We start from the raw sequence: 112,888 nt of genomic DNA on the forward strand, positions 1-112,888 counted from the left end.
GTCGCCGCGCTGGCGGCCGTCAGACACTTGCCGCTGTGCCGGGCGACGAAGTGGTAGCGCCCGCTCGTCTCCTTGACCGGCTGCCACTGCTGGTTCGTGCCACCGGAGTAGGCCCACAGCTGCAACGGCGCGTTGTCCGCCGTCGAGCGGTCGACCACGTCGATGACCTGCGCGGGATTGCCGCGCGCGGTGATCTCCATGTACCCGCTGTCGGTGGAGCGGAACTGGTACTGCTGCGCCGTCGTGCCGTTGCAGGCGTACTGCTGGATCGCCGTGCCGTTGGCCGTGGCCGCCGAACGGGCGTCCACGCACGTGCCGTTGCCGCCGTTCTGCACGGAGTACCAGGACGTCTCGGAGATCGGGGTGTCCGTCGGCGGCGTCGAAGTGTCGCCCCCGCCCAGCCACTTGAGACCGTTCAGCAGGAACTGGTTCTGGGTGGCGCTCGCGAACGTCGACGACAGGCGCGTGTTGGTCGTGTAGTTCATCGCGTTGTGGCCGAAGTTCGCGTACAGCATCTTGTACTTCGTGTTGGTCCAGATGATGGGGTAATACCCGCTGTACCAGGACTGGTTGGGGTCGGTGCCGACCGGGAAGCTGCTCGGGTCGATCGACGCCAGGATCTTGATGTCCGGGTTCTGCCGAAGGTCGTTGGACCAGCTGTACCACTCGCTGACCGACGAGGTGAACGTGGCCGGCAGGGCGGCGGTGGGCGGGATCGAGTGGTTTTCCACCTTCAGGGTGACCGAGGTCGGACCCCAGGTGTTGGACACGAAGTTCCCTGAGCCGAGGAACGTGTTGTGGTACCAGGACCAGCTCGCCGCGTCCGTGGTGAAGGCGGAGACGTGGAAGCCCATGAAGCCGCCGCCACCCCTCATGTACGCCTCGAATCCGCTGCGTTGGGCGGCGGTCTGCGGCAGGTCGTCGAGGAACAGGACGACTTGGTACGCGTTGACCCCGCCGTTGGCGAGCAGGTCCCAGTTGGTGCTGGACGTGTAGGTGTAGCCGTTGGCCGCCGCCTGCTGCGGGAACCAGACGTTCGCCTCCTTGTCGAAGTCGATGTGCGCCGCGTCGTAGGTCCCGCTGTAGAGCGCGAGGATCTTGAACGGGGTCGCCGCCGTGCTCGCCTGCGCGGCGGGCGGCACGGACGCGAGTCCGAGCAGCGTCGCCAGCAGGAGCAGGACCCGCAGAAGCGCGCGGGTGGAACCGGATCTGATGCTGTTCATGGAGTGATCGATCCTTTCCGTGCGGTCTCGGGCTACGGGTAGTTGGTTAGGTAGGCGACGTTGGTACTGGAGTTGGACGGTCCGCCGGTGCTGTTGATGATGTGGCTGATCGTGCCGACCCCGCCCAGCGAGACGGTCACCATGTCGTGGAACTTGACCCCGGACACGCTCGGCACCTCGAAGGCATGGTCGGCGACCACGCCGGAGTTGGAGCTGAAGTAGCAGTAGCTGCCAAGTCCCCACGCCTCATGGGTGGTTACACCGGCGGCGACCTTGTAGGCGGGGTAGCCCTTGCCGGTGCCGTTCATCCACGAGGCCTGGTTTGGCGGGTCGTAGGGCATCTCGTTCTGGAAGAAGTACGTCCGGCCGCCGTTGCCGTTCCAGACGACCTGGGTCTTCTGGAAGTGCTCGACGAACAGGCCGTACGCGGTCACGTTGGCGGCGTTGACGATCAGTCCGGTGTCCGCCGTGTTGGTGGTCCAGCCGACCGTGCCGCTGTTGCCGTGGTCGGCCCGCCAGATCCAGGTGTGGTCGACGATCGTGTTGGCGCTGTTGATCACCACGGAGTTGGTGGCCTTGCCAATGGTGGCGCCACCGATGCGGACGAAGACATCGGACAACTGCGTCGGGTCGGCCGCGTGCGAGGCGGTCGAGCCGGACAGGCCGATCTGCACCAGCGTCGCGGAGTTGGTGGTGCCCGCGTCGACCAGCAGACCCGCCAGCTCGATGCCGTCCACGTCGGCCGTGGAGATCGCGGTGATCCCGCCGTCCGGCACGAAGGTCGCCAGGCCCATGCCCAGCACGACCGTGTCGGGACGGGTGATGTTGATCGTCTGGTTGAGGTGGTAGACGCCGGGAGTGACGAGGAGGTTCTTGCCGGCCGCCAGCGCGGTGTTCATGTCGGCCGCGGTGGCGCCGGGCTTCACGATGTAGAACTGGTCGATCGGCAGCGACTTGCCCGCCGGGGTCTTCCCGCTCCACGTCGTGCCGACGGCGTTGGACTGGAGTCCGGGCACGAACACCTGGTAGGCGCCCGCGCTGTCGACGTAGAGGAAGGGCTTCTCGCGGATCGTCGGGGAGCTGGCGACGTTGGTGTACGTCGGGAAGGACTGGGCGGGTGCGCCCTGGTCGCCGACGAAGACCATGTTCCAGTTGGAGCCGGACCAACTGCCCATCGTGGAGTTCCTGGTGAGGAACTGCTGCTGGGTCCCGGACTGGATCTGGCCGTCGACCTTGGTGTCGGAGATGAAGCCGCCGCTGGACCAACCGCCGTCGTCCAGCGCCAGGTTGCCGCGCACGTGCATGCGGCGGTACGGCGCGGCCTGCGAGACGGCCCAACGGTCAGTGCCGCCGGTCGGGTTGACCGACAGGTTCTCGGCGTCGCGCCAGAAGTTCTGCGTCGCGTTGCCCTGGAACCAGTCGGCTTCGGCGTGCACGGCGCCGTTGATCGTCACGTCGTCCGGCGAGAAGCCGAGACCCGCGACCTGCGTGTAGAAGCCGACGTTGGCGTTGGCGCTGTACGTACCCGGCTTGAACAGCAGGGCCTGGCGGGCCGAGCCGAACTGGTTGGTCTGCTGCTGGGTGAAGACCGAGTCCAGCTTGGACTGGATGCTGGACGCCGACATCGACGGGTCGAACACCGTCACGTTGGGGCCGAAGTCCGGGGTGCCGGGCGGGTTGGTCGTACCGCCGCCGCTCAGCGTGAACGACTGCGCGGCCGTGCCGTTGCAGGTGTACTGCGCCAACTGCACGCTGTCGGCGGTCGACGCGCTCGGCACGTCCAGGCACTTGCCGCTGTTGCGGTTGACGAAGTGGTACGCGCCGTCGGACTCGACGACCGGCAGCCACTGCTGGTTGTTGCCGCCGGAGTACGTCCACAGCTGGATGGGCGCGGAGTCGGCGGTCGAGACGTTGGTGACGTCCCAGGCTTCGGCGCCGTTCAGGTTGCTGTTGACGCGGTAGTAGCCGCTGTCGGTGGCGACCAACTGCCAGTTCTGCGCGGTGCTTCCGTTGCACGTGTACTGCTGGACGGCGGTGCCGTCGGCACTCGCGGCCGAGCGGGCGTCGACACACTTGGCGCTGCCCTTGTTGACCACGGTGGTGTAGCCGGTCGGGATCGCGGCGGCAGCTGTGCTCGCCGCGCTCGCCGAACCCTGCGCGGCGAACTCGATGCCGGTCACGGTGGTCGCCACGAGCGCGACCGCCGTGAGCGCTCTCGGTATCACGTGGCGGCCGGACAGTCTTTTCCGTCTGAGCACGAATTCTCCTGTGGTGATGGGGGGTTGGGGAGGAAAGTCGCAGGGGGCGGCCGTCAGCCGGTGTACTGGGCGAAGATGCTGGTGAACTGCCAGTTGCTCTGGCTCACGCCCGAGCACGTGTCGTCGTTCGGGTAGGCGCCGGGGCAGGGCCGGTCACGGTTGGCCGACCAGAACGTCAGCCGCGCCAGGTGGTGCGCCTGGGCGTAGCCGAGGATGGTCTGGAAGTCGGCGGTGGTGACGGTCTCGCTGTTGTCGGTGATGCCGTTCATGGACGAGATGCCCATGTCCCGGTAGGCCGCGTCGTCGCTGTAGCCGTACGCGTTCTTCAACGCGGTCTTGAGGCCCTCGGCCGCGCGCTGGGTGAGCGTGCCCATGTTCTGGCCCGCGCCGCCGAAGTCGAACGGCATGATCGTCCAGGCGTCCACGGTCAGCCCGGACGAGGCGGCCCGGTTGATGAGGCTCGTGTCGGGACCGCTCTGGCCGGTGCCGATGGTGACGTACACCTTGATGCCCGGGTTGTTGGCCTTGACGGTCTTCAGCGCGTCCACGGTCCGCTGCTGCACGGTCCCGTTGCTGTACGCGTCGGCCTCGATGTCGATGTCGATGGCCTTCAACGAGTAGGCGCTGATGACCTTTTGGTACGCCGCCGCCAGTTCGCTCGCGCTGGAGCAGGAGCTCTCCAGCTTGTTGCCGCTGTAGCCGCCGAAGGACGGGACGACGTCACCGCCGTTGGCGCGCACGGTGTTGATGGTCGACTGGTCGACCCCGCCGGTCAGCGCCCGGCCGCCGTCCCACTGCGGGTTGCAGTAGCCGTTGCTCAGGACGAACGCGAGCGTGAACCACTTCACGCCGGTTGCGTTCATGACAGTCGTGGGGCTGGGCGGGTTGCCCCAGCCGTTGTAGAGGTACGGCGCGACGGCCATCGGCGCGGTCGTGGGCGGGGTGGTGCCGCCTGCGGCGGGTGCGGTCCACTTCTGGTTGGCGGCGCCGGAGCAGGTCCAGATCTGGGTACGGGTGCCGTTCGCCGTCGAACTCCCGGTGACGTCAAGGCACTTGTTCGCGGCCGGGTTCACGATGTCGTGCGCGGCCGTGACCGTCCACTGCTGGTTGGCGCTGCCCGCGCACGTCCACAGCTGGAGCTGGGCGCCGTTGGCCGTCGAATTGCCGGTGATGTCAAGGCACTTGCCGAGGGCGCGGATGGTCCCGTCGGAACCTACCGTCCACTGCTGGGCGGCCGTGCCGTTGCAGTCGTAGGTCTGTACGGCCGTACCGTCGGCCGAGCTGGCACCGGCCACGTCGAGACACTTGCCGGCCAGGCCGGTGATGGTGCCGGTCGCGGCCGAGGCGGAGGGGGCTCCGAGGGTGCCGACGGCGGTGAGGCCGAGGGACAGTGCGAGGGCGCAGCGCAGGGCGAGGCGTTGCATGACGAGGGGGCCTTTCGTCCTGGGGTGGGGGGTGGACGCCGCCGGCGGGAGGGCGGTGAGAGGTGAACACGGGTGTTCACATATGTGAGCGCAAAGTGCATTCATGGGAGGTCTGTTGGCTGGTGAACCTAAAGGTCTGCACCAAAGCCGTCAAGAGGTGCGACCGGAGAAGTCCCGCAGGTCGTACCTGAGTTGAGAAGTTGTAGGCGAAGGAAAAGAAATCGCCAGGACCATTGAGCGGCCGGTTCCCACAGGTCACACTGTGCGGGCTTCGTGATGATCGTCAGGGCGCGTGTCGGAGGAACCATGAACACAGCGGGGACCGCGGAGGTCGCGGTCCGGCACATACTCAGCGACAAGGTCGCGGGCGGCTTCCTCGCGCCGAGGACGCGCACGATCACCTGGTCCGCCGCCCACTACGTGGTGAAGCGGCCCGCTTCGGGCAAGCAGACGGTGGAGCTGACCTGCACCGAGTGCTCGGCCTCCCTGCTGGCCGAGGTCCGCGACCAGTCCTTCACCCGCACCTTCGCCGCCGTCCTGCGGATCATCGGCGTGGTCTGCGCCGTCGTCTTCCTCGCCGCCTTCGCCTACGCCGTCCACGAGGGCGGCAAGACCCTCCCCGAGGGGCAGTCGCTGCCGCTCCTCTTCCCGATCAGCGTGATCGCCGTCGCCGTCACCTTCGTCGCCGCGCCCACGTTCTACGTGCACGGCCGGAAGTACAACGGCGTCAGCATGCTCGACGCCCCCAAACCGCGCCGCAGGCACCAGATCAGACCCGTCCCGCCGGGACGGCGGAGCGTGCGAACTCCCCGCTGAGCCGGGCGGGTCCGGAATGTGACACCCGTACGGGATTTCCCCCTGAGTGGCAGAATCGACGCCGTGGATCGGGGGATCCTGGAACGCGAGCCGGAGCTGGTACGGCTGGCCACGGCCGCGCGTGAGGCGGCGGACGGGGCCGGATCCGTCGCGCTCGTCCTCGGCGAGGCCGGCATCGGAAAGTCGAGCCTGGTCAGGGCCATGCCCGAGCGGCTGCCACAGCACACCCGCATCCTCCTGGGTCAGTGCGACGACCTCGCCACCCGGCGCCCCCTCGGCCCGTTCCGCGACCTGATCGGCAGCGTCGGCGCCGAACTCGCCAGGGCCGTCATGGAGGGCGGCGACCGCCACCGCGTCTACGAGGCCCTGCTGGGAGAGCTGTCCGGTGTACCGCATCCGGCGGTACTCGTCGTGGAGGACGTCCACTGGGCCGACGAGGCCTCACTGGACGCACTGCGCTTCCTGGTCCGCCGGATGGCACAGCTGCCCGCCGTACTCGTCCTCACCTACCGGGACGACGAGTTGAGCCGCGAGCACCCGCTGCGCCACCTCCTCGGGCAGGTCTCCCGCGCGGACCGCGTGCACCGGCTGCCGCTGGCCCGCCTCTCCAAGTCGGCCGTGCGCACGCTCAGTTCGGCCAGCAGGCTCGACCCCGCCCAGGTGTACGAGGTGACCTCGGGCAACCCCTTCTTCGTCACCGAGATCCTCGCCGCCGGTGGCACCGGGACCGTACCTCCGACGGTCGTCGACGCGGTGCTCGCCCGGCTGCGCGGACTCGACGGCCGCAGCGTCGACGCGCTGGAACAACTCGCCGTGGTGCCCTCCGCCGTCGAACGCGCCCTCGTCGACACGCTGTTGGCGGACGGCGTGGCCGGGCTCGCCGCCGCCGAACAGCGCGGACTGCTCACGGTCGCCCCCGAACGGGTCGCGTTCCGCCACGAGTTGATCCGCCGGGCCGTCGCCGACTCGCTGCCGACGGCCCGCCGTATCGACCTCGACCGGCGGGTGCTCGCCGCGCTCGTGGCCCGGCCCGGCTCCGACCCGGCCCGTGTCGTCCACCACGCGGCGCGGGCCGGAGACCAGGACGCCATCGCCCGCTACGGCCCCGACGCGGCCCGCGACGCCACCGAGGCGGGCGCCCACCGCGAGGCCGCCGCCCATCTACGGCTCGTGCTGCGGCAGCGGCACCGCTACACCCCCGCCGAACTCGCCGACCTGCTCGAACGCTATGCCGTGGAGTGCTACACCCTCGCCGACTCCGTCGAGGCCGTCGCCGCCCAGCGCGATGCCGTGGCCCTGCGCCGCTCCCTCGGCGACACCCTCGCGCTCGGCGCCGACCTGCGCTGGCTGTCCCGCATCCACTGGTGGGCGGGCCACGCGGACGAGGCCCAGGACGCGGCACGAGAAGCCATCGCCGTGCTCGAACACGCCGGAGACGACCGTCTGTTGGCCCTCGCGCACAGCAACACCGCCCAACTGCGCATGCTCGCCGACCGGTACGCCGAAGCCCTCGCACACGGCGAACGCGCCATCGCCCTGGCCTGCCGCGCGGACGACCCGGCGATCCTGGCGCACGCCCTCAACAACGTGGGCACGACCCGCTGGCGCAGCGGAGACCCGGACGGGCGACGGCAGTTGGAGGAGAGCCTCGCGGTGGCACTGGCCGCGGGCGAGGTCGAACACGCCTGCCGGTCCTACGCCAACATCATCTGGACCCTCCTCGACAACCTCCAGTACGCCGAGGCCGACCATTTCCTGCCCCCGGCCATGGAACTCGCCGACCGTGCCGAGCACTTGGGGTTCCTCAACTACCTGCACGTCGAACAGGCCATGCGTCGACTGGCCGCCGCCGACTGGGAGGAGGCCGAGCGGCACGCCGAGTACGGGATGCACGAGTTCGTCCCGGCCCGCTGTCCCGCGCTGACCGTCCTGGCCCGCGTGCGGGTCCGCCGCGGCAGGACCGGCGCCGGTGAACTCCTCGACCAGGCCTGGGAGATCGCCGTACGGACCCGGGAGTTGCAGCGCACCGGACCGGTGGCCGCCGTACGGGCGGAGGCGGCCTGGCTGCGCGGCGATCACGCGGCGGCGGCCGAGGCGGCGGCGCCGGTCCACGCGCAGGCCGGGCGGCTCGACCACGGGCCCTATCGGGCCGAACTCGGCTACTGGCTCACCAAGGTCGGGCACGCGGTGCCCGCCGACGACAGCGACCACCCGTACGCGCTCCAGGCGGCCGGGGAGTGGAAGCGGGCCGCGGACCTCTGGCAGCAGGCCGGTTGTCCCTACGAACACGCCGCCGCGCTCGCCGAGAGCCCCGACCCGGCCGACAGACTCACCGCGCTCGCCCAACTCGACGCCCTCGGCGCCGAACCCCTCGCCCGGCTGGTCCGCGCCGAACTGCGCAGCCTGGGCGTCCGCCACGTCCCGCGCGGCCCGCACGCGGCGACCCGGGGCAACCCGGCCGGTCTCACGGACCGCCAACTCCAGGTCGTAGGACTGCTGGTGGACGGTCTGACCAACCCGGAGATCGCCGACCGCCTCGTCCTGTCCGTCCGTACCGTCGACAACCACGTCCGGGCCGTCCTGGAGAAACTCGACGCGCCCACCAGACGGCAGGCGGCCGCGCGTGCCGCGGAGCTGGGGCTGCCGCCGTACGGCGAAACCTAGGTAGCCGGGGGCGCCGAGGTGGGTGACGCGCACGGATGACCGCACAGTCGCGGGCGAAATACAACGAGCGGGTCATCCAGCGTGCCAAGAAACGGGGACCCCATGTCCAGCACACCCGCACCGGCCGCACAGGCCGCTCGCCGTGAACTGACCGACTTCAACGGGGAGTTGATCGGCCCCGACGACGCCACCTATCCGGAGGCTCGCGCCGTCTACAACGCGATGATCGACAAGCGGCCCGCGCTCATCGCGCGCTGCGCCGACGTGGACGCCGTGGCCCGCGTGATCGCCTTCGCCCGCGCCCACGACCTGCCCCTCGCGGTGCGCGGCGGCGGCCACCACGGCGCCGGACTCGGCACCGTCGAGGGGGGAGTGGTCGCCGACCTCGCCCCGCTCAAGGACATCCACGTGGACCCCGAGGCCCGTACGGTCCGGGTCGGCGGCGGTTGTGTCTGGGGCGAGGTGGACCGCGCGACCAACGCGCACGGGCTCGCCACGCCCAGCGGCATCATCTCCACCACCGGCGTCGGCGGCCTCGCCACCGGCGGCGGGCTCGGCCACCTCACCCGCAAGTGCGGGCTGACCATCGACAACCTGCTGGAGGCCGACCTCGTCCTTGCCGACGGCAGCCGGGTGCGGGCCAGCGCCGACGAGAACACCGACCTGTTCTGGGCGGTCCGGGGCGGCGGCGGCAACTTCGGCGTCGTCACCTCGTTCCTGTTCCGCCTGCACGAGATCAGCACGGTCGTCGCCGGACCCACCTTCTGGCCGGTCGAGATCAGCGCCGAAGTCCTCACCGCCTACCGGGAGTTCCTGCCGACCGCGCCCCGCGAACTGAACGCGTTCTTCCTGCACGGCAGCGTGCCGCCCGCCCCGCCGTTCCCCGAGGAGATCCGACTGCGCAAGACGGCGGGCGTGGTGTGGTGCTGGACCGGCGGCGACACCGAGGCCGCCGCGCGCGAGATGGCCCCGCTGCTGGACGCACTGCCCGCACCCTTGCTGCACGCGGCCGGACCGATGCAACACCCGGACATGCAGGGCATGTTCGACGGGCTCTACCCGCCCGGCGACCAGTGGTACTGGCGCGCCGACTTCGTCGACGAGATCCCGGACGAGGCCGTGGAACTCCACGCCAAGTTCGGCGCCGAGGTCCCCACCCCGCAGTCCACGATGCACCTCTACCCGATCGACGGCGCCGCCCACGACGTCGGCGACGACGAGACCCCGTGGGCGTATCGCGACGCACGCTGGGCGTCCGTCTTCGCCGGCGTCGACGGGGACCCCGCCAACGCCGAACTCGTCAAGAGGTGGGCCGTCGACTACCAGGAGGCCCTGCACCCGTACTCGGCGGGCGGCGCCTACGTGAACATGATGATGGACGAGGGACAGGAACGTGTCCGGGCCAGCTACCGGGGCAACTACGACCGGCTGGCCCGCATCAAGGCCGACCGTGACCCGGACAACGTTTTCCACCTCAACCAGAACATCCACCCGACCCCGAAAGCGCGCTACGAGACCCGCCCGTGACACCGACTCCGAGGCCGGGCCGACATCACGCGTTCGGGTCGAACGAGATGCCGGACGGCTTCGCGATGGACAGGGCGTAGTTGAAGTCCACGTCCCTGATCTTCAGCGTGGCCGAACCGAAGTCCGCGGCCAGGAGCTTGTCCTTGAGGCCCGCCGGGTAGCCGTTCCAGCCCACCAGACGCGGGTAGAACCAGTTGCCGGTGGCGTTCTCCGCGGGCTCGTCGTTCGTGTTGGCGAAGCGGAAGTCGTGCGAGCCGATGCCGTCCTTGTGGTAGACGATCTTGGGGTGTGTGCCGTCGAAGCGCACCCCCGAGGCCGCCGACACCTGGTAGGCGGAGTGCTGCGACACCGACACGTACTGGACCGTGTTGTCCTTGATCCACACCACGACGTGCTCCCAGTCGTGGGTGTGGCCGATCGCCGCCGGACCCAGGGTGACCTGGTCCTTCTCGAAGTAGCTTGCGTACATCACCGCACACCAGTCGTTGTTGCACTTCTCGCGGGAGTACGTGTTGGCGTTGTTGAGCTGGGCCATGTCGTGGCAGTGCCCGTTGACGTCGCCGCCGAGCTTCAGCCCGGGGTTGATGGTGCCGTCCAGACCGATGGCGGCCGTGGCGTAGCAGCCGTCGCCGTCGTAGTCGTAGGCCGGGGAGAAGGTCTGCTCCAGGCCGTCGGCGTTCTGCGGGAGCAGGGTGAGGACATTGGCCTGGGCGGCCGTCGCCTGGCCGACCACGAGGGCGAGCGCACCGAGGACGGTGACGACGGCGGAGCGGCGCAGGCGCCGGCCGCGGGACTTCGGGGCTCTCGCCGGGCTGTCGGTGGGGGGTGTCAGATCAGGCACGCTGGCTCCAGTTCTTGGCGGTGGGGGCGCTACTGGCTGCGCCAGGTCCAGACCATCGCAGGCCGATGTGTGCACGTCAACACCCTTGCGATGTACGGCCTTTGGCGCACCGCTGAACTCTCCCGCCTGTGCCTTTCCTGTGTCCCCGCGGCTCTCGGCGCGACCATGGCTCCCGGCGAACAGGTGCGCTAATTTGAGGTCCACGGCACAGGTGAATGGGCACCCGTGGTGAGTGCGGGAGGTTCCGGTTGACCCCGGCACAATTACGGGCCTTCGCAGCGACCGTCCGCCTCGGTTCCGTGAAGGCCGCCGCGGCCGACCTCGCCGTGACCGAGTCGGCCGTGTCGATCCACATCGCCCATCTCCGCAGAGAACTCGGCGACAAGCTCTTCGCCCGCACCGCCAACGGGCTCGCGTTCACCCCCGGCGGGCTACGGCTGGCCAGCCGGGCCGCCGAACTGCTGGGACTCCAGGACCGGACGATTCTCGAAGTCCAACAGGCCGGTACCGGGCGGAGGTTGCTGCGTGTCGCCGCGTCGAGTCTGTTCGCGGAACATGCCGCGCCCGGCCTGATCGAACTGTTCGCGGGGCGCGCCGACGATCTCGACGTCGAACTGAGCGTGCACGGCCCGCAGAACTTCGCCCCCCTGCTGCTCAACCGCTCCGTCGACGTGGCGATCGGACCCCGCCCGGCCACCCTCCACGACACGATGACCTGCACGCACTTCCTCAACTACCAGGTGATCGCTGTGGTGGGGTCCGACCACCCGCTGGCCACCTCGGCGAGTGTCGGTGCGGCCGAACTGCGGGGGCAGACCTGGCTGTTGGGGCCCTCGGCGGTCGGGCGGACGGGGATGGTGCCGTCGGTGCTGCGGCGGCTGGGTATCCCGGAACACAACCAGCGGATCTTTCAGAGTCATGCCGCGTCCGTCGACGAGGCCAAGCGGGGCAAGGGAGTTGCTCTCGCGGTCGCCTTCGCCGTGACGAAGGATCTTGCCGAGGGTGACCTCCGTCGGCTGAACGGGCCCCAACTGCCCGCGCGCGGTTCGTGGAATCTGCTCACGCTTCCCGACCGTGAAGCGCCCGCCGCTGCCGCGGAGTTGCGGCGGTTTGTCACTACGCCTCGGGCTACGCAGGCGATGTTGCGGGGGGCGGGGGTTACGGCAGGGCGGTTTCGGCCGGCTATTCATGTGACGTTGTGGAGTTGAGGGGGTGGGTTCTTCGACTGCGGGCCGGTGGGGGCTGGGCGCGCAGTTCCCCGCGCCCGTTTGGGGCGCTTATCGAGCCGTGCGATTTCATCGGGCACCCGCAGCAGCGCGCCGAAGCTGTCGGCCGGTAGGAGCAGGTCGATGTACGGCATTGCCGCCGTCATCGTCGTCGTGCGGGGAATGAAGCCGGAGGCCGCGGCGCGGGGGTTGAGCCAGATCACCGTGTGGGCGCGGCGGCGCAGTCTGGCCATGGCCGTGGCCAGGTGGTGCGGGGGATCGCCGTCCCAGCCGTCCGAGGCGATCAGTACGACCGCGCCGCGCAGGGTGCCGCCGTGGTGCGAGGCGAGGAGTGTGCCCAGGCAGTGGGCGATGCGGGTGCCGCCGAAGCGGTCGGTGACCCGCTCGGTCGCCTCGTTGAACGCCTCCCGTGCCGAGTGGTGGGCGAGCACCGGCGTGAGCCGGGTCAACGACGTGGCGAACGCGAAGACTTCGGCACGGGTCGCCACCGCGAGGGCGCGCATCAGGTACAGATACGCCACCGCCTGGGCCTGCATCGAGCGGCTCACGTCGCACAGCACCACGACCCGGCGCGGCCGGTCCACCGGCCCCGCCCGGACCAGCCGTACCGGCTCCCAACCGGTGCGTCGGGCCTGCGCCACCGTCTCCCGGACCGCCACCCGACGACCGCCCGTCCGTACGGCGAGGCGTCGGGTGCGGCGCACGGGCCACTCCCGCAGCCGCGACTCCAGCCAGCGGCCGAGCAACTCGGCCTGTTCCGCGCTCAGTTCACCGAACGGTGTGTCCACCGCTGCCGCCAGATCGCTCGGTAGCCGCTCGGGGACGGTGAGGACGTGGTCCGCACTGTGGTCGGCGGTGTCCACGGCGGGCGGCAGGGTCACCCACGGCAGACCGGAACCCCCGACGGGGGCGCTGCCGTGAGAGTCGGTGCCCCCGGAGTCCTGGCCTTCGGCCCACGCGTCGTGCCCATTGCGGCGCGCGTTCGGGTCGAGGGCGAGCACGGACTGGCCGAACACCGCGTCGAAGACCTCGTCGAAGCGGGCCAGTTGGGGATGGTCGCGTACGAGGGTGACGCGGGCCGTCCAGTACAGCGACGTCCGTGTCCCGGGCGGGACCGCGGCCAGCGCCAGCACGAAGTCCCGGACGGCGGTCGGGCCCACCGGGACGCCGTGCTCCCTGAGCCGGGTGGCCAGCGCGGTGGCGAAGGCCGCCCGGTCGACGGCGGGCAGCAGAGGGCCAGTTGGTGTCATCGGACCAGGAGATAGACCACCACCGCGATGACGACTGCCGCGACGACAGCGGGGATCAGCCGCTTGTACACGGACGTGCCGGCCACCTGCATCAGGTTCAGCGGTTCGGCCGGCGGCGGCGCCACGGAGACCGGTTCCGTCTCCGCCGTTGGCGCCTCCTGCGTCGCCAGCGGCTGAGCTTCCACGTTCGCCAGCAGTTGCGTCTCCACGTTCGCCACGAACTGCGCGAACAGCTTCTCCGAGATCTCCTTGATCATGCCGCTGCCGAACTGGGCCAGCCTGCCGCTGATGTTGAGGTCCGTGCTGACCGTCACGACCGTGCTCGTGCCCTCGCCGCGCAGCCGGGCGTCGACCGTCGCGGACGCGTTGCCGCCGCCGCGCATGTCCTTCCCGGCCGCGCTGATCACGGCGTGATGGGCGGCCTCGTCCCGCTCCACGAAGCGTGCCGTGCCCGCGAACTGGCTGACCATGGGCCCGACTTTGACCCTGACCTTGCCCCGGTGGACGTCGCCGTCGACGCCGGTGAGTTCGGCGCCGGGCATGCACGGGGCGAGGGCCTCCAGATCGGTGAGGGCCTGCCACGCCCGCTCGACCGGCACACCGACGCTGAACTCGTTGTCGATCTTCATGGTCTCCTCGCTTCTTCGGGATAGCCGAGTGCGTCGAGGGCCCCGACGACGGCGATGCGGTCGTCGGGGCTCTTGGCGACCGTGCTGAGCGTGCGGACGATGTCGTCACGGGCCAGCCGCGCGACCCGCAGGGCCGCCAGGGCGGAGACCCAGTCGATGGCCTCCGCCATGCCGGGCGCCTTGTCGAGGTCCAACTCCCGTACCCGGCCGATGAATTCGGTGGTCGACGCGATCAGCGGCTCGTTCGCGGCCGGTACCGTGCGGCGCAGGATCTCCGCCGTGCGTTCAGGGGTGGGGAAGTCGATCCAGTGGTAGAGGCAGCGCCTGCGCAGCGCGTCGTGGAGTTCCCGGCTGCGGTTGGAGGTCAGCACCACGACGGGCGGTCGTACGGCGGTGAAGGTGCCCAACTCCGGGACAGTGATGGACCGTTCGCCCAGGAACTCGAAGAGCAGGGCCTCGAACTCGTCGTCGGCCCGGTCGATCTCGTCGATCAACAGCACGGGCGGCAATGGACCTTGATGGCGGACCGCCCGCAACAGGGGCCGGTCGAGCAGGAATTCCTCGCTGAACAGGTCGGCGTCGGACAGTTCGCGCCCGTGCGCCTCGGTGAGCCGGACGGCCAGCAACTGGCGCTGGTAGTTCCACTCGTACAGCGCCTCGCCCGCCGTCAGCCCCTCGTAGCACTGGAGCCGGATCAGCGGCGTGCCCAGGGCCTTGGCGAGGGCCTTCGCGGCACTGGTCTTGCCCACGCCCGGCTCGCCCTCCAGCAGCAGCGGCCGGTCGAGCAGCGTGGCGAGGAGGAGCGCGGTCGCCGTGCCGTCGTCGACGAGGTGGCCGACCTCGCCGAGCCGCCGCCGTACGTCGTCGGCGTCCTTGAAGAGTGCGCTCACCCCGTGGCACCTGTGGACCAGCGGTCCCGGCAGCCGGTCCCGCAGAACCAGAACTCGCCTTCCCCGGTGGCGAGATGGGGAGTGTCGGCGCTCACGGTGACGGTCATTCCGCACACCGGGTCCACGGCCTGGGCAGGACGCTCGGGCACGGCGGCCTTCGTCGCATGGACGACCCGCACCACGTCCGCGAGGATCGACAGCGCGATCTCGGGTGGCGTACGGGCGCCGATGTCCAGTCCGGCGGGAGCCTGGACACGGGCCCGTTCCGGCTCCGTCAGGCCGAGTTCGTCGAGGAGGGCGGCGGCGCGGCGGTGGCTCGCGACCAGGGCGATATGGCCGACACCCGCGTCCAGGGCGGCGCGTAGGGACTCCGCGTCGCCCCTGCCCTGCCCGGCCACGATCACGGCGGCGGTGTGGTCGGAGGGCGGTCCTTCCGGCAGCGAGCGGGCCGTGGCGTAACCGAGCAGGGCGGCGAACGCGACGCAGGCCTCCGCCACGGGCGTGGTCCCGACGACCTCGATCAGCGGTGGCGGCAGCACCGGCTCCAGGAAGATCTCCAACGCCCCGCCGGACAGGCAGGGGTTGATGACGACCCGCGCCCCGGGTGTCTCGGGGAACTCGGCGTCCCCCTGCGGCAGAACGCGCAGCAGCAGCGGTCCGCCGTCGTGCAGGGCGCCGAGCGCGGCCGTACGCACGGAGCCCTCGGCGCACTGGCCGCCGACGAAGCCGTCGATGGTGCCGTCGCCGTGGACGATGGCCTCGTCGCCCGGGTGCGCCGAGGCGGGCGCCTGGGCGCGGACCACGCGTGCGTGGACGAACGGCACGCGCCGCTCGGTGAGTTCGAGCGCGCGGGCACTCAACTTGCCGGTCATCACAGCCACCTTCAGATCGGCGGGGTCGGTCGGCCCTGCATCGCCTCCCACACCCGCGAGGGTGTGAGCGGCATGTCCGCGTGCCGGATGCCGTACGGCTTCAGGGCGTCGACCACCGCGTTGACGATCGCGGGCGGCGAGCCGACCGTCGCGGACTCGCCGACCCCCTTGGCGCCGATGGGGTGGTGCGGGGACGGCGTGACGGTGAACCCGGTCTCCCAGTCCGGGACTTCGAGCGAGGTGGGGATCAGATAGTCCATCAGCGAGCCGCTCAGGCAGTTGCCGTCCTCGTCGAAGGAGATCATCTCCATCAGCGCCATGCCGACGCCGTCGGTGAGGCCGCCGTGCACCTGCCCCTCGATGATCATCGGGTTGATACGGGTGCCGCAGTCGTCGACCGCGACGAAGCGGCGGACGGTCACCTTCGCCGTGCCCGGGTCGATGTCGACGACGCAGATATAGGCGCCGTGCGGATAGGTGAGGTTCTCCGGGTTGTAGCAGATCTGCGCCTCCAGACCGCCCTCCACGCCCTCGGGCAGATCGCCCGCGCCGTGTGCCCGCATCGCGATGGCCTGGATGGTGACCGAGGCCTCCGGGTCGCCCGCGACATGGAAGGAACCCTTCTCCCACTCCAGGTCGGCGACCGACACCTCCAGCATTCCGGAGGCGATCAGCCGTGCCTTGTCCCGCACCTTGCGGGCGACCAGCGCGGCGGCGGCACCCGAGACGGGGGTGGACCGGCTGCCGTAGGTGCCGAGGCCGAACGGGGTCTGGTCGGTGTCGCCGTGCACCACGTCGATGTCCTGCGGCGGGATGCCGAGCTCCTCGGCGACGATCTGCGCGAACGTCGTCTCGTGCCCCTGGCCCTGCGACTGCACCGAGAGTCGTACGACCGCCTTCCCGGTCGGATGCACCCGCAGTTCGCAGCCGTCGGCCATGCCGAGGCCGAGGATGTCCATGTCCTTGCGGGGGCCCGCGCCGACCGCCTCGGTGAAGAACGAGACGCCGATGCCCATGAGTTCACCGCGGGCCCGCTTCTCGGCCTGCTCGGCGCGCAGGGCGTCGTAGCCGGCGAGTTCCTTGGCCAGTTCCATGGTGGGCGCGTAGTTGCCGGAGTCGTAGACCCAGCCCGTCTTGGTGCGGAAGGGGAACTGTTCGGGGCGGATGAAGTTCTTCATCCTCAACTCGACCGGGTCCATGGCGAGTTCGTAGGCGAGGCAGTCGACGATCCGCTCGATCAGGTAGACGGCCTCGGTGATGCGGAACGAGCAGGCGTAAGCGACCCCGCCGGGTGCCTTGTTGGTGTAGACGGCGGTCATCTTGCAGTGGGCGGCCTCGATGTCGTAGCTGCCGGTGAAGACACCGAAGAAGCCGGCCGGGTACTTCACGGGCGCGGCCGTGCCGTTGAACGCGCCGTGATCGGCGAGGACTTGGGTGCGGACGGCGAGGATACGGCCGTCACGGGTGGCCGCTATCTCGCCGCGCATCACGTAGTCGCGGGCGAAGCCGGTGCTGATGAGGTTCTCCGCGCGATCCTCCATCCACTTCACCGGCTTGCCGGTGAGGAGTGAACCGACGATCGCGCACACGTAACCCGGGTAGATCGGCACCTTGTTGCCGAAGCCGCCGCCGATGTCGGGGGAGATCACCCTGATCTTGTGCTCCGGGAGTCCGGCGACGATCGCGTAGAGGGTGCGGTGGGCGTGCGGGGCCTGGGTGGTGGACCAGAGGGTGAGGCGGCCGTCGACCTGGTCGAAGTCCGCTACCGCGCCGCACGTTTCCATCGGCGCGGGGTGGACGCGCGGGTAGACGATGTCCTCGGTGACCACGACGTCCGCGCGGGCGAAGACGGCCTCGGTCTCGGCCTCGTCGCCGGTCTCCCAGTCGAAGCAGTGGTTGTCGGCCTTGCCCTCCAGGTCGTCGCGGATGACGGGCGCGTCGGGGGAGAGGGCGGTGCGGACGTCGATCACCGGGTCGAGGGGTTCGTACTCGACGTCGATCAACTCCAGGGCGTCCCGCGCCGCGTAGCGGTCCTCCGCTACGACGAAGGCGACCTCCTGGCCCTGGAAGCGGACCTTGTCGGTGGCCAGGACCGCCTGCACGTCGTTCGAGAGGGTCGGCATCCACGCCAGGCCCTTCTCGGCGAGCATCGCGCCGGTGACGACCAGGCGGACCTTCGGGTGGGCCTCGGCGAGCGTGGTGTCGACGGAGAGGACACGAGCGTGCGCGAACGGCGAGCGCAGGATGGCCAGATGGAGCATGCCGGGGAGGTCCAGGTCGTCGACGTAGCGGCCCTTGCCGCGGACGAAGCGCGGGTCCTCCTTGCGGAGCATCCGGCCGTGGCCGCAGGGTTTCTTGTCGTTGTCGACGAACGCGGTGCGGTGGCCGTTCTCGGAGACGGCGGTCATGACGCGCCTCCAGAGACCGAAGTGGTCGGTGTTTCCAGGGACGTTCGGGTGCCCGCCTCCTCGGCCGCCGCCCACCGGACCGAGCGGACGATGGTCGCGTAACCGGTGCAGCGGCAGATCTGCCCGGAGATCGCCTCCCGGATCTCCGTGTCGGACGGGTCGGGATTGCGGTCCAGCAGCGCGCGGGCCGTCATCATCATGCCGGGCGTGCAGAAGCCGCACTGGAGGCCGTGGCACTCGACGAACCCGCGCTGTACCGGGTCGAGTTCACCGTTCTGTTCCAAGCCCTCGACGGTGCGCACTTCGTGTCCGCCCGCCATCGCGGCAAGGACGGTGCAGGACTTGACCGGTTCGCCGTCCAACCACACCACGCACGTACCGCAGTTGCTGGTGTCGCACCCCCAGTGGGTGCCGGTGAGCCGGAGGTGGTCGCGCAGGAAGTGGACCAGCAGCAGCCGCCCCTCTATCTCCCGGGTGACCTCTTCGCCGTTGACGACCATACTGACCTGCACGATCACACCTCCTGTCCGTCGATGCGGGCCACCGACCGGCGCAGCACGCGCACGGTCAACTCCCTTGCCAGATGGCGCTTGTACTCGGCGCTGCCGCGCCGGTCGGTCACGGGGGAGGAGGCCTCGGCGGCGATGTCCCCGCCCTGTCCGTACAGTTCCTCGGTCGGGCGCCGGCCACGCAAGGCGTCGGCGATACCGGGGATGCCCGCCGTGTTGGGTCCCACGGCGGCGAGCCCGACCCGGGCGTCCGCGATCAGTCCGTCGCCGTCCAGCCACACCGCGGCGCCGGCCGAGACCACCGCCCAGTCACCGGCTCGGCGTTCGACCTTCTCGTACGCGCTGGAGCCGTTCGGGCGGACCGGGAAGCGGACCTCGGTGAGGATCTCCGCGTCACCGACGGCGGTCTCGTACGGCCCCCGGTGGAAGTCCTCCATGGACACGACCCGTTGGCCGTCCACGCCCTGGATCACGCAACTGGCGTCGAGCGTGGTGCACACCGCGGAGAGGTCCTCGGACGGGTCGGCCTGGCAGAGGGAGCCGCCGAGCGTGCCCCGGTTGCGCACCACGGGGTCGGCGATGACGCGCTCGGCGTCGCGGAACACCGGGAAGGCGGCGGCGAGTTCGTCCGACTCCAGGAGTTCGCGGTGGCGGGTCATCGCGCCGATGCGGATCAGTCCGGGTTCGACCCGGATGTAACCCAGTTCGTCGTGCAGGTCGTTGATGTCGATCAGGTACTCGAAGTTGGCCAGCCGCAACTTCATCATCGGGATCAGACTGTGCCCGCCGGCCACCAGCCGTGCGGTGTCGCCCAGCCGGTCGAGCAGCGCGACCGCCTCGCCGACGCTGCCGACCCGCTGGTACTCGAACGGAGCGGGAACCTGCATACCGCAATCCCCCTGTCCTGCACGTCGGTTGGCCGGTTGGCCGGTTGGCCGGTTGGCCGGTCGGCCGGGCGCCGTGTCCGGGCCTCATTGGGCGCCCGGCGGACGGGGGTGTCAACGGCTGGTTAACCGTTCACTTAAGTTGCTCGTCCTGGAGAACCGGGGGAGCGGGCAGGTCGTCCAGGAAGTCCGCCGAGGGGACGAAGAAGAGACTCCCGGTGACGGCCGTGGAGAAGTCCAGAATGCGGTCGTGGGCCGCGGAGTCCGTGCCCAGGAACATGTTCCGCAGCATCTGTTCCGTGACCGAGGGAGTACGGGCGTACCCGATGAAGTAGGTGCCGAACTCTCCCTGTCCCGCGCTGCCGAAGGGCATGTTGTCGCGCAGGATCTTCCGCTCGGTGCCGTCCGGGCCCGTGATGACGTTGAGGGCGATGTGCGAGTCGGCCGGTTTGACGTCGTCGTCCATCTCCATGTTGGTCAACTTCGTGCGTCCGACGACCCGTTCCTGCTGCTCCACCGTCAGAGAGTTCCAAGCAGCCATGTCGTGCAGGTACTTCTGCACGATCACATAGCTGCCGCCCGCGAACTCCGGGTCCTCGTCGCCGACCACCACCGCCTGGCGGGCCACCTGCCCGACGGGGTTCTCCGTGCCGTCGACGAAGCCCAGCAGATCGCGCAGGTCGAAGTACTGGAACCCGGACACCTCGTCCCGCACGGAGGCCGCGCCGCCCAGTCGGCCCATGATCTCGGTGGCCAACTCGAAGCACAGGTCGGCTCGTACGGCCTTGATGTGGAACAGCAGGTCGCCCGGGGTGGAGACGGCGGTGTGGCGGTCGCCGGTGAGTTCGCGGAACGGGTGCAGCTCGGCGGGGCGCGGACCGTCGAACAGCCGGTCCCACGCCTCCGATCCGACACCGGTGACGCAGCTGAGGCGTCCGCCCGGGGCACGGAACCCGATGGACCGGATCAACCCGCCCAGATCGCCGAGGAGTTGGCGTACCGTCTCCTCGCCACCCGGCTCCACGGTGACGACGAGAAAGGTCGCGCTGGGAGTCAGCGACTCCAGCACCGCCTGTGTGGTCGGGACGATCCCCTCGCCACCGCTTCCGTCCGTGCCCTCGACTGTCATGTACTCCATGCCTCCGCCGTGTCCTGGGAGGTACCGGCCGGCACCTCGCGACTCAGCCGAGTTTCCCAGTCCGCGCGTCCCGCCACAGATCCACCCCGCCGTCGACGGCGTACGAGTCGATCTCGGCCAGCTCCTCGTCGCTGAAGTCGAGGTTGTCGAGCGCGGCCACGTTCTGTTCGAGCTGCTCCGTGCGCGAGGCGCCGATCACCAGCGAGGTGACCCGCTCGTCGCGCAGCGCCCAGGCGAGCGCCATCTGCGCCAGGGTCTGACCGCGCTTGGCCGCGATGTCGTTCAGCGCGCGCAGCCGGCGCACCATGTCCTCGGTCAGCCAGCCCGCGTCGAACGACGTGCCCTGCGCGGCCCGCGAGCCCTCCGGAATGCCGTCCAGGTACCGCCCGGTCAGCAGCCCCTGCGCCAGCGCCGTGAAACCGATGACCCCGAAGCCCTCGTCCCGCGCCGCGTCGAGCAGTCCGTCGTGCTCTATCCAACGGTTGAGCATGCTGTACGACGGCTGGTGGATGAGCAGCGGTGTGCCCAGCTCGCGGAGGATCGCGGCGGCCTGACGGGACCGCTCGGCGTCGTAGGAGGAGATGCCGACGTAGAGGGCCTTGCCCTGGCGGACGGCGGTGTCCAGCGCGCCCATGGTCTCTTCGAGCGGGGTGCCCGCGTCGAGGCGGTGGGAGTAGAAGATGTCCACCTAGTCGAGGCCGGTGCGCTTCAGGGACTGGTTGAGGGAGGCGAGCACGTACTTGCGGGAGCCGCCGCCCTGGCCGTAGGGGCCGGGCCACATGTCCCAGCCGGCCTTGGTGGAGACGACCAGCTCGTCCCGGTACGGCGCGAGGTCCTGCTTCAGCAGTCGGCCGAAGTTGGACTCGGCGGCGCCGTAGGGCGGGCCGTAGTTGTTCGCCAGGTCGTGGTGGGTGATGCCGAGGTCGAAGGCGCGCAGCGCGATCTCGCGCTGGGTCTCGAACGGCCGGTCGTCACCGAAGTTGTGCCAGTAGCCCAGCGAGAGCAGGGGCAGGTCGAGCCCCGAGCGGCCCGTGCGGCGGTAGCGCATCGTGCTGTCGTAGCGCCCCGGATCTGCGATGTGGTTTACCGCGCCAACTCTGCCCGCGCCCGCCGCGCGCGTCCAACCGATCCCGGTCATCGCATTCAGCAGCGCCGCCGCATAATCCGGCGGCGGCTCGCTGAGCGGACCGCTGCTATTCGGTGGCCCCTCGTCCGTCCCTAGGGTCCTTTTCATGAACTGCGACATATCGGTGGGCGTCGACCCGGTGGACGTCGACGAGGAACCGCTGCGGATCGGCGTGCGCGTCCCGCCCTGTGACCGGGCGGACCGGGTGGCCCGGACCGCGCGCCGGGCCGAGGACCTGGGCTTCGACCAAGTGTGGTTCCCCGACTCGCAGTTGCTGTGGCGGGACGTGTTCACCACCCTCACCGCCGCGGCCTTCGCCACCGAGCGCATCGGCCTCGGCACCGCCGTCACCAATCTGGCCACCCGGCACCCGTCCGTCGTCGCGTCGGCCGCGCGCAGCGTCGCCGAACTCGCGCCCGGCAGGTTCACCCTCGGCCTCGGCGTGGGCAACAGCTCCGTGGGACCCGTGGGCCTGCCGCAGACCGGCTCGGCGGCACTGCGCGAGGGGCTGACCATGCTGCGCGCCCTGCTGGACGGGCAGGAGTGGGACTTCCAGGGCAAGGTCCGCTCCCGGCTCCGCGACCCGCAGCCGTCCGTGCCACTGCACCTGGCGGCGAGCGGACCCCGGAACCTGCGCCTCGCCGGGGAGATCGCCGACGGGGTCATCCTGCTCAGCGGGGTCTCACCGCGCACCCTGGCCGCCGCCACCGCCAAGGTGCGGGAAGGTGCCGAGGCGGCCGGCCGGAGCGCCGCGACCCTCCCGGTGACGGTGTCCGCGTTCTGCGAGGTGACCGACGACATCGAGGCCGACGCCCGCCTGATCAAACCGATCTGCGCCTCGATCGCCCAGAACGGCGGCGCGTCCTTCCTCGCCCTCGCCGGTATCGAGGTCGACGTCCCCGCGACCGTCGAGGGCGTCTACCCGGACCTCGTGCACGCCGAGGACTGGGACGCGGCCGTGGAGATCTGCTCGGCCTGGATCAGCGACGAGACGGCCGTCCGCTTCGCCGAGGAGTTCTGCCTCTTCGGCACGCCCACCCAGATCACCGAACGGCTCCGCACCCTGCGCGCCTCGGGAGTGACCGACGTGTTCCTCCAGCACGTCGGCTCCTACGACCCGCCCACCGACCTGATCGAGACCATCGGCTCCTCGGTCCTGCCGGCCCTCCGCCGGTGAGGCCGTCAGCGCGCCCCGGCCGGGGGCAGCAGATCCTTGCGTACGACACCGTCCTGGACGACACACACGATGTTGCCGGGATCGCCCAGCACGCCGATGTCCTTGAGCGGGTCGCCCTCGCACATGACCAGGTCGGCGGTCTTGCCGACGGTCAGGGTGCCGAGCCGGTCGGACAGGCCCAGGAGCTCGGCGGAGACACGGGTTCCGGCCACGATCGCCGCCATGGGGTCCATGCCCAGGTCCACGAGGAAGCGGAGTTCCAGCAGGTTCTGGCCGTGCGGGCAGACGGCCGCGTCGGTGCCGAGCGCGATCCGGGCGCCCTGCTCGATGGCACGGGCGATGTTCTCCTTGGTGATGCCCGACCAGCGGACCTTCTTCTGGTAGTGGTGCTCCGGCATCAGGTCCCTGTCGATGCCCGCGAACACCGTGGACAGCGTCGGTACGACGAACGTGCCCCGCTCGCCCGCCAGGTCCAGCGCCTCCTCGTCCAGGCCGTAGCCGTGCTCGATGCTGGTGACACCGCCGCGGATCGCGTTGAGGATGCCCGCGGTGCCCTGCGCGTGCGCGGCGACCGGTTTGCCGCCGTGGCGCCGGCACTCGTCGACCACGGCCCGGATCTCCTCCTCCATCAGCCCCTCGTCCTCGGGCTGGTCGTAGGGGCTGGCCATGCCACCGCTCGCACAGATCTTGATCACGTCGGCGCCCGCGCGCAGCATCCTGCGGACCGCGAGCCGGGACTCGTCCACGGTGTCGGCCAGTTCGGCCATCTCGCCGCCGCTGAGGTCCGTGCCGTCCAGGAGACGGAAGTCGGCGTGGCCGCCGGTGTGGCTGATGATCCGTACGGCGGTGTGCAGCCGGGGCCCGACGATCCGGCCGGTCGCCACGGCGGTACGGAACCCGGCGGACAGTCCGCCCAGGTCACGGGCGGTGGTGATACCCGCGTCCAGGGTCTGCCGCAGCCGGGTCGCGGTGTCGTAGGTGACGAGGACCGGGTCGAGTTCGCCGCGCCGCCCGGGCGGCGAGCCCTGCGCGTACGCGAGGTGGGTGTGGCAGTCGAAGAACCCGGGGAGCACGGTCCGGCCGCCCGCGTCGATGATCCGGACCGCCGAGCCGTCACCGGGCACGGGCGGGGCCGTAGCCGCAGGTCCTGCGTACGTGAGCGTGCCCGCCGCGTCCGCGACGACGACGGCGTCGGCCACCGGGACGGCACCGGTACCGTCGACGAGGCGGGCGTTCTCGACGCGCAAAGCGGTCCGAAAGTTCTCTTGCGTCATGGCATCCGTCATGGTGGGACCGAATCACTCCTCGGTATCAGGAACCTCTGGGGTGGGGAACCTCGGTATCAGGAACAGGCGAAAGGGAGTCTGCAATGGACGAGACAACGCCGGGTCACGGTGCAGCTTCCGATCCCGATTTCAGTCGGGCACGCAGGAATGCGCCGTCCCAGGAGGCGCAGGAATTCACTGCCGCCGATCTCGACGAACTGGACCGCGGGGTCGTGCACGCGTTGCAGATCCACCCCCGGGCCCCGTGGACCCTGGTGGGTGACGTCCTCGGCGTGAACCCGGTGACGGTCGCCCGGCGCTGGCAGCGGCTGGAGGAGGCGGGGCTCGCGTGGGTCACCGCCTATCCACGGCTGTCGGACTCCCGCATCGTGGTGACCGGCATCGTCGAGGTCGACACCGAGCCGGGGGTCGCCGAGGAGGTGGCCCGCGCCCTCGCCGCCGAGCACGTCGTGGCCAACGTCAAGATCACCGCGGGCGGCCGGGACATCGTGACCGCCGTACAGACCAGGGACCTCGACGAACTCGCCCACCTCACCACCCGGCTCTTCCAGCAGACCCCGGGCGTACGGGCCACCCGCACCCACGTCTCCACCGGCGTCCCCACCGAGGGCAGCCGCTGGCGGCTGCGCAGCCTGGACGCGGCCCAGTGCGCCCGCATCGAGGCGAGCCACGCCTCGGACATACCGCCCGACACGGGCACCGGCCCCGCCGCGCCCTGGGACTCCCTGGACGCGCACCTCCTCGAACTGCTCAGCTCCGACGGCCGGATGTCGATCCGCGCCCTGGCGACCGCCACCGGAGTCGGCCTCACCACGGTGCGCCGCCGCCTCCAGTCGCTGCTGGCCTCCCGGGTCAGCCTGCGCTGCGACCTGGCCCGGCCGCTGTCCGGCTGGCCGCTGTCGGCGGTGTACTTCGCGTCGGTGCCCGCCCAGTACCTGGAGGAGACCAGCCGGGTCCTGTCGAGTGTCCGCGAGGTCCGCTCCTGCGCGATCACGGCGGGACCGCACAACCTGGTGATCGACGTGTGGCTGCGCGCCCTGGCCGACGTCCACACCTTCGAGGCGCATCTGTCGCGCCGACTGCCACGGCTGGTGATCGACGACCGCTCGGTGGTCCTGCGCACGGTCAAGCACATGGGCCGCCTCCTGGACCGCGACGGCCGCTGCGTCGGCGTCGTGCCCCTGCGCGAACCCCAGGGCACCCACCAACTCCTCGCGGTACCGGACGGCGAGCGCGTCTGGCGATGAGCACCAACGTCCGTATATCTCAAGGCTGTCGAGGACCACAGATGCGCTCCCTGTACCTTCCCGAGGCCGACGGCCACCTGCGCTGGATCGACCTTCCCGGTGAGGGCCCCGCCCGGGTGTACCTCCATGGCCTCGGCTGCGCGGGCTCCGCCGACTTCGCGGGGATCGCCGCCCACCCCGACCTGCGCGGCGGACGCGCGATCGTCGTCGACCTCCTCGGCCACGGCTACAGCGACCGCCCGAAGGACTTCCCGGGCACCCTGGAGGCCCATGCCGGGACGGTCGCCGCCGTCCTCGACCACTGCGGGATCACCGACGCCGTGCTCGTCGGGCACTCGATGGGCGGCGCGATCGCGATCGTCCTCACCGCGACCCGCCCCGACCTCGTCTCCCGCCTCGTCGTCGCCGAGCCCAACCTGCGCGCGGGCGGCGGCCTGTTCAGCGGGGCCATCGCCGCATACGGCGAGGCGGACTTCGTCGGCCACGGATTCCGCACGGTCCTGGCGGGCCTCGAACCCGGCTACGCGGCCCGCATGCGCGTGGCCGACCCCGCGATCGTGCACCGCAGCGCCGTAGGCCTGGTGACCGGGACCACCCCGGGAACGGCGGAACTCCTCTACGGCCTTCCGCAGCCGCGTGTGATGCTGATCGGCGCCCGCAGCCGCCCCTACGTGGACGAGCCCGCCGTCCGGCAGGCGGGCATCCCGGTCGTGGAAGTCCCCGACGCGGGCCACCACATGATGGGGGACAACCCCGAGGGGGTCGTGGCGGCCCTGGTCGCGAGCGGTGCGGGGCCCGTTCCTAGAGGGGAACGTGGAGGGAGTCGTAGCGGGCGAGTCGGGTCGTGATGATGGTCGATGCCTGGGTGAGGGCCGAGAGCAGCCGGGTGATCCTGCTGCCGGCCGTGGGCGCGATGACCGACAGGGCGCCCAGGTAGGTGGCGTCGCGTCCACGTACGGGCACCGCGACGGCCAGGTAGCCGAGGCGCTTCTCCTCGACCTCGATCGCGTAGCCCTGTTCCCGGATACGGCGGATTTCGCCGGGCAGTTGGGCGGGGCCGAGCGTGTGCGGGGTGCGGCGGACCAACGAGTGCAGCACCTCCCCGAGCGGGTACTGCTCGGGGAGCAGCGCGAGGGTGAGCTTGCCCGCGGCGGTGCAGTGCAGCTCCATGCGTCTGCCGTCGGCGGTGGAGCGGGCCTGGTTGCGGTGGGTGCCGAGGTTCTCGACGCACAGCAGCTCGGAGTCGTGCGGGATCGCCAGGGTCACCGCGTTGTCGAGGCTCTGCGCGAGGCTCTCGATGACGGGCCTGGCCGCCGCACGCAGCGTGCGCTGGTGCGGGGAGCGCAGACCCATCGCGTAGAGCCGTACGCCGAGGCGGTAGTTGCAGCCGTCCCGTTCCAGGAAGTCGGTGGCGACGAGTTCCTGGCAGAGCCGGTGGACCGTGGCCTTGGCGATGCCGGTACGGTCCCGCAGCTCGGCGAGACCCAGCGAGAAGTCGTCGTCGCCGAAGGCCGACAGGATGAGACTCACCTTGCCGAGCACCGAGTTGGGCCGCTCGTCGCCCTCCCGGACCGTGCCGGCGGTGGTCATCCCGCCGCCACCCAGTCGAGGATGTGCCGGGAGAACTCCTCCGGCAACTGCTCCGGCACGGGGACGTGCCCGCCGGGGATGACCAGCGTCTCGCAGCCGGCGTCCGCGAATTTCTCCAGGCCCGGCATCGAGAAGTGGTCCTCGGAGGCGCAGACGGCGAGGGTGCGGGCGGTGACGAGGGGCAGCCGCTGGTCCATCATCGAGCCCCGGACCGCCACATGCCCTTCCTCCACCCGGTCCAGCACGGTCAGCGCGTCGACCATGAACCGGTTGAGGGCGGCCTCCTCGCCGTCCTTGTAGAACGGGCGCCGCAGGTTCCACAGTTCGAGCAGATGCGAGCCGTCGGGGCGGGGGACGACATGGTCGACGGGCTTGCGCGAGTGCACCGTGCGCCGCTTCTCGTCGTCGATGAAGGGGGTGCCGGACAGGAACAGGCTCCCGACCCGTTTCCCGTGGCGCGCGGCGACCTCCACCGCGATCACCCCGCCGGTGTGGTGGCCCACCAAGTGGAAGCGTTCCAGGCCGAGTTCATCGACCAGGTCGTCCACCGCGTCCGCCCAGCGCTCGATCGAGTGGGGTTCGTCGGGTTTCGCGGAGGCGCCGAAGCCCAGGGTGTCCATGGCGATGGCCCGGTGCACGGCACCGACGCGGGGGAGCACGTCCAGGTACTCGGTCCAGGATCGGGGCGTCTGATGGAGCATCAGTACGGGCTCGCCCGTGCCGCACTCGACATAGTGCAACTGACCGAAGCGGCTGGGTGCGTAGCCGCGACGCAGTGTGTCCGACATCAGTGACTCCCTGGTTTGTGACATGCCGTCAGATGGCCCGGTGTCTGTTCGGTGAGCGCGGGGCGTTCGCTGCGGCAGTGGTCGTCGGCCAGCCAGCAGCGGGAGGAGAAGGGGCAGCCCGTCGGGATGTCCGAGGGGGAGGGCAGTTCGCCCTTGAGGACGATCTGTTCGCCCGGCGCGTTGTCGTCGCCCGGTTCCAGGACGGACGAGAGCAGCGCCATGGAGTACGGGTGCTGCGGATCCCCGAACAGCTCCTTCGCCGGGGCGAGTTCGACGATCGACCCGAGGTACATCACCGCGACCCGCTCGCTGAGGTGGCGGACCACACCGAGGTTGTGCGAGATGAACAAGTAGGCGATGCGGTCGCGCTGTTGGATCTCCTGGAGCAGATTGAGGATCTGCGCCTGGATGGAGACGTCCAGCGCCGACGTCGGCTCGTCGAGGACGATCACGGACGGCTGCGGGGCCAACGCCCGGGCCAGCGCGAGGCGTTGGCGCTGACCGCCGGAGAACTCGTGCGGATAGCGGGCGGCGGCCGACGCGTCGAGGCCGACCTCCTCCAGGACCTCCGCCAGGCGGGTACGCCGGTCGGCGCGCGCCACGCCCCGGGCGCGCAGCGGTTCCTCGATGCTGGCGCCCACCGGCAGCCTGGGGTTCAGCGAGCCGTTGGGATCCTGGAACACCATCTGCACCGCACGCCGGAACGCCTTCAGGTCGGCGCTCTTCGGCTTGTGGGTCATGTCCTTGCCCTCGAAGCGCACCGCGCCCCGCGTGGGCCGGTACAGCCTGGTGGCGATCCGGCCCAGCGTGCTCTTGCCGCACCCGGACTCGCCGACCAGGCCGACCGTCTCGCCGGGACTCAGGGCGAGGGTGATGTCGTCGACCGCCCGGACACCGGAACGGCCCGGGCGACCCCCGAACTCGTGCCCGATGCCGGAGAGTTCGAGCAACGGCTCGCTCCCGGCCGGGTCGGGCCGCGTCTCAGTCATCGTTTCCTCCGGCTGCGGTCGGGGCGTCGTCCAGGTCACGCCAGCAGCGCGACACCCACCCGTCGCCGACGGGCCGCAAGGGCTGGGGCTCGGTACAGGCGTCGGCGGCCAGCGGGCAGCGCGGCGCGAAGCGGCAGCCGGGCAACCGGCGGGCGTCGTCGGTGAGTTGGCCGCGGATTGCGGTCAGCGGGGTGCCGTCGCCCTCCCGCATCCGGGGCACCGCCGCGAGCAGCGCCCGGGTGTAGGGATGCCGGGGCGCGTTCAGCACCTGGTCGACGGTGCCGGACTCCACCGCCTGACCGGCGTACATCACCTGCACCCGGCTGCACATCGCGGTGATGACACCGAGGTCGTGCGAGATGAGCAACATGCCCATGCCGTGCTCCTGTTGGAGCGAGCGCAGCAGGCGCAGGATCTCCGCCTGCACGGTGACGTCCAGGGCGGTCGTCGGTTCGTCGGCCAGCAGGAGGCGCGGGTTGCCCGCCATCGCGATGGCGATGACCACACGCTGCCGCATCCCGCCGGACAGCTCGTGCGGGAACTGTCGGGCCCTGCGCTCCGGGGAGGGGATCTCCACCAGCCGCAGCAGGTCCACCGCCCGCTCCTCCGCCTCCTTCCGGCCTGCCTTGCCGTGGATCCGCAGTACCTCGGCGACCTGCCTGCCGACCCGCATGCACGGGTTCAGCGAGGTCATCGGCTCCTGGAAGACCATCGCCACCCGGTCGCCGCGCAGGCTCTCCAACTCGGCGTCGCCGCTGCCCAGAAGATCCGTACCGCAGGCCACGAGCCGGTCGGCCCGGACGTCGGCGCCCGGGCCCAGCAGCCCCATGGCGGCGAGCGCGACACTGGACTTGCCGCAGCCGCTCTCGCCGATCAGGCCCACCACCTCGCCCTGTTCGACCCGGAGATCCACACCGGAGACGACGTCCGAGCCGCCGAACCCGATGCGCAGTCCCGAGACATCCAGGACCGGGTCGGTGCCGTCCTTTCCGGCACCGGCCCGAGCGGGAGTCAGGGTGTCCGCCTTCACGACGTCAGCCAGGCGTTCTTGAGGTTGAGCCGGGTCGCCGTGGCGTCGGGCTGGTAGCCGTGCAGCCGGTTGCTCCAGGCCTCGCCGCGCACCGCCTTGGCGTAGGGCACCAGCAGATAGGCCTCGTCGGCGATGTACTGGGCGAGCTGATGGTAGAGCGTGACCCGCTTGGCGTTGTCCTGCTCGCTCTTCGCGGCGGCCATCAGGTCCCACAGGTGCTGGTCCTTGACCTTGGTCGCCGGGCCGCCCTTGGCGAACCACAGGTCGAGGTACTGGCTCGGGTCGGCGTTCAGGACGCTGGTCAGCATGATCATGTCGGTGTAGTCGCCGGACAGCACCTTCGGCACGACACTCGCGAACGGCACGAGCTTGAGGTTGAGGGTGATGCCGACCTTGGACAGCTGCGCCTTCATCAGCTCCAGGGCGGAGATGTCGGGGCCGTAGGCGGAATCGCTCGGGGCGGTCAGTTCGATGCTGACACTGCTCTTGCCCGCGGCCTTGAGCAGATCCTTGGCCTTCGCCTGGTCGTGCTGGTACATCGGGTCGGAGGTCGTGGGCGTGGTGCCGTACGGGTCCTGCGGCGGGATGACGTAGCCGAGGCTCGCGGAGCCGCTGCCCAGCGTCTTGATGAGGGTCTCGCGGTCGATGGCGAGGTTGAACGCCTGGCGCACCCGCTTGTCGGCGAGAGGGCCGCTGAGGGTGTTCATGTTGAGCCAGACACTGGAGACGAGGGGCCCGTTCGCCTCGGTGACACCGCTGGTGCTCTTGACGTCGCTCACCATGCGCAGATCGCGGAAGGACAGCAGCTGCACCGAGTTGGAGCGCAGCGAGGCCACCCGGGAGGTCTCGTCGGGGATGAGCCGGTAGATCACCGTGTCGAGATACGGCTTCGGCTTGTCCCAGTAGCCCTTGTAGCCGGAGAGCGTGATGGAGATGCCCTTCGACCACTTCTTCAGCGAGAAGGGCCCGGTGCCGTTCTCCGACTGCTTGAGCTGGTTCGCGCTCTGGGCCGTCGTCCACTTCTTGCTCATGATGGCCCCGCTCCACGGCCGGGCCAGGAAGTTGTACAGCGACGGCTGCGGCGCGCTGAGCTTGACCTCGACGGTACTGGCGTCCACGGCGGTGACCGTCTTGATCCGGTACTGCTGGGTGTACGGCGACTTGATCGCCGGGTCCATCAGCCGCTCCAGGCTGAAGATCACGTCGTCGGTGGTGAGCTTGGTGCCGTCGTGGAAGGTCACCCCGTCGCGGAGCGTGAAACGGTGGGTGGTCGCGTCCACCTGTTGGTAGCTCTTGGCGAGACCGGGCTTGATCTGCCCCTTGCTGTCCAGGCTCAGCAGACCCTCGTAGAACTGCGCGACGATCTGCTGGTCGAAGAACGCCTGGGCCACCTGCGGGTCGAAGCCGACCGTGGGCTCCCCGTCGAGCCCGATGGTGAGGGTCCCTCCCTCGACCGGTTTCCCGGAGGTGCTGCCGGCCGTGGTGGCCGTACCGCCGCAGGCCGCCAGGAACAGGCCGGCGAATGTGCTGCCGCCCAGTGCCAGCGCGCCTCTGCGCGTGAAGGTGTGGTTCGTCATCATGACCGCCTGTTTCTCAAGAACGTGAGGGTGAGGTGACGTGGTGCGGGGGCCCGTTCAGGGCGTACGGCGCTTGCCGCGCGGGTTGAGCTGTTCCTGGAGGCCGTCGGAGATCAGACCGAAGGCCGCGGTGGCGATGGCCAGGGTGACGCCGGGGACGATCACCAGCAGCGGCGCGTCCTTCATGTAGCGCTGGCCTTCGAAGATCATCCGGCCCCAACTGGGCGTCGGCGGCTGGATGCCGAGGCCCAGATAGCTCAGGGACGCCTCGACGAGGACGCAGGTCGCCGCCGTGTTCGCGTACTGGACGAGCGCGGAGGAGAGCACGTTCGGCAGCACATGCCGGACGATGATCACCGGGGTCGGCACCCCGGCGATCCGGGCCGCCGAGACGAAGTCCCGCTCGCGCACGGTGAGGGCCGGGGCCCGCACGATCCGCGCGAAGTACGGGACGAAGATCAGGCCCATGCCCGCGATGAGGACCCACATGCCCGGGGTGAAGACCGACACCAGCACAAGTGCCAGCAGGACGGAGGGAATGGACATCGCGGTGTCCATCGCCGCCATCAGGACCGCGTCCAGCCGGCGGGCGTTGTATCCGGCGACGAGCCCGATGGGGATGCCGATCAGCGCGGCGAGCGTGGTCGCGCCGAAGGCCACCAGCAGGGACTGCCGGGCCGCGCCGAACGTGCGGGTGAACAGGTCACGGCCGAGGTTGTCGGTGCCCAGCCAGTGGCTGCCCGAGGGGCCGGTGAGCAGCGAGTCGCTGACGTCGGTCGCCGCGTAGCGGCCCAGGACGCCGATGGCCAGGGACAGCAGCACCATCCCGCCGAGGACGCAGACACCCGTGGTCAGCGTCGCGTTCCAGCCGAGGCGCGGCCTGCGCCGGCGCGCCGCGGGGACGGTGACGGCGGGCGCGGTGGATTCAACCGTCACGGCGTGCTCCTGTCGTCCGGATTCGGGGGTCGATGAGGGGATAGACCAGGTCGGTCACCAGGTTGATCAGCACATAGGAGGCGCCGAGGGCGAGGATCGCGCCCTGGATCACCGTGAAGTCGTGCTGGGTGATGGAGTTGACGATCAGCGAACCGAGGCCGGGGAGCGCGAAGACCTGCTCGATGATCACGGTGCCGCCGACCAGCACCCCGAGCTGGAGCCCGCCCGCGGTGACCACCGGCACCAGCGCGTTGCGCAGCGCGTGCCGCAGCATCAGCCGCCGTCGCCCCGCGCCCTTCGCCGCCGCCGTCCGCATGAAGTCCTGGCCCTCGACGTCGAGGATCGCGGCCCGCATGTAGCGGCAGAGGGTCGCGCCGAACGGGATGCCCAGGGCGACCGCGGGGAGCAGCAGCACCTGGAGGTTGAGCAGCGGATCCTGCGAGAACGGCACGAAGGAGAACAGCGGCCAGGCCGGTGCCAGCGTGCTGAACAGCAGGACCATGACCGTGCCGACCACGAACGGCGGGACGGCGAGCCCGAGGAACGCGGCGCTGTTGACCACCCGGTCCCTCGCGCGCCCCTGGTACATGGCCGACCAGATGCCCGCCGGAATACCCCACAGGACCGCGATCACCGCCGCGTAGACGGCGAGTTCCAGGCTCACCGGGAGCCGGGCGGCGACCTGGGCGCCGACGCTCTGCCCGTCCAGCAGCGACGAACCGAGGTCGCCACGGACGGCGTGCCCGATCCAGCTCAGGTACTGCGACCACACCGGCTGGTCGAGCCCCAGCTGGTGGGTGATCTGGGCGCGCAGCTGGGGAGTCGAGTTCTCGCCGGCGATCAGGGCCGCCGGGTCACCGGGGACCAGGTGCGCCAGGGCGAACACGATGGCGCTGAGGCAGAGGACCACCGCGAGCGAGCGGACCAGACGGATCGAGAGGTAGCGCAGCACTGGATCTCTCCTAGATCGCGACGGCGGGTGCCGACGCCCGGGCTGTCGTCGGGCGGTCCGGATCGGACGTGCGGTGTCGCGAGGCCAGCGCGCCGGGCACGGCCCCGGCCGCGTTCGGGTCGAACACCCGGCCCTCGCGGAACACCGCGCGCAGCCGCCGCCGGTCGGCGAGCACACTCAGGTCGGCGAGCGGGTCGCCGTCCACCAGCAGCAGGTCCGCCCATCTGCCGGGCGCGACCGTCCCCGTCCTGGCACCGATCCCGAGGGCCTCGGCCGCGGCGGAGGTCGCCGCGACCAGGACCTCGGCCGGAGTCATGCCGATCTGCTCGTGCAGCAGCTCCAGTTCGCGGGCGTGGTTCCCGAAACGCATCGTGTTGGAGGAGTCGCTGCCCGCGATGATCCGCACTCCGGCCCGGTGGGCCCGGCGCACCGACGCCAGCCGGCGCTCGCGCAGCAGCTCCGCCTTGTCCAACTGCTCGGCGACCAGGCCGCGTTCGGACCCGTGCTCCGTCATGAACTCGCTGATCGACAGGGTCGGGCACAGGAACGTGCCCTGCCCCAGCATCAGCTCCACGAGGTCCTCGTCGAGGTCGGAGCCGTGCTCCAGGGTGTCCACCCCGGCGACCAGCGCCGCCGTGATCCCGGCCCGCGTGTGCGCGTGGGCCGCCACCCGCAGGTCCAGGGCGTGCGCCTCGTCGACGATCGCGTCGATCTCGGCGTCCGTGTAGTTGCGCCACCCGGTCTTGTCGCCGACGGAGAGCGTGCCCCCGCTGGTGCAGATCTTGATCAGGTCCACGCCCATCCGGGCGTACTGCCGGACCCGCTTGCGGCACTCGTCCGCCCCGTCGGCCGGCGGCCACATCCGCTTCTCGTCGAGCGTGGCAGGGCAGAACATGTCGCCGTGCCCCGCCGTCATGCCCACGAGCCCCGAGGCGACGACCCGCGCCCCGTCGAGGACGTGCTCGTCCATCACGTGCTTGACGGCCACCTCGGGCAGCGAGCCCGCGGTGTCCCGGACCGTGGTGAAACCCGACCGCAGCGCCTCACGGGCGTTGGCCGCGGCATGCAGGGTCTGTTCCTCCGTCGAGGTCAGCATGTTCCACAACTGCACGTCCTGCGGCCGGGTGCCCGCGTTGGACCGCAGATGCACATGGCAGTCGATGAGTCCGGGCAGCAGGGTCATCCCCCGCAGGTCGTACACCGTGTCCGCCGGGTGCGTCGCCACCGTTTCCGCGGCACCCACCTCGGTGATCACGGCACCGTCGATCACCACGGCCATGTCGGTCCGTGCGGCACCTCCTGTGCCGTCGACCAACGTCATTCCCGCCAGGACTGTTCGCTCCGTCATGGGACCGTGTTCACTCCCCTCCGTGGGACTGGTAAGGAGGAGTGTGGGTCGGCTGTGGTGTAGCCGTGTTGCGGTGCAGCATTCGCTTGGAATTCACGCGGGACGCGCAGGAATGCGCCACCCCTGGAAGCGCAGATTTGCGCCACCCGCATCGGCTCACAGACCGCTCACGAACGCCGTGTCGGCGCCCACCGGACCCAGCGCGGTCGCCCCGCCGGGAGTGCCCAGCGGGGCCGTACGGCCGGACAGGGGCTCCTCGAAGAAGCGGCGGTTGTCGGCGCGGTGCTCCGGGTCGGCGAGCCGGTCGACGGTGATCGCCTGCTCGGGGCAGGCCGTCTCGCAGGCGCCGCAGTCGATGCACTCGACGGGGTTGATGTAGAGCTTGCGCTCGCCCTCGTAGATGCAGTCGACCGGGCACTCCTCCATGCAGGACCGGTCCATGATGTCGACGCAGGCCGATCCGATGACGTAGGCCATGACTAGCTCTCCTTCTCGGTGGAATGCCCGGGGAACAGCGCTGCCTCCGGGTCGATGACGGTGGCCGCGTTGTTCACGGCGGTGGCGGCCTCGCCGAAGCCCACCGAGATCAGCCGGACCTTGCCCGGGTAGTCGGTGATGTCGCCGGCGGCGAACACGCGGGGGAGGTTGGTGGCCATGCGGGTGTCCACGACGATCCGCCGGGCCTGGAGCTCCAGCCCCCAGGTCTGGAGCGGTCCGAGGTCGGCGAGGAAACCGAGGGCGGCGACGACGGTCCGGGCGGGCAGCACCCGGGTCGTCTTCTCGACCCGGTGCCGCACCTCGACCCGCTCAACGCCCAACTCCCCGTGCAGCGCGCTCACTTCGGAGTCGGTGATGATCTCGATGCCGAGCGCGCGCACCTTCTCCACGCTCGCCGCGTGCGCCCGGAAACGGGCGTTGCGGTGGACGAGGGTGACGGACCGGGCGATCGGGGCGAGCAGCGCCGCCCAGTCGAAGGCGCTGTCCCCGCCGCCGACCACGACCACGTCATGGTCGGCGTGGTCGGCCGGGCTGGGCACGAAGTACACCTGCCCGCGCCCGAGATACCCCTCGCCGGCCGGCAGCGGCCTGGGCGTGAACGTCCCGACCCCGCCCGTGATCACCACCGCCCCCGCCCGTACGACGGTTCCCCGGTCGGTACGGACGAGCGGGTGACCGTCACGGTCGTGGGCCAGGTCCTCGGCCCGCTCCCCCAGGAGGTAGCGGACGTCGTACGGCGCGGCCTGCGCGACCAGGCTGTCGACCAGGTCGCGACCGCGCACGGAGGGGAACCCGGCGATGTCGAAGATGGGCTTCTCCGGGTACATGGCGCTGATCTGGCCGCCGCACTGGGGCAGGACGTCCAGGACCGTGACGCGCAGTCCGCGGAAGCCCGCGTAGTAGGCGCCGTAGAGGCCGGAAGGGCCGGCGCCGATGATCAGGATGTCGGTCTCGATCACCGGTGTCTCGACCGGCTCGGCAAGGTGAACGCTCATGGTTCAGGAGCGTAGGAACGGACCGCTCCGCGCCCAACGGAACCGGTCCGGCTGCCGGGACGGCCCTCAGACGAGGGCGAGTTGGACGCTTCCGGTCACGCAGGGCGTGCCGTCGGCCTTGACGACGGCCACGTCCAGGGACACCCGGGCGCCCTCCACCGCGCGCACGGTCGCGGTCCAGGTGAGGGGCTCACCGGCCACGGCGGTCGTACGGTTGCGCCAACTCACCGTCTCCAGACGGGAGTTCGGCCCGGCCCACGCCAGCGCGTACCGGGTGAGGGTCTCGCCGTGCAGGGTGGACTGGACGACCACGTCCTCGAAGCCCTCCGAGGCGGCGAAGGCGGAGTCGTAGTGGATGCGGTGGGAGTTCCAGGACACGGCGCTGAAGCGGAAGAGCTGGACCGTGCTGTGCGTGTACCGCTGCGGCGGGCAACTGGCCCCGGCCACCGGCGTGTTCATACGGCTCCTGCGGGATCGAGGGCCTCCTGGACGACGATCGTCTCGTCCACAGTGGTCAGTTCGGTGCCGTCCGCCGTCGTGAAGCGGGTGGTCAGGCCCAGCAGGACGAACGGGCCTGAGCGGCCCTCTTTGCGCTCGACGGAGGTGACCGCGCGGGACGCGGTGACCCGGCTGCCCGCGACCGGGGCCCGCAGCAGCCGGACGCTCTGCCCGCCGTGCACCTGGCGGACCGGCAGGCCCTGGGTGCACGGCGACTCGCGGGCGGCGAGCCCGTCGGGCCGCAACTCCCTTTCCGGCGGCCCGTCCTCCCAGCTCATGGTGGCCGCGAGGAACAGGGCCGGAGCCTCGACCGGAGCGCCCGCCGCGTCCTGCTCGCGGGCCCGGCGGACGTAGTCGGCGTCGTTGAGCGCGGCGGCGTACCGGCAGAAGTCCTTGACGGTCACCGTGCCGCAGTCCTCGTCCTCCCAGCGGCCGACCAGACTCCGGGCCCGGGCCAGCACCTCGTCCAGGGCGCTCACAGGGCCGACCGCAGCGCCCGGCCGATGCCGAGCCCCGCGGTGCGCAGCGCGCTCGCGTGCGCGGCGGCGTCCACCCGGTAGGTCGGCGCGGTGATCGACAGGGCGCCGGCGAGCGTGTTCTGCCGCCCGAAGACCGGCACCGCCATGCTCATGTAGCCGAGCCTGACCTCCTCGGCCTCGGTCGCGAGGCGCTCCTCCCGGATCCGCTCCACCTGGGCGCGCAGCCGTCCCGGAGAGGTGATGGTGTGCCGGGTGAACGGTTTCAGCCCGTTCCTGACCACCTCGCCGAACAGGGCGGCGGGGGAGAAGGCCAGGATCGCCTTCCCCGTGGCCGTGCAGTAGAGCGGCAGCCGCCCCGCCACCCGGGACTCCTCGCTCAGGCCCCGGTGCGGCAGGATCTTCTCCAGATAGACGACGTCGAGGCCGTCGTGGATCGCGAAGTGGATGGTCTCCTGGGTGGCCAGCAGCAGATCCTCCATGTACGGCTGGGCCACCTCGCGCAGGATCCGCTGCCGGTGCACCCGCTGCCCGATCTCGAAGAGCCTGAGCCCGAGCCGGTAGTCGCACCCCGCCCGCTCCAGCAGCCCCCACACCACCAGCTCCTGGCAGAGCCGGTGCACGGTGGCCTTCGCGACACCCGTACGGCGCACGAGATCCGCCAGGGAGAGCGACTCGTCGTCGACGGTGAACGCCTCCAGGATGGGGCGCACCTTGCCGAGGACCGAGTTCATCGAGTCCGGCCCGAGGGCCGGTCCGGTCGCGGGAGGCGGGGGAGCGGGGGCCACGGCGCGGGCGATCGGGACGACGGTCATGGCGGACACCTCACGATCAGGGGTTACGGCTGGAATCTCACGATCAGTGACTGGACGACGACTCGGCGAGGAACGCGAGACTCAGCGGGTTGTACAGCGAAGCCTTCTCATGTTGCGGCCAATGTCCGCATTCCGTGAAGACCTCCAACCGTGACCCGGGGATCGCGTCGGCGATCGCCTCGGCCTCCGGAACGTCCCCGAGCGGGTTCTTGTTGCCCCACACCACCAGCGTCGGGGCCTTGATCCGCGCCATACGGTCGGGGCGCAGCAGATTCCGCTCCCGGGCCTCGACCTCCTGGAGGGCGAGCAGGTTGTGCAGGTTCCGCTGGAAGTCGGGGTGGTGGTAGATCTCGTAGCGCACCTGGGTCAGCTCCTCGCCCAGGTCCTCGTCCCACTCCGCCCACAGCAGGGCCAGCCGGTCGCGGGTGTAGGAGATGTCCGGCTCCATGGCCGCGGCGCGGGTGGAGGTCTTCAGGCGCTCCATCACCGCCGGGTTGATCTTCGTGCCGCCCATGCACAGGAGCTGGAGGGAGGCGACCCGGTCCGGGTACTCGCTCGCGGCCCACGATCCGACCCAGCCGCCCAGCGACTCGCCGACCAGGTGCGCGCGCTCGGCACCGACCGCGTCGAGATAGGCCATGAGGTGGTCGACGTACGCGGGGATCTCGCCCGGGCGGTCCGGCTTGCCGGTGTAGCCGTGGCCGAGCATGTCGATGGCGTGGCAGCGGTAGCCGGCCTGGGCGTGCGCCGGGATGTTGCGGACGAAGGCCTCCAGGTGACCGGTCGTGCCGTGCAGGAACACGACGTGCTCGCCGTCCTCGGGGCCTGCCTGGAGGGCGCGGGTGGTGACATCGCCGGTCTCGACGTACGCGTGCCGGTAGTCGATGCCCGAGAGTTCGGTCCAGATGCTCATGACTGCCTTACTGCCTTTCGGTGGGGGCCTGTTGGGGGTCGAGGACGGCTACGCCCATCCCGGTGAGCCACTCGGGCATCGGTTCGTACGCCAGCCGGCGGCCGGGCACGTGGTCGAGCACGGCCGACATCAGCAGCCAGGTACGCAGCTCCTGCGCCCCGTTGCCGGCGACCTTCTCCAACTCCTCGGTGCTGTATGCGGTGATGCGGCTGATCTCGCCCCGCTCGACGAGGGACAGGAACTCGTCGTCGAACTCCGGGTTGAGCGCGGCCTCGGCGGCGCGGATGATCTCGCGGCGCCGGACGTCGTAGTCCTGCCAGTTCTCCCGGCCGTTGAGCCAGGCGCCGACCATGAACTCCTCGTCGTCGCCGTGCGGTTCGCGCCAGTCCGGCCAGGGCAGCCGGTGCGAGAGCCCGCCCGAGCCGACCACCGCGACCCGCCGGTCGCCGGGGAAGGAGAGGACGGCCGCCCGGATCGCGCGGCCCAGTTCCTCGCAGCGGGTGAGGGTGGGCAGGGGCGGGGCGAAGACGTTCACGACGATCGGCACGATCTCCACGTCCAGGCCCTCGAAGAGGTACTGGACGGCGTGCGACTGGCCGTGGTCGATCTGGAGTCTGGCCGAGAACGCCGGATCGAAACCGCCGCTCTCCACAAGGGAGTTGGCCAGGTGCCGGGCGAGCGGGACGTCGACCGGCTGCGGGCCCTTGGGGGTGCCGGACTCGCCGCTCGCAATGCACTCGCCGACGCCGATCGTGAAGCTCGGGATCAGGTCCAGCCAGAAACCCCGGAAGTGATTGGAACCCACCAGGATCACCGTGTCGGGACGAGCCGCGAGCAGCGCCTCCCGGGCCTCGGACAGCGCGTCGCGGAACCGCTCCGCCCGGTCCTTGTGGAAGGTCTCCTCCCAGTGGGTGTTCATCAGCGTGCTGTGCGAGGCGCCCACGCCCAGGACGATCTCCGTCATGCCGCTCTTCCTTCCACCTCGGCGCGGGACCGGGTCACCGTGTCGACCGCCGTACGGATCAGATGGCGCGTCAGCTTCTCCATGGCCCGCACGGAGACCGTGTTCATGCCCCGCGCGAAGTCGATGTCGAAGAGGGAGTCCGTGACCTTCGGCATGCCGACCCGTACGGTCGGGATGCCGCGCCCGCGCAGGATGTTGGCGTCGGTGGCCCCGCTGTTGCCCCGGATCACCTCGTGCTCGCGCCCCTCGAAGGCGGCCCAACTCGCCGTCGCGCTGCGGCAGATCCAGCTCTCGGGGTCGGTTCGGGTACCGGGGATCGCCAGGACCATGTCGGCACTGACGTCCGCCGGCACCTTGTCCAGGGCGGCCATGAACTCCCGCTTGGCCTGCATCGGCGTCGTGTCCGGGCCGATCCGCAGGTCCACCATGAGGGTGCAGGAGGCCGGTGTCACCGCCGCCATCCGGGGCCAACCCCCTTGGATCGAGGAGACGATGCCCTGCGGTGCGACCGTGCCGGAGGTGTGCCGTTCGGAGTACTCGACGAACCACTCCTCCAGATGCCGGGTCACCTCTCCGGCGCGCGCGACGGGGTTGTCGTAGGGGAGGCGGTGGCGGGAGCCGACGTAGGTGTGCGTGCCGTGGACCGTCACCTCGAACCAGACGAGGCCGACCTCGTCCCAGGACACCGTCCAGCCGGGCTTGGCGATGACCGCGTAGTCGGTCCACACGCCCTGCTCCAGGAGGAACGAACAGCCCGCGCCCTGGCCGGTGTTGAGGCGGCTTGAGCCGGGGCGGGCGTTGGTGGGCATGCCGCCGGCGCCGAAGGCCGCGACCAGGTCGCCGGTGAGCGGGACACCGGCCAGCGCGATCGCCTCGGCGGCCATCATCACGCAGGCCGCGTGGCCCTTCGGGTTGGAGGCGCCGAGGCCGACGACCAGATCGTCGTGGACGGTGGCGCGCGGACGCATGTCGTCCCGCAACTCCGGCCCGATCCACGGGAGATCCTCGCTCTCCTCGCCCACCGTCAGGGTGTCGATCGGCGCGTAGAGCATCAGGTCGGGGCCGGTGCCGTCGCCGGAGAGCCGGGCCCAGGCGTTGGCCTGCCGGTCGTCCAGCCGCTGAACGCGGGCCGGACAGCCCGCCGTTGTGAGGGTGTCGGCGATGTGCGCGGCGAGCGGGCCCTCGTCGCCGGTCGGGGACGGGACGTCGACGAGCCCGGTGATCAGGTCGCGCAGCCGGTCGGCGGTGACATGCCGCCAGGCGTCGGCGGTCCAGGCCGCCCGCCTGTCGTCCAGACCGGCCAACTCGCCCGCGGCGCTCACTGGTTGATCCTGTGTACCTGAGTCATCGTCGTACGCTCGAAGCGCTTCTTCGCGAGTGGCAGCCCGATCGCGATCCCCACTCCGATGAGCAGGGTGAGCAGTGTGCGGCCCATGGTCAGGCCTCCTTCCCTTCGGTGCCCGTACCGGCGAGCTTCTTGCCGTACTCCTCCTCGCTGAGGTTCCGCCAGGCGGTCAGCGAGATGTCGGGGCGGTAGAGCTTCTCCGGGGGAGCGTCGGTGATGTCGACCATCCAGGCGTCCTGGCCGGAGAACTGGCCGTGGAACAACCAGCGGATCGCACCGAGGTACTTGGCGTAGAAACGCAGCGTCTCCCAGCCCTCGGTGAAGTTGACCATCACGCCGACATAGCGGTGGTTGTCCTGGTCGACGGGGACGTAGAACTCGTAGTGGATGAAGTTCGGGTACGCGATGCGCAGCACGCCCGGCATCGACAGGGACGCGAAGCCGGGGAACTCCTGGGCCTCGATCGTCTCGTTCACCTTGTCGGGCTTGCCCGTGTTGCCGATGTTGAAGGTTTCCTTCGGCGGCTGGGCCTTCCACCAGCGTTTGTTGGTCCAGCGGCCGACACCGGGGAAGTCCGCCTCCCAGTACACCTCGTCCTGCACCCGGAAGATCCAGCGGCCCTTGGGCACGATCCGGGTGATGTTCCAGGTCGGCATCGGCTTGAACAGGCGCCAAAGTGCCGTGCGGTGCAGGTACTTGGCGTGTCCCTCGTCGAAGCCGTTCTCGCAGGCGAAGCGCCAGTTGCCGCTGCGCGGGTCGATCCGGCCGCCCATCACGAAGGCGTTGGAGACCAGCTCCTCGGGCAGCTGCGAGTCGATGGAGTGCGGTTCCTCGTCGGCGAGGGGGATGTACACCCACACCATGCCGAGCCGCTCCTCGACCGGGTACGTCCGCACCGAGACCTTGCCGGTCAGCCGGCAGCCGGGCCCGTCGGTGATGACCGCGGCGAGCTTGCCGGTGGGCAGGTCGAAGGTCCAGCCGTGGTACGGGCAGCTGACCGTGCCGGGGAACTGCTGGTTGCCCTCCGAGAGCGGGACACCGCGGTGCGGGCAGCGGTTGTGCAGCGCGTACGCCGTGCCGTTGTCCCGGATCAGGGTGATCTTCTCGCCGCAGATCGTGAACGGGAGCGGATCGCCGGTGATCTGGCTGGACCAGGTGACCGGGTACCAGTAGCCGCGGAAGCCCGAGCCCGCCGCGTCGTAGTGGGGCCACGACTTCCAGTCCTGGCGGCCGGGCTCACCCGCTGGTCTGCGGCGGCTCCGGACCGGTGGCTGAGAGTCGGGAGTGTCGTCGACCGTCATCGTGGGCGTCCTCCTGCTGCCGGGTGAGCTGTGAGCCGAGCATGCGGCGGGCGGCGGGATCCGCCCAAGGGACCCGGTCCACTGAGCAGACCGTGCCCTCGCGTCCCGTTCAGCGGACCCGCGTCGCTGCGCCGGGACGGCCCGCCGTTCTACCGTGCGTGGATCGCCGGGCCGCACCGGATCCGGCCGCGCCCCGCGGGGCGTCGCGTCCCGCGTCGATACGGAGTGAGCTTGTGACGACCGCCCTGTCCCGCGCCCTGGTCCTGGAGAGCTTCGGCTCACTGCCCCGTCTGGTGGAGCGCCCGGTGCCGGAGCCCCGGCCCGGCCACACCCTGGTACGGATGCGGGCGGCCCAGGTGGGCCACCTCGATCTCAACGTCGTGGACGGCAGGTTCGGGATCCTGCCCGACCTGCCCGCCGTACCGGGCACCACCGGATGCGGGGTCGTCCTCGCCTCCGACACCCACCCCGAGGGCGCCCTCGTCCGGCTCGGCGGCAAGGGTCTCGGTATGCGCCGGGACGGCTGCTGGGCGGACCACGCACTGGTGCCGGACGCCGCCGTGGAGGTCGTGGCGGAGGGTACGGACCCCGCCCTGGCGTGCAGTTGGTTCTCACCGGCGGGCACGGCGTGGGCGGCCGTGCACGCGGTCGCGCACGTACAGCCCGGGGAACGGGTGCTCGTCACGGGCGCGGCGGGCGCGGTCGGGGCGCTGACCGTGCAGGTCGCCGCGCGGGCCGGGGCCGAGGTGGTCGGCGTGGTCGGACGTCCGGCCAAGCTCGCCCACGTGCCCGCGCCCGCCAAGTCCCTGCTGGCCGCCGACCTGTCCGCGGAGGCGGTGGGCGGCCCGGTCGACGTCGTCATCGACACGGTCGGCGGACCGGTGCTCCGAGACGCCCTTCCGCTGGTCCGCCCGCGCGGCCGGGTCGCGCTCGTCGGCTACACCGCCGGACGCGAATTCACCGTCGACCTCGCGGACTTCCTCCTGGCCGACGTGTCCCTGCTGCCGGTGAACCTGATGACCCGGGGCAAGGAGGTCGCGGCGGACGCGGAGGCACTGCTGGCGGATCTGCGGACGGGGGCGCTGACCCTGGAGATCGAGCGCCACGGACTGGACGGGTTCGCGGAGGCCGCCGATCGGCTGCGCAGCGGGGAGGCCGTGGGCAAGGTGGTTCTCGAACTGGACTGAGGCGACCCCGCGCCTCGGGGCAGCCCCGTCACACGACCTTGACGACGACACCCGCGCCTTCGAGCGCCGTCACCTCGTCGGCGGGCACGGTGGTGTCGGTGACGAGGGTGTGCAGCAGCGTGGCGGGGCCGACGTGGGCGAAGGCGGTGTGGCCGAGCTTGCCGCCGTCGGCGGCGACGACGATGCGGCGCGAGGAGGCGATGCCCGCCTTCTTCACGGCCGCGTCGTCGAGGTCGTAGGCGGTCAGCCCCTCGGCCGCGCTCAGCCCGCAGCAGCCCATGACGGCGGTGTCGAAGCGCAGGGCCGCCAGCGACGCGAGGGTGAGCAGGCCGGTGAGTGCTCCCTCGGCGGCCCGGGGCTGCCCGCCGGGCACCAGCAGGGTGGCCGGACCCGGGCTCTCGCCGAGGACGTGGACGGCCTGCAAGGACAGGGGCATCACGGTGACCGGCCGCCGGCGCAGCAGGTGGGCGACCTCCAGGCAGGTGGTGCCGCTGTCGAGGAGGACGGTCTCGCCGTCGGCGATGAGCGCGGACACCTCGGCCGCGATCCGCCGCTTGGCCTCGACGGACTCGTGCGCCCGCAGCGCGAACGGCGGTTCCTCGCCCCGGAGCAGCAGGGTGCGCGCACCGCCCCGGACGCGTTCGAGGACGCCCTGCGCGGCCAGTGCGTCGAGGTCGCGCCGGATGGTCATCTCGGAGGCGCCGGTTAGTTCGACGAGTTCCTGGACGGTGATCCGGCCCGTCTCCCTGACGGCCTGCGCGATGGTCCCGTGCCGGTCTGCGTTGCTCATGGGGCGATTGAACACCAGCCGAAACGAACATTCAATGTGTGCGAACCGCCAGTATTCAATCACTCTACATGTTCGTTACGGTGGATCTCATGAATGATTCGCTTCGACGTGCCCGCATCGCGACCTTTGTCTACTTCAGTCTGTGCGGCACGCTGATGGGCACCTGGGTGGTGAACATCCCCGCTATCGAGGAGCGCGTGGGCATCACGCACGCGACGCTCGGGGGACTGCTGGTGCTGCTCGGGCTCGGAGCCTTCATCGGCATGCAGGTGGCCGGACCCCTGACCGACCGGCTCGGGGCGCGCGTCGTCGTCCCCGCCACCGGTGTGCTGTGCGGCGCGGCCCTGGTACTGCCCGGCCTGCCCCGCGACCCGTGGACGCTGGCCGGTGCCCTGCTGGTCTTCGGGTTCTGCAACGGCTGCCTGGACGTGAGCATGAACGCGCACGCCGTGCATGTGGAGAAGGCGTACGGCAGGCCCGTCATGTCGGCCTTCCACGCCACGTTCTCGGTCGGCGGCGTCCTCGCCGCACTCGTCGGAGCGGCCACGGCGAGCGCGGGCCTGAGCCCGGCCACGGGCATGGCCGCCATGGGTGTCCTCGGCATCGCGACCGCTCTGCTATCGGCACGCGCCCTGCTGCCGACCACCCCCAGAGCGGAGACCGAGCCGGTACCGGCCCCCGGGCGCCGCCGCACCGGCCGCCGCATCTGGATCCTCGCCGCCCTGGCCCTGATGGTCATGCTGTGCGAGGGAGCCGCCAACGACTGGAGCGCGCTGCACCTGAAGGACGTCCTCGACGCACCCGCGAGCACCGCCGCCTTCGCCTACGGCACCTTCGCCGCGACCATGACCATCGGCCGACTCCTCGCCGACCGCCTGGCCGCCCGGTTCGGGTCCATGGCGATCCTGCGCCACGGCGCCACGACGGCCGCCGTCGGCATCACGGTCGTGACCGTCTCCCCGTGGATCTGGGCCGCGTTCGCGGGGTGGGCGCTGTTCGGTCTTGGACTGTCCGGCTGTGTCCCGCAACTGTTCAGCGCGGCCGGGCACGCCGACCCCTCCGCCGCCGGGGCCAATGTCTCCCGCGTCGCCGGGCTCGGCTACGTCGGCATGCTCGCGGGCCCCGCCGTCATCGGCTGGCTCACCCACGTCGTCGCGCTGAACCACGCCTTCGTGCTGCTGATCCTGCTGTGCGCGATCACCGCCGTGGCCGCCGGAATCCTGCGCACCGGATCCGACCGGGCGCCCGAGCCGGCACACAGCGGCCCCTGACCGCCTGTGCGGCACGGCTCACTCCGTGCCGCACAGGCCCCCGGAACCCGGAGGAACCCTCGCCATGCCCACCGACCGAAGCATCGTCCTGTTCGACCTCTTCGGAGTCATCGCCCGCCATCAACGCCCGGGCGCCCTGCGGCAGATGGCCGCCCGCTGCCACACCCCCACCGACGCGTTCACCGAGGCCTACTGGGCCTGCCGGCCGCCCTACGACGCCGGTCACCAGTCCGCGCCCGAGTACTGGACCGCCGTACTCCGATGGCTGTGCAGGCCCGTCGACGCCGACACCGTCGAGGAACTGCGCCGCACCGACATCGACAGCTGGTCACGCGTCGACGACTCGATGGTCGCCTACGTCCAGTCCCTCCGCGATGTCGCCGAGGTCGCCCTGCTGTCCAACATCCCCTCGGACCACGCGGACGCCTTCCTCGCGGCGCAGCCCTGGCTGCACCGGCTGGACCACGTGGCCTTCTCCGGGAAGATCAAGGCGGCGAAACCGGACCCGGCGGCCTTCGAGCACTGTGTCCTCGCCCTGCGCGCCGCCCCGGCCGACTTCCTCTTCGTGGACGACCGGGAGGAGAACGTACGCGCCGCGCGGGCCGTGGGCATGAACGGCCATGTCTTCACCGACCGCGCCGAGTTGGCGGCCGTCATCGACGCCTGGTTGCCCGCTGGAGCGGCTCTCACCCCAGGACGATCACGGCCCGCCCCCGGCAGCACACCACGTCACCGGAACCGCAGCGCTCGACCAGGTCGAGAGTGATCTCACCGTCGACTCCGCCTACCGCACGCACAGTTCCGGTCACCACCAGCCGCTCTCCCACGCCGGCCGGCGCCCGGTTCTGCCACTCCACCTCCCGTACCTGCCCGCCCTCGCCCGCGAACTCCGCGGCGGCGCGATAGAACAGACAGCCGTGCAGCTGAGCCATGACGACCGGCCCGGCCAGCCCCTCCGAGCGGGCGAACTCCGTGTCGTAGTGGATGCGATGGGCGTTGCGCGTGACCGCGCCGAACCGCAGCAGGGTGATCGCGTCGGGAGTCGTTCCGACCGGCAACACGGCCTGTCCGACAGTGATGTGACGGTCCGTCATCGAACGATGAACCTCTCCGTGACCTCGACCAGCGTCCCCCGCACCGAGCCGTACACCTTCTCCACCGTCAGCAGCACGAACCCCTCACCACTGCCCTTGCGCTCCACGGCGGTCAGCGCGCGCCGCAGTTCGATCCGGTCGCCGGCCCGGGCCGCCGCGATCCAGCGCACCGCCTGGCCGCCCGCCATCAGCCGGACCCCGAGCCTGTCGGTGCCGGGCACCTCGTCGCGGTACATGCCGTCCGGCCGGAACTCCGACGCGTCCGCCCCGGGCGCCCCGCGCAGCAGGCTCACCACATACATCGGATGCACGGCGAAGTCGGCGTGACCGGGATCGACGAGACGCGGCGCGCTCTCCCCGGCCGCCCGCGCGAACTCCGCCGCGTCCTCGGCCCGTACGACCCCCAGCGACCGCCGCTCCCACGTCCCCAGGGACGCCCGGGCCCGCTCCTCGACCAGCTCCAGCTCGGCGTTCCGGAACATGGCTGCCTTCTGTCCTCATCCAATGCCCGGACGCTAAGGACCGCCCGCCCCCGGCCGCCACGGATCCGGCCCGCTCAGCGGACCGTTCCGCTTGGGCGGAGATCGCCGCCGTCCCACCATCGGGACATGGACCTCATGGACATCCAGCCCCCGCCGGAGGGCGCCTACGCGGAAGCGGACGGCGTCAAATACCACTACGTCGAACTGGGGGAGGGCGGCCCCACGGTCAGCCCCACCGTCTTCCTGCACGGAGGCGGCCCCGGCTGCACCGGCTGGTCGGACTTCGGACAGGTGGCCCCGCTGTTCGCGAAGGACCGCCGCTGCCTGCTCGTCGACATCCTCCAGTACGGCAAGTCCGCCAAGCCCGTCATCGAGGGCCCCATGTGGGACTACCACGCGGCCAAGACGGTGGCCCTGCTCGACGAACTCGCCATCGACCGCGCCGACTTCGTCTGCAACTCCTGGGGCGGCACCATCGCCCTCAACCTCGCCGCCAAGTACCCCGACCGCGTACGGTCGTTGGTCATCACCGGCAGCATGCCCGTCTTCTACGGCCCGCTCGCGCCCCTCCCGGAGGGCGGCCGACGCGGCCGTAACGCCCGGGACGTGTACTACGGCGGCACCGGCCCCTCGTGGCAGAAGATGCGCGAACTCATCGCCCGCCTGGAGTGGTTCGACCCGGACGCCATCCCCGACGGCACCGTGACCCTGCGCTACGAACAGAGCCTGGACCCCGAGGAGACCGCCCTCGCCGGCGCCTCCGACAACCCGCGCGGCGACTGGCAGGACCTCACCGCCGAACTCGGCCTGATCGCCGCGCCGACGCTCTTCGTGTGGGGCATGCAGGACGCGTTCCTGACCCCGGACTACCCGCTGATGCTGGCCCGCATGATCCCCAAGGGCAACCTGCACGTGATGAGCGAGGCCTCCCACCACCCGCAGGAGGAACGGCCCTACGACTACCACAGCGTCGTCACCGGCTTCCTGAACCAGCAGCACAACTGACCTCGTAGGACCGACTGTAGGACCGACTCTCCGGGGAGGAGACGTGAGCGAGACCGTGCCGCGCGTCGTTGAACTGCCCAGCCCCTTCACCCGGTTCGCCGGCCGGCTGCTGGTCGGACTCGGCTACGAGGTCGTACTCGTCGAACCGCCGGAAGGCGACGGGACGCGACGCGAACTCGACGGTGACGCCTTCGTGCACTGGCACGCCGGCAAACGGTCGGTCGTCCCCGCCTCGCCCGAGGACCTGCGCGCCCTGCTGACCACCGCCGATGTGCTGCTCGACGGGAGTCCGGGCGGCGCGGAGGCGCTCGCCGCCGGGCTCGACGACCTCGTGCACGTCCGCGTCACCCCCTTCGGGCTGGTCGGCCCGCGCGGCGACTGGCAGGGCACCGACCTCGTGGTGGCCGCCCTCGGCGGGATGCTCGCCCAGGTCGGCGACCCCGACGGCCCGCCACTACGGCTCCCTGAGCAGCAGGCGGAGCAGCTCGCGGGCGTCAACGCGGCGATCGCCGTCCTGCTCGGCCTGCGGGCCCGCCGCACCGGCCCGGGACAGCTGATCGACGTCTCCGCACAGGCCTGCGTGGCCGCCGCCCTGGAGGCCGGAACCCTCGCCTATCTGCACGAGGACCGGGTGCCGCCACGCCCCGGCCGCGTCCACCCGCTCGTCCCGCACGGCCTGTTCCGGGCCGCCGACGGCTACCTGGGCGGGGGGCTCGGCGGCAGTCCGCGCATGTGGGACGCGCTGCTGGAGTGGCTGCGCGAGGAGGGCGCGGCGGCCGACCTCACGGAACCGCGCTGGCAGGACCCGGTCGAACGCAAGAAACACCAGGAGCACGTCTTCAAGGTCGTCCAGGACTTCGTGGGCACCTGGCCCAAGGCCGAGTTCGCGGAGCGCGCCCAGGCCAGGAAACTCCCCTGGGCCGCCGTCGACCTGCCCCACGAACTCCCCGACAACCCCCAGCTCGCGGCCCGCGAGTTCTTCACCCGGGTAACGACACCGGAGGGCGAACGCACCGACCTGGGCTTCCCGTTCGCGTTCCCGGAAGGCCACCGGGTACGGGAGTTGGAGGTCCGGGGCGTGGGCGCGGACCAGGAACTGCTGCGCACCGGACCGCCCGCCGGACGCCCGGCGTGGAAGGGCACCGCACAGCCCGCCCTGCACGGCATCCGCGTCCTCGACCTGACCTGGGTCCTGGCGGGCCCCTACTGCACCAAGATCCTCGCCGACCACGGCGCCGACGTCATCAAGGTCGAGTCCGCGGGCCGCCCCGACCCCACCCGCTTCGCCCCCTTCATGCACCTCTCCCGCGGCCCCCACACGGACCCGAACACCAACGGCTACTTCAACGAGGTCAACCGCAACAAACGCAGCATCGCCCTCGACACCCGCACCGCCGACGGCGTCACGGTGCTGCGCGAGCTCATCGCCCACTGCGACGTCCTCGTGGAGAACTTCAGCTCCACGGTCATGCGCAAACTCGGCCTGGGCTACGAGGAGTTGCGCCGGATCAACCCCGGACTCGTCTACGTCAGCATGTCGGGCATGGGCCACACCGGACCGCGCAACGGCTGGGTGTCGTACGCCGACACGGTCTCCGCGAGCGGGGGTCTGACCGCGCTCACCGGCTGGGGACCGGACGACGTGGTCGGGGTGATCTACGGCCACGGCGACATCGTCGCGGGCCTCCAGGCCGCCCTCGCCACGGTCGCCGCACTGGAGCACCGGTCCGTCACCGGGCGCGGACAGCACATCGACCTGTCCCAACTGGAGGCGATAGCGGCCCACATGGGCACCAGCCTCCTCGGCGGCCCGAAGGTGACACCGGCCGGCAACACCCACCCGAGCTGGAGCCCGCAGGGCGTCTACCGCTGCCTCGGCGCGGACCGCTGGCTGGCCGTCAGCGTGCGCGACGACACGGAGTGGGCCGCGCTGTGCGAGGTCATCGGTGGACCCGAACTCGCCACCGATGAACGGACGTTGACGGCCGACGCGCGCAGACACGCCACGGACCTGGTCGACGCCGTGCTGGAGGAGTGGACCCGCACGCTCCCCGCCGACGTCGCCGCCGAGGCGCTCCAGGCCCACGGCGTCCCGGCCGGAGCTGTCCAGGACGGCCGTGAACTCGTCGAGCACGACCCGCAGTTGAGGGCCCGCGGCTTCTATGTGCGCAAGGAGCACCCGGTCGCGGGCGCCTTCCTCCACGAGGGCATCCCGATCCGCCTGACCCGCACACCCGGCGCGATCCGCGAGGCCGCGCCCGTCCTCGGCGCGGACACCGACGCCGTACTGGAAGAGGTGGCCGGGTTCTCGGCGGAGCGTGTCCAACAGCTCCGGGAGGCCGGAGTCCTGCGGTGACCGACACCGTCCCCGGCCTCCTCGACGCGGCGGCCGGGGAGTTCGGCGAACGGACCTTCCTGCGGATGGGGGACGTGACCCGGACGTACGCGCAGACCCGGATGGCCGCGGCCACGATGGCGGGCGCGCTCGCGGAACGCGGCTGTCGGCCCGGGGACCGTGTCGCCGTCATGGCGGGCAATCGGATCGAGTTCGTCGACCTCGTCATCGGCTGCGCCTGGCTGGGCGCGGTGCTGATCCCGCTCAACACCGGGCTGCGGGGCGGCGGACTCCGGCAGGTGCTGCGCGCCGCGGAGCCTCGATTCCTGCTGGTGGAGGAGGAGTTGGCGGAGCGTGTCGTAGCGGCCGGATTCCAGGGGGAGTTGTGGGTCGTCGGCGGGGACGACGTTCCGGCGCCGGGCAGGACGCCCGCCGTGGCAGCGGCTCAAGTGCGCCCGGACGACACGGCGTTCGTGCTGTTCACGTCCGGTACCACGGGGGCGGCGCGCGGGGTGCGGTGCCCGCACGCGCAGACCGTCTGGTGGGGACGTAACGTCTCCGACTCGCTCCGCCTCACCGCCGACGACGTGCTGTACACCTGCCTGCCGCTGTTCCACACCAACGCGCTGAACACCCTCGCGCAGGCCATGGCGGTGGGAGCGAGCTGTGTGATCGACGAGCGGTTCTCGGCCTCGCGGTACTGGGGGCGGGTGGCCCGGACCGGGGCGACCGTCGTCTATCTGCTGGGCGCGATGGCGCCGATGCTGCTCGCTCAGCCGCCGGGCCCCGCCGACCGTGCGCACCGGGCCTGGCGCGGGCTCTCCCCGGCCACCCCGGCATCCGCGTGGGAGCCGTTCCGCGAGCGGTTCGGGGTCACGCTCGTCGACGGGTTCGGGTCCACGGAGACGAACCTCGTGATCGGGTCGACGCCCGAGGAGCAGCGGCCCGGCTACGTCGGCACCGTGCGCGAGGGCTTCTCCGCGCGTGTGGTCGACGAACTGCTCGACCCCGTCCAGGACGGAGTCCCCGGCGAGCTGCTGGTCCGCAGCGCACACCGATTCGCCTTCTGCACCGGCTACTTGGGAGAACCCGAGCCCGGACCGACCGCGTGGCGGCGCACCGGCGACCGGGTGGTGCGCGAGCCCGACGGCTGGTTCCGGTTCGTCGACCGGATCAAGGACGTCATCCGGCGGCGCGGCGAGAACGTCTCCTCGCACGAGGTGGAGTCCGTCGTCCGCGCACACCCGGCGGTCGCCGACGCGGCGGCCTTCCCGGTGCCCTCGGAGCTGGCCGAGGACGAGGTCATGGTCGCGGTCGTGCCCGCGCCCGGGCGGACGCTGGACCTCCGGGACCTCGTACGGCACTGCGCGCAGGAGCTGCCTCCCTTCGCGGTGCCCCGCTACCTCGACACCGTCCGTGAGCTCCCGCTCACCGAGACCGGCAAAGTTCGCAAGGCCGCGTTGCGGGAACGTGGAGTCACCGCCACGACGTGGGACCGCTCCACATCGCCCACCCCGGCACGACATCAAACTTGAACCATTTGTTTTCTTGAATCACTCGTGTTTATGGCTGTAGGTTGAGCGCCATGACCGCATCCCCGCCTCCGACCACCGCCGAGGAGCTGCGCGGTGTCGGCCTGCGGGTGACGGCAGCCCGCGTCGCACTGCTGGAGACCGTTCGGCACGGTGACCACCTCGATGTCGAGGCCGTCGCCTCCGGCGTCCGTGACCGTGTGGGACACATATCGCTCCAGGCCGTCTACGACGCCCTGCACGCGCTGACCTCGGCCGGACTCATACGCCGTATCGAACCGGCGGGCAGTCCCGCCCGCTTCGAAGGACGCGTCGGCGACAACCACCACCACCTCATGTGCAGGTCGTGCGGTGTCGTCGCCGACGTCGACTGCGCGGTCGGCGAGGCACCCTGCCTGACCGCCTCCGACGACCACGGCTTCGCGATCGACGAGGCCGAGGTCATCTACTGGGGCCTGTGCCCCACCTGTACCACCGCCCCCAGTTCCTGAGTCACGTGATCCACCCCGTTTTGGAAGGATTCCCATGTCTGAGAACCACGACGCAATCGTCACGGACGCGAAGTCGGAGGATGCCGGGGGCTGCCCCGTCGCGCACGGGCGCGCCGCGCACCCCACCCAGGGCGGCGGCAACCGTCAGTGGTGGCCGGAGCGCCTCAACCTGAAGATCCTCGCCAAGGACCCGGTCGTCGCGAACCCGCTCGGCGCGGACTTCGACTACGCCGAGGCGTTCCAGGGTCTCGACCTCGCGGCCGTCAAACAGGACATCGCCGAGGTACTGACCACCTCGCAGGACTGGTGGCCGGCGGACTTCGGCAACTACGGCCCGCTGATGATCCGGATGGCCTGGCACAGCGCCGGCACCTACCGCATCAGCGACGGCCGCGGCGGTGGCGGCCGCGGTCAGCAGCGCTTCGCGCCGCTGAACAGCTGGCCGGACAACGTCAACCTGGACAAGGCCCGCCGTCTGCTGTGGCCGGTCAAGAAGAAGTACGGCCAGTCCATCTCCTGGGCCGACCTGCTGATCCTCACCGGCAACGTGGCGCTGGAGACGATGGGCTTCGAGACCTTCGGCTTCGCCGGTGGCCGTGCCGACGTCTGGGAGGCCGACGAGGACGTCTACTGGGGTCCCGAGACCACCTGGCTGGACGACCAGCGCTACACCGGCGACCGCGAGCTGGAGAACCCGCTCGGCGCCGTCCAGATGGGCCTCATCTACGTCAACCCCGAGGGCCCCAACGGCAACCCGGACCCGCTGGCCGCGGCCCGCGACATCCGTGAGACCTTCCGCCGCATGGCGATGAACGACGAGGAGACCGTCGCCCTCATCGCCGGTGGCCACACCTTCGGCAAGACCCACGGCGCGGGCCCGGCCGACTCGGTCGGCGACGACCCCGAGGCCGCCCCGCTGGAGGCGGTCGGCCTGGGCTGGAAGTCCTCCTACGGCACCGGCAAGGGCGGCGACGCCATCACCTCCGGCCTTGAGGTGACCTGGACCACCAAGCCCACCCAGTGGAGCAACGACTTCTTCGACATCCTCTTCGGCTACGAGTGGGAGCTCACCCAGAGCCCCGCCGGCGCCAACCAGTGGGTGGCCAAGGACGCCGAGGCGATCATCCCCGACGCCCACAGCGACGCCAAGAAGCTCCCCACGATGCTCACCACCGACCTCTCGCTGCGCTTCGACCCGATCTACGGCGAGATCTCCAAGCGCTTCCACGAGAACCCGGCCGAGTTCGCGGACGCCTTCGCCCGCGCGTGGTTCAAGCTCACCCACCGTGACCTGGGCCCGAAGTCCCTGTACCTCGGCCCGGAGGTCCCGTCCGAGGCCCTGCTGTGGCAGGACCCGCTGCCGCAGGCCGAGGGCGAGAGCATCGACGCCGCCGACGTCACGGCCCTCAAGGCGAAGATCCTCGCCTCGGATCTGACCGTCTCGCAGCTCGTCTCCGCCGCCTGGGCGTCCGCGTCCACCTTCCGCGGCAGCGACAAGCGCGGCGGCGCCAACGGTGCCCGCATCCGCCTGGAGCCGCAGCGCGGCTGGGAGGCCAACGACCCCGACCAGCTCGCCCAGGTGCTGCGGGTCCTCGAAGGCATCCAGCAGGAGTTCAACTCCGGCGCCAAGAAGGTCTCCCTGGCCGACCTGATCGTCCTCGGCGGTGCCGCCGCGGTCGAGAAGGCCGCCAAGGACGGCGGCGTCGACGTGGAGGTCCCCTTCACGCCGGGCCGTGTCGACGCGACCGAGGAGCACACGGACGTCGAGTCGTTCGCCGCGCTGGAGCCGGCTGCCGACGGCTTCCGCAACTACCTCGGCAAGGGCAACCGCCTCCCCGCCGAGTACCTGCTGCTCGACCGGGCCAACCTGCTCACGCTGAGCGCCCCCGAGCTGACCGTCCTCGTCGGCGGCCTGCGCGTCCTGGGTGCCAACCAGGGCCAGTCCACCCACGGTGTCCTCACCGACAAGGCCGGCACGCTGACGAACGACTTCTTCGTCAACCTGCTCGACCTGGGCACCACCTGGTCGTCCACCTCCTCGGACCAGCAGACCTTCGAGGGCCGCGACGCCTCCGGCGCCGTCAAGTGGACCGGCACCCGTGCCGACCTGGTCTTCGCCTCGAACTCCGAACTCCGCGCGCTCGCCGAGGTGTACGCGAGTGACGACGCGAAGGCGAAGTTCGTGAACGACTTCGTCGCCGCCTGGGCCAAGGTCTCCGACCTGGACCGCTTCGACCTCGTCTGAGCCTGAGTCCCAAGGGAACGCACCACTGACGTCCGGGTCGGCCCTCACGGGTCGGCCCGGACGTTTCTCAATCACCGAACGCGCGGCACAGCAGTGCACGTTCGTCACATAAGCTCCTCCGCATGAACGAGGGGGACACCGACAGACGGATCGTCGACGGCCGCTTCGAGCTGGAGTCCCGGCTCGGCGGCGGAGGCATGGGCACGGTGTGGCGCGCCCGCGACCTGCTGCTGCACCGCCATGTCGCCGTCAAGGAGGTCCGGCCGCCGGACGTCGACCTCGCGGAGTACGACCCCGGCGCGGCCGAGATGCTGCGCCAGCGGGTCCTGCGCGAGGCGCGGGCGCTGGCCCGGGTCGAGCACCCGAACGTGGTGACGATCCATCACATCGTCGACGGCGGCGAGGGCACCTACCCGTGGCTCGTCATGGAACTCGTCCAGGGCGGCTCGCTGGCCGACCGGTTGGAGCGGGGACCGATGGCACCGGCGGAGGCTGCCCGGCTCGGCTCCGGAGTGCTCGACGCCCTCAACGCGGCACACGAGGCGGGCGTCCAGCACCGTGATGTGAAACCCGCCAACGTCCTGCTGCGCACCGACGGCCGCCCCGTCCTCACCGACTTCGGCATCGCCGCGATCCGCGACGCCACCGCCCTCACCGCCACCGGCTCGATCATCGGCACGCCCGACTACATGGCCCCGGAACGCGTCTCAGGCCACAGCGGCGGCCCGGCCGCCGACCTGTGGTCGTTGGCGATGATGCTGTACGTCGCCGTCGAGGGCCACCACCCGCTCCGGCGCGGTACGACGCTGGCCACCCTGGCCGCCGTACTCCAGGAGGAGGTCCCGCCTCCGGTGCGGGCCGGGGCACTGACGCCGGTGCTGTCGTGCGTGCTGGTGCGTGATCCCGAGGCGCGGCCGGATGCCGGGACGGTGGCGCGGATGCTGGCCGCCGCCGCGGCCGGGCCGGTGGTTCGCGGCCCCGAGACCACGTCGTACCCGCTCGCGCCTCCGGCCGCGCCGGTGCTGCCTGTGTTGCCGACCACCGGCGACATGCAGGTGGCCCGGCGACGCGGGCGACCGGTCGTCGCGGTCGCCTCCAGCGTCGTGGGCGTACTGCTGATCGGGACGCTCGCCTGGAAGGTGCTGCCGGGCGGGGACAGCGGCGACAAGGGCGATGGGGTGGGGTCCCTGGGTACCGGACAGACGCAGCAGAGTTCACCCACCGCCACGCCTTCCCACTCGGCCTCCGCGAAGGCCACCGACCTGCTCACCCCCAACGGCATTCGTACCGCGATCAAGGCCATTGAGAAGGAGTCGGGACGGGACAGCTTCGGCAACCTGAGCGTCTATCCCGAGTACGTCTCGGCGGATGTCATGGTCAAGGGCAGCAAGACCAAGTACGACTCGTACACCTACCGCGTCGGCAGCGGTGTCGAGGAGGGCATCATCAAGAGCACGTTGTCGGACGGACATGAGCCGTTGGACCTGGAGAAGTTCGACTGGGACGCCGTCCCCGCCCTGCTCACCCGTGCGGGGAAAGACCTCAAGGTGAAGAAGCCCACGTCTCGTTACCTGCTGGTCCAGGGTCTGTGGACGACCTTCGACGAGCCTGCCCACATGTCCGTCTACCTGAGCGACGACTACGGGTCGGGCGGTTATCTGGAGGCCAGTCCCCAGGGCAAGGTGACCAAGGTGATGCCCGCCGACGGGTAGGTTCCCCTCGTGCCCACCCTCCTGATCGTCCATCACACCCCCTCGCCCAACTGCCAGGCGATGTTCGAAGCCGTCGTCTCCGGAGCCACGGACCCGGAGATCGAGGACGTGCGGGTCGTACGCCGTGCCGCGCTGTCCGCGACCGTGTCGGACGTGCTGGGGGCCGACGGGTATCTGCTCGGTACGCCCGCGAACCTCGGCTACATGTCCGGCGCGCTGAAGCACTTCTTCGACCAGGTCTACTACCCATGCCTGGACGAGACGCGTGGCAGGCCCTTCGGGTACTACGTGCACGGCGGGAACGACGTGACGGGAGCCGTGCGCGGTATCGAGGCGATCACGACCGGGCTGGGCTGGCGGCGCGCCGCGGACCCGGTCACGGTCACCGGCGAGCCGGACCGGGCCGGAGTCGAGGCCTGCTGGGAACTGGGGGCCACGGTCGCCGCCGGGCTGACGGCCTGAGCGGGCGGCCTGAAGGTACGGCCGCCACCCGTTCGGCGGCCGAAGAGTGTCGTGACCCCCCGGAGCACCGTCAGCGTGGAGGGACATGCCCCTCCGAATGACAGGAGTTCTCCATGAGGAAGCGTCTGACGGCCGCGGTGGGTCTGGCGGGTGCGGCGTTGCTGCTGTGCGCGGGTACGGCGAGCGCGGACCCCGACCCGGTCGGTACCGCCGTCGGCAGCCCGGGCGTGCTCTCCGGAAACGTCATCCAGGTGCCGATCGACCTGGACCTCAACGTGTGCGGCAACACGATCAACGTGATCGGTCTGCTGAACCCGGCGCTGGGCAACCACTGCGAGGGCTGACGAGCCGTACCGTGAACGAGCCGTGGGCCCCGCGCCCGCGGCTCGTTCCGTGTGTCAGGGGACGTGTGTCAGGAGACGTGATTCAGGGGACGTCGGTCAGCCGGTGCAGGGGAGTGCCGTGGGCCCAGCGCCGTAGCCGCGTGCCGTCGATGAGCTGGACGCCGCCCTGCCGGCGCGCCCATCGCACATCACGCCCGCTGAAGGTCCCCCGGTGGACGACGAGCCGGAGATGCGGCCCGGAACCGGCCGTACGTCCCGAGCGCGTCGGCACCTCCTCGTCCGGCAGCGGTTCGGCGACCGGCCGGAAGGCCACCTCCAGACGGTGACCGCGGCGGTCGCGGGCCCGGACCCGGGGTTGACCCAGCGCGTCGGGCCGGGCGAGCGCCCGCCAGCCGTCCCGGCGCAGCATCCGGGACACGGCCAGCGCGAGGCCCTCCACATCCAGATCGGCGATCTCCTCGGGCGTGTAGAAGCCCAGACGGCGACGGGCCAGCGGCCGGTGGTGCACGACCGCGCCCCCGACGGCCACGCCGAGCAGCGCCAGACAGCCGACGAGCGCGCCGGTGCCGAGCGCGCGGTACGCCACGGCCAGGCCGGCCACGATCCCGCACACGACGACGGCCACGACCACCAGCGCGGGCAGCACCTCGCGCAGTCCCGGGCCGTAGCGGCCCTGGGCGCGCAGCGCGCGGATCGTCTCCCGCCGCCTCTGCCGCCTCTGCGTCAACAGGGCCAACTCCCCCCACCCCCAAGCGCGTTGGCGTCTGCGGTAGAGATACCCGTCGGAGGTGGTCCATGTGCGCGCGGAAGGGAACCGGCCACCGAACCGGCCGAACCATTTCGCTGTGTCTTGCCCCTACGGGCAGCCAACTCCTCCCTCCCGACCTCTGGCCCCCGGGGCTACCGACCGGTATACAAGGCCAGTTGAACGAGAGGCGACCGCATCGGGCCCGCCCCGTCGCGTCGGCTCCGACCTGGGGAGGAACTCCATGATCCGTGAGACGCATCCAGCCGCGACGGCGCACCACCGCGGCAGGGCCGTGGCGGTCGCGGCGGCGGTCAGCGGCTGCGCCCTCGTCGTCGCGTCGGCCGCACCGGCGGCGGCACACGACTCGGGCCACGGCCACGACCGCACCACGCAGTACGTGGCGCTCGGGGACTCCTACACGTCGGGCCCGTACATACCGACCCAGGTGGACGCCAACTGCGCCCGCTCCGACCACAATTACCCCTCGGTGGTGACGGCGGACCAGAAAGGGACCGTCCTCAAGGACGTGAGTTGCAGCGGGGCGACGACCGCGGAGATGTGGCAGGCGCAGGGCACCAACCCGCCCCAACTGGACGCCGTACAGCGGAACACGGACCTGGTGACCGTTCAGATCGGCGGCAACGACATCGGGTTCAGCACCATCATCGGCACCTGCGCCAAGCTCAGCGCCACGGACCTGGCGGGCAACCCGTGCCAGCGCTACTACTCCTCTTCGGGCGCCGACCAGTTGGCGCTGACCATCCTCAACACCGCGCCCAAGGTGGCCAAGGTGCTGCGCGCGGTCCACAAGAAGGCGCCGCACGCGCGCGTGCTCGTCGTCGGCTACCCGGACCTCCTGCCCGACGACGGCAGCGGCTGCTACCCCTCGGTGCCGTTCGCCGCCAAGGACTTCCCCTACCTCCGCGACACCGGCAAGCGCCTCAACCTGATGCTCCGTCTGGTCGCCGCGCTCAACGGCGCGGAGTACGTCGACACCTACGGCCCGACCGTCGGCCACGACATGTGCAAGGCGCCCGCCGACCGCTGGATCGAGCCGCTCCAGCCCGCCTCCCCGGCGGCTCCCGCACACCCCAACGCGAAGGGCGAGGCGGCCATGGCGGGCGCCGTGCTGAAGCAGTTGGACAGGCGCCACCGGTACTGACGGACAGCGGAGGTCCGGGTTTTCCACAGGCGGCCGGGGTGTACTCGCGAAACGCGTCCCTGACGAGCAAAGATGGGGCCGTACGCGAAGTCGGTCGACACGGAGGAGCGGGCAGATGCCACACGAGCGAGCGGGCGAACAGGCCCGCGCCGAGGATCTCGTAGACGTGGCCCGACTGGTCACCGCTTACTACGCGCTGCACCCGGACCCCGCCGAGCCGGGGCAGCGCGTGGCGTTCGGCACCTCCGGGCACCGCGGGTCGTCCCTGAACACGGCGTTCAACGAGGACCACATCGCCGCCACCAGCCAGGCCATCTGCGAGTACCGGGCAGGGCAGGGCACCGACGGCCCACTGTTCCTCGGGGCCGATACGCACGCGCTGTCCGAGCCCGCGCAGGTCACCGCGCTGGAGGTGTTCGCCGCCAACGAGGTCACCGTCCTCATCGACAGCGCGGACGGCTACACACCCACCCCCGCGGTGTCCCTCGCCATCCTCACCCACAACCGCGGCCGGACCTCGGGCCTCGCGGACGGCGTCGTGGTCACCCCCTCGCACAACCCGCCCGCCGACGGCGGCTTCAAGTACAACCCGCCGAACGGCGGCCCGGCCGGCTCCGAGATCACCTCCTGGATCCAGGACCGCGCCAACGAGATCATCGCGAGCGGCATGAAGGACGTCCGCCGCATCCCGTACACGCGAGCGCTTGCCGCCCCCGGCACGGGCCGCTACGACTTCCTCGGCACGTACGTCGCCGACCTGCCGAACGTCCTCGACCTGGACGCGATCCGTACGGCAGGGGTGCGCATCGGCGCCGACCCGCTGGGCGGGGCGTCCGTCGCCTACTGGGGCCGGATCGCCGAGGAGCACCGGCTCGACCTGACCGTGGTCAATCCGCTCACGGACCCGACCTGGCGGTTCATGACGCTGGACTGGGACGGCAAGATCCGCATGGACTGCTCGTCGCCGTACGCGATGGCCTCGCTGATCGCGCAACGCGACCGGTTCGACATCGCCACCGGCAACGACGCCGACTCCGACCGGCACGGCATCGTCACCCCCGACGCGGGCCTGATGAACCCCAACCACTATCTGGCCGTGGCCATTTCGTACCTCTACGCCCACCGTGGCCAGTGGCCCGCCGACGCGGGCGTCGGCAAGACGCTCGTCTCCTCCTCGATGATCGACCGTGTCGCCGCCGACCTCGGTCGCCGGCTCGTCGAGGTGCCCGTCGGCTTCAAGTGGTTCGTGGACGGACTGGTCGACGGCTCGCTCGGCTTCGGCGGCGAGGAGTCGGCCGGCGCGTCCTTCCTGCGCCGGGACGGCTCCGTGTGGACCACCGACAAGGACGGCATCATCCTGGCGCTGCTCGCCAGCGAGATCACCGCCGTCACCGGGAAGACGCCCTCGCAGCACTACAGCGCCCTCACCGACCGCTTCGGCACCCCGGCCTACGCCCGGATCGACGCCCCGGCCTCCCGCGAGGAGAAGGCGCTCCTCGCCAAGCTGTCGCCCGCGCAGGTCACCGCCGACACGCTGGCCGGTGAGCCGGTCACCGGTGTGCTCACCGAGGCGCCCGGCAACGGCGCGGCCCTCGGCGGCATCAAGGTGACCACCGCCAATGCCTGGTTCGCGGCGCGGCCCTCCGGCACCGAGGATGTCTACAAGATCTACGCCGAGTCCTTCCTCGGCCCGGACCACCTCGGCCAGGTGCAGGAGGAGGCGAAGGCTGTGGTGGGGGCGGCGCTCGGCGGCTGACCGCAGTGTCGGCCGTGGTGCGGACCGTCATAGGAATGAACGGTGTGGCGGCCGGTGTTGGGCGACAGGTGAGTCACGACGCCAGACGAAAGTGAACCCCGTATGTCCTTGGAAGCCACCGACTACACGGGGCAGACGTCGTGCGGCGACGAAGCCCGCACCCCGCTGCGCGACTTCCTGCGGACCGAGACGGGCAGCGCCGCCGTCCTCGTGGCGGCCGCGCTGGTCGCGCTCGTCTGGGCCAATGTCACACCCTCGGCGTACGACTCGTTCTGGGGGACCCACCTCTCCGTCCGGCTCGGCTCGCGCGGGGTGTCCCTCGATCTGCGCGAGTGGGTCAACAGCGGGCTGATGACGCTGTTCTTCCTCGTCGTCGGCCTGGAGGCGCGCCGCGAGTTCGACATGGGCGAGCTGCGCGAGCGCAAGCGGCTGGCGCTGCCGCTCGTCGCGGGCCTGAGCGGCATGCTCGTGCCGATCGGCATCTATCTGGCGATCAACGCCGGCCACGGCACGGCGGACGGCTGGGGCGCGGCGATGTCCACCGACACGGCGTTCGCGCTCGGCATGCTGGCCGTCGTGGGCCGGGGCATGCCGCCCGGGCTGCGGGTCTTCCTCCTCACGATCACCGTCGTCGACGACTTCCTCGCGCTCGTCGTGATCGCCGTCTTCTACAGCGAGCACATCGCCGTACCGGCGCTCCTGACCGCCGTGGGCACCTTCGCCGTCGTCCTGCTGCTACGGCGGTTCAGGGTGCGCCGGGGGCCCGTGTACGCGCTGCTCGGGGTCGTCGCCTGGGTCGCGCTGCTCAAGTCGGGCGTGGATCCCGTCGTCATCGGGCTCGCCATGGGGCTGATCACCTTCGCCTACCCGGCGGGACGCGACGACCTGGAGCGCGCCACCGGACTGTTCCGGCTCTTCCGCGAGCAGCCCACCCCCGAACTGGAACGTGACGTACGGGCCGGTATCGCCGCGTCCATCTCCCCGAACGACCGCCTCCAGCGCATGTACCACCCGTGGGCGAGCTATGTCGTGGTCCCGCTGTTCGCGCTGGCCAACGCCGGACTCCAGATCAGTGGGGAACAACTGGCCCGAGCCTTCACCTCGCCCGTCGGGCTCGGCATCCTCATCGGGTACGTCCTCGGCAAACCGCTCGGCATCGTCTCCTCGACGGCGCTGACCAGCGTCCTGTCCCGGGGCCGGGTCCGGCCGCCGGTCGGCTGGGGCGCCGTGACCGCGGGCGGCACCCTCGCGGGCGTCGGCTTCACCGTCTCCCTGCTGATCGCGACGCTCGCCTTCGACGGGACCACCCTGGAGGACGCGAAGACGGGCATCCTCAGTGCCGTCGTCGGCTCGTTCCTGGTCTCCCGGCTGGTCACCGGGGTGATCGGACTGCTGCCACCGCAGATCCGGCCCAGGGTGCTGTTCGGCCGGGCGGAGACCATCGTCGACCTGTCCGTCCCCGTCGACCCCGACCGCGACCACCTGCGTGGTCCGCGGCACGCCCCGGTGACCGTCGTGGAGTACGGCGACTACGAGTGCCCGTACTGCGGAATGGCCGAGCCGGTGGTCCGCGAACTGCTCGGCGACTTCGGCGACGAGGTGCGGTACGTGTGGCGACACCTGCCGCTCACCGACGTCCACCCGCACGCCCAGCTCGCCGCCGAGGCCGCGGAGTCCGCCGCGCTCCAGGACGGCTACTGGGCCATGCACGACCTGCTGCTCAGCCACCAGGGCGCCCTGCGCCTGAAGGACCTGCGCGGTTATGCCGAACAGATCGGCCTGGACACCGCCCGCTTCGAACGCGACATGCGGGCCCACGCCGGGGCGGGCCATGTCGCCGAGGACGTGGAGTCGGCCGACCTCAGCGGAGTGGCGGGCACGCCCACGTTCTTCGTGAACGGCCGCCGGCACTACGGCGCCTACGACATCGAGGGCCTCTCCCAGGCCGTACGGGCGGCTCGGGAGAAGGCCGCGGTGGCGGCGTAGGCGGCCTCGCCCGCGGGTGACGGGCGGGTCTTTGGCCATGCGGCGCTGCCACAATGCTCGCGTGGACGAACAGGACGCGGGGCCGCGGGCCCACATCGAACGGCTCACCGGTCCGCTGAAGACGAACATGCCCAGGGCCGGGGACTTCGGTTTCGAGGCGATTCGGCGGCTGGGGAACCCGGTGCCGCTCCTGGTGCGGAACGACGGCGAGCGGCCGTTGCAGCTGTGGCTGGAGCCGTTCGGGCAGGACTACTGGCTGGAGCCCGGCGAGGCCGTGTGCGTCACCTCGTACGGGACGTGGAGCGATCACCCCTTCGAGACGAACCACGAGCCCGACCGCCTCACCGTCTGGGCCACGTCCTGGTTCGCGACGGTCTCCGACGGCGACGGCAACGAATTCCCCGCGGGCCGCCGGGACACCGCCTAGGCCCATCGGGCAGAACCGGGAATGCATCGACGGGTGCCCGTGTTGGAACGCATGTAGCTGACATGCTCGGGACAAGATCCCGGGATGTGGGCGGAAGGAGGTCCTCATGGCACGCACCACGAACCGTCCCGTCGTCACCCTCAGGTCGACGGCCGGGACCGGCGTCACCTACGTGACGCGCAAGAACCGTCGCAACGACCCCGACCGGCTGGTCCTGCGCAAGTACGACCCGGTCGCCGGCGAGCACGTCGAATTCCGCGAACAGCGTTGAACCCCGCAGAGCGGCCGTCCCTCCGGGGACGGCCTGAGGAAGGAAACACCATGAGGTCTGGCATCCACCCCGTGTCCCGCCCGGTCGTCTTCCGCGACCGCGCCGCGGACACCGCGTTCCTCACCACCTCGACCGCGTCCTCCGCGCGCACGATCGAGTGGGCGGACGGGAACACCTACCCGCTGATCGACGTCGAGATCTCGTCGGCCAGCCACCCCTTCTACACCGGCAACACGCGGGTCGTGGACACCGCCGGCCGTGTGGAGCGCTTCGAGCGCCGCTACGGGAGGCAGTCATGAAGGTCCGCAAGTCCCTCCGCTCGCTGAAGGCCAAGCCCGGCGCGCAGGTGGTCCGCCGCCGCGGTGTGACCTTCGTCATCAACAAGAAGGACCCGCGCTTCAAGGCCCGCCAGGGCTGACACGGCGCGTACGGCCCATCGGCCCGGCCCCGCTACGGCGGTGGCCGGGCCGTTCTCGTCTTCGCACCCGGGAGGAGAAAAATCGGTTCTTTATGCTTATAGCGGTACCAACCCCTTTGGAGTGGTCGATGTCCCGGATACGCCCGACGGACGACGGCGACGAGCTGCTGGCCCGGCTCGGGACGCTGACCGCCCAGGCGCGCGAGCGGGCCGAGTTGCAGCGCTCCCTGCTGCAACTGGCCGTCGCCCTGCAACGCGGCATGCTGCCCGGAGACATGCCCGTCACTCCCCGGTTCCACCTGGCGGTCAAGTACTCGCCCGCCAACCACGGCCTCAACGTGGGCGGCGACTGGTACGACGCCTTCACCATGCCCGACGGGCGCATCGGCCTGTCCATCGGCGACGTCCAGGGCCACAACATCGAGGCCGCCGCGTTCATGGGCCAGGTCCGGGTCGGCCTGCGTGCCCTCGCCTCCGTCACCAGCGAACCCGGCGAACTCCTCGCCCTCACCAACGACCTGCTCCTGTCCCTGGGCACCGAACTCTTCGCGACCTGCACTTTCGTCCGGCTCGACCCGGCCACCGGGGTGCTGGAGAGCGCGCGGGCCGGACACATACCCTCCGTCTGGGCCACCGCCGACGGCCGGTGCGGCATCGCCGACGACGAGGGCGGACCGCCGCTGGGCATCGTCGCCGGACAGCGGTACCCGGTGACCGAGCACCGGCTCACCACCGGCGGAGTCTTCGTCCTGGTGACCGACGGCGTGGTGGAGGGCCCTTCGATGAGCGTCGACGAAGGCCTCGACCAGGTGATGCGCCTCGCGGGAATCGCCGCCGTGGCGGGCATGGAGGCGGGCTCGCTCGCAGCCGCGGTGATCAAGGGGGCCGAGCGTGTGGGGCACGAGGACGACGCGGCCGTACTGGTCGTGGGACACGACGCGCCCGAGACCGGACCATAGGTTCGCCCCGCGTCGCTCGCCTCGCCGACACGGCGGGGTCGGTGTCTGATGGCAGCTGTGGTGGGTTTCGATGATCTGCGGCGACCGGCCGGGTACGCCCTCCTGACGCTGGCCGTCGCCGGTTGCTACTTCGCGGCGGGACGGCTCGGCCTGCTCCGCGAGCTGGTCGTCGAGGGCGCCGTGTTCACCCCGATCTACCCTCCCACCGGAGTAGCGGTCGCCGCCCTGCTGATCTTCGGGCTGCGGGTCTGGCCCGGTATCGCCCTCGGCATCCTCTTCGTGATCATGTCCCTCACCCCCTCGCTCCAGCCGACCGCGCTCGTCGTCCTCGCCGGCAACACCCTGGCCCCCGTCTGCGCCTGCCTGATGCTGCGCCGGGTGGGCTTCCGCATGGACCTCGGCAGACTCCGCGACGGCCTCGCCCTGGTCTTCCTGGGCGCCCTCACCGCCATGCTGGTCAGCGCGAGCTGCGGGGTCGTCCTCCTCGTCGTCACCGACAAGCTGGCCTCGCACTCCTTCTGGCCGGTCTGGCTGGGCTGGTGGGTGGGCGACGCGATGGGCGTGCTCATCGTCACCCCGCTCCTGCTCATGCTGCGCACGGTGCGTCTCCCGCTGGACCTGCACCGCTGGAAGGAGGCCCTGCTGCTGGTGGTCACCATCGCCGTCATCGTCCCGCTGGTCACCCACAGCCACGTCAGCCTGCTGTTCCTGGTCTATCCGCTGCTGATCTGGGCGGCGCTGCGGTTCCGGTTCGCGGGCAGCATGCTGTGCGCCCTGTTCGCCTCCGTGATGGCCACCATCGCGGCGACCCGGGAGTCGGGTCCCTTCGCCGACCTGACGCATGTCGAGGTGATGATGAAACTCCAGGCCTTCAACGGCACGATGGCGCTCACCGCCCTGCTGCTCTCCTCCGTCATCACCGAACAGCGCAACACCAGACTCTCGGTGGAACAGGCCTGCCAGGAACTGGCCGAGGTCCTGGAACACCTCACCGCGGGCGACCCCCGCCAGGGCGGCCGCCCCTGACCGGCCCTTTCCGTCCGCTCCGTCAGCGAAGGCCCGCGTCGCCCCTGCGGCGCAGCACCAACAGCGCGGTGTCGTCGCGGGGCATGCCCGCCGTATGGCGGCGCAGATCGCCGTAGACGGTGGCCGGGACGTCCTTCGGGAGGACGTCGCCCCAGGCCGCGGCCCGCTCCTCAAGCGGATAGAAGACCCCGGACGGATCGCGTGCCTCGGTGACGCCGTCCGTGCAGAGCAGAAGCGTGCCGTCGGCGGGGAAGGCGAACCACTCGACAGTACGGGGCTCGGGAGCCAGCGCGTCCAGGCCCAGCGGCACACACGGCTCCTGCCGCAGCACCGGATCGGCCCGCTCCTCGCGCAGCAGCAGTGGGGCGACATGACCGCAGTTGATCGCCTGGACCTCCTGCTCGCCGTCGACGCCGAGGACGATCGCCGTCACGAACCGCTCGCGCTCACCGGTCTGCGCCGCGAAGGAGTTGTGCCGTAGCACCGCCTCTTCCAGGGCGTCCACCACGGCCGTGAGCGTGGGCTCGGCCACGGCCGCCTCGCGGAACGCGCTCAGTACGGCGAAGGCCGCGCTGATCGCCTGGAGGCCCTTGCCCTGGACGTCGGCGATGAAGACCCGGGTGCCGTACGGGGAGGCGACGACCTCGTAGACGTCACCGCCCACCCGGCTGTCCTCCTCCACCGGCCGGTACAGACCGTGGACCAGCAACTGGTCGGTCATCAGGGGGAACGGGCGCAGGATCTGCCGCTGGAGAGCCGCCGCGGCGGAACGCAGCCTGGCGATCTCGCCCTCCCAGCGGATCCGCTGCGCCGCCCGCGCCACGCTGAGGCCGTTGAACACCAGGGCGAAGGCGACGACCGCCGCGTCCGCCCCCACCGTGTGCAGCGGGCTGTCGAAGAGGGAGCCGACGATGACGATCGTCACCCACACGGACGCCACCGTGGTCTGCCGCACAGTGCCGCGCCCGGCGATCAGTGCGGGCAGCACCACCAGAAAGGGGGCGGGCCGGGTGTCGCGGCCCAGGGCGATACCGGTCAGCGCCACCAGCGCCGTGGTGCTGACCAGCCAGAACACCACCGCGCCCCAGCTGAGCGGAGGCGTCGTCCGGTGCCCGGCGTCGGCCGCGGTGGAACCGGCCGGATCTCCAGAGGTACGCACCGGCCCTCCCACATCCTGCGGTCGTCGGCCAACCGTCGGGAACAGTTCCCACTCTTCAATATCAGCCCCACGCGTACCGTTCGCGAGCCGCGACACCACTCCGGCCCGGTCCGGGACGCACCTGACCCCGTCAGGGGGCTAGATTCCGATCCGTGTGTTCGTCCGAGGGTGGAGGAGTGGGGAGAGCGTGTTCATCTGGCGCACACTGCGGGGTGAATGGCAGGGCATCGTCGTCGATCCCGTACGACAGTTGCTGCGGCGCGGACTGCCGGGTATGTCCCTGGCGTTCGTCGCCGCCTTCGGCGTCATCTTCTTCCACGCGCTGGCGCAGCGGCCGGGCGGCGCGTCGATCGTCCGGCACCTCGGCGGTGTCCAGGGCGACCTGCCGCTGTGGCTCGCCCTGCTGCGCACCCCCATATCGCTGTACGTGCCGGCCCTCGACCTGCCCGTGTGGGCCGGCATCACCCAGCTGTTCCTGGCGTTCGCGCTGGCCGAACTGGCCCTGGGCCGGGTCCGTACCCTGGTCGTCGCCTACGCGACCACCCTGGCCGGTACCCTCACCGTGCGCGTCATGCTCCTGATCGGGCCCGGCTGCGGGGGCATCGGGCTGCGGCCCGAGATCGGGCACGTCCTCGACACCGGGCCGTCCGCGGCGGTCGTAGGACTCTTCACGTATCTCGCCGTCGTCCGCCGCGCGCCCGTCGTGTTCTTCCTGACCGGCGGGTCGATGGTGTGGGAGTCGATCGTGAAGCCCAACCTGGCGGGCCGCGAGCATCTCGTCGCGGTGGGTACCGCCATCGTCCTCGGCCTGGTCCACGAACTGCGTCACAGGCGGCCGGCCGTCGTCACGCTGCTCCCGCACTTCAGGACGGACCAGCCGGTCAGGCCTGAGGCACGCTGCCCATCTCCGCACTGAACCCGGCCGGCTCGCTGTCGAACCCGCGCACCATCGGGCGGAACTCCCAGGCCCCGGAGGCGTCCTTGGTGAACTCCCCGACCGTCGCCGCCGTGGACCCGCCCACCTCGGCGAAGTCGTCCGACAGCAGCTCCTTGTACCCCTCCACGACCAGGGCTCTGGCGTGCGACAGATCACCGAAGGTCCGCGTCCCGCCGTTCTGATGGATGGCCACCCCCACGACCACCCGCCCGAAGGACGCGGCGAGCCGGTCGAGTTCGAGGACCATCACCTCCATGTAGCCGTACCCCTGGCCGCTCTCGCTGTGCCGGCTCATGTTGATCGTGCCGTCCGGCGAGCGGCTCTCGGAGTTGACGACGTACACCGGGCGTCCGTGCGGTGCGTCGGCGGAGTAGGTCGCCGCGACGATGTCCAGGTGGCGCGGCTGCTGTCCCCAGGGACTCGGATCCCAGCGGAGTCGTACTTCGACCTTCCCCACGACCTTGCTGACACTGCTCACTGATCGCCGCTCCCGAATCGGGCCATCACGGGGCGTTTCCCGCATGGTCAAGTATCGCTCTTCGACGGCCTGTTGATGCCCACCGAACAGACCTGTCATGCCCGGGGTGAAGCGCTCCGGATCGCGTCCACCAGTCCGGCGACGAGGTTCGCCCGCTCGGCCATCGACGTGACGAGCAGATAGCGTCGACACTCACGCCGACCGTCTCGCTTGTGGTCACAGGGGGAAGCGTACGTGGGCCCCGACCCCCACCCGGGCGACGAAGGGCCGGTCCGACGGCGAACACGTCGAACCGGCCCAACGGCGGTGCTGATCCGAGGAGTTGGTCAGTCCGTGCCGGACTCCATCGCGGCGCGGTCCAGCAGCGCGTCGTCCTCGGAGACCTCGCCGCGGGAGGCGATGGCCTCGGCGCCGCCCTCCGGCATGCTGCCGATGAGGCCGGTCGCGGCGGCCTGCGCGGCGCCGATCGCCGCGTTGCCGCTGCCGATCAGACCGAGCACGGCGTACTGCTCCAGCTTGGCGCGGGAGTCGGCGATGTCGAGGTTGCGCATGGTGAGCTGGCCGATCCGGTCCACCGGGCCGAACGCCGAGTCCTCGGTGCGCTCCATGGACAGCTTGTCCGGGTGGTAGCTGAACGCCGGGCCCGAGGTGTCGAGCAGCGAGTAGTCCTCGCCGCGCCGCAGCCGCAGGGTGACCTCACCGGTGATCGCCGAACCGACCCAGCGCTGGAGGGACTCCCGCACCATCAGCGCCTGCGGGTCCAGCCAGCGGCCCTCGTACATCAGGCGGCCCAGGCGCCGACCCTCGTTGTGGTACTGGGCGACGGTGTCCTCGTTGTGGATCGCGTTCACGAGCCGCTCGTAGGCCGCGTGCAGCAGGGCCATGCCGGGCGCCTCGTAGATACCGCGGCTCTTCGCCTCGATGATCCGGTTCTCGATCTGGTCGGACATGCCCAGGCCGTGCCGGCCGCCGATGGCGTTGGCCTCCATCACCAGGTCGACGGGGGAGGAGAACTCCTTGCCGTTGATCGTCACCGGGCGGCCCTGGTCGAAACCGATCGTCACGTCCTCGGTGACGATCTCGACCGACGGGTCCCAGAAGCGGACGCCCATGATCGGCTCCACGGTCTCCACGCCCGTGTCCAGGTGCTCCAGCGTCTTGGCCTCGTGGGTGGCACCCCAGATGTTGGCGTCGGTGGAGTACGCCTTCTCCGTGCTGTCGCGGTAGGGCAGCTCGTGCGCGAGCAGCCACTCCGACATCTCCTTGCGACCGCCCAGCTCGGTCACGAAGTCCGCGTCCAGCCACGGCTTGTAGATCCGCAGATGCGGGTTGGCGAGCAGGCCGTAGCGGTAGAACCGCTCGATGTCGTTGCCCTTGAAGGTCGAGCCGTCGCCCCAGATCTGGACGTCGTCCTCCAGCATCGCCCGGACCAGCAGGGTGCCGGTGACGGCACGGCCCAGCGGGGTGGTGTTGAAATAGGCGCGCCCGCCGGAGCGGATGTGGAACGCCCCGCAGGTCAGCGCAGCCAGACCTTCCTCGACCAGCGCCGCACGGCAGTCGACCAGACGCGCGATCTCGGCGCCGTAGGCCTGCGCGCGGCCGGGCACCGAGGCGATGTCGGGCTCGTCGTACTGACCGATGTCGGCGGTGTAGGTGCAGGGGACGGCACCCTTGTCGCGCATCCAGGCGACCGCGACCGAGGTGTCGAGTCCGCCCGAGAAGGCGATGCCGACGCGCTCGCCGGTGGGGAGGGAGGTGAGGACCTTAGACATAGGAAGATTATGCACGCTCGCGCATGGTCATGCAAAGTCCCCCTGTTGGAGCAGTTCCGCCGGGCACCCCGGAAGCGGTGGGGCACCCGGCGGAACCTGTGGTCGCCGACCGGTCAGCAGCCCGCCTTGTAGAAGTACTTGCTGATCTCGGGCTGGTCCATGTTCGCCTTGGTGATGGCGACCATGTTGGTGCCGATCGACTTCTGGACCGACTTGCCCTCGAAGGCCGCGGCCAGCTGGTCCACCGCCTCCTTGCCGATCGCCGCCGGGTCCTGCGCGACCAGCACCTGGAGGGCACCCGCCTTGAGCGAGGCCACCTCGTCCGGCTCGGCGTCGAACGCGGCGACCTTCACCGCGCCCTGCTTGCCCGCCTGCTTGAGACCGGTGGCGATGCCCGTACCGGTGTTGGTGTTGCCCGCGAAGACACCGCCGAGGTCGGGGTGGGCCGCCAGCGTCGACTGGATCTGGGAGGCCGCGGTCGCCGGCAGGTCGTTGTCGTAGAGGGTCGGCAGCAACTTGATGTTCGGGTACTTCGCCATCTCCTCGGTGAAGCCCTTGATACGGGCGTCCGTGGTGGAGACACCGGGCTTGACGCTGATGACGATCGCCGAGCCCTTCTCGTTCATCAGCTTGGCGAGCGCGTCGGCCGCCACCCGGCCGCCCTTCTCGTTGTCCGACGAGATCCGGGTCATACCGATCGAGGGGTCGGTCACCGTGGTGTCGACCAGGGCGACCTTCGTCCCGGCCGACTGGATCTGCTTCAGCGACGGGGTCAGCGCGCTGACGTCGACCGGCGAGATCAGCAGCCCGTCCGGTCGGGTCGCCGCCACCGAGTCGATGAGCGGGCGCTGCACCGACACGTCCCACTGCGCTGAACCGTCCGCCGAGAAGTCCATGCCCTTGGCCTTGGCCTCGGTCTGCGCCGCACAGGTCATGGTGATGTAGAAGGGGTCGCTCTTCACGCCGGTGATCAGCCTGACCTTCTTCCCGGAGGCACCCCCCTTCGACCCCGAACTCCCGCTGTCGCTCGACGAACTACAGGCGGCGGCACCGGTCAGGACCAGCACGGTGCCCGCGGCGACCAGTGCTTTGCGCGTGATGCGAATGCTCGACATAAGGCTGTCCTCCAGGGTCGTACGAGGATTGGGGCGAAGGTCGGGGAGGGGGTCACGCACGCTCTCGGGTCTTCCTGCGCATCTGGTCGATGTAGACGGCCGCGACCAGGACGACACCGACGGCGACGTCCTGCCAGTACTGCTGCACGCCGATGACGATCAGCCCGGTCGTCAGCACGGCGGGGATGAACACACCGATCACCGTGCCGAGTACGGAGCCCCGCCCGCCGAACAGGCTGGTACCGCCCAGGACCACCGCGGTGATCACCTTCAGGTTGTCGGTGGAGTGCCCGGCGATGGACGTCGTCCCGTACGAGGCCAGCCACATCACCGCGCCCAGCCCGGCCAGCAGGCCCATCAGGCCGTACACCATGATCAGATGGCGGCCCACCGGAATGCCCGCGCGCCGGACGGCGGTCGGGTTGGAGCCGATCGCCAGGGTGTGGCTGCCGAACCGCGTGGCACCGAGCACCGCGCCGAACAGGGCGGTGACCACCGCGGCCAGGATCACCATCCACGGGATGCCGGCCAACTTGCCGAAGCCCAGGCTGTTCTGGAGGTGGGTGGCGGCGGCACCGGCCGGGTCCTGGCCGCCGGTGGCGAGTTCGGCGATGCCCAGCGCCGCGCCCAGACCGCCCAGGGTCACGATCAGCGGCGGCACCTTCCCGGTCGCCACCACCGCCCCCTGCAACGCGCCCCAACCCGCGCCCACCGCAAGGGCGATGACGACACAGACGGCGACCGTGCCCCAGCTGGAGGCGGGTCCGCCGTGGTGGATGTTGTACTCGCCCGCCGCGACCGCCGCCAGCACCAGCACCGAGCCGATCGACAGGTCGATGCCCGCGGTGATGATCACGAACGTCATGCCGACGCCGAGCACCAGATAGATCGCCGCGTTCACGGCGATCTGCGTGAGGTCGTACTGGGTGAAGAACTTGCCCGGCGCCGCGATGGTGAAGAACGCGACCAGCGCGAGAAGGATCACGAAGGTCCACAACTCGCTGATGCCGGCGGCCCGTCGCAGCCACGGGGGTATCGCGAGGCGTCCGCCGTCGGACGGGGGCACGTCCGGCGCCTTGGCCGTCGGCTTGATGTCCTGGCTGTTGGCGCTCATCGGCCGTCCTCCGCTTCGGTCGCGCCGTGGTTCCCGTTCCGCGCGGGCTCGTCCAGTGACCCGGTCATGGCGCCGACGAGCTTCTCGATCGTGGCGTCGGCCGCGGTGAACGAGGCGACCCGGCGGCCCAGCCGCAACACCTCGACCCGGTCCGCGACCGACAGCACCTCGGGCATGTTGTGGCTGATGAGGACGACACAGATGCCCCGGTCGGCGACCCTGCGCACGGTCTCCAGAACACGGGCGCGCTGGACCACGCCCAGGGCGGCGGTCGGCTCGTCCATGAAGATGACCTTGTTGGCGAAGGCGACCGCGCGGGCGACGGCCACGGACTGCCGCTGCCCTCCCGACAACGTTGTCACAGGAGCCGTCACATCTTTCAGTTCCACTCCCAGTTCACCGAAGGCCGCGATCGCCTCCCGCCGCATCGTGGGCCGGTCCAGCACGCCCAGGCGGCCGAGCAGACCTCCGCGCACGAGTTCCCTGCCGAGGTAGAGATTGGCCGCCGCGTCCAGATCCGGCGCCAGCGAAAGATCCTGGTAGACGGTCTCGACTCCGTGCCGTTGCGCGTCCATCGGCCCCGTGAACCGGACCGGCACCCCGTCCAGGCGCACCTCGCCCTCGTCCGGGGTGAGCACACCGGAAAGTACGTTCACCAACGTCGACTTGCCGGCACCGTTGTCACCGATCAGTGCGACGACCTCACCGGCGTACGCCGTGAAGTCGGCGCCCTGGAGCGCCTGGACATGGCCGAAACGCTTGACCACACCATGTGCCGCGAGAAGTGGTTCCCTTGCAGAGGCCATGCTGTGCTTTCTGGTTGGTATCGTTAACAGTTCGTCGATTCTGGGAGGCCCATGAGTGGGCGTCAAGGGTCGGGACGGACACGGTTCGGGCGCATGTCATCGGCCCGTCGGCCTCGTTGCGCGCGACGAGATCTGGAGGACGCGGCGTGGCCGGTCGTCCCAGGATGAAAGACGTGGCCGCGGCGGCGGGCGTGAGCGTGATGACGGTGTCCCGGGTGGTCAACGGCGAGGCGGGCGTGGCGCCCCGCACCGCCGCACGCGTCGAGGCCGCGGTCCGCAGGCTGGGCTATCAACGCGACGACGTGGCACGGCAGTTGCGCCGTACGGACCAGTTGAGCCAGACCATCGGACTGCTGGTGGACAACGTCGCCGACCCCTTCATGGCCGCCGTCGCCTCGGCCATCGAGGACATCGCCCACCGGCGCGGCAACATGGTCCTCATCGGCTCCAGCCGCGCCGACCCGCACCGCGAACGGGAGGTCGTCGCCGCGTTCACCGCCCGCCGGGCCGACGGTCTGATCCTCACCCCGGCCGCGGGCAGCCACCGCTTTCTGCGCCCGGCGCAGGCGCTGGGCACGAAGATCGTGTGCGTGGACCGGGCGGCGCCGGGCCTGGACGTGGACACCGTGGTGGTGGACAACTTCGGCGCGGTGGAACAGGCGGTACGCCATCTCGTCGCGCACGGCCACCGCCGGATCGGCTACCTCGGCGACCGACGCGAGATCTGGACCTTCGGCGAACGCCACCGCGGCTATCTGTCGGCCCTGAACACCGCGGCCATCGACGCCGACCCGGCACTCGTCCGGCACGGACTGCGCTCCGGCGCGGACGCCGCCCGGGCCGTCACCGCGATCTTCTCCGCCCCCGAACCGCCCACGGCCGTACTCGCGGGCAACGAGGTCCTCGCACTGGGCGCGCTGCCGGTGCTGCCCGCCGACGTCGCGTTCATCGCCTTCGACGACTTCGCCCTGGCCGCGCAACTGACCCCACCGGTCACCGTCATCGCCCAGAACCCGGTCGCCCTCGCGACAAGCGCCGCGCACCTGCTGTTCGCCCGCATCCACGGGGATGCGTCACCGGCACGCCGGGTGGTGATGCCGACGGAGTTGATCCCGCGGGGGTCGGGGGAGATTCCGGGGCCGGGCGGGCCGCTTCCGGTTCTTCGGGGTTGACGGCTTTTGGCCCGCGCTCCGTGCATGAAGTGGGCTGTCGCGTAAGGCTGGTGGGGCGGATCGGGGGCCTGGTGCGTCTTCTTTTGCGGGCGGTGGGCTTCTGTTGTTCGCCCGGGTTTACGGGGGCCCTTCACCGCCGCGCCAGGTGGTCATGCCGACCGAGTTGATTCCGCGGGGGTGGAGGCGATGCCGGGACCCGCCGGGTCGCTCCTGGTTCCTCGGTGCTGTCGACTCGCGGCCCGCGCAGGGAGTCGGTGGCCTGCTCGGGGCCATGTCGCGGACGCGGGGCCCGGCACGTCCTGCTCCGCCTTGCGGCTGGACGTGCCGGGCCCCGTTCACCGGCACCGGTCGGTCGCCGTTTCCAGGCGCTACGCGCGGGGCCGCTCGAAGGTGAGGAGGAGGCCCTCGACCGCGCCGGGGCCTATCCGGCCCTTGACGTCGGCGGCGGTGATCGCCTTCAGGCCCCAGCCGTCCTCGGCGTGCTTGTTCAGGACCTTCTCCAGCTTGTCGCTGTCCAGCGCGTCGCCGATCAGCGACTCCCGGAAGCTGACGACCTTGTACTCGAACGTGTAGGCGTTGCTCATGGCTGCGATGTCCTCCTGTGCGCGCACGGTGTGCGGTGGGCGGGTTCAGCCAATCACGGGAGGACGCTCGTGCGCAGGCCGGGGGTGGTTTCGCGGCCCGGCCGTCAACTGGGCCCAAGAGCAGGTGCGTTGGGTGAGCCGGGGGTCGAGAGAGGCCCTGTGGGTGTGTCATCACGGCGCGCAGCCGCCGTCGTGTCACCCGGGACGGGGCGGGGAGGAGACGTAGCGTGACCGCTGACTCGGGCCGATGCGAGCGGATCCCCTGGAGGTGCGATGTGCTGGAGTGCGAAGGCTGACCTCGTGGCGGGCGCGGCGGTCGCCGCCGTCGGCGTGGCCTGTGTGGTCCGGACCCGCCGCCCGTCCGATCTCCTGCTGGCCGCGCTGCCGTTGGTGCTGGGCGCCCATCAGATCGTGGAGTCGGCGGTATGGGCCGCGGACGGGGGTACGGGACCCGCCACCCTCGCCTGGGCGGTCATCGCTCTGCCGCTGCTGGCGGTGTATGTGCCGGTGGGCGTGTGGTGCGTGGCCCCACGCCGGGCACGGGCCCGCCTCGGTGTGCTGGTCGTGGTCGGTGCGGCGACCGCGGCGGCCCTTGCCCATGCCCTCGTCGCGGCTCCGGTGAGGGCCGAGGTCCGCGGCCACACCCTCGGCTACGTCGTCGACCTCCCGCATGCCCAACTGGTCATCGCCGGTTACCTCGTCGCGACGGTCGGCTCGCTGCTGCTGTCCGGTGACCGCGGGCTGCTGGTGCTGGGGATCCTGGTCGCGGTCGGCGCGCTCGTCTGCTGGACGCTGTGGGAGCTGGAGTTCGTCTCGACCTGGTGCGCGGTCGCCGCGGTGTCGTCGGTGGTCCTCTTCTTCTGGGTGCGCGGCAGGGACGGGGAGCCGGGGAAGCGCCCGTACGCCGGTGTGTCGGGGGGTCGGTCCGCACGACCGTGACGAGGACAGGGGCGCGAATCCGGTGGAGCCCAACGTGCACTGCGTACAACTTCGTTGATGTCGGGCGGTGCTGTCGGGTTGGATGGCGCCATGGAACGCGTTGACGTAGAGCTGTTCACTGACGGCGGGAATGACGCCGTGGTCCGTCTGCCCGGGCGCCGGTTTCCCGGTGTGCTGATCCAGGGCGACTCCCTGCGCATACTCCGCAGCGATGTGGCCGAGGTGGTCGAGGCCTGCGAGCGCGGCGACCTCGCCGAGGCGGAGGAGTCCGCGGGGCTGTTGCTGGCAGGCCTCGACGCGCTGCTGAACCGCTACTCCGTGGCGCTGGCGAACCACAGCATCCAGGCGCCCTACTGATCCGACCGCGCTCACACCTCCCGGTGCTCGATGCCCAGCAGGCTCGCGGCGGCGCGGAAGTCGGCGGAGTGGTGGCCCAGCGCGAGGGACCAGTGGTGGCCGACGCCCGTGGCGCTCCACGCGTCGACCCACTCGCCGGGATCGCGGCCGAAGTCGACCCGGCTGGTGGTGTTGCCGATCGCGAGCAGCGGTCCGGGTACGACGCTGCCCTGCGAGGTGATGAACGACAGAGAGCCGTCGGCGTCCTGGCCCAGGCCGAGCAGGGTCACGGGACCGTGCTGGACGTCGAACTCCACGCTGACGCCCCAGCCGCGCTTGCCGTGGTAGACGCCCAGGCCGCGCAGCAGCGGGTCACGGGCGCTGACCGCGAGGTGCGCGGGCCCGTCGTGCCCCATCTCCACCACCCCGTCCTCGAAGTCGAGGGCCTGGATCTCGGTGAAGGAGCCACCGGCGCCGATGCTCTGCGTCGCCAACTGGGCCAGGCTGGTGCGGAGTTCGTACTCGCCGGCGGCCGGCACACCCCGGGCGGTGAGCAGGGAGGCGCCCAGGATCATGCCGGCGCCGAGCCGTTCGTGGAGTTCGCCGTCGAGGCCGCGGTGATAATAGGCGAGGGTGTCGAGGCCGAAGTCCTCGACGAGCCGGTCGAGCGCGACCGACACGGTCGCTCCCCACGCGAGGTCCTCGTCGACCACGGTGTCGTCCACGGCGAAGATCCGCCGGGCGAGCGCCGTGCGTTCACGGGTCTCGGCTTCGCTCACCCGCTCCACGCGTTGCCGTAGATCGTCGAACTCCAGCACCTCGACATGCGAGCCGAACGTCGCCGGGAGCAGCGTCAGATCGGTCGACACGTCGAGCATGCCGGGATACAGGTGTCCCATCAGACCGTGCCGGGCGTGCCGGAGCGCGGCCCGGACCCGTGCCGCCCTGACCCACTGTTCGATGCGCCGCCAGGCCGACTCCTGGCGCAGCCAGCCGGACACCGACCGGAAGGGGATGCCGGCCCGCCGGAAGACATTGCCGACCTCGGGCACCGGGCACTGCCCGCAGTAGGCGAGCCAGGCGCCGGTGTCGAAGGAGGCGTGGTCCATCCGCTCGGACGGCTGGAGGTCGATGACCAGCACGGGGGTGTGCGAACGCTGGGCGATCGGCAGCACCATCGACGAGGTCAGATACGTGGTCAGGAACAGCACGATCAAGTCGCAGTCCGCGCGCCGGAGTTGCTCGGCCGCCGCCGCTCCCTCCATCGCGTCGGAGATGAAGCCGACGTCGGTCACCTCCGTGTCCATCCGCTGGAAGCGCTCGGCGACGTACGCGGACGACTCCCTCAACTGCGGTAGCAGGTCCGGGAATTGGGGCCAGTAGGCGCCCAGACCGCCCGCCACGAGTCCGATCCGGGCGCGGCGGCGGGACACCGGGGGGAGCAACTCACGCAGGACCGCGGCGCGTTCCGATGTCACGGTCAAGGGGTCGGTCGTTGTCATGCGGGATGTTCCTTCCGGGTTCCGGTGTGGACTCAGGTCCGGGCCACGCCGAGTCCCTTGACCCGAGCGGCCGTTGCCTCGGGGGAACGCCGGATGAGGGTGTGGATCACGTACACGCCCGCGACGCCCGAGGCCGCCATGCAGAGAGTTATCGACCACAGCAGGACGGAGGCGCTGTAGTCCATCAGGGCGGGCGTGACGAACGCGACGCCCGCGAAGACCCCGCGTGAGAGGGCGTAGGTGAGCCCCTGTGTGGTGCCGCGGGTGTCCGGGGGCAGTGTCAGCTGCGACCACACCTTGTAACTGGCCTCCCCGGCGAAGGGGTTGGAGATCTGGTAGAGCACGAAGAAGACGAGCATGCCGACGAGGGCGCCGGCCGTGACGGAGGCGATGCAGAAGGCGACGACCTGCACGACCGTGAACACGTAGAACAGCCGGTCGCGCCAGGGTGTGTCGGCGAGCCGGACGAAGACGAAGGTCAGCACCAACGCGATCGGCAGGAAGGCCAGGTTGATCCCGGTGGCCAGGCTCTGCGAGGCACCGCTGACCGTCACGAGCAGGTAAGTGCCGAACTGGCCGAAGGTGTTGGCGCCGATGCCCCAGGTGACGTAGTAGGCGAAGGTCGCGACCATCGGCACCAGCGTGGCGCGGTTGCAGATGTTCTTCAGCTCGATGCCGCGCGGCACGGCCTCCTGCGGCGCCACTTCCTCCGTCGGCTCGTCGGGCAGTTCCAGCCGGGAGCGGAGCTGCCAGGTGACGAGCGCGGCGACGACCAGATGGCCGGTGATGAACCGCGCCCCGGTCAGGCCCGTGTCGGACAGGAGATAGCCGAGGAAGATCACGACGACGATGCCCAGCACCCACATGACCTGGGTGAAGGACACCAACCGCGCCCGGCCCTCGGGAGGCGCGGCATCCGAGACCACGGCCAGGGACGTCGGCAGATCCGCACCGGCCGCCAGCCCCGCGACGAGCACGCCGACGAAGAGCACGACGTCGTTCGGCGCCAGCGTGATGACGATCGCGCCCACCGCGTAGCAGAGGATGTCCAGGTTGTAGACGCGGCGCCGCCCGAACAGGTCGGCGAGCCGGCCGCCGACGAGGGAGCCGACGGCGATGCAGCCGGTGACGATCGCGCTGATCGCCCCGGCCATCCACACGCCCATGTCGTAACTGTCGCGGTAGATGGCCAGGTTGACGGCGATGCTGACGATGAGCGCGGCGTCCAGGTAGGAGGCCATGCCCGAGAGGGCGGCGACCTTCCACAGGTGCTTCGGGATGGGCTGTTCCGGGCGTGCCTGTGCAGCGGGCAGGAATCGGCTCATGGTGCGGCTCCTCGCGGCTCCGGGGCCGGGGTCGCAGTGAATATAGGGTTCGGAAAACGTTCCAACAAGTCCCCTTGCGCCATTCGACGTGAAGAAGTGTCGGCCTTCTTCCCGCTCCCCGTCACCGGTGCCAACATTGCAGGTGGCAGACGGCTGGGTCGACCAAAAACGTTTTTGATCCATGTGGGTGACCGAGCCGCACTCGGAAGGACCGCCGACGTGATCTCTCCCGCGCTCCAGCAGCTCTTCGACGCCCCGCCCCGGGACTTCGGCCCCACCCCGCTGTGGTGGTGGTCCGGCGCCAAGGTCACCCGCGAGCGGCTCCACTGGCAGCTGCGCAGATTCGCGGACGGCGGCGTCCACAACCTCGTGGTCATCAACCTCGCCCCGGCAGGCCCGAGTTTCGGCGCCCGGACCGACGACCCGCCGTGGTTCGGCGAGGAGTGGTGGGACCGCTTCACCGACACCTGCCGCATCGCCCGCGACATCGGCACCCGCCTGTGGTTCTACGACCAGCTCGGCTTCTCCGGCGCCAACGTCCAAGGAGCCGTCACCCGACGGCACTTGACCGCCACCGGCCGCGCACTGCGCTCCCGCGCGGCCACTGTCTCGGACGGCACGGTCGCCCCGTACGGTGCCGAAACCCTCGTAGCCGCCTACGACTTGACGGGCCGTCGGCTACCCGTGACCACCCTCGACTCCGGCGCCTTCCGGATCACGGCCGCGGACGGCACGGACGTCCAACTCGTCGTCGCCGTCCCCACCGCCTTCGACTACCTCTCCCCGCACGCCGGGCAACTGCTGCTGGACGCCGTCCACCACGAGTACGACCGCCGAGTCCCCGAGTACCTGGGCAACGTCATCGCGGGCAGCTTCCAGGACGAACTGCCCGCCACGAACTCCTGGAGCCCCCGCTTCCCCGAGGAGTTCCGCGCCCGCCGGGGCTACGACCTGCTCGACCACCTGCCCGCCCTGTTCGGCCCGGCCGACGCCCGCGCCGCGAAGATCCGCGCCGACTACTACGCCGTCCGCGCCGAACTCACCGAAGGGGCCCTCTTCAAGCCCCTCGCGGCCTGGCACGAGGAACGCGGCATGCTCGTCGGAGCCGACCAGAGCAACCCCGCGCGAGCCGGGTTCCCGGCCCAGTCGACACAGCTCTACACCGACTACTTCCGCACCCACCGCTGGTACGGCGCGGTCGGCAGTGACCACCACGGCGACTCCAAGGTCCACTCCTCCATGGCCCACCTCTACGGCCACGAGCGCGTCTGGATCGAGGCGTTCCACTCCTCCGGCTGGGGCGGCACCCTCGCCGACACCTACGACTGGCTGCTGCCGTTCCTGCGTGGCGGAGCCAACCTGTACAACCCGCACGCCAGTTACTTCGGCACCGCGGGCGGCTGGTTCGAGTGGGCACCGCCGTCCACCGACTGGCGCCAGCCCTACTGGCAGCAGTACCCGGCGTTCTCCCGCGCCGTCGCCCGGATCTGCTCGATCATGTCCTGGGGCACCTACAGCGCCGAGGTCGCGGTCCTGCACCCCACCGCCACCATGCAGGCCCTCATTCCGCTCGACGCACCCGTCCACCACTTCGGCGACTGCCGCCTCGGCGACGACCACGCTGACGTCGACGAGACCCAGGAGCACTACCTCGGCCTGTGCGGCACGAACAACTGGCTCGGCCCGCGCGTCGGTTCACTGGACCGCCACCGCATCTCCTTCGACGTCATCGACGACGCCTCCGTGCAGCGCGCCACGGCCGACGAAGGCGCCCTGCGCGTAGGGGACTTGGCGTACCGCGCCGTTTTGCTGCCCTCGGCGAGTGTCCTGGAGGAGGAGACAGCACGCCGACTGACCCAACTCCTCGACGCGGGCGGCCGGGTGGTGGTCGTGGGCCGTCCGCCCGCCTCGGCCGCCGGACTGGCCGGTGACGACTCCGTCGTGGCGGCCCTGCTGAAGCACCCACGGCTGGAGCGGGCGAGCGACGCCGAGGGCGGCGCGGCGACGGTGGCGGACAACGCCGGACACGCGACCGGCGAGCTGCCACTGCTCGTCAGGAGAAAGGGAGTTGAGGGGGTGGCTCTGGTGACAGCCGCCTTCCCCGATGCCCGCACCTTGCCGGGAGACGCCAACCACCAGGCGGACCCCACCCGTTACGCCCGCCACACGACCGTCACCGTGCGCGCCGAGGTCGCCGAGGCCGAGATCTGGAACCCGGCCACCGGCACCCGACAGCGGGCTGACATCGCGGTCCGCGACGGCAGTTCGACCATCGCGGTGCCACTGGAGGGCGTTCCCGCCGTTCTCGTCGTATGGCGCGAAGGCACCCCACCGACACCCCGGACGTCCGCACCGCCACCGAGGCCGGAACGGACGACCGACCTCTCGGACGGCTGGGAGGGCCGCCTGGTCCCCACCATGGACAACACCTGGGGCGACCTGGCGCTCCCGGCGGGCTCGTCCGTCGCCGCACCGCAGATCTGGACCATGCGTTGGACCGAGACGGACGGCCCCGACGCCAACTGGCAACCCACCCGCGCGACTTACGGCAACCGGGTCCGCGTCCTGCCTCCGACACCGGGCTCCCAGGCCCCCGAACCACTGGACGGGGCAGGCGTCGAACGAGTCCTCACCGATTCCCTCCCCCTCACCCCCTCGGACGAGGACTGGCGTGTCTCGCTGTACTCGTCGAGCCGAGGGATCCCGGAGCCGGACGGTCTGCTCGGCAACAAGGGGCTGGTGAACGAGGAGTTCGTGCGCGTCCCCGTGCCCGGGCCCGGAACGGTCGCCAGGATCCGGACGATCGTCGAGACGGACCACCGCGGACCCGCCGACCTCCACGTGGGCGCCGCGGCGGTCAAACGGGTATGGTGGAACGGCGAACTCCTCGACACCGCCGCCGGATACCTCACCACCGCACGCGTGACGGTCGCACGGCCCCGCAACGTCCTCGAATACGAACTCGCCGACGCCCAGGACAGGCCGCTGCTCATCTCCGGCACCGTGGGCACCCCTCTGGGCAGCTACTTCTGCCTGACCCGACCGGATGGATTCGTCCCGCGCCCACAGTTCATGTGCTTGCCCGAGGGCGTACGACCGGATGGCGGCGTCACCTATCGAGGCCGCCTGCGCGCCTCCGGAGAGGCGGTACTCGTGGTGGGTGCCGCGGTGGGTGTCACCGTCCTTCTCGACGGGACGGTTGTCGCCCGTCAGGAGAAGGCGGAGTACTACGAGTCCGACTGGGGCGCCGTACCGATGTTCTTCCGCCACCAACTCGCTCTGGAGGAAGGCGAACACGTACTGGAGGTCGTGGCCGACGCCGTCCACCCGCGCGAGGCGGTCTTCGTCGACTGCGTGGCCCGCACGGAGTCGTCGGTGAACTCCTTGAGCAGCGGAGCCGGTTGGGAGGCCGAGACAGGGGAGTGGCGCGGCCGGACCATCGAACACGACGGTCGCTGGGGGGAGTTGCAGCACTGCTACGCGGCCGTACGACCGCACCCGCTGCCGGAGACCGAGTGGCTGACCGGCGTGCCGGTACTGGGCGCCGCCGTACTGCCCCTGCGGTCCACGGACACCGTCCGCCCCCGCGCGCAGCGCTTCCGTTTCACCGTCCCGGCGGGCACCGTAGCGCTGGACCTGTCACTGGAGTTGGCGGCGAGGGTACGGGATCTCGACGGTGAGGTGTTGACACTGGATCAACCGCTGTCGGAGGCAACGGAGTTGGAGATCGTCACCGAGCCCACGGCCGTCCTGCGGGGCGGCTCCGCCTGGCGCGGACCGGTGCGCGTCCGTACCGTACCGGCACGACTGCCGCTGGGGGACTGGCAGTTGCTGGGGTTGGGCGGCTGGAGCGGTGGGGTGACGTACTCGCGGGAGGTGGAGGTGCCGGACGGGCCTGACCCGGTATTGGACCTCGGGCGGGTGCGCGGCAGCGTGTCGGTCGCTGTCGACGGGGAGTGCGTCGGCGAGGCGTTCTGTCCGCCGTACCGCTTTCAACTCCGGGGCGCCGCAGGGCGGTCGGCCCGTCTGGACGTGACGGTCAACAACACCCTCGCCCCCTATGTGGCGGAAGCCACCCCCACCGCCTGGGCTTTCGCGTCCCAGCTCGCGTCGGGGCTGATGGGTCCCGTGACGCTACGAACTCCGGTCTGACAGGGGCCGTGTGGAGTCGCGCAGGACGAGGTCGGGGGCGAACACCCTTGTCTCGTGGGCGTGTTCGGCGCGGGCCTCCACCTCGTCGAGCAGCATCCCCACGGCCGCCCGGCCCAGCTCCTCGACCGGCTGCCGTACCGTCGTCAGGGTCGTCCCCACGAAGCTCGCTATGTCGAGGTCGCCGTAGCCGACCACCTGTACCTCCTCGGGTATGCGCACACCGCGCTCACCCAGTCCACGGCAGAGACCGGCGGCGAGGAAGTCGTTGGTGCAGAAGACTCCGTCGGGCAGTTCGTCGAGGCCACGGGCGATCTCCAGGCCGTACGCCACCGTCATCTCGTCGGCGACGAGTTGGCGCAGCCGTGCCTCGCGCCGGCTGCGGACGGCCTGGCGGGCGCCCTGGTGGCGGTCCGCGCACTGCACGATCCCGCGCTCGCCGTTCACGACGAGGATGTCGCGTGCCCCGCGGTCCAGGAGGTGCTGTACGGCGATCCGGCCGCCGGCGATGTCGTCGACGGAGACGGAACAGCCGTCCTGGGCAGGCAGCGCGCGGTCCGCGAGCACCAGCGGGATGCCGCGTTCGCGGAGCCGGGTGAGCCGGGTGGGATCGGCGCCGAGCGGCACCACCACCGCCCCGACGGCCCGTTGCTCGACCAGCATCGTGAAGTAGCCCTGCTCGCGCTCGGGATCGTCTCCGCTGTCGCAGAGCACCAGCGAGTAGCCGTGGTCGTAGGCCGCGTCCGCCGCGCCCCGTGCGATGCGCGAGTAGAAGGAGTTGGCCACGTCGGGCAGTACCAGGCCGATCGAGGACGAGTGGCCGGTGCGCAGACCGGCGGCACCCGGATGCGGCACGTAGTCGAGGGCGGCGACCGCGTCGCGGACCCGCTCGGCGGTGCGGGCGTTGACCCGCTCGGGCCGGTTCAGGACGTTCGACACCGTGGACACCGAGACTCCCGCGGCGGCCGCGACATCCTGAATACGGGCGGGGCGAACCTGGATGACGTCCACCCCCCCTCGCTCTGACAGCCGCGCGACCAGGCACGACACGGTCCTCATGGGCGCGGAAAGTCTACCTCGGGAGGTGTTGGAACGTTTTCCGCGGGGTACACATGCCGAACGCGAACCCGGCCGTGATCAACGGGTCTAGCATGGCGGCATGGCTGAGGGTGTTGGGGCTGATGGTCCGACGGAGGGCGACCGCCCGCTGAGGCGCGATGCCGCCCTCAACCGGGAGAAGATCCTGCGTGCCGCGCGGGAGGTCTTCGGCCAGCACGGGCTGGGGGTCACGCTCGACGACGTGGCCCGGCACGCCGGCGTGGGGGTCGGCACCGTGTACCGGCGCTTCCCCGACAAGGACAGCCTCGTACGGGCCCTGTTCAAGCAGGATTTGAAGATCCGGCAGGAGTCCGCCGAGCGGGCGCTCGTCCATCCGGACCCGTGGCAGGGGTTCGTCGATTTCCTCACGGACATGGGGGCCGATCTCGCCGAGAATCGCGGCCTGCACGAAGTGATCATGTTGGGGAGCCACAGTTCCGAGCCCTTGGAGACCGCGCGCGGCGGCATGCTCCCCTTTCTGGAGGCCCTGATCCGGCGGGCCCAGGAGAGCGGGGACCTGCGCCCGGAGATCAGTCCTTCCGACATTCCCGTCATGGTGGAGATGCTGAGCGCCGCCAGCCAGTTCACCCAGGGCAGGCGGCCCGACATCTGGCGGCGCTGCATCGAGATTCTGCTGAACGGCGTCCGGCAGCGTCCCGACAACCTTCCCCTGACGACACCGAGCCTGGGCAACGAGACGGTGGAGCAGGTGATGGGGCTGGTCCGGCCGGCCCCGACAGAGGAGTAGCAGGTCTGCCGTACGGGCAGACCTGCCATCCGTGTCGTCAGGAGGACGGTCCCCAGTCGTCGCGGCTGGGCGTCGCCGAACTCGGCGTCGTGAGCGGCAGGTTGACGAACGACGCCGCCTGTGGGGAGCGTTCGATCGTGTAGATGCCGCCGGTGAGGTTCGCCGACTCCTGCGGGGTCGGGGCCACGGGGAAGTGGAAGTCCGCCGGTGGTTGGCTGTCGATGCTGATCTGTATGCGGTAACCGGCCGGAATCCTGGTGAAGTTGGACAGCAGCGAGATGTCGTACCTGGTCGTCTGTCCCGGGGTCACCGGGTGCTGTGACGCCTGGGTGAAGGGGTGGTTCGGTTTGAGCAGGGTGCCGTTGTCGCCGTACCAGCTCTCCTGGGTGTCCAGCGCGCGCTGACTGCCGAGGAGGATGCCGTCGGCCTGCTTGGTGACCGTCCCGTCCGGTGCGACGATGCTCAGCTTGGCGGAGAGTTCGGTCTCCGGTGTCGTCGACCTGGCGTAGAGGGTGACGTCGGTCGGGCCGTTCAGCAGGGCCGCCTTGGTGAGCGGGGCGGTGGTGTAGGTCAGGGTGTTGGCCGCGGTCGCCGCACTCCAGGTGAGGGTGTCGCTTCCCTGTCCGGACGGCTTGCCGGTGGTGAGGGAGCCGTCGCCGAGGTAGTAGGTCCGGGCGTCGGAGGACAGCGGCCAGGCTGCGCTGTCGACCCAGCTGTTCGCGCCGTTCTCGAACAGGTGCAAGGGAGTTGAGGTGTCGGCCATGCCCGTGGGCGCGTCCTTGAGCCAGGTGTCGAACCACTCCAGGCGAATGGCCTGAAGCGTCGCCTCGTTGACGTGTTCTCCGTGCGTCCAGGGCCCGACGATCGCCTGGTAGCGGCCGGTGACGGGTTCACCCGCGGCGATCGGATCGGTCAACGGCCGGTGGTAGTAGGCGTTTTGGGCCGCCACATAGGCGCCCAGGTTGCCGCCGGGGAAGAGGTCGTTCCAGCCGGCCTCGGACAGCGCCGGAATGTTGTTGGCCACGATGCGCGGCATGAGCTTCTGTACGTCGAGGGCCTGCCAGTACGCGTCGTCGTACGAGCGTGAACCGCCCGAGGCCTGCTGGGAGATGGTCACCGACTGCGGGTCGGTGGCGGGATCGTCCTCGGGGCCGCGCGGCTCGGCCTGGGCGATACCGGCCACGAACGGGGTGGGGATACCGCCGTTGGCGGTGAGGTCGTTGTAGAAGTCCGAGTCGGTGCAGAACGGTGTGATCGCCTTGAGCGCGGAGTGCTTGCCCACGGCCGCCGCGGTGAACCACTGGTTCACCCCGAGATAGGAGCAACCGTCAAGCCCCACCTTGCCGTTGGACCCCGACAGCGTATGGGCCGCCCAGTCGACGAGGTCGGCTCCGTCCTTGCCCTGCCGGTCGCCGAACCAGTCGACCTGCCCGCCGGAGTCGCCGGTGCCGCGTATCGCGGAGGCCACGTAGATGTAGCCCCGCTGTACGAAGTAGGTGCCGCTGTCCGTGGGGTCGGAGCGCTGAGCGCCGTAAGGGTTCTGGGTGAGGAGTACGGGGAACGAGCCCGACGCGCGGGCGCCGGTGCTCGGGTCGGTCGGATAGACGACCTCGACGGCGATCTTCACACCGTCGTCCATGGTGACGGTGGTGTGGACGGGCGCGCTCGCCGTGTAGGCGGCGGCGGGCGGCTGCCAGGCGGTCGCGTGTGCGGGGAGTGCGGTGGCCGTCGTCTGCCCGGCCGCGACCAGGAGGAGCACCGCGGCGGCGCTGCCGAGCGCGGAGTATCCATGGGGCGACTTCAGCCGGTCTCTTGCCTTGGGCTGCTTCATGCGGCTCCTTGAAGTGGGGGAGGGGTCCTCGTCACGCCGTCTGCGGGACGGCCTGTCGGCCGCGGTTCAGGGCGAAGAGCGGGAACACGACGCGTCCGCGCACCTCGTTGGTCAGCTCGGCCAGCACCAGATAGAAGGCGACGGCGGCCAGGGCGATCTCGACATAGCCGGCGGTGTGCAGCACCGAATCGCTCGGGACGCCCGCACTCGAAGCCCCCAGGTAGGCGATCACCAGCAGCACGATCGTCAGCGTCAGCAGGGCGAACGCGGTCACGGTCACCGCGTTGGTGCCCAGACTCGCGCCGGCGAAGACCAGCGTGACCACGAGCCAGGCGAGCAGGAACAGCCCCAGCGACTGCATCACCGCGTGACCGCCCTGAGCGGCCGCGGCTTCGGCCGTGGCCCCATGGGCCTTCGCGGCGGCCGCCGCGTTGCCCGCGATGTGCGGTGCCGCCCAGAACTCGATGACGGTGTAGCCGAGCCAGAACGCCCCGTACGCCGTCAGGAAGGAGGCCGTGAACGTCGCTCCGGCCGCCAACGCGAAGAAACCGGCGACGAGTTGGACGATGCCGCCGTAGAAGAAGGTCCCCGCCAGCACGATCGTGCCGTCGGCCGCGTCGATGACGCCGGCGGTGTGCAGGCCGAGGATCAGCGAGCACCACGCGAACCCGGCCGCCCCCACGGCTGTCGCGTGGCCGATGTGGGAGGTGATGCCGGTGGGTACCGGCGGGCTCTGGGCATCGTGAAGCGACACTTCAGTCATGGTGATCACCCTTCTGGAATGCCGACAGCCGGGGCGTCCGACCCGGGCCGTCAACCGAATGGTCGGTAGTTTGGAAAGGGCTGATCGAGGCTGTCAAGGGATCGAACCGAAGTGGAAAACGCGCCCTGGGCGGCCTCGGCGTCGGTGATGCGCAACGAGGACGTCGTCCTGCCGTCGGCATCGTCCCAGGTGGGAAGAGGTTTTCGCCTTCGTCTCGGAGAGGCGGGGCGCGGGGCTTCCGGGGCCGAAGAAAGTGGAGATATATTCTCCGAAACGAGGAGGGTCGGTGTCCTCGTTGGGCGTCCGGGGGAGGAGGCGGCGGGAATGTTCGCACCGGGTGGCTGGGCCGCGCCTTCCCGAGGGCGTTGTCAGTGGGTGCGGGCACACTGGCGGCATGGACTCGATCTCGCCCGCCGCCACCGATGTGTCACCCACCTCCCCTGTCTGGGTGGAGTCGATGGGCGGACCCCTGATAGCCGTCCCCGTCCCCGCGTTGGCCGATTGGCACGGGTGCACGGAGAGCGGTGTCATGGTGGGCGACGGCACGGCTCCGGACGACTACGACCGGGCCTGCGCGGTGGACGATCTAGCCGGTGTGATCTCCGTCGGCGCGAGCGGTGCACGGGTGCTGGTCCTCGCGGACGAACCGGCCACCAGCTGCTATGTGCCGGAGCGCAGGGCATTCCTGCGGTGGCTCGGCGCCTCTTCCGAAGCCGGCCTCAGGGCCGCTGTGGAGTCGGTGCTCGCGGACCCCGCCGCCCCGTGGGAGGAGTGCGGCGAGTGGGTGTCGGACGGCCCGGCCGTGCTCATGGACTCCGCCGAAGCGGGTGGCGAGTTGGGGGTCGAGTATCCCGGCGGCGGGTCGCCCGCCCAGGCGCCGGTCCCGCTGCCCGCCGGCCGCTGGAGGGTCCGGGCCGTCCATCTCGATGCGGACGAGGAGAACCGGGTCGGCCTGGTCCAGCTGCTGCCCGCCGAGGAGGCCTCCGCCTGAGGATCCGGGCGTTACGACGTTCCGCCGGGAGGTCGCTAGCCGCGTGGTGCGTACGCCGTTCGGCCGGGAAGCCGCTAACCGCGTGGTGGGTGCGACGTTCCGCCGGGCGGCCGCTACCCGCGTGGTGCGTCGGAGGTGTCCGCGGTGCTCGGCCCCTGCGCGTCGATCTCCTTGGCGGGAGCGGCTGTTGGACCCCCGTCGGGATCCACCGCGTGCCCCGCGCGTAGCTGGTCGGCGGCCCAGCGGGCCCACTCCTGCTCCAGGACCCGTTGGCGAATGCCGTGCTCCAGGACGAGCCTGCCGCACACGGTCAGCATGTCCTTGTCCCAGTCCTCCGTGTCCCGCAGGGCGACCAGGGTGTCGTGCTCCTTGGCCGAGGCCTCCGCGTGGTCGAGGAGTCGCTGTACCGCTTCGTCGCGCGGCAGGAGTCCCAGGAAGAAGGTCTGTAGCAGCATCGGGTTGCGCTGCGGCCTGCTCTCCCGGCTCTCGGTCAGCCAGCGCACCGTCTCCGCGTGCCCTTCGGGGGTGAGCGAGTACTGCTTGCGTCCCCGGGGGCCCTCCTCCGTCACCTTGATCAGGCCCGTCGCGTCCAGCTTCGTCAACTCGCCGTAGATCTGGCTCTGCTTGGCGGGCCAGACGTATCCGAGCGAGGTGTCGAACATCTTCAGCAGGTCGTAGCCGCTGCCGGGGCGGAAGACGAGGAGGCCCAGGAGGGCGTTGCGGAGGCTCATGCCGACAACACTAACCCGTGTCACTCCAATAGTGACAGGTCGAAAACTACCCCTGCGGATTCCGTGCGCCGGGCGGGGAGGACGTGTGGAGGTCGGGCGCGGTCGTCAACGTTCGTGCAGGTAGGGCGAGTTCGGGCGCGGCGGGGCGATGCGCCGGTGGACTTTCGTTCAATATTCCGACCTTGACATGTTGTTTGCGGAGCATCTAGCTTCCACCTGTCAAAGTTGGAACGTCGAACTGCGAGGAAACACATCGTGGGCATCATGGGCTATTTGCGTGGGTTCGTCCCATGGATCGTGGCGGGCTTCGTCTCCGCCGTCGACTGGCGCTGGGGCGCGGTGGCCGGCTGTGTCTCCGGCCTGCTGCTGCTCCTACAGGACCGGCGCAGGGGAGTGGCGATGGACGCCTTGATCCTGGAGATCAGCACCATCATCTACTTCGTCATCGTCGGAGCGATCGCCTTCAGCTCGCCCGACTCGTCCGTCCAGGACCACAGCGACGTCATTTCCTTCGTCTGGCTCGCCGGTACGGCCTGGGGCAGCGTGGCCCTCCGCAGCCCCTTCACCCTCGGGATCGCCCGCCGGCAGACACCCGAGGAGTACTGGAACACCCCCGGATTCCTCTCCGTCAACAACGCCATCACGGCCGCCTGGGGAGCCGGGTTCACCTTCATCGCCGTCGTACTGGCCATCAGCAACGCGACCGACGCGCCCGCCTGGGTCGGTATCACCGCCCATGTCGTCGGCCTGGTCGCCCCCGCGGTCTTCACCTCGATCTACCCCAAGCGGGTCCAGGCGCGCCTCGAAGCCCTGCTGGCAGCGAACGCCTGACCGTCGTCCGAAGGAAATTCCCTGTGAGTACAGACAACATCCCTCCGCACCTCGCCGGAAACTTCGCCCCGGTCCCCGACGAGATCACGGTCACCGAGCTGAAGGTGACCGGAGCCGTCCCGCCGGAACTCACCGGCTGGTATCTGCGCAACGGCCCCAACCCGCACGAGGCGGCCTCGGCCCACTGGTTCACCGGCGACGGCATGGTGCACGGAGTCCGCCTCGACGGCGGCCGGGCGACCTCGTACCGCAACCGCTGGGTCCGCACCCCGACCCTCGCCACGGGCGCCCAGGTCTACGGCCGCGACGGCGAGATGAACCTCGCCGCGGGCGTCGCCAACACCCACGTCATACGGCACGCGGGGCGCACCCTCGCCCTCGTCGAGACGTCGTTCCCGCAGGAGTTGAGCCGCGAGACCGGGCGTGAACTGGACACGGTCGGCCCCTACGACTTCGACGGCCGCCTGCGCACCCCGATGACCGCCCACCCCAAGACCTGCCCGGTCACCGGTGAGCTCCACTTCTACGGGTACGGAGGGCTGTCGGCGCCCTACCTCACCTATCACCGCGCCGACGCCGACGGCGAGTTGACCGTCAGCCGGCCGATCGACGTCCCGGCGCACACGATGATGCACGACTTCTACCTGACCAGGAACCATGTCGTCTTCATGGACCTGCCCGCCGTGTTCAGCATCGAGCGGGCCATGGATCCGGACGGAGGCATGCCGTACGTCTGGTCCGACACCTATGGAGCCAGGCTCGGCGTGCTGCGCCGGGACGACCCGCACGGGGACATCCGCTGGTTCGACATCGACCCGTGTTACGTGTTCCACACCCTCAACTCCTTCGAGGAGAACGACGGTCGGCGTCTCGTCCTGCTAGGCATGCGCTACCCGTCGCTGCGGGACGGCGTCACCGTGGCGACGGCGGCCCACCTGTGGCGGTGGACCATCGACCTCGTCACCGGTGCCGTCACGGAGGAGCAACTCGACGACCACCCGGGCGAGTTCCCCCGCATCGACGACCGACTCGCGGGCCTCCCCGCGGAGTTCGGCCACGCCACCGCGGCACCCGTACCGGAGCTTCCGCAGTACGACCCGGACGAGTCGCGTGCCGCGATCCACCGGTACGACCTCCGCAAGTCGAGCGTCGCCAGCCACTACTTCGCTCCGGGACGCTTCCCGGGCGAGGCGGCCTTCGCCCCCTCCGACGACCAACCCGGCGGCCCCGGCTGGCTCATGACGTACGTCTACGACGCCTCGACCGACCGGAGCGACCTGGTGATCCTCGACGCCGACAACCTCACGCGGGAGCCGGTGGCCACCATCCACCTGCCCCGCCGGGTACCCGCCGGATTCCACGGCAGTTGGCTGGCGGACGCCTGACCCGCATGAACGGTGAACCGTCCTCCGGGCCCCGCACCCGGAGGACGGCTCCCGCCGAAGGGCGGCGCAGAGCCGGACGGATGCCGAAAGGGATCGGGTGATGGGGGAGGCCGTCGAAGCGGCGGGCGGCGAGGACGTCCTGCTGACGCGTGCGGCCCAGTCCGGTGAAGTCGCCGCGCTGGGGCTGCTGTTGGAGCGGCACCGGGGCGGGATGCGCGCGGTGGCCCTGAGCATTCTGGGACCGGGCGCAGACGCCGACGACGTGATGCAGGACGCGGCGCTGACGGCGCTGCTGCGGATCGGCGATGTCCGTGAGCCGGAGGCCGTGGGGGCATGGCTGCGGATGATCGTGCGCAACGCCAGCCGGTTGGTGCTGCGGGACGCGGGCCTGGTCCGGCCGGTGAGTGAACTCCCGCTGGTGGCAGTGCAGTTGGGCCCGGAGCAGTGGCTTGAGCGGAACGCGCTGCGTGACTGGGTCTGGGCGGCCCTGGCGGAACTCTCCCCGGAGCTGCGGATGCCCCTGCTGCTGCGCTACTTCGCCGCCGAAGCCACCCCGTACGAGCGGATCGCGGTCGCCTGCGGGATTCCGGTCGGCACCGTGCGCAGCCGGCTGAGCCGGGGCCGCGCCAGGATGGCGACCGCCCTCGCCGCCACGGCGGACATCCCGCACGCCCCCGCCGAACAGCGGATCCGCGCGGGACGCGTCGAGGCCCACGCGTTCCTCGCCTCCGCCGACGGAGTGCGGGTCGCGGGTGCGCGGTGAGCGCGGCTCGTGACAGGGCGGTGACAGGGCGACTCCGGTGCCCGTATGGGCATATGCCCGTCGTCACCGGGTCGTCACCGCGGGCGCGCAGGCTGGCGGTCCACGGCCGGGGAGCGTCCCGGTACCCGTCTGCGTGCTGGAGGAACGGTGTCGGACAGAGTCGCGAGGACCAGGACCCTGAACCAGTACCTCGACCCGTACCCGTACTTCGGACGGCTGAGGGAGGCCGGTCGTGTGGTCCGGATCCGGACGGCCTTCGCGGGTGAGGGCTGGCTCGTCACGCGCCACGAGGACGCCCAGAGCCTTGCCAAGGATCCGCGCCTGAGTGTGGACGTCCGCCGAGCCGGTCCCGAACTGCGCTGCCGTATGGACGAGTTCGGGTTCAGATTCGGGGACTGTCTGCCCGAGACCATGCTGATCATGGACCCGCCGGCGCACACCAGACTGCGTCGGACGGTGGCGAAGGAGTTCACCCCCCGCCGGGTGGCCGACCTCGCCTCCTACATCGAGGACACGGTCGACAGGCTCCTCGACCCACTCCCGCCGGACGAGCCGGCCGACCTGGTGACCGCCCTGGCGGAACCACTCCCGACCATGGTGATCTGCCGGCTCCTGGGACTGGGCGAGCAGGACGCCACGTATCTGCGCCCGCTCGTCTCCGCGCTGACCGAACTTCCCGTGGACCCGGAGGTCGCGGCCCGGGTCGCGGAGGCGCGCGACGCCGTGTGGACGTATCTCTCCCACCTGGTCGAGGAGAAGCGGCGCACCCCCGACGACGGGCTGCTCAGTGCCCTCGTCCGCGCCCACGACGACGAGGGGCGGCTCACCGACACCGAACTCACCTCGATGGCAGGGGTGTTGTTCGCCGGGGGTGCCGAGACCACCACGCAGATGATCGGCTCCGGCCTGCTGCTGCTCCTGCGCCATCCCGAGCAGTGGGCCCGGCTCGTCGACTCGCCCGAACTCGTCCCCTCGGCGGTCGACGAACTGCTGAGGTTCGAGAGTCCCGTGACGCTCGGGCTCATCCGCTTCGCGGCCGAGGACATCACCCTCGACGACGTGACCATTCCCCGCGGGGACCTCGTCTTCGTCGGGGTCGCCACCGCCAACCACGACCCCCGCCGCTTTCCCGACCCCGAACACCTGGACGTGGCGCGCCGAGACAACCCCCATCTGGCCTTCGGGCACGGGCCCCACTACTGCCTGGGCGCGCCCCTGGCCAGGCTCGAACTCCAGGTCGTGCTCTCCGGGCTCCTGCGGCGGTATCCGCGGCTGGAGCCCGCCTGCCGCCCCGTCGACGTGCCCTGGCGCCCTTCGGCCCTGCGCGGACCGGCGTCCCTGCCGGTCCGGCTCGGCCCGCGCGCGGCGACGGCCCGGTGAGGTTCAGGCACCTGTCCGCCGGCTGCGGAAGGTTCCGAGGAGCGTGCTCACCACCGTTCGGGTGGCCTGCGGGGCGATCGTGCCGTCCAGCGCCTCGGCCGTGAGGTCGGTTCGTGCGCGGGGCCACGCGTAGACGGCGTCCGCGCCGGACTCGCGCGTTCCCATGACCAGCCCGGACCACCCCTGCGACCGGCCCACGATCACGGTGACTCGTGGCACCTCGGCGCCCAGGAAGGCGCGCAGCAGTTCCGAACCGGCGACCTCCGGCAGGGACCCGGCACCGGACGCATCGCATCCGGGGAGCCGCGGAGTGTCGACCAGGACCAGCAGGGGAACGTTCCACAACGCGCAGAGCTCGACCATCCGCGTCCCCTTGCGCACCGCCTGCGCGGTGAGCGCTCCGTCGCCCACCAGCGGATTGTTCGCGATGACACCGACCCGTTTGCCCTCGATCCGGGCCAGCCCCGTGAGGAGACTCGGGCCACGCTCGGCGGTGAGTTCGAGCCAGCTGCCGGAGTCGATCATCCCCGTGATGACGGCACGCATGTCGACGGGCGGTTCGAAGGCCCCGAAGTCCTCCGTCGAGGGCGGCACTTCGGGCACCCAGGGCAGGGTCAGGTGGTCGAGCAGCTCACGTGCGCCCGCCGCCGCTTCGGCCACGCTCCGCGCCTCGATCTCGGCCGCCGGATACCCGTCGGACTCCGCCGGGGCGTCCGGACGCACGCGGATGTGTACGTCCCCGAGTGCCACGGCCCCGGGGAGCCGCACCGCACCGTCGCCGGACGAGATCACCAACCGGGGTACCACGCTCCGCAGTTGCACGAGCGACCGCAGGATCATCACCTGGTGGGCGGGCGTCCGGGAGGCGAGGCCGGGGCGGTGTCCGGGTTCGCCGAGCAGGAGGACCACGGGCAGGCCGGCCTTGCGCGCGTAGTCCAACGTCCGCAGGACGCCCTGGACGTCGAGGGCGGGCGTGGGACTCCCGTCGTGCACCACGGCGACCGGGAAGCCTCCGATGCGGTAGACGCCCGCCGAAGCGGTCCGGTCGCGGTGGGACGGAGACGACGGCGTCCCGGAGGCTCTGGGCGCCGACGGACCGACCAGGCACACGGGTGACTCACGGTCAACCACCTGTTCCAGCAAGCCGGTTGAGGACGTGCGGTCGTGCTGCTCCGGGGTGTCGGCGCGTACGGGGCGCGTCCGCGGAGGTAATCGGGTGACCGGAGGCCGGGCCGGCGCCTGGTCGGGTACGCGCCGGGGACGGGGCGGGGGTGGCCGCCGTACCGTGCGTGCGTCCACGCCGAGATCGTCGCGCAGCGCTCTGCGGATGCGCTGTTCCACCTGCCGGGCCTCAAGCGGTCTGCCCGACCGGGACAGGGCCGTGGTGAGGAGGCGGCCGAGGGCCTCGTCGTAGGGATCCTCCAGGAGCAGGGCCTCCAACTCGGCGACCGCCTGCGCGCAGTGGCCCAGGGCCAGGCGGGCCGACGCCAGCCGCTCGGCGGCCTCACGCCGGGCCGCCTCCAGGCGGTTCGCCAGGCGCCCGCCGCCCGCGCCCGTCGACGTCCCCTCCAGCACCGGGCCCCGCCACAGGCGCAGCGCCGGTTCGAGGATCTCCACGGCGGCGGCGTCCTCCGTGCGGGCCAGTGTCCGCGCGCGGTTCAGCTCGGCCAGGAACTGCCCGGCGTCCGACTCCGAGGACGAGACCTTGAGGGCGTACCCCGCCGCCCTGGTCAACAGCCGTTCCGCGCCCGGCCCTTCGGGCTCCCACTGGCGCAACGCCCTTCGCAGGCGCGTCATATGGGCATGAACGGCTCGCAGCGGGGAGCGGGGGGTGTCCTCACCGTACAGAGCGTCCGCGAGCCGGTCGGTGGAGACGACCATGGAGTCCGCGGCGAGCAACTCCGTGATGAGCGTGGCCTGGAAGCCCCGTACGCATTCGACCGATCCGTCCGACCGTTCCACTCCCAGTGACCCCAGGACCTGCAACCTCACGGCGCACCGGTCCGGTCGGTCGGCTGTGGTCCGGGTGTCGGGGTTCTGCTGTCGCCATCGGGTCGCTGGGGTGGTGGTGCCATCGGTGGTCCCTCCGGAAGGAGTTGGCTGCGGGGGTGGTCGGTCGGTGCGGCAACCTGGTGGACGCGGGCCCGAGACCGTGTGTCGACCGGTCGGCTCGGGACCCAATAGCGCACCCATTCAACGGAGATGATGGATTCGCAGTTCAACGGTGAAGTGATTGTGAACGCGATGGTGAACGGATTCCCGGCAGGCGCGGAAATTCGTGGGCAGTGCACAGATTCCCGGGCCGTGGGTGAAGCCGCTGGTGGTCTTCGGGCGGGGCCTCGACGGTGAGCGCCCGACCGGAACGGTGCTACGGCCGCGGCGCGAGACGGTTCCGGAGGTGGATCGTCAGCTTGCGTGGCCGTGGTGACGGCCCGGTGACGTCTGGCATATGCCACGGTCGGTGGCGGCGTCGGGCTGTCACCTCCTTGTCACGGGTGGTGCCTAGTGTGGCGCAGCCCGAGCGTCACGAGGAGGTCGTGTGCACCCCGAACCACCGCTCCCCGAACCGCGGTTGACTGAGTATCAGACCCCCGAGCCCGTCGCGGTCATCGGTCTGTCCTGCCGGACGGCCGGGGCCGACGACACGGACGCGCTGTGGCGGTTGCTGCGGGACGAGCGCCGGCTCATCGCACCGGTGCCCGAGCGGCGGGTGCCTTCGGTGGACCCGGGGCACATCGACGCGCGGCCGTTCCGGGCGGCGCTCCTCGACGACCCCGCCGGGTTCGACGCGGCCTTCTTCGGCGTCTCCCGGCGGATGGCCGCGTGGATGGACCCCCATCAGCGCATGCTCCTCGAACTGACCTGGCACGCCCTTGAGAACGCGGCTATCGCACCGGAGCGGCTGCGCGGCACGCCGGTCGCGGTGTTCGCCGCCGCCCCCATGGCCGACTACCGGGAGCGCATGATCCGGGCGGACGTCGTGGACAGCGCGGCATTCCCCGGCACCCTGATCACGTTCACCCCCAACCGGATCTCGTACCAGTTCGACTGGACCGGTCCCAGTTACGCCATCGACTCGGCCTGTTCCTCAGGGCTTTCGATCCTGGCTCCGGCCGTGCAGGGGCTGCGCGGCGGGGAGTTCCCGCTGGCCGCCGTCATGGCCGCCAACATCACCTGCAACGGCTTCTACACCAGCAGCGCCTACCAGGCGGGCGCACTGTCCCCCACCGGCACCTCCATCCCCTTCAGCTCCCATCACGACGGCTACATCCGGGGCGAGGGCGGCGCCTGCCTCCTCCTCAAGCTGCTGTCCGACGCGCGGCGCGACGGCGACCCGGTGCACGCGGTGATCCGCGGTGTCGGCCTCGCCCACAACGGCAGGGCCGGCGGCCTGACCGGAAGCGACGCCGCCGCCCAGACCCGGCTGTTCCTGCACACCGCCCGCACCGCCGGCGTCCCGGTCTCCTCCCTCGGCTACATCGAGGCCCACGGGACCGGCACCGGAGGCGATCTCGCCGAGGCGACAGCCGTGACCGACGCCCTTCGTACGGAACTCAACGCGCCGCGAGCCCAAGTGGCCGGGCCCGAGGGAAAGTTGTGGATCGGCTCGGTCAAGTCGAACATCGGCCACCTCGAATGCGCCGCGGGCCTCCTCGGCATCGTCAAGGCCGTCCTGATCCTGCGCCACGGCCTCGTCCCGCCGATCGCGGGCCTCGCACACGCTCACCCCGACCTGCCGTTCACCGACCTGCCAGTCGCGCTCGCCGACCGTCCGGTCGCCTGGCCCCGCGACACGACCGTACGGCGTATCGGGGTCAACTCCTTCGGTGTGGGCGGTGCGTTGGCGCACGCCATCATCGAGGACGCGCCCGAAGCGACGGCGAGTACGTCGGCTGGGACACCCTCCGCCCCATCGGCCGTCCCCCTGTCCGCCATGAACCGGGCGGGACTGTCCGCCTTGGCCGAGTCCCTGGCGGAGACCTTGCGCGGGCCGCAGCCGCCCGCTCTGGCCGCCCTCGCGTGGACGGCCCAGACGGGCCGGGCGGCGCTGCGGGAGCGATGTGTTCTCGTGGCCGCCGACCTCGCCGAACTGGCCGACGGACTCCAGGCGTTGGCGGTGGAGCGGACACACCCGTACGTGGCGACGGGCGCAGGCAGGGACGCGCTCGGACGACTGCCCACGCCCCTGGCCCACACCGCCGGCGACTGGCTCGACGGACAGTCCGTCGACTGGGCCAAGCACTGGCCCCACCCCCAACTCCAGCCACGTCGACCCGACTTGCCCTTCTACCCGTTCCAGCGCCGCGCGCACTGGTTCGACGCCCAAGGATCACTCGCCCACTGATCACCCGATCGTCACGACGACAGGAGAACTCCCATGTCCCGGACCGCGACCGCCCAGGAAGTCCGTGAAGTCCTGCGCACCCATCTGGCCGAAGTCCTCTACTGCGAGCCCGAGGAGATCGGTGACGACACCGCCTTCCAGGACCTGGGCCTGGACTCCGTGCTCGGGGCCGAGGTCACCGCGGTGATCAACTCCCGCTACGGCCTGGAGGAGAAGGTCGAGGCGCTCTACCAGCACCCCACCCTGACCGATCTCGCCGACCACGTGGCCGGGCGCGCGAGCCTGGAGCAGGGCGCGCGCTGACCCGGTTGCCACGGCACTCGGCAGGAGGGTTCCATGACACACGACAAGATCTGGGACGTGCTGTGCAGGCATGTCCTGGACGTACTGGACGACGTCCGGGAGAGCGAGATCCACCCCGGGCGGAGCCTTCGCGACCTGGGCGCCAACTCCCTCGACCGCATGGACATCGTGGTCGGCGCGGTGAACGAGTTGCGGCTGGACGTCCCCACGGCCGCGCTCGCCGCCGCGCCCACGCTCGGCGAACTGACCGATCTGCTCCACGCGCACCGCGAGCAGCCGTGAAGCCCGCTCAAGAGCCGTCCCGGCGGGGGAGGGGCGACATCGTGGTGACCTCCGCCGGGGTGCTGCACCCCGCCGCCGACAGCGTGGCCGAACTGGACCGGGTGCTCCGCCGCGGAGCGCCCACTCCGCGTGCAACTTCCTTACCCGGCACGGACGTTGTGGTTCCCGCCGCGTTCCTGGACGACTTCGACCTGCGGTCGTGGGCCCGTGACCACTGCGACGAACCGGCCGACCGCGACAGGTTGCGCCGCGTGGCCGGCCGGGCCACCCTCCCGGTGCGGACCGCCTGCTGCGTCGCGCTCGCCGCGTGCGCGGCCGCCCGGCTGGCCGACGCCGAGGTCCGCGAGACCGCCGTGGTGATCGCGGGCAACAACCTGGCCCTGGGCCACCAGTCCCGCAGTGCCGCCGCCTACGCCGCCGACCCGTCCGCGATCCGGGCCGGGCATGTGCTCGACTGCTTCGACACCGACGCGCTCGGTGCCGTAGGAGAGGTGACCGGGTGCCGTGGTGAGGGGTGGCCGATCGGCGGATCGTCGGCCGCCGGTGCGCTCGCCCTGATCCAGGCCGCGCGGATGGTGGCGAGCGGCCAGGTACCGCGCGCTCTCGTCGTCGCGCCGGTCAACGACCTTTCCCCGGTGGAGATCGGCGCCTTCGTGAAGGCCGGGGCGATGGCCCGGGTCACCCCTGGCGGGGGCACCACCGTGGCCTGCCGCCCCTTCGACGAGAGTCACGACGGCTTCGCCCCGGCACACATCGCGGCGGCCGTGCTCGTCGAGCCCGCGGCCGAGGCGCGAGAGCGCGGCGTCAGGCCGCTGGGCCGGATCCTCGGCTCCGGCACCGGAACGGACGGCCGACGAGGAACCCAGCCGGAGAGCGCCGGTCAAGTCCGGGCGATCCGCGCCGCGTTGGCCGACTCCGGCCGCACCCCGTCGGACATCGACTACGTCAACGCCCACGGCACCGGGTCGGTCATCGGCGACGACAGCGAGGCCGCGGCCCTCGGCGCGGTGTTCGGCACCGCCGAAGGAACCTTCGCCGAAGGAGCAGTCGGCGAAGGCCCGTTGATCAACTCGACCAAGGCCGTCCTCGGCCACGGACTGGGCGCCGCCGGCCTCGTCGAGGCGATCGCGACCCTGCTGCAACTCGACGGCGGCTACTGCCACGCCACCCCCGGTCTGGCCAAACCGGTGCGGCCCGACCTGAGGTTCGTCACCGACATCATCACGCGGACACCCCTGCGCACCGCGTTGAGCAACAGCTTCGCCTTCAGCGGGATCAGCGCATCCCTCGTCCTGGGGCGGGCAGCGGAGGAGGACGGCACATGAAGCAGGTCGGCATCGAGGACATCGGCGCCTATCTCGGCCTGGCCTACATCGAGGTCGACGACCTGTTCCGGGCACGGGGCATGGACACGTCCCGGATGGCGAATCTGCTGATGCGGCGCAAGACGGTCGCCCTGCCCTGCGAGGACGTCGTCAGCTGTGCGGTCAACGCGGCCCGCCCGCTCCTGGACCGGCTCGACGACCGCGAGCGGGAGACGATCGAACTGCTGGTGGTGGGCACCGAGTCGGGGATCGACCTGTCCAAGTCGACCGCGACCTGGATCCACGAACTCCTGCGACTTCCCCGCACCTGCCGCCTGTTCGAGGTCAAGCAGGCCTGCTACGCGGGAATGGCGGCACTCCAGCTCGCCACGGCACAGATCGCGACCGCCTCCCGCGAGGACGCCCGAGCCCTGGTGATCGGCTGCGACGTGCCACGGCTGATCCGCGGAAGCACCGCGGAACCCAGCCAGGGAGCGGGCGCGGTCGCCGTCCTCGTCGGACCACAACCCACCCTGGCGACCGCCGAGTTGGGCGCCGCCGGATACTGCAGCTTCGACGTGACCGACGTCCGCCGCCCCACCCCCGCGGACCACATCTGGGACCCCGACCTGTCCCTCATGTCGTACGTCGAGTGCCTCAGGGCCGCCTACGGCGACTACGTGCGCCGCCGCCCGGACACCGAATTCCTCGCCTCCTTCGACCACTTGGTGTTCCACACCCCCTTCCCCGGAGCGGTCCGCGGCGCCCACCGCTCCCTGCTGCGCGGCCTGGGACGCATCCCTCCGCAGCGCATCACCGAGGACTTCACCCGCCGCCTGGAGGACTCCACCCGCTACCCGGCGCAGGTCGGCAACATCTACGCCGGAACCACGCTCCTCGCCCTCCTCAGCCTGTTCGACCACACCGAGCCCGACCCCACGACCACCCGGCGGATCGGCATCTTCTCCTACGGCTCCGGATGCTCCTCGGAGTTCTGTAGCTGGCTGCTCAACTCCCGCGAACGGAAAGGCACTTCGGCGGGCGTGGCCGACGCGCTCGCCGCCCGCACCCGCCTCGACGTCGCCGCCTACGACGAAGTCGCCGACGCCTGCGACCCGTTGTGCTCCGGCGTCGCGGACTTCGAGGCCGACCTCTCACTCGCGCGGAAGCTCGCGCCGGCCGTGAGCCCCGGCCGCCCGCTGACGATGCTCGAACACATCGAAGGCCACGAGCGTCACTACGTACAACTCGCCGGGGGACTGTCATGAGCGCCGTCACCGTGACACAGCGGCCCGGACAACTGCGGGCCACACTCACCCGACCCGTACTCGGCGAGGACACGGTCGTGGCACTCACCGCCGCGCTGGAACTGGCCGAACGCACCTCCCGGGTACGCGCCTTCGTGATCGCCTCCGACGGTCCGGCGTTCTGCACCGGTATGCCGCTGGCCGGTGACCGGCCCACGAGCGACATCCTGGGCGGTCTGGCGCTGGCACACGACCTCCTGACGGGTCTGACTCGGAGCCCCTTGGTCACCGTGGCCCTCGTCGACGGGCAGGTGACCGGTGGCGGCGTCGCCCTCGCCGCCGCGTGCGACCAGGTCGTCGCCGGTCCCGAAGCCACGTTCAGGATCACCGAGTTGCTGGTGGGTCTGCTGCCGGCCGTCCTGCTCCCGGTCGTAGCACGCCGTACCGGCCATCAGCGCGCCTTTCAACTGGCCCTGACCTCGAAGGAGTTGGATGCCGCTGCCGCCGTCGGCACCGGCCTCGCCGACCGCGCGGCCCAGGATCCGGAGGCCGAACTGGTGCGGATCATGCGCGAGTTGCGCCGTACCACCCCTGCGGCCGTCGCGGCTCTCAAGCGGTACCGCGACACCCTTCAACCCGGGACCGGCAGCCTGGAGCAGGCCATGGAAGCGATGCGGGAGCGTCTCGACGACCCGGACGGCCGTGCCCGGATGTCCCTGCTCGTGGGACAGGGGCTCGTGCCATGACCACTTCGCACCACGCACCCGTCGTGGTCCGCCTCGAAGCGCCCCTGGCCCACGTGTCGCTCCGGGACGCCGCCCGCGGCAACCGCATCACACCCGCCGCGCGTACCGCCCTGCCCACGGCCCTGGCGGAGGCGGCGGCGGACCCCGGCACTCGCGCGATCGTACTGAGCGGGCTGCCCGACATCTTCTGCTCCGGCGGCACCCGCGAGGACCTCACCGCCGACGGCGAGGCCCGCACCCCGGCCGGCTGGGACTTCGTACGGGCCGCCGCCGACTGCCCGTTGCCCGTCGTCGCCGCGGTACAGGGCCACGCGATCGGGGGCGGACTGCTCCTGGCGCTCTACGCGGACGCGGTGGTCCTCAGCGATCGCTCCAGCTACTCCGCCAACTTCCTCACCTACGGCTTCACTCCCTGTCTGGGCGCCACCCATGTCCTCCCCGCGGTCCTCGGACAGGCGCTGGGCACCGAGATGCTCTACACCGGTCGCCCCTACCGCGGCCGCGAACTCATGGCCCGCGGAGCCGCGGTGAACATCGTCGCGCACGACAAGGTCACCTCGCGCGCGGACGCCATCGCCGCCCGGATCGCCCAGGCCCCCCGCACGACGCTTCAGCTGCTCAAGCAGGAACTCGCCGTACCGGCAAGGGAGATGGCGCTGGCGGCGCTGGCGCGAGAACTCGCCCACCACACCGCCACCCTCGCCACCGCCGAAGCACGGCACCGCATCGACACGCTCTACCCCGACACGTGACGGTCCACGTCACCACTCAGCGCACACACTCTCCGCGGTCCGACGCAGGAAGCCCACCATGACCATCGCTCTGCTCTTCCCCGGCCAAGGCACCCAGCGCATCGGCATGGGGAAGGACCTCTTCACCGGATTCCCCGACCTGACCGAACTCGCCGAGGACATCCTCGGCTACTCACTGCGCCGTCTCTGCCTGGAGGATCCGGACGGTGTCCTGGGGCACACCCGGTTCACCCAGCCCGCCGTCTACACCGTCAACGCCCTCGCCCACCGTCGGCGTCTCCTCGACGGCGCGGCCCGTGCCGACGTGCTCCTCGGCCACAGCCTGGGCGAATACAACGCCCTGGAAGCCGCCGGGGTCTTCGACTTCCCCACCGGGCTGCGACTCGTCGCCGAGCGCGCCCGGCTGATGGACGTCACCCCGGGCGGCATGGTCGCCGTCAGCGGAATCGACACCGACAGGCTGGAACCGACGCTCCGCCTGATCGGGTCGCCGAGCGTGCACGTCGCCGCCCTCAACACACACCGCCAGGCGGTGCTCGCCGGCCCCAAGGAGGCACTCGCCCAGGCCGCCCCGAGACTGCGCGACGCCGGGGCCCGCGCCGTGACACCGCTCAGGGTGAGCGGTCCGTTCCACACACCCCACATGAGTCCGGCCGCCGAGGAGTTCGCGCCCACCCTCATGGCCGTCCGCCACTGGCACGAGCCCGCGGCACCGGTCCTGGCCAACCACACCGCCCAGCCCCACGGCGTCCCGCGCATCGTCACGGACCTCACCCGCCAGATCGACCACCCCGTTCTCTGGGCCCCCTCCGTCGAACGCGTCCTCGACGAGGACCCGGACACGACGTTCGTCGAGATCGGCGGCAGCACGACGTTGCTCTCCCTCGTACGGCAGATCCGCGGCCGACGTCTCACGGCCCGGCCCTGATCACATTCCGGAGGCAGTTCATGTACGCGGTCTACGCCCAACACCCCTCGTCCGACGATCCGTTGGGAGCACTGCGCTTCGGGGCGCGCCCCGAAGCCACCGCCCCGGACGACACCTGGACCCTCGTCACGGTCAAGGCCGCCGGCCTGAACCACCACGACCTGTGGACCCTGCGCGGTGCCGGACTGCCCGCCGGCCGCTACCCGATGATCCTGGGGGGCGAGGCCAGCGGCACCGACGAGGAGGGCAACGAGGTCATCGTCGGCACCATCATCGCCGCGGCCCGGTGGAGCCACGAGCCCGTCCGCGACCCCGCCCACACCCTCCTCAGCGAAGGAGCCCCCGGCACCTTCGCCGAACGCGTCGCCGTACCCCGTCATGTGCTCGCGCCCAAACCGCCCGAGTTCACCCACGCCGAAGCCGCCTGCGTCACCGGCACCTGGCTCACCGCCTACCGCATGCTGTTCACCAAGTCGGGCCTCACCCCAGGAGACACCGTCCTCGTCCAGGGAGCCGGAGGCGGCGTGTCCACCGCGCTGATCCGGCTGGCCCGGGCCGCCGGACTCCGTGTGTGGGTCACCAGCCGCAGCGCCGAGAAGCGCGCCGCGGCCGAACGGCTCGGCGCTCACGCCGCGTTCCCCTGCGGCAGGCCGCTGCCCGAACCCGTCGACGCCGTCATGGAGAGCGTCGGACGCGCCACCTGGTCCCACACCCTGCGCTCCGTCCGCCCCGGAGGCACCGTCGTCGTCACCGGTGCCACCTCGGGCGCGGACCCGATCGCCCACCTCAACCGGATCTTCTGGAACGAACTGAAAGTCGTCGGCTCCACCTCCGGCACGCTCGACGAACTCCGCCGCCTCCTGGCCCTCATGACCGAGCACGGCCTGCGTCCGGACATCGCCGCCGAACTTCCCTTCGCCGACGCACGCAAGGGCTTCGAACGACTCCTGCGCGGCGACGTCGTCGGCAAGATCGCCTTCCACTGGTGACCCGCGAAAGGAGAATCCCGTGAACCGCTCCGTCCTGATCACCGGCGGCAACCGCGGCATCGGCCGGGCCGTCGCGGAGACCTTCCGCGAGGCGGGCGACCGCGTCGCCGTCGCGCACCGCGGCACCGATGAGCTGCCAGGCGCCCTCAACCTGCGGTGCGACGTCACCAGCACCGAACAGATCGACGCCGCCTTCACGGCCGCGGAGGCGGCCCACGGGCCCGTGGAAGTCCTCGTCGCGAACGCCGGGATCACCCACTCCGCCCCGCTGGCCGCCATGACCGACGACCAGTTCGGCCACGTCCTGGACACCAACCTCACCGGGGCCTTCCGGGTCGCCAGACGCGCCAGCCGCGGCATGGTCCGGATCCGGCACGGCCGGATGATCTTCATCTCGTCCGTCATGGGCGCGGCGGGCCGCCGGGGCGCCGGCAACTACGCCGCGTCCAAGGCGGGCCTGGTCGGACTCGCCCGCAGCATCGCCCGCGAGTACGCCGCCTACGGCATCACCGCGAACCTCGTATCGCCGGGCCTGGTCCGCACCGAGATGTTGGAGGACATGCCCGAGGACATGCTCCGGCAACTGCTGGACCGGACGTTCCTCAAGCGCCCGGCGGAACCGGAGGAGATCGCCTCCCTCGTGCTCTGGCTCGCCGCCGACGCATCCCGCTACATGACCGGAGCAGAGCTTCATGTCGACGGCGGACTGGGGCTCGGCGCCTGAGTCTCCGCGGGCGGGCGGCGACACACGTACATCGAACTCGCGGTGGAGCACCTTGCCGCCAACGGCAGCAAGCGCCACGTTCGTCAGCCGCCCCAAGTCCTGTCGGGGGATTCGGTCGCGTTCAGGAGCTGGTGGTGGAGGCCGGGTCTGGCGAAGAGGGCTGCGCCTGTGTCGGTTCGCCGCTGGCCCGTGAGGTCGCTGAAGGTGCCACCGGCCTCCTCGACGATGGGGATCACTGCGGCAATGTCCCAGGGACCGGCGCCCAGCAGGAGGAAGGCGTCGAGTTTTCCCGTCGCGACCAGGAGGGCTCCGTGGCAGGTGCCGGATCCGGTGGACGGCTTACGGGGAGGCGGTGCGGTGGTGTCCACCGTCGACCAGTCGAGCGCGGGGACTACGGTCGCGGTGGCGGCCACCAGGCGCGCGGCAGCGGTTCGTTCGGTTTCGCTCAGTCGGGGAGGTGGAGGCCAGATCCCGATGGCGGCATCCTTGGCTTCTCCTCCTGTCGTGAGCGTCAGCCGGTGCGGCGGCGCAGACGGATCCGAGGGGCACGGCCCCGTCCAGGCCCCCGTGCCTGGTGCTGCCCACCAGCGGCGCCCGAGTGCGGGGGCGGAGACCATGCCCAGCGTCACGACGCCGTGTTCTTCCAGGGCGATGAGGGTGCTCCATTCCGGCTCGCCCGCGATGAAACTCGCTGTGCCGTCAATGGCATCGATGATCCATCGGCGGCTGCCGCGGCCATGAGCACCGAACTCCTCGCCGACGAACGCATCGCCGGGATGCTCTGTACGGACTGACGCGCGTAGGGCACGTTCGATCTCGCGGTCCGCTTCGGTGACCGGACTTCCGTCGCGTTTGTCCTCGGCGCCCAGGCCGGGTGCGCGGAAGTAGCGCCGGGCGATCCGGTCTGCCTGATCGGCCAGGCGGTGCGCCAGCGCCAGATCTGCTGAGTCCGTCATACCGCTCACTCTTACCGCCGACATCCTCGTGATCAACCCCTGGTCGATGTGTACTGCCTCGCTGAGACGATCACCGCATGGTTGGTGTGATCACGGCGTCCGGGCCGTCCTGGACACCCCCGTTCACCGGCGTGAATCCGCGCCGGTTCCACAGGACAGCGACCGCGCCGCGGTGCGGGGGAGCCGACATTGTCCGGCGGGGCCGGGCCGGCCCTGGGGTCCGTCGCTGGACGACCGCGCGCTGCTCGCTGTCGCCTACTGGCGCACGAACGTGACGGTGCGTCAACTCGCCCTGCTGTTCGGCATCTAGAAGTCCGCAGCCGATCGGACAACCGACCAGATCGGCCCCTCCTCGCGTTGAAGCCCCGGCGACGCTTCGCGAAGGACACGCTGCTCATCGTGGACGGCACCCGCATGGCCGTCGTGGTCGTCCAGCCCGGCACTGAGATCCGTCTCTCCGCTCGGGCTTCGGGGCGGGCCCCTTCTCGAAGACCACCTGGGCAGATTTGATGGGCCCATCCGTGCGGACCGTGACAGTCATGGTGCCGCTGCCGGTGCCGCCACCCGTCTTCTGGTACTGGAAGGTCTGGGTGTAGGTCTTGCTGGAGTGGCAGACCCATGTACCGCCGGGGCCCATCGTCATGTAGCCGTGGAAGCTCCCACCCTTGCCGTCGCTGCACCCGCGTTCGCAGTCCGTGATCGGCCGCAGGCCGGTCGGGTCGGACTTGGTATCGGGGGCGTTGTTGGCGTGGGCATATCCGTTGAGGGACTCGTGGCCGGTCGGTAGAGCCCGTCGAGCGTGGCTCGTAGCCCGCTTCGGGGCCCAAAGCCCCAGAGAAGTCCCAGAGATGCCGCCGCACCCCTTCCTGACCCGCTAAGTAGCCGGTCGGACCGGGTGCGGCTGCATCCGCCCCATCGGATGTCCCGGAAGAGATCGGGCCTGAGCCGACAGCCCTCGCACACCCGCGCGAGTACGGCCGAGACGCCCCCTTTCCTCCCTTGCTCCAGGCGGGTCCATCTGGAGAAGTCGGCGACGCTCCGGGACCAATCCGCCGGGTGTCTCAGGATCGGATTACGTCCGGAGATGTCCCGCTCACGAAGGATCCTTGTGAAAGAAGCCATCAGTATCGGTGGAAATCCCTCGATGCAGCCAGATCTGCAGGAGCTGGTGGGCCGGGTCGCCCTGGGCGACGAGACGGCGTTCGCGGCTGTCTACGACGCAGTGGCGGGGCCTGTGCTGGGCGTCGCTCGCGCCGTCCTGCGCGATCACGCGCAGTCGGAGGAGGTCGCCCAGGAGGTCCTGGTGGAGGTGTGGCGCACCTCGCCGAGCTACCGCTCCGACCGGGGTACGGCGATCAACTGGATCCTCACCCTGGCCCACCGCCGCGCCATCGACCGAGTTCGCTCGGCCGACGCCGCCGCGGCCCGCGACCACAAGGCCGCGCTGCTCGCCCGTACCCCCGAGTTCGACGAGGTGACCGAACAGGTCGAGGCGCGACTGGAGCGTGAACAGGTACGGCGTTGTCTGCGCACGCTGACCGAGCTTCAGCGCCAGTCCGTCACCCTCGCCTACTACCGGGGACTGACCTACCGCGAGGTCGCCGAGGCGCTCGCGCTACCGCTCGGAACCGTCAAGACCCGACTGAGAGACGGCCTCATCCGACTCCGTGACTGCCTGGGAGTGACCGCGTGATCACCGACGACCTGCACCGGCTCACCGGCGCCTATGCCCTGCACGCCCTGTCCGACGAGGAGCGCGACCTGTTCGAGCGGCACCTCGCGGGCTGCGAGGCATGTGCCCAGGAGGCCGCCGAACTGTCCGCCACCGCGGCCCGGTTGGGCCTCGCCGCGTACGTGGAACCCGACCGGGAGATGCGCGGGCGGGTCTTGCGCCGCATCACCACGGTCCGTCAAGAGGCACCGGGCGAGAACCCCGCGCCGCGTCCCGGCCGTGCGGCGGGGCGGGCACGCCTGCTGTCCCGGTGGGCGCTGGCCGCCTGCCTCGCCGCCGCGGCGGCGCTCGGCGGGACCGCCGTCTGGCAGCACCAACGGGCCGAGAGCGCCTTGGCTCAGGCCCACCGAGCCGAACAGGGAACGGCACAGATCAGCGCTGTACTCGCCGCACCGGATGCCCGGAGTCAGGCCGTGACGCTGCCCGAGGGTGCCACCGGCACGGTGGTCGTCTCGCACGGCCGGGACCAGGCGGTGTTCGTGGTCGCCGGAATGAGCCACGCGCCGACCGGGAAGGTCTACCAGCTCTGGTTCGACGACGCCGGCACCATGCGGTCGGCAGGCCTGATGGACCCGGACCGCGCCGACCAGACCGTTCTGCTGCGGGGTGCCGTTGACGGGGCCTCGGGCATGGGGATCACCGTCGAACCCGCGGGCGGATCGAAGCAGCCCACCTCCGTGCCCCTCGCCCTGACCCGCTTCCCCGCCTGAGCTGACACGGCCCCGCGGTCCGGCGGGGCCGTGTCAGCCGTCAGGCGACGCCTCGCGGCAGGTCGGCCCAGACCGTGTGGCCCCGACGGTGGTGCCGGTCGCCCCACGCGCGGGAGAGCGCCTCGACCAGCAGAAGCCCCCGGCCGTCGGTGCTCAGGGACGAGGACGGACGCGTCCACCTCGCCCGGATCGCCTTCGTGTCGAAACCCGGGCTCGTGTCGCTGACCTGGATCGTCAGCGACTGACGGCCCGCCCGCCCGTGCAGAGCGAGCGACAGGCGGACCGGCACCGTTCCGTGCCCGAAGGCGTTGCCCAGCAACTCGCTGACGACGAGCACCGCGTCCTCGGCCAGTTCGCTCCGTCCCCACCGTGCCAGTTGCCCGCGCACGTCACCGCGCACGGAACACAGACCGTCCTCCGGTGCGAGAGCGAAGCTCACGTATGAGCGTTCCATGGCACATCAGCTCCTTTCACTCGCACAGGTAATCCGTCACGGGCACCGCAATGGACGGGTGTGGAAACGGGACTCACTGGCAGACCTTCGACCTGAATCCCGGAAACCCGTACATCCGTAGCAGGTCAGGCTGCGGATTGGTCTGAGAAAAAGATTCATCCGATCAGGCAAACGGCCAATCCGCCGGGCTTTTGGAACCGGATTCCCCACGTGACCGACAACGAGAGGGAAAACGCGAACCACCCGGAATTCTCCCGGCGTTCGGCGATTCCCCGCGGCCGGTCGACCGATCTCGAAAGCTTTTCCTCTTCCCCGTCTACAGGCGACACACGCCGTATGAGCAACAGGAGAAACACCATGAATACCCGTATCCGCCGTACCGCAGTCGTCCTCGCCGCCTCCGCCGTGCTGCCGCTGGCTCTCAGCGCCTGCGGCAGCGGCGGCAGCGACTCCGCGAAGTCCGATGCCTCCACCAAGGCGTCCGCGTCCGCTTCGAGCGACAGCATGAACAACGCCGGCGCCACGACCGCCGACCAGCCCTTCGGTACGGCGTGTTCCGGCGTTCCGAAGAGTGGGGCCGGTTCCTTCGACGGCATGGCCAAGGACCCCGTCGCCACCGCCGCGTCCAACAACCCGGCCCTGTCCACCCTGGTCGCCGCCGTGAAGAAGGCTGGCCTCGTCGACACCCTCAACAACGCCCAGGGCATCACCGTGTTCGCGCCGACCAACGACGCGTTCGCGAAGATCCCGAAGGCCACCCTGGACAAGGTCCTGGCCGACAAGGCCCAGCTGACGAAGATCCTCACCTACCACGTGGTGGGTCAGCAGCTGACCCCGAAGGACCTGGAGAAGGGCTCCTTCGACACGCTGGAGAAGTCGAAGCTGACGACCGCCGGCTCCGGTGAGTCGTACACGGTCAACGACTCCGCGAAGGTGGTCTGCGGCAACGTCAAGACCGCCAACGCCAACGTCTACATCATCGACACCGTCCTGATGCCCACCAGCTGACGGACCACCACCAGCAAGGCCGGGCACCGACGTCCAGGTGCCCGGCCGTACGACTCCTGTGACGGGGAGACGGTGAGGGGCGGGGCACATGCCTCGCCCCTCACCGCTGTGCCGGCACTCGTCCGCGTTCGCGTCCTCGCCGTCACGTCCCCGGCCCCCGGCCGGTTTCAGTCGCCGGCCATGATTCCTACTCGGCAGTAGCTTGTTGTGTCCCGTGAGAGGCGGCGCAGTGACCAGAGTGTTTACCGTCAGCGGCAGCATCGTCATCGATGTCCCGCCCGAGACCGTCTACCGAGCCGTGAGCCGTCCCGGTGACATGGGCCGTTGGAGTCCGGAGAACCTGGGCACGACAGCCGACTCGACGGGCGAGAACGCCACGGAGGGCAGCTCGTTCGTCGGGTGCAACAAGCGGGGGAGGTTCCGGTGGGTCACGCGCTGCACGGTCACGGCGGCCGATCCGGGCCGCCGTTTCGCGTTCCGCGTCCATGCCATCGGGCGTACCCGTCCGCGACTGCGCGGTCCGATCGCCACCTGGGAGTACCGCTTCGAGCCGGCCGGTGAGGGCACGCGCGTCACGGAGAGTTGGTCCGACGACAGGCGCGCGTGGCCGACGTTCCTGGCCGACGCCTTCGACCGGCTCGTCACTCCGGGCAGGACGTTCGCCGAGTTCCAGGTTCGCAACATCGACAAGACCCTGCACAACCTCAAGCGCGAACTGGAAAGGGATCACAGGGTATGAACGCCGACCGCCCCAGGCGTCGGAACGTCCTGGGGCGGTCGGGCAGTTGGGCCGGTCCGGGTCACCCGAAGGTGAAGGAGTACGCCTGGATGCCGGGCGTGACCCGGAGTTCGAGACGCGCGGTGCGGGCCGTGTTCTCGTCGACCAGGCTGTGCAGCGTGGGTGTTCCCGACACCGGGATCGTCTTGACGGTCTTGCCGTCGACGAGGACGGTGACCGTTCCCTTGCCCGCGAGGACGACGTTGACGTTCTTCGCCCGGTAGGTGAAGGCGAGACGGGCGTGGTCGCCCGCGGTGAAGTACTGGTACCCGGCCGTCCAAGTACCGTCCAGGGAAAGGCTGTTGACCGGAATGTCGCCGGCGAAGCGGTAGGTCTTGGCCTTGTCCGCCTGGAGCGGGTCGCCGACGTAGCCGCTGATGCGCTGGTTGCTCAGATAGGTCTCCGGAGTACGGTCCTTCGTGAGCGACGCGTCCTTCTGGCCTGTCTTCGGGGGGAGTTGGACGTTCGGGTTCGCCTGCTTGAGCAGCGTGCGGATGAGGTCTTCCGTCTGCCCGTACTGGCCCTCGCCGAACTTGAAGTAGCGCACGGTCCCTTGGGCGTCGATCAGATACTTCGCGGGCCAGAACCGGTTGCGGTAGTTGTCCCAGGTCGTCAGCTTGTTGTCGAGGGCCACCGGGTACGTGACGCCCAACTTCCGTGCTTGACCGGCCACGTTGGAGGCGTTCTTCTCGAACGCGAACTCCGGGGAATGCACCCCGATGATCTCCAACCCGGCACTCTTGTAAGCCCTGTTCCACGCCTCGATGTGCGGCAGACTGCGCTGGCAGTTGATGCACGAATAGGTCCAGAAATCGATCAGGACCACCTTGCCGCGCTCCTGCTTCAGATCGACCGGCTGCCCGCCCGGGGTGTTGAGCCACTTCGAGATCCCGGCGATCGGCGGCGCCTGTCCGCACGAGCGCAGTTCGTCGACCCCGTCCTCGCAGCGCGACAGCTCCTTGTTGGAGTTGTCGTACAGCCCGGACAGCTTTTGCCGTGCTACGTCACTGTCCTCGATCTTCTTCTGCGCCGCCGAGGTGTAGTCGGGCAGGGCCCGCTGGATCGCGTCGGTGACATTGAAGGCGAGGGCGAGTGCGAGCGTCATCATCAGGCAGCCCGCGACGATCCGTAGCTTCCTGGCCCGCTTGCGGAAGGCGCCGATCCGCTCGGCCACGCGCCGTCCGGCCAGGGCGAACGCCAGCAGCGGCAGGGCCGTGCCCACCGCGAACGAGACCGTCAACGCCACGATGGCCAGGCTCAGTTCACCGCGTGCGCCGGCCACGGTGATGGCCGCCAGAACGGGCCCGGCGCAGGGGACGTAGAGGAGCCCCAGACCGAGGCCCAGGACGAACGCGCTGCCCTCCTTGTTGACCTGGCGCTGCGGGATCCGGGCGAAGGGCTTCTCCAACAGCCGCTCCACCGGCGGGAACACGAGCCCCATGCCGATCAGGACCAGCATCACCAGGCCGACGTAGCGCAGGATGTCGTCCGGCAGGCCGAGCGCGGAGATGATCGTCACGCCGAGGAGCGTGAAGAAGCTGAAGCTCAGGACCAGGCCCACTACGACGGCGTAGGGGCGGCGGTTGCGGGCGGGCGCGGCGGGCGGAC

103 protein-coding genes and 2 pseudogenes (2 of these 105 only partly in view) are annotated in these 112,888 nt (G+C 70.7%); 53 read left to right on the forward strand and 52 right to left on the reverse strand.

The features are described 5' to 3' along the window. The 3 genes in view from ACWIHT_RS36295 to ACWIHT_RS36305 are tightly spaced (at most 53 nt apart) and all read right to left on the reverse strand, a layout consistent with a single transcriptional unit that may run on beyond the window. A protein-coding gene (locus ACWIHT_RS36295; protein WP_456172616.1) for a ThuA domain-containing protein crosses the window boundary here: on the reverse strand, positions 1–1,223 show its 5' portion. It extends 76 nt beyond the left edge of the window; the window shows 1,223 of its 1,299 coding nt (coding positions 1–1,223); the start codon lies at positions 1,221–1,223; its stop codon lies beyond the left edge, outside the window. A 32-nt stretch (positions 1,224–1,255) separates the two neighbouring features. After that, positions 1,256–3,481 (reverse strand): RICIN domain-containing protein, encoded by a 2,226-nt coding sequence (locus ACWIHT_RS36300; protein ID WP_456172617.1) that lies wholly within the window; start codon positions 3,479–3,481, stop codon positions 1,256–1,258. Positions 3,482–3,534: 53 nt separating this feature from the next. Next, the gene (locus ACWIHT_RS36305; RefSeq protein ID WP_456172618.1) at positions 3,535–4,905 is read right to left on the reverse strand and encodes a ricin-type beta-trefoil lectin domain protein; all 1,371 of its coding nucleotides are present in this window, start codon (positions 4,903–4,905) and stop codon (positions 3,535–3,537) included. A 306-nt stretch (positions 4,906–5,211) separates the two neighbouring features. Here ACWIHT_RS36305 and ACWIHT_RS36310 point away from each other — a divergent pair, with 306 nt between their 5' ends. The 3 genes from ACWIHT_RS36310 to ACWIHT_RS36320 all read left to right on the forward strand — a co-directional run bounded on the left by ACWIHT_RS36310 (position 5,212) and on the right by ACWIHT_RS36320 (position 9,912). Then, positions 5,212–5,721 (forward strand): hypothetical protein, encoded by a 510-nt coding sequence (locus tag ACWIHT_RS36310; protein ID WP_456172619.1) that lies wholly within the window; start codon positions 5,212–5,214, stop codon positions 5,719–5,721. A 63-nt stretch (positions 5,722–5,784) separates the two neighbouring features. Continuing rightward, a complete protein-coding gene (locus ACWIHT_RS36315; protein WP_456172621.1) occupies positions 5,785–8,385 on the forward strand; it encodes an ATP-binding protein in 2,601 nt (866 codons plus the stop codon). A 102-nt stretch (positions 8,386–8,487) separates the two neighbouring features. Further along, positions 8,488–9,912 (forward strand): FAD-binding oxidoreductase, encoded by a 1,425-nt coding sequence (locus ACWIHT_RS36320; protein ID WP_456172622.1) that lies wholly within the window; start codon positions 8,488–8,490, stop codon positions 9,910–9,912. A 25-nt stretch (positions 9,913–9,937) separates the two neighbouring features. On the opposite strand, the gene ACWIHT_RS36325 is transcribed toward ACWIHT_RS36320, so the two are convergent. Beyond that, the gene (locus ACWIHT_RS36325; RefSeq protein WP_456172752.1) at positions 9,938–10,690 is read right to left on the reverse strand and encodes an NPP1 family protein; all 753 of its coding nucleotides are present in this window, start codon (positions 10,688–10,690) and stop codon (positions 9,938–9,940) included. 311 nt (positions 10,691–11,001) lie between these two features. Here ACWIHT_RS36325 and ACWIHT_RS36330 point away from each other — a divergent pair, with 311 nt between their 5' ends. Next, positions 11,002–11,961, forward strand: a complete 960-nt coding sequence (locus ACWIHT_RS36330; RefSeq protein WP_456172624.1) for a LysR family transcriptional regulator — start codon at positions 11,002–11,004, stop codon at positions 11,959–11,961. On the opposite strand, the gene ACWIHT_RS36335 is transcribed toward ACWIHT_RS36330, so the two are convergent. The 9 genes and pseudogenes from ACWIHT_RS36335 to mgrA form a co-directional block, all read right to left on the reverse strand. Beyond that, positions 11,940–13,229 (reverse strand): vWA domain-containing protein, encoded by a 1,290-nt coding sequence (locus ACWIHT_RS36335; RefSeq protein ID WP_456172625.1) that lies wholly within the window; start codon positions 13,227–13,229, stop codon positions 11,940–11,942. The two genes, ACWIHT_RS36330 and ACWIHT_RS36335, sit on opposite strands and share 22 nt — an antisense overlap. Further along, the gene (locus tag ACWIHT_RS36340; protein ID WP_456172627.1) at positions 13,226–13,858 is read right to left on the reverse strand and encodes an SRPBCC family protein; all 633 of its coding nucleotides are present in this window, start codon (positions 13,856–13,858) and stop codon (positions 13,226–13,228) included. Before ACWIHT_RS36340 ends, ACWIHT_RS36335 begins: the two co-directional genes overlap by 4 nt. Beyond that, positions 13,855–14,748, reverse strand: coding sequence for an AAA family ATPase (locus ACWIHT_RS36345; RefSeq protein WP_456172628.1), 894 nt, complete (start codon positions 14,746–14,748; stop codon positions 13,855–13,857). The genes ACWIHT_RS36340 and ACWIHT_RS36345 overlap by 4 nt, the downstream gene beginning before the upstream one ends. Next, positions 14,745–15,620, reverse strand: coding sequence for an XdhC family protein (locus ACWIHT_RS36350; protein WP_456172630.1), 876 nt, complete (start codon positions 15,618–15,620; stop codon positions 14,745–14,747). Before ACWIHT_RS36350 ends, ACWIHT_RS36345 begins: the two co-directional genes overlap by 4 nt. Before the next feature lie 11 nt (positions 15,621–15,631). Further along, a complete protein-coding gene (locus tag ACWIHT_RS36355; RefSeq protein WP_043662544.1) occupies positions 15,632–18,028 on the reverse strand; it encodes an aerobic carbon-monoxide dehydrogenase large subunit in 2,397 nt (798 codons plus the stop codon). Next, complete coding sequence (locus ACWIHT_RS36360) at positions 18,025–18,546, reverse strand: (2Fe-2S)-binding protein (RefSeq protein WP_456172631.1); 522 nt, start codon at positions 18,544–18,546, stop codon at positions 18,025–18,027. The genes ACWIHT_RS36355 and ACWIHT_RS36360 overlap by 4 nt, the downstream gene beginning before the upstream one ends. Further along, positions 18,543–19,424, reverse strand: a complete 882-nt coding sequence (locus ACWIHT_RS36365) for an FAD binding domain-containing protein (protein WP_456172633.1) — start codon at positions 19,422–19,424, stop codon at positions 18,543–18,545. Before ACWIHT_RS36365 ends, ACWIHT_RS36360 begins: the two co-directional genes overlap by 4 nt. A 130-nt stretch (positions 19,425–19,554) precedes the next feature. Beyond that, positions 19,555–20,559: a Dyp-type peroxidase gene (locus tag ACWIHT_RS36370; RefSeq protein ID WP_456172634.1), complete on the reverse strand. Its 1,005-nt coding sequence runs from the start codon at positions 20,557–20,559 to the stop codon at positions 19,555–19,557. Positions 20,560–20,602: 43 nt separating this feature from the next. Continuing rightward, positions 20,603–21,697: pseudogene (gene mgrA / locus ACWIHT_RS36375) on the reverse strand (L-glyceraldehyde 3-phosphate reductase). Positions 21,698–21,791: 94 nt separating this feature from the next. Here mgrA and ACWIHT_RS36380 point away from each other — a divergent pair. After that, on the forward strand, positions 21,792–22,862 hold the full coding sequence (locus tag ACWIHT_RS36380) for an LLM class flavin-dependent oxidoreductase (RefSeq protein ID WP_456172635.1): 1,071 nt from the start codon (positions 21,792–21,794) through the stop codon (positions 22,860–22,862). Positions 22,863–22,867: 5 nt separating this feature from the next. On the opposite strand, the gene ACWIHT_RS36385 is transcribed toward ACWIHT_RS36380, so the two are convergent. Next, entirely contained in the window at positions 22,868–24,148 is a 1,281-nt protein-coding gene (locus ACWIHT_RS36385; RefSeq protein ID WP_456172637.1) for an amidohydrolase family protein, read from the reverse strand. Positions 24,149–24,231: 83 nt separating this feature from the next. On the opposite strand from ACWIHT_RS36385, the gene ACWIHT_RS36390 reads away from it, so the two are divergent. Further along, positions 24,232–25,395 carry an Lrp/AsnC family transcriptional regulator gene (locus ACWIHT_RS36390; protein ID WP_456172638.1) on the forward strand — a complete coding sequence of 388 codons (1,164 nt, stop codon included), beginning with the start codon at positions 24,232–24,234 and terminating at the stop codon, positions 25,393–25,395. Positions 25,396–25,436: 41 nt separating this feature from the next. Continuing rightward, complete coding sequence (locus tag ACWIHT_RS36395) at positions 25,437–26,243, forward strand: alpha/beta fold hydrolase (RefSeq protein ID WP_456172639.1); 807 nt, start codon at positions 25,437–25,439, stop codon at positions 26,241–26,243. Here ACWIHT_RS36395 and ACWIHT_RS36400 read toward each other — a convergent pair. The 17 genes from ACWIHT_RS36400 to ACWIHT_RS36480 form a co-directional block, all read right to left on the reverse strand. Then, on the reverse strand, positions 26,197–26,985 hold the full coding sequence (locus ACWIHT_RS36400; protein WP_456172641.1) for an IclR family transcriptional regulator: 789 nt from the start codon (positions 26,983–26,985) through the stop codon (positions 26,197–26,199). The two genes, ACWIHT_RS36395 and ACWIHT_RS36400, sit on opposite strands and share 47 nt — an antisense overlap. Next, on the reverse strand, positions 26,982–27,773 hold the full coding sequence (locus ACWIHT_RS36405; protein WP_456172642.1) for an alpha/beta fold hydrolase: 792 nt from the start codon (positions 27,771–27,773) through the stop codon (positions 26,982–26,984). Before ACWIHT_RS36405 ends, ACWIHT_RS36400 begins: the two co-directional genes overlap by 4 nt. Further along, positions 27,773–28,762: an ABC transporter ATP-binding protein gene (locus ACWIHT_RS36410; protein ID WP_456172643.1), complete on the reverse strand. Its 990-nt coding sequence runs from the start codon at positions 28,760–28,762 to the stop codon at positions 27,773–27,775. Before ACWIHT_RS36410 ends, ACWIHT_RS36405 begins: the two co-directional genes overlap by 1 nt. Continuing rightward, the gene (locus tag ACWIHT_RS36415) at positions 28,755–29,792 is read right to left on the reverse strand and encodes an ABC transporter ATP-binding protein (protein ID WP_456172645.1); all 1,038 of its coding nucleotides are present in this window, start codon (positions 29,790–29,792) and stop codon (positions 28,755–28,757) included. Before ACWIHT_RS36415 ends, ACWIHT_RS36410 begins: the two co-directional genes overlap by 8 nt. Then, complete coding sequence (locus tag ACWIHT_RS36420) at positions 29,789–31,372, reverse strand: ABC transporter substrate-binding protein (protein WP_456172647.1); 1,584 nt, start codon at positions 31,370–31,372, stop codon at positions 29,789–29,791. Before ACWIHT_RS36420 ends, ACWIHT_RS36415 begins: the two co-directional genes overlap by 4 nt. A 54-nt stretch (positions 31,373–31,426) precedes the next feature. Then, positions 31,427–32,305 carry an ABC transporter permease gene (locus ACWIHT_RS36425; protein WP_456172648.1) on the reverse strand — a complete coding sequence of 293 codons (879 nt, stop codon included), beginning with the start codon at positions 32,303–32,305 and terminating at the stop codon, positions 31,427–31,429. Further along, the gene (locus ACWIHT_RS36430) at positions 32,295–33,257 is read right to left on the reverse strand and encodes an ABC transporter permease (protein WP_456172650.1); all 963 of its coding nucleotides are present in this window, start codon (positions 33,255–33,257) and stop codon (positions 32,295–32,297) included. Before ACWIHT_RS36430 ends, ACWIHT_RS36425 begins: the two co-directional genes overlap by 11 nt. Before the next feature lie 10 nt (positions 33,258–33,267). Then, positions 33,268–34,605, reverse strand: coding sequence for an amidohydrolase family protein (locus ACWIHT_RS36435; RefSeq protein WP_456172651.1), 1,338 nt, complete (start codon positions 34,603–34,605; stop codon positions 33,268–33,270). Between the two features lie 156 nt (positions 34,606–34,761). After that, positions 34,762–35,082, reverse strand: coding sequence for a ferredoxin (gene fdxA, locus ACWIHT_RS36440; RefSeq protein WP_262058915.1), 321 nt, complete (start codon positions 35,080–35,082; stop codon positions 34,762–34,764). A 2-nt stretch (positions 35,083–35,084) separates the two neighbouring features. Further along, positions 35,085–36,098, reverse strand: a complete 1,014-nt coding sequence (locus ACWIHT_RS36445) for an NAD(P)/FAD-dependent oxidoreductase (RefSeq protein ID WP_456172652.1) — start codon at positions 36,096–36,098, stop codon at positions 35,085–35,087. 66 nt (positions 36,099–36,164) lie between these two features. Then, complete coding sequence (locus ACWIHT_RS36450; RefSeq protein ID WP_456172653.1) at positions 36,165–36,557, reverse strand: acyl dehydratase; 393 nt, start codon at positions 36,555–36,557, stop codon at positions 36,165–36,167. Then, positions 36,554–37,075, reverse strand: coding sequence for an FAS1-like dehydratase domain-containing protein (locus ACWIHT_RS36455; RefSeq protein WP_456172654.1), 522 nt, complete (start codon positions 37,073–37,075; stop codon positions 36,554–36,556). The genes ACWIHT_RS36450 and ACWIHT_RS36455 overlap by 4 nt, the downstream gene beginning before the upstream one ends. Then, a complete protein-coding gene (locus tag ACWIHT_RS36460) occupies positions 37,072–37,887 on the reverse strand; it encodes an IclR family transcriptional regulator (protein WP_200716014.1) in 816 nt (271 codons plus the stop codon). The genes ACWIHT_RS36455 and ACWIHT_RS36460 overlap by 4 nt, the downstream gene beginning before the upstream one ends. A 43-nt stretch (positions 37,888–37,930) precedes the next feature. Next, a complete protein-coding gene (locus ACWIHT_RS36465) occupies positions 37,931–38,800 on the reverse strand; it encodes an alpha/beta fold hydrolase (RefSeq protein WP_456172655.1) in 870 nt (289 codons plus the stop codon). Positions 38,801–38,807: 7 nt separating this feature from the next. Next, the gene (locus ACWIHT_RS36470) at positions 38,808–39,764 is read right to left on the reverse strand and encodes a DODA-type extradiol aromatic ring-opening family dioxygenase (RefSeq protein WP_456172657.1); all 957 of its coding nucleotides are present in this window, start codon (positions 39,762–39,764) and stop codon (positions 38,808–38,810) included. After that, the gene (locus ACWIHT_RS36475; protein WP_456172658.1) at positions 39,761–41,086 is read right to left on the reverse strand and encodes a M20 family metallopeptidase; all 1,326 of its coding nucleotides are present in this window, start codon (positions 41,084–41,086) and stop codon (positions 39,761–39,763) included. Before ACWIHT_RS36475 ends, ACWIHT_RS36470 begins: the two co-directional genes overlap by 4 nt. Positions 41,087–41,201: 115 nt before the next feature. Then, positions 41,202–42,410, reverse strand: a complete 1,209-nt coding sequence (locus ACWIHT_RS36480; protein WP_456172660.1) for a Rieske 2Fe-2S domain-containing protein — start codon at positions 42,408–42,410, stop codon at positions 41,202–41,204. Positions 42,411–42,643: 233 nt separating this feature from the next. On the opposite strand from ACWIHT_RS36480, the gene ACWIHT_RS36485 reads away from it, so the two are divergent. Then, entirely contained in the window at positions 42,644–43,597 is a 954-nt protein-coding gene (locus ACWIHT_RS36485) for a quinone oxidoreductase family protein (RefSeq protein WP_456172662.1), read from the forward strand. 28 nt (positions 43,598–43,625) lie between these two features. Here ACWIHT_RS36485 and ACWIHT_RS36490 read toward each other — a convergent pair whose 3' ends face one another. Next, positions 43,626–44,387: a DeoR/GlpR family DNA-binding transcription regulator gene (locus ACWIHT_RS36490; protein WP_456172663.1), complete on the reverse strand. Its 762-nt coding sequence runs from the start codon at positions 44,385–44,387 to the stop codon at positions 43,626–43,628. An 89-nt stretch (positions 44,388–44,476) separates the two neighbouring features. On the opposite strand from ACWIHT_RS36490, the gene ACWIHT_RS36495 reads away from it, so the two are divergent. Together ACWIHT_RS36495 and ACWIHT_RS36500 are read left to right on the forward strand one after the other, a co-directional pair. Then, entirely contained in the window at positions 44,477–45,658 is a 1,182-nt protein-coding gene (locus ACWIHT_RS36495) for an MFS transporter (protein ID WP_456172664.1), read from the forward strand. Positions 45,659–45,722: 64 nt separating this feature from the next. Beyond that, positions 45,723–46,424 (forward strand): HAD family hydrolase, encoded by a 702-nt coding sequence (locus tag ACWIHT_RS36500; protein ID WP_456172666.1) that lies wholly within the window; start codon positions 45,723–45,725, stop codon positions 46,422–46,424. On the opposite strand, the gene ACWIHT_RS36505 is transcribed toward ACWIHT_RS36500, so the two are convergent. Both ACWIHT_RS36505 and ACWIHT_RS36510 read right to left on the reverse strand, forming a co-directional pair. Then, entirely contained in the window at positions 46,345–46,752 is a 408-nt protein-coding gene (locus tag ACWIHT_RS36505) for an acyl dehydratase (RefSeq protein WP_456172667.1), read from the reverse strand. The two genes, ACWIHT_RS36500 and ACWIHT_RS36505, sit on opposite strands and share 80 nt — an antisense overlap. Beyond that, positions 46,749–47,234, reverse strand: a complete 486-nt coding sequence (locus ACWIHT_RS36510) for an FAS1-like dehydratase domain-containing protein (protein ID WP_456172668.1) — start codon at positions 47,232–47,234, stop codon at positions 46,749–46,751. The genes ACWIHT_RS36505 and ACWIHT_RS36510 overlap by 4 nt, the downstream gene beginning before the upstream one ends. Before the next feature lie 126 nt (positions 47,235–47,360). Between ACWIHT_RS36510 and ACWIHT_RS36515 the strand changes: the two genes are divergently transcribed. From ACWIHT_RS36515 to ACWIHT_RS36550, 8 genes are all read left to right on the forward strand, one after another. After that, a complete protein-coding gene (locus tag ACWIHT_RS36515; protein ID WP_456172669.1) occupies positions 47,361–48,239 on the forward strand; it encodes an alpha/beta fold hydrolase in 879 nt (292 codons plus the stop codon). Positions 48,240–48,282: 43 nt separating this feature from the next. Continuing rightward, on the forward strand, positions 48,283–50,595 hold the full coding sequence (locus ACWIHT_RS36520) for a CoA transferase (protein ID WP_456172670.1): 2,313 nt from the start codon (positions 48,283–48,285) through the stop codon (positions 50,593–50,595). Continuing rightward, positions 50,592–52,109 carry an AMP-binding protein gene (locus tag ACWIHT_RS36525; protein ID WP_456172672.1) on the forward strand — a complete coding sequence of 506 codons (1,518 nt, stop codon included), beginning with the start codon at positions 50,592–50,594 and terminating at the stop codon, positions 52,107–52,109. The genes ACWIHT_RS36520 and ACWIHT_RS36525 overlap by 4 nt, the downstream gene beginning before the upstream one ends. A gap of 50 nt (positions 52,110–52,159) precedes the next feature. Continuing rightward, positions 52,160–52,597, forward strand: coding sequence for a Fur family transcriptional regulator (locus ACWIHT_RS36530; RefSeq protein WP_456172673.1), 438 nt, complete (start codon positions 52,160–52,162; stop codon positions 52,595–52,597). Between the two features lie 34 nt (positions 52,598–52,631). Beyond that, positions 52,632–54,842 carry a catalase/peroxidase HPI gene (katG, locus tag ACWIHT_RS36535; protein WP_456172674.1) on the forward strand — a complete coding sequence of 737 codons (2,211 nt, stop codon included), beginning with the start codon at positions 52,632–52,634 and terminating at the stop codon, positions 54,840–54,842. Positions 54,843–54,964: 122 nt separating this feature from the next. Then, the gene (locus tag ACWIHT_RS36540) at positions 54,965–56,554 is read left to right on the forward strand and encodes a serine/threonine-protein kinase (protein ID WP_456172675.1); all 1,590 of its coding nucleotides are present in this window, start codon (positions 54,965–54,967) and stop codon (positions 56,552–56,554) included. A gap of 9 nt (positions 56,555–56,563) precedes the next feature. Beyond that, positions 56,564–57,016 carry a flavodoxin family protein gene (locus ACWIHT_RS36545; protein ID WP_456172676.1) on the forward strand — a complete coding sequence of 151 codons (453 nt, stop codon included), beginning with the start codon at positions 56,564–56,566 and terminating at the stop codon, positions 57,014–57,016. A 113-nt stretch (positions 57,017–57,129) separates the two neighbouring features. Continuing rightward, positions 57,130–57,360 (forward strand): chaplin, encoded by a 231-nt coding sequence (locus tag ACWIHT_RS36550; protein ID WP_456172677.1) that lies wholly within the window; start codon positions 57,130–57,132, stop codon positions 57,358–57,360. Positions 57,361–57,442: 82 nt separating this feature from the next. Here ACWIHT_RS36550 and ACWIHT_RS36555 read toward each other — a convergent pair whose 3' ends face one another. Next, positions 57,443–58,087 carry a hypothetical protein gene (locus ACWIHT_RS36555; protein ID WP_456172678.1) on the reverse strand — a complete coding sequence of 215 codons (645 nt, stop codon included), beginning with the start codon at positions 58,085–58,087 and terminating at the stop codon, positions 57,443–57,445. A 262-nt stretch (positions 58,088–58,349) separates the two neighbouring features. Between ACWIHT_RS36555 and ACWIHT_RS36560 the strand changes: the two genes are divergently transcribed. The 9 genes from ACWIHT_RS36560 to ACWIHT_RS36600 all read left to right on the forward strand — a co-directional run bounded on the left by ACWIHT_RS36560 (position 58,350) and on the right by ACWIHT_RS36600 (position 66,113). Beyond that, positions 58,350–59,270: an SGNH/GDSL hydrolase family protein gene (locus tag ACWIHT_RS36560; protein ID WP_456172679.1), complete on the forward strand. Its 921-nt coding sequence runs from the start codon at positions 58,350–58,352 to the stop codon at positions 59,268–59,270. A gap of 115 nt (positions 59,271–59,385) precedes the next feature. Then, positions 59,386–61,026 (forward strand): phosphoglucomutase (alpha-D-glucose-1,6-bisphosphate-dependent), encoded by a 1,641-nt coding sequence (pgm, locus tag ACWIHT_RS36565; protein ID WP_456172681.1) that lies wholly within the window; start codon positions 59,386–59,388, stop codon positions 61,024–61,026. Positions 61,027–61,128: 102 nt separating this feature from the next. Further along, positions 61,129–63,012, forward strand: coding sequence for a Na+/H+ antiporter NhaA (gene nhaA, locus ACWIHT_RS36570; RefSeq protein ID WP_456172683.1), 1,884 nt, complete (start codon positions 61,129–61,131; stop codon positions 63,010–63,012). A 61-nt stretch (positions 63,013–63,073) separates the two neighbouring features. Further along, on the forward strand, positions 63,074–63,439 hold the full coding sequence (locus tag ACWIHT_RS36575) for a hypothetical protein (RefSeq protein WP_456172685.1): 366 nt from the start codon (positions 63,074–63,076) through the stop codon (positions 63,437–63,439). Positions 63,440–63,545: 106 nt separating this feature from the next. Then, complete coding sequence (gene rpmG / locus ACWIHT_RS36580) at positions 63,546–63,710, forward strand: 50S ribosomal protein L33 (RefSeq protein WP_019068175.1); 165 nt, start codon at positions 63,546–63,548, stop codon at positions 63,708–63,710. Positions 63,711–63,760: 50 nt separating this feature from the next. Continuing rightward, positions 63,761–64,009 carry a type B 50S ribosomal protein L31 gene (locus ACWIHT_RS36585; RefSeq protein ID WP_456172687.1) on the forward strand — a complete coding sequence of 83 codons (249 nt, stop codon included), beginning with the start codon at positions 63,761–63,763 and terminating at the stop codon, positions 64,007–64,009. Next, positions 64,006–64,128, forward strand: a complete 123-nt coding sequence (ykgO, locus tag ACWIHT_RS36590; RefSeq protein WP_006130958.1) for a type B 50S ribosomal protein L36 — start codon at positions 64,006–64,008, stop codon at positions 64,126–64,128. The genes ACWIHT_RS36585 and ykgO overlap by 4 nt, the downstream gene beginning before the upstream one ends. Before the next feature lie 128 nt (positions 64,129–64,256). Next, entirely contained in the window at positions 64,257–65,087 is an 831-nt protein-coding gene (locus ACWIHT_RS36595; protein ID WP_456172688.1) for a PP2C family protein-serine/threonine phosphatase, read from the forward strand. Positions 65,088–65,135: 48 nt separating this feature from the next. Continuing rightward, complete coding sequence (locus tag ACWIHT_RS36600; RefSeq protein WP_456172690.1) at positions 65,136–66,113, forward strand: MASE1 domain-containing protein; 978 nt, start codon at positions 65,136–65,138, stop codon at positions 66,111–66,113. Between the two features lie 22 nt (positions 66,114–66,135). Here the strand turns inward: ACWIHT_RS36600 and ACWIHT_RS36605 are convergent, their stop codons facing one another. Beyond that, positions 66,136–67,272, reverse strand: a complete 1,137-nt coding sequence (locus ACWIHT_RS36605) for a PP2C family protein-serine/threonine phosphatase (protein ID WP_456172691.1) — start codon at positions 67,270–67,272, stop codon at positions 66,136–66,138. Between the two features lie 187 nt (positions 67,273–67,459). Between ACWIHT_RS36605 and ACWIHT_RS36610 the strand changes: the two genes are divergently transcribed. After that, positions 67,460–68,188: a hypothetical protein gene (locus ACWIHT_RS36610; protein WP_456172693.1), complete on the forward strand. Its 729-nt coding sequence runs from the start codon at positions 67,460–67,462 to the stop codon at positions 68,186–68,188. On the opposite strand, the gene ACWIHT_RS36615 is transcribed toward ACWIHT_RS36610, so the two are convergent. The 5 genes from ACWIHT_RS36615 to ACWIHT_RS36635 form a co-directional block, all read right to left on the reverse strand. Then, a complete protein-coding gene (locus tag ACWIHT_RS36615) occupies positions 68,154–68,687 on the reverse strand; it encodes a TerD family protein (protein ID WP_456172694.1) in 534 nt (177 codons plus the stop codon). The genes ACWIHT_RS36610 and ACWIHT_RS36615 overlap by 35 nt on opposite strands. 326 nt (positions 68,688–69,013) lie before the next feature. Then, a complete protein-coding gene (argG, locus tag ACWIHT_RS36620; protein WP_456172695.1) occupies positions 69,014–70,459 on the reverse strand; it encodes an argininosuccinate synthase in 1,446 nt (481 codons plus the stop codon). A gap of 113 nt (positions 70,460–70,572) precedes the next feature. After that, the gene (locus ACWIHT_RS36625) at positions 70,573–71,574 is read right to left on the reverse strand and encodes an ABC transporter substrate-binding protein (protein WP_456172697.1); all 1,002 of its coding nucleotides are present in this window, start codon (positions 71,572–71,574) and stop codon (positions 70,573–70,575) included. A 52-nt stretch (positions 71,575–71,626) separates the two neighbouring features. Beyond that, positions 71,627–72,688 carry an ABC transporter permease gene (locus tag ACWIHT_RS36630; protein WP_456172699.1) on the reverse strand — a complete coding sequence of 354 codons (1,062 nt, stop codon included), beginning with the start codon at positions 72,686–72,688 and terminating at the stop codon, positions 71,627–71,629. Further along, positions 72,685–73,494: an ATP-binding cassette domain-containing protein gene (locus ACWIHT_RS36635; protein ID WP_456172701.1), complete on the reverse strand. Its 810-nt coding sequence runs from the start codon at positions 73,492–73,494 to the stop codon at positions 72,685–72,687. The genes ACWIHT_RS36630 and ACWIHT_RS36635 overlap by 4 nt, the downstream gene beginning before the upstream one ends. Before the next feature lie 164 nt (positions 73,495–73,658). Between ACWIHT_RS36635 and ACWIHT_RS36640 the strand changes: the two genes are divergently transcribed. After that, entirely contained in the window at positions 73,659–74,666 is a 1,008-nt protein-coding gene (locus tag ACWIHT_RS36640; RefSeq protein WP_456172702.1) for a LacI family DNA-binding transcriptional regulator, read from the forward strand. Positions 74,667–75,034: 368 nt separating this feature from the next. Here the strand turns inward: ACWIHT_RS36640 and ACWIHT_RS36645 are convergent, their stop codons facing one another. Then, entirely contained in the window at positions 75,035–75,250 is a 216-nt protein-coding gene (locus tag ACWIHT_RS36645; protein ID WP_019056094.1) for a DUF4177 domain-containing protein, read from the reverse strand. Positions 75,251–75,523: 273 nt separating this feature from the next. Here ACWIHT_RS36645 and ACWIHT_RS36650 point away from each other — a divergent pair, with 273 nt between their 5' ends. After that, complete coding sequence (locus tag ACWIHT_RS36650; RefSeq protein ID WP_456172703.1) at positions 75,524–76,189, forward strand: DUF6629 family protein; 666 nt, start codon at positions 75,524–75,526, stop codon at positions 76,187–76,189. A 90-nt stretch (positions 76,190–76,279) separates the two neighbouring features. Beyond that, positions 76,280–76,546, forward strand: a complete 267-nt coding sequence (locus ACWIHT_RS36655) for a DUF6959 family protein (protein WP_456172704.1) — start codon at positions 76,280–76,282, stop codon at positions 76,544–76,546. An 11-nt stretch (positions 76,547–76,557) separates the two neighbouring features. Here the strand turns inward: ACWIHT_RS36655 and ACWIHT_RS36660 are convergent, their stop codons facing one another. Continuing rightward, on the reverse strand, positions 76,558–78,027 hold the full coding sequence (locus ACWIHT_RS36660; protein WP_456172706.1) for an arabinose isomerase: 1,470 nt from the start codon (positions 78,025–78,027) through the stop codon (positions 76,558–76,560). Positions 78,028–78,059: 32 nt separating this feature from the next. Then, positions 78,060–79,352 carry an MFS transporter gene (locus ACWIHT_RS36665; RefSeq protein WP_456172707.1) on the reverse strand — a complete coding sequence of 431 codons (1,293 nt, stop codon included), beginning with the start codon at positions 79,350–79,352 and terminating at the stop codon, positions 78,060–78,062. Positions 79,353–79,571: 219 nt separating this feature from the next. On the opposite strand from ACWIHT_RS36665, the gene ACWIHT_RS36670 reads away from it, so the two are divergent. Further along, positions 79,572–83,504, forward strand: a complete 3,933-nt coding sequence (locus ACWIHT_RS36670) for a glycosyl hydrolase (RefSeq protein ID WP_456172708.1) — start codon at positions 79,572–79,574, stop codon at positions 83,502–83,504. On the opposite strand, the gene ACWIHT_RS36675 is transcribed toward ACWIHT_RS36670, so the two are convergent. Then, positions 83,487–84,512, reverse strand: coding sequence for a LacI family DNA-binding transcriptional regulator (locus tag ACWIHT_RS36675; RefSeq protein ID WP_456172710.1), 1,026 nt, complete (start codon positions 84,510–84,512; stop codon positions 83,487–83,489). The genes ACWIHT_RS36670 and ACWIHT_RS36675 overlap by 18 nt on opposite strands. A gap of 148 nt (positions 84,513–84,660) precedes the next feature. Between ACWIHT_RS36675 and ACWIHT_RS36680 the strand changes: the two genes are divergently transcribed. Beyond that, the gene (locus ACWIHT_RS36680) at positions 84,661–85,347 is read left to right on the forward strand and encodes a TetR/AcrR family transcriptional regulator (protein ID WP_456172711.1); all 687 of its coding nucleotides are present in this window, start codon (positions 84,661–84,663) and stop codon (positions 85,345–85,347) included. Between the two features lie 37 nt (positions 85,348–85,384). Here the strand turns inward: ACWIHT_RS36680 and ACWIHT_RS36685 are convergent, their stop codons facing one another. Together ACWIHT_RS36685 and ACWIHT_RS36690 are read right to left on the reverse strand one after the other, a co-directional pair. After that, entirely contained in the window at positions 85,385–87,178 is a 1,794-nt protein-coding gene (locus ACWIHT_RS36685) for a CocE/NonD family hydrolase (protein ID WP_456172712.1), read from the reverse strand. Between the two features lie 31 nt (positions 87,179–87,209). Next, positions 87,210–87,941 (reverse strand): GPR1/FUN34/YaaH family transporter, encoded by a 732-nt coding sequence (locus ACWIHT_RS36690; protein ID WP_456172713.1) that lies wholly within the window; start codon positions 87,939–87,941, stop codon positions 87,210–87,212. A gap of 394 nt (positions 87,942–88,335) precedes the next feature. Between ACWIHT_RS36690 and ACWIHT_RS36695 the strand changes: the two genes are divergently transcribed. After that, positions 88,336–88,932 carry an Imm21 family immunity protein gene (locus tag ACWIHT_RS36695; RefSeq protein WP_456172715.1) on the forward strand — a complete coding sequence of 199 codons (597 nt, stop codon included), beginning with the start codon at positions 88,336–88,338 and terminating at the stop codon, positions 88,930–88,932. 113 nt (positions 88,933–89,045) lie between these two features. Here the strand turns inward: ACWIHT_RS36695 and ACWIHT_RS36700 are convergent, their stop codons facing one another. Next, positions 89,046–89,663 (reverse strand): PadR family transcriptional regulator, encoded by a 618-nt coding sequence (locus ACWIHT_RS36700; protein WP_456172716.1) that lies wholly within the window; start codon positions 89,661–89,663, stop codon positions 89,046–89,048. Positions 89,664–89,927: 264 nt separating this feature from the next. Between ACWIHT_RS36700 and ACWIHT_RS36705 the strand changes: the two genes are divergently transcribed. The 4 genes from ACWIHT_RS36705 to ACWIHT_RS36720 all read left to right on the forward strand — a co-directional run bounded on the left by ACWIHT_RS36705 (position 89,928) and on the right by ACWIHT_RS36720 (position 94,022). Then, the gene (locus tag ACWIHT_RS36705; protein ID WP_456172717.1) at positions 89,928–90,494 is read left to right on the forward strand and encodes a hypothetical protein; all 567 of its coding nucleotides are present in this window, start codon (positions 89,928–89,930) and stop codon (positions 90,492–90,494) included. Between the two features lie 23 nt (positions 90,495–90,517). After that, on the forward strand, positions 90,518–91,879 hold the full coding sequence (locus ACWIHT_RS36710) for a carotenoid oxygenase family protein (RefSeq protein WP_456172718.1): 1,362 nt from the start codon (positions 90,518–90,520) through the stop codon (positions 91,877–91,879). 100 nt (positions 91,880–91,979) lie between these two features. Next, on the forward strand, positions 91,980–92,642 hold the full coding sequence (locus ACWIHT_RS36715; protein WP_456172719.1) for an RNA polymerase sigma factor: 663 nt from the start codon (positions 91,980–91,982) through the stop codon (positions 92,640–92,642). Between the two features lie 147 nt (positions 92,643–92,789). Beyond that, a complete protein-coding gene (locus ACWIHT_RS36720) occupies positions 92,790–94,022 on the forward strand; it encodes a cytochrome P450 family protein (RefSeq protein ID WP_456172720.1) in 1,233 nt (410 codons plus the stop codon). A gap of 3 nt (positions 94,023–94,025) precedes the next feature. Here ACWIHT_RS36720 and ACWIHT_RS36725 read toward each other — a convergent pair whose 3' ends face one another. After that, complete coding sequence (locus tag ACWIHT_RS36725) at positions 94,026–96,014, reverse strand: carboxyl transferase domain-containing protein (protein ID WP_456172722.1); 1,989 nt, start codon at positions 96,012–96,014, stop codon at positions 94,026–94,028. Positions 96,015–96,594: 580 nt separating this feature from the next. Here ACWIHT_RS36725 and ACWIHT_RS36730 point away from each other — a divergent pair. Genes ACWIHT_RS36730 through fabG form a run of 10 tightly spaced genes read left to right on the forward strand, consistent with a single transcriptional unit; the run spans position 96,595 to position 105,642 of the window. After that, positions 96,595–98,367, forward strand: coding sequence for a beta-ketoacyl synthase N-terminal-like domain-containing protein (locus ACWIHT_RS36730; RefSeq protein WP_456172723.1), 1,773 nt, complete (start codon positions 96,595–96,597; stop codon positions 98,365–98,367). 33 nt (positions 98,368–98,400) lie between these two features. Beyond that, the gene (locus ACWIHT_RS36735) at positions 98,401–98,670 is read left to right on the forward strand and encodes an acyl carrier protein (protein ID WP_456172724.1); all 270 of its coding nucleotides are present in this window, start codon (positions 98,401–98,403) and stop codon (positions 98,668–98,670) included. Positions 98,671–98,703: 33 nt separating this feature from the next. Further along, the gene (locus ACWIHT_RS36740; RefSeq protein ID WP_456172725.1) at positions 98,704–98,952 is read left to right on the forward strand and encodes a phosphopantetheine-binding protein; all 249 of its coding nucleotides are present in this window, start codon (positions 98,704–98,706) and stop codon (positions 98,950–98,952) included. Positions 98,953–98,993: 41 nt separating this feature from the next. After that, positions 98,994–100,277, forward strand: coding sequence for a beta-ketoacyl synthase N-terminal-like domain-containing protein (locus tag ACWIHT_RS36745; RefSeq protein WP_456172727.1), 1,284 nt, complete (start codon positions 98,994–98,996; stop codon positions 100,275–100,277). Continuing rightward, complete coding sequence (locus ACWIHT_RS36750) at positions 100,274–101,524, forward strand: hydroxymethylglutaryl-CoA synthase family protein (RefSeq protein WP_456172728.1); 1,251 nt, start codon at positions 100,274–100,276, stop codon at positions 101,522–101,524. Before ACWIHT_RS36745 ends, ACWIHT_RS36750 begins: the two co-directional genes overlap by 4 nt. Further along, positions 101,521–102,249 carry an enoyl-CoA hydratase-related protein gene (locus ACWIHT_RS36755; protein WP_456172730.1) on the forward strand — a complete coding sequence of 243 codons (729 nt, stop codon included), beginning with the start codon at positions 101,521–101,523 and terminating at the stop codon, positions 102,247–102,249. Before ACWIHT_RS36750 ends, ACWIHT_RS36755 begins: the two co-directional genes overlap by 4 nt. Then, on the forward strand, positions 102,246–103,001 hold the full coding sequence (locus tag ACWIHT_RS36760) for a polyketide synthase (RefSeq protein ID WP_456172731.1): 756 nt from the start codon (positions 102,246–102,248) through the stop codon (positions 102,999–103,001). The genes ACWIHT_RS36755 and ACWIHT_RS36760 overlap by 4 nt, the downstream gene beginning before the upstream one ends. A gap of 58 nt (positions 103,002–103,059) precedes the next feature. Further along, on the forward strand, positions 103,060–103,929 hold the full coding sequence (locus ACWIHT_RS36765; protein ID WP_456172732.1) for an ACP S-malonyltransferase: 870 nt from the start codon (positions 103,060–103,062) through the stop codon (positions 103,927–103,929). 20 nt (positions 103,930–103,949) lie between these two features. Next, positions 103,950–104,918 (forward strand): zinc-binding dehydrogenase, encoded by a 969-nt coding sequence (locus tag ACWIHT_RS36770; RefSeq protein WP_456172734.1) that lies wholly within the window; start codon positions 103,950–103,952, stop codon positions 104,916–104,918. Between the two features lie 19 nt (positions 104,919–104,937). Beyond that, positions 104,938–105,642, forward strand: coding sequence for a 3-oxoacyl-ACP reductase FabG (fabG, locus tag ACWIHT_RS36775; RefSeq protein ID WP_456172736.1), 705 nt, complete (start codon positions 104,938–104,940; stop codon positions 105,640–105,642). Positions 105,643–105,725: 83 nt separating this feature from the next. On the opposite strand, the gene ACWIHT_RS36780 is transcribed toward fabG, so the two are convergent. Beyond that, complete coding sequence (locus tag ACWIHT_RS36780) at positions 105,726–106,598, reverse strand: inositol monophosphatase family protein (RefSeq protein WP_456172737.1); 873 nt, start codon at positions 106,596–106,598, stop codon at positions 105,726–105,728. A gap of 77 nt (positions 106,599–106,675) precedes the next feature. On the opposite strand from ACWIHT_RS36780, the pseudogene ACWIHT_RS36785 reads away from it, so the two are divergent. The 3 genes and pseudogenes from ACWIHT_RS36785 to ACWIHT_RS36795 all read left to right on the forward strand — a co-directional run. Further along, positions 106,676–107,009 (forward strand): annotated as a pseudogene (locus tag ACWIHT_RS36785) (helix-turn-helix domain-containing protein); the annotation flags it as partial. A gap of 697 nt (positions 107,010–107,706) precedes the next feature. Beyond that, positions 107,707–108,291, forward strand: a complete 585-nt coding sequence (locus ACWIHT_RS36790) for a sigma-70 family RNA polymerase sigma factor (RefSeq protein ID WP_456172738.1) — start codon at positions 107,707–107,709, stop codon at positions 108,289–108,291. Next, positions 108,288–109,040, forward strand: a complete 753-nt coding sequence (locus ACWIHT_RS36795; protein WP_456172740.1) for an anti-sigma factor — start codon at positions 108,288–108,290, stop codon at positions 109,038–109,040. Before ACWIHT_RS36790 ends, ACWIHT_RS36795 begins: the two co-directional genes overlap by 4 nt. A gap of 40 nt (positions 109,041–109,080) precedes the next feature. On the opposite strand, the gene ACWIHT_RS36800 is transcribed toward ACWIHT_RS36795, so the two are convergent. Next, entirely contained in the window at positions 109,081–109,494 is a 414-nt protein-coding gene (locus tag ACWIHT_RS36800) for an ATP-binding protein (protein WP_456172742.1), read from the reverse strand. 357 nt (positions 109,495–109,851) lie between these two features. Here ACWIHT_RS36800 and ACWIHT_RS36805 point away from each other — a divergent pair, with 357 nt between their 5' ends. Further along, on the forward strand, positions 109,852–110,502 hold the full coding sequence (locus ACWIHT_RS36805) for a fasciclin domain-containing protein (protein WP_456172744.1): 651 nt from the start codon (positions 109,852–109,854) through the stop codon (positions 110,500–110,502). Positions 110,503–110,731: 229 nt separating this feature from the next. Further along, positions 110,732–111,241 carry an SRPBCC family protein gene (locus ACWIHT_RS36810; RefSeq protein WP_456172746.1) on the forward strand — a complete coding sequence of 170 codons (510 nt, stop codon included), beginning with the start codon at positions 110,732–110,734 and terminating at the stop codon, positions 111,239–111,241. Between the two features lie 61 nt (positions 111,242–111,302). On the opposite strand, the gene ACWIHT_RS36815 is transcribed toward ACWIHT_RS36810, so the two are convergent. Continuing rightward, positions 111,303–112,888, reverse strand: partial view of a cytochrome c biogenesis protein CcdA gene (locus tag ACWIHT_RS36815; protein ID WP_456172747.1) — the 3' portion only. It continues 202 nt past the right edge of the window; the window shows 1,586 of its 1,788 coding nt (coding positions 203–1,788); the start codon falls outside the window, past its right edge — the gene reads right to left on this strand; its stop codon occupies positions 111,303–111,305.

Source organism: Streptomyces sp. NPDC002276, assembly GCF_053891435.1.

Excerpts from the sequence above, each read along its gene's own strand:
- ACWIHT_RS36395 (WP_456172639.1), top strand. The coding sequence starts at position 25,437 with ATGCGCTCCCTGTACCTTCCCGAGGCCGACGGCCACCTGCGCTGGATC.
- ACWIHT_RS36705 (WP_456172717.1), top strand. The coding sequence starts at position 89,928 with ATGGGCTATTTGCGTGGGTTCGTCCCATGGATCGTGGCGGGCTTCGTC.
- ACWIHT_RS36490 (WP_456172663.1), bottom strand. The coding sequence starts at position 44,387 with ATGAGCAACGCAGACCGGCACGGGACCATCGCGCAGGCCGTCAGGGAG.
- ACWIHT_RS36700 (WP_456172716.1), bottom strand. The coding sequence starts at position 89,663 with ATGAGCCTCCGCAACGCCCTCCTGGGCCTCCTCGTCTTCCGCCCCGGC.
- ACWIHT_RS36370 (WP_456172634.1), bottom strand. The coding sequence starts at position 20,559 with ATGGAGTACATGACAGTCGAGGGCACGGACGGAAGCGGTGGCGAGGGG.
- ACWIHT_RS36310 (WP_456172619.1), top strand. The coding sequence starts at position 5,212 with ATGAACACAGCGGGGACCGCGGAGGTCGCGGTCCGGCACATACTCAGC.
- ACWIHT_RS36335 (WP_456172625.1), bottom strand. The coding sequence starts at position 13,229 with ATGACACCAACTGGCCCTCTGCTGCCCGCCGTCGACCGGGCGGCCTTC.
- ACWIHT_RS36765 (WP_456172732.1), top strand. The coding sequence starts at position 103,060 with ATGACCATCGCTCTGCTCTTCCCCGGCCAAGGCACCCAGCGCATCGGC.
- ACWIHT_RS36505 (WP_456172667.1), bottom strand. The coding sequence starts at position 46,752 with ATGACGGACCGTCACATCACTGTCGGACAGGCCGTGTTGCCGGTCGGA.
- argG (WP_456172695.1), bottom strand. The coding sequence starts at position 70,459 with ATGTCTAAGGTCCTCACCTCCCTCCCCACCGGCGAGCGCGTCGGCATC.
- ACWIHT_RS36515 (WP_456172669.1), top strand. The coding sequence starts at position 47,361 with ATGGACCTCATGGACATCCAGCCCCCGCCGGAGGGCGCCTACGCGGAA.
- ACWIHT_RS36410 (WP_456172643.1), bottom strand. The coding sequence starts at position 28,762 with ATGACTGAGACGCGGCCCGACCCGGCCGGGAGCGAGCCGTTGCTCGAA.
- ACWIHT_RS36635 (WP_456172701.1), bottom strand. The coding sequence starts at position 73,494 with ATGGCCTCTGCAAGGGAACCACTTCTCGCGGCACATGGTGTGGTCAAG.
- ACWIHT_RS36625 (WP_456172697.1), bottom strand. The coding sequence starts at position 71,574 with ATGTCGAGCATTCGCATCACGCGCAAAGCACTGGTCGCCGCGGGCACC.
- pgm (WP_456172681.1), top strand. The coding sequence starts at position 59,386 with ATGCCACACGAGCGAGCGGGCGAACAGGCCCGCGCCGAGGATCTCGTA.
- ACWIHT_RS36665 (WP_456172707.1), bottom strand. The coding sequence starts at position 79,352 with ATGAGCCGATTCCTGCCCGCTGCACAGGCACGCCCGGAACAGCCCATC.
- ACWIHT_RS36680 (WP_456172711.1), top strand. The coding sequence starts at position 84,661 with ATGGCTGAGGGTGTTGGGGCTGATGGTCCGACGGAGGGCGACCGCCCG.
- ACWIHT_RS36390 (WP_456172638.1), top strand. The coding sequence starts at position 24,232 with ATGGACGAGACAACGCCGGGTCACGGTGCAGCTTCCGATCCCGATTTC.
- ACWIHT_RS36320 (WP_456172622.1), top strand. The coding sequence starts at position 8,488 with ATGTCCAGCACACCCGCACCGGCCGCACAGGCCGCTCGCCGTGAACTG.
- ACWIHT_RS36755 (WP_456172730.1), top strand. The coding sequence starts at position 101,521 with ATGAGCGCCGTCACCGTGACACAGCGGCCCGGACAACTGCGGGCCACA.
- ACWIHT_RS36800 (WP_456172742.1), bottom strand. The coding sequence starts at position 109,494 with ATGGAACGCTCATACGTGAGCTTCGCTCTCGCACCGGAGGACGGTCTG.
- ACWIHT_RS36365 (WP_456172633.1), bottom strand. The coding sequence starts at position 19,424 with ATGCAGGTTCCCGCTCCGTTCGAGTACCAGCGGGTCGGCAGCGTCGGC.
- ACWIHT_RS36585 (WP_456172687.1), top strand. The coding sequence starts at position 63,761 with ATGAGGTCTGGCATCCACCCCGTGTCCCGCCCGGTCGTCTTCCGCGAC.
- ACWIHT_RS36645 (WP_019056094.1), bottom strand. The coding sequence starts at position 75,250 with ATGAGCAACGCCTACACGTTCGAGTACAAGGTCGTCAGCTTCCGGGAG.
- ACWIHT_RS36560 (WP_456172679.1), top strand. The coding sequence starts at position 58,350 with ATGATCCGTGAGACGCATCCAGCCGCGACGGCGCACCACCGCGGCAGG.
- ACWIHT_RS36760 (WP_456172731.1), top strand. The coding sequence starts at position 102,246 with ATGACCACTTCGCACCACGCACCCGTCGTGGTCCGCCTCGAAGCGCCC.
- ACWIHT_RS36355 (WP_043662544.1), bottom strand. The coding sequence starts at position 18,028 with ATGACCGCCGTCTCCGAGAACGGCCACCGCACCGCGTTCGTCGACAAC.
- ACWIHT_RS36465 (WP_456172655.1), bottom strand. The coding sequence starts at position 38,800 with ATGAGCATCTGGACCGAACTCTCGGGCATCGACTACCGGCACGCGTAC.
- ACWIHT_RS36600 (WP_456172690.1), top strand. The coding sequence starts at position 65,136 with ATGGCAGCTGTGGTGGGTTTCGATGATCTGCGGCGACCGGCCGGGTAC.
- ACWIHT_RS36350 (WP_456172630.1), bottom strand. The coding sequence starts at position 15,620 with ATGACCGGCAAGTTGAGTGCCCGCGCGCTCGAACTCACCGAGCGGCGC.
- nhaA (WP_456172683.1), top strand. The coding sequence starts at position 61,129 with ATGTCCTTGGAAGCCACCGACTACACGGGGCAGACGTCGTGCGGCGAC.
- ACWIHT_RS36530 (WP_456172673.1), top strand. The coding sequence starts at position 52,160 with ATGACCGCATCCCCGCCTCCGACCACCGCCGAGGAGCTGCGCGGTGTC.
- ACWIHT_RS36740 (WP_456172725.1), top strand. The coding sequence starts at position 98,704 with ATGACACACGACAAGATCTGGGACGTGCTGTGCAGGCATGTCCTGGAC.
- ACWIHT_RS36470 (WP_456172657.1), bottom strand. The coding sequence starts at position 39,764 with ATGACGGAGATCGTCCTGGGCGTGGGCGCCTCGCACAGCACGCTGATG.
- ACWIHT_RS36450 (WP_456172653.1), bottom strand. The coding sequence starts at position 36,557 with ATGAACACGCCGGTGGCCGGGGCCAGTTGCCCGCCGCAGCGGTACACG.
- ACWIHT_RS36550 (WP_456172677.1), top strand. The coding sequence starts at position 57,130 with ATGAGGAAGCGTCTGACGGCCGCGGTGGGTCTGGCGGGTGCGGCGTTG.
- rpmG (WP_019068175.1), top strand. The coding sequence starts at position 63,546 with ATGGCACGCACCACGAACCGTCCCGTCGTCACCCTCAGGTCGACGGCC.
- ACWIHT_RS36510 (WP_456172668.1), bottom strand. The coding sequence starts at position 47,234 with ATGTTCCGGAACGCCGAGCTGGAGCTGGTCGAGGAGCGGGCCCGGGCG.
- ACWIHT_RS36500 (WP_456172666.1), top strand. The coding sequence starts at position 45,723 with ATGCCCACCGACCGAAGCATCGTCCTGTTCGACCTCTTCGGAGTCATC.
- ACWIHT_RS36400 (WP_456172641.1), bottom strand. The coding sequence starts at position 26,985 with ATGACCACCGCCGGCACGGTCCGGGAGGGCGACGAGCGGCCCAACTCG.
- ACWIHT_RS36495 (WP_456172664.1), top strand. The coding sequence starts at position 44,477 with ATGAATGATTCGCTTCGACGTGCCCGCATCGCGACCTTTGTCTACTTC.
- ACWIHT_RS36690 (WP_456172713.1), bottom strand. The coding sequence starts at position 87,941 with ATGACTGAAGTGTCGCTTCACGATGCCCAGAGCCCGCCGGTACCCACC.
- katG (WP_456172674.1), top strand. The coding sequence starts at position 52,632 with ATGTCTGAGAACCACGACGCAATCGTCACGGACGCGAAGTCGGAGGAT.
- ACWIHT_RS36385 (WP_456172637.1), bottom strand. The coding sequence starts at position 24,148 with ATGACGGATGCCATGACGCAAGAGAACTTTCGGACCGCTTTGCGCGTC.
- ACWIHT_RS36715 (WP_456172719.1), top strand. The coding sequence starts at position 91,980 with ATGGGGGAGGCCGTCGAAGCGGCGGGCGGCGAGGACGTCCTGCTGACG.
- ACWIHT_RS36540 (WP_456172675.1), top strand. The coding sequence starts at position 54,965 with ATGAACGAGGGGGACACCGACAGACGGATCGTCGACGGCCGCTTCGAG.
- ACWIHT_RS36460 (WP_200716014.1), bottom strand. The coding sequence starts at position 37,887 with ATGACCGTCGTCCCGATCGCCCGCGCCGTGGCCCCCGCTCCCCCGCCT.
- fdxA (WP_262058915.1), bottom strand. The coding sequence starts at position 35,082 with ATGGCCTACGTCATCGGATCGGCCTGCGTCGACATCATGGACCGGTCC.
- ACWIHT_RS36630 (WP_456172699.1), bottom strand. The coding sequence starts at position 72,688 with ATGAGCGCCAACAGCCAGGACATCAAGCCGACGGCCAAGGCGCCGGAC.
- ACWIHT_RS36695 (WP_456172715.1), top strand. The coding sequence starts at position 88,336 with ATGGACTCGATCTCGCCCGCCGCCACCGATGTGTCACCCACCTCCCCT.
- ACWIHT_RS36650 (WP_456172703.1), top strand. The coding sequence starts at position 75,524 with ATGTGCTGGAGTGCGAAGGCTGACCTCGTGGCGGGCGCGGCGGTCGCC.
- ACWIHT_RS36685 (WP_456172712.1), bottom strand. The coding sequence starts at position 87,178 with ATGAAGCAGCCCAAGGCAAGAGACCGGCTGAAGTCGCCCCATGGATAC.
- ACWIHT_RS36420 (WP_456172647.1), bottom strand. The coding sequence starts at position 31,372 with ATGATGACGAACCACACCTTCACGCGCAGAGGCGCGCTGGCACTGGGC.
- ACWIHT_RS36750 (WP_456172728.1), top strand. The coding sequence starts at position 100,274 with ATGAAGCAGGTCGGCATCGAGGACATCGGCGCCTATCTCGGCCTGGCC.
- ACWIHT_RS36445 (WP_456172652.1), bottom strand. The coding sequence starts at position 36,098 with ATGAGCGTTCACCTTGCCGAGCCGGTCGAGACACCGGTGATCGAGACC.
- ACWIHT_RS36735 (WP_456172724.1), top strand. The coding sequence starts at position 98,401 with ATGTCCCGGACCGCGACCGCCCAGGAAGTCCGTGAAGTCCTGCGCACC.
- ACWIHT_RS36480 (WP_456172660.1), bottom strand. The coding sequence starts at position 42,410 with ATGACGGTCGACGACACTCCCGACTCTCAGCCACCGGTCCGGAGCCGC.
- ykgO (WP_006130958.1), top strand. The coding sequence starts at position 64,006 with ATGAAGGTCCGCAAGTCCCTCCGCTCGCTGAAGGCCAAGCCCGGCGCG.
- ACWIHT_RS36640 (WP_456172702.1), top strand. The coding sequence starts at position 73,659 with ATGAAAGACGTGGCCGCGGCGGCGGGCGTGAGCGTGATGACGGTGTCC.
- ACWIHT_RS36380 (WP_456172635.1), top strand. The coding sequence starts at position 21,792 with ATGAACTGCGACATATCGGTGGGCGTCGACCCGGTGGACGTCGACGAG.
- ACWIHT_RS36595 (WP_456172688.1), top strand. The coding sequence starts at position 64,257 with ATGTCCCGGATACGCCCGACGGACGACGGCGACGAGCTGCTGGCCCGG.
- ACWIHT_RS36305 (WP_456172618.1), bottom strand. The coding sequence starts at position 4,905 with ATGCAACGCCTCGCCCTGCGCTGCGCCCTCGCACTGTCCCTCGGCCTC.
- ACWIHT_RS36770 (WP_456172734.1), top strand. The coding sequence starts at position 103,950 with ATGTACGCGGTCTACGCCCAACACCCCTCGTCCGACGATCCGTTGGGA.
- ACWIHT_RS36435 (WP_456172651.1), bottom strand. The coding sequence starts at position 34,605 with ATGACGGAGCGAACAGTCCTGGCGGGAATGACGTTGGTCGACGGCACA.
- ACWIHT_RS36805 (WP_456172744.1), top strand. The coding sequence starts at position 109,852 with ATGAATACCCGTATCCGCCGTACCGCAGTCGTCCTCGCCGCCTCCGCC.
- ACWIHT_RS36340 (WP_456172627.1), bottom strand. The coding sequence starts at position 13,858 with ATGAAGATCGACAACGAGTTCAGCGTCGGTGTGCCGGTCGAGCGGGCG.
- ACWIHT_RS36655 (WP_456172704.1), top strand. The coding sequence starts at position 76,280 with ATGGAACGCGTTGACGTAGAGCTGTTCACTGACGGCGGGAATGACGCC.
- ACWIHT_RS36405 (WP_456172642.1), bottom strand. The coding sequence starts at position 27,773 with ATGTCGGACACACTGCGTCGCGGCTACGCACCCAGCCGCTTCGGTCAG.
- ACWIHT_RS36660 (WP_456172706.1), bottom strand. The coding sequence starts at position 78,027 with ATGACAACGACCGACCCCTTGACCGTGACATCGGAACGCGCCGCGGTC.
- ACWIHT_RS36780 (WP_456172737.1), bottom strand. The coding sequence starts at position 106,598 with ATGACGGACTCAGCAGATCTGGCGCTGGCGCACCGCCTGGCCGATCAG.